The organism is Pseudomonas sp. 1152_12 (genome assembly GCF_052850675.1).
This window is the reverse complement of sequence record NZ_VXCW01000004.1, coordinates 346,029-461,371: the sequence shown is the minus strand read 5'-3', so window position 1 is coordinate 461,371 and position 115,343 is coordinate 346,029. Positions and strand designations below refer to the sequence as shown.

Annotated in this window: 101 protein-coding genes, 2 tRNA genes and 2 pseudogenes (2 of these 105 cut by a window edge); 56 read left to right on the top strand and 49 right to left on the bottom strand. The window is 59.8% G+C overall.

Going from position 1 to position 115,343, the window contains the following annotated elements:
- Positions 1–373: the final stretch of a 3'(2'),5'-bisphosphate nucleotidase CysQ gene (cysQ, locus tag FW764_RS09915; RefSeq protein ID WP_446433767.1), read on the top strand. The gene continues 464 nt to the left of window position 1, outside the view; the window shows 373 of its 837 coding nt (coding positions 465–837); its start codon lies beyond the left edge, outside the window; its stop codon occupies positions 371–373.
- 66 nt (positions 374–439) lie between these two features.
- Here cysQ and FW764_RS09910 read toward each other — a convergent pair whose 3' ends face one another.
- The 4 genes from FW764_RS09910 to rfbB are packed head-to-tail and all read right to left on the bottom strand — an operon-like array spanning position 440 to position 5,233.
- Entirely contained in the window at positions 440–895 is a 456-nt protein-coding gene (locus FW764_RS09910; RefSeq protein WP_446433766.1) for a YiiD C-terminal domain-containing protein, read from the bottom strand.
- A 26-nt stretch (positions 896–921) separates the two neighbouring features.
- Complete coding sequence (locus FW764_RS09905) at positions 922–2,307, bottom strand: sigma-54-dependent transcriptional regulator (protein ID WP_446433765.1); 1,386 nt, start codon at positions 2,305–2,307, stop codon at positions 922–924.
- The gene (locus tag FW764_RS09900; protein ID WP_446433764.1) at positions 2,304–4,112 is read right to left on the bottom strand and encodes a sensor histidine kinase; all 1,809 of its coding nucleotides are present in this window, start codon (positions 4,110–4,112) and stop codon (positions 2,304–2,306) included. The genes FW764_RS09905 and FW764_RS09900 overlap by 4 nt, the downstream gene beginning before the upstream one ends.
- A gap of 38 nt (positions 4,113–4,150) precedes the next feature.
- Positions 4,151–5,233, bottom strand: a complete 1,083-nt coding sequence (rfbB, locus tag FW764_RS09895; protein WP_446433763.1) for a dTDP-glucose 4,6-dehydratase — start codon at positions 5,231–5,233, stop codon at positions 4,151–4,153.
- Positions 5,234–5,384: 151 nt separating this feature from the next.
- On the opposite strand from rfbB, the gene FW764_RS09890 reads away from it, so the two are divergent.
- The 3 genes from FW764_RS09890 to FW764_RS09880 all read left to right on the top strand — a co-directional run bounded on the left by FW764_RS09890 (position 5,385) and on the right by FW764_RS09880 (position 9,966).
- Positions 5,385–8,288: an aminotransferase gene (locus FW764_RS09890; protein WP_446433762.1), complete on the top strand. Its 2,904-nt coding sequence runs from the start codon at positions 5,385–5,387 to the stop codon at positions 8,286–8,288.
- Between the two features lie 121 nt (positions 8,289–8,409).
- Positions 8,410–9,516: an agmatine deiminase gene (gene aguA / locus FW764_RS09885; protein WP_446433761.1), complete on the top strand. Its 1,107-nt coding sequence runs from the start codon at positions 8,410–8,412 to the stop codon at positions 9,514–9,516.
- 234 nt (positions 9,517–9,750) lie between these two features.
- Positions 9,751–9,966: a hypothetical protein gene (locus tag FW764_RS09880; RefSeq protein WP_446433760.1), complete on the top strand. Its 216-nt coding sequence runs from the start codon at positions 9,751–9,753 to the stop codon at positions 9,964–9,966.
- Positions 9,967–10,086: 120 nt separating this feature from the next.
- Here the strand turns inward: FW764_RS09880 and FW764_RS09875 are convergent, their stop codons facing one another.
- Complete coding sequence (locus FW764_RS09875; RefSeq protein WP_446433759.1) at positions 10,087–12,174, bottom strand: TonB-dependent receptor; 2,088 nt, start codon at positions 12,172–12,174, stop codon at positions 10,087–10,089.
- A 410-nt stretch (positions 12,175–12,584) separates the two neighbouring features.
- On the opposite strand from FW764_RS09875, the gene FW764_RS09870 reads away from it, so the two are divergent.
- From FW764_RS09870 to FW764_RS09860, 3 genes are all read left to right on the top strand, one after another.
- Positions 12,585–13,901, top strand: coding sequence for an OprD family porin (locus FW764_RS09870; protein WP_446433758.1), 1,317 nt, complete (start codon positions 12,585–12,587; stop codon positions 13,899–13,901).
- 204 nt (positions 13,902–14,105) lie between these two features.
- The gene (locus tag FW764_RS09865) at positions 14,106–14,309 is read left to right on the top strand and encodes a tautomerase family protein (protein WP_242153933.1); all 204 of its coding nucleotides are present in this window, start codon (positions 14,106–14,108) and stop codon (positions 14,307–14,309) included.
- Between the two features lie 14 nt (positions 14,310–14,323).
- Positions 14,324–14,854, top strand: coding sequence for an SDR family NAD(P)-dependent oxidoreductase (locus FW764_RS09860; RefSeq protein WP_446433757.1), 531 nt, complete (start codon positions 14,324–14,326; stop codon positions 14,852–14,854).
- A 113-nt stretch (positions 14,855–14,967) separates the two neighbouring features.
- Here FW764_RS09860 and FW764_RS09855 read toward each other — a convergent pair whose 3' ends face one another.
- The 4 genes from FW764_RS09855 to FW764_RS09840 all read right to left on the bottom strand — a co-directional run bounded on the left by FW764_RS09855 (position 14,968) and on the right by FW764_RS09840 (position 18,883).
- Positions 14,968–15,252, bottom strand: a complete 285-nt coding sequence (locus FW764_RS09855; protein ID WP_446433756.1) for a DUF3077 domain-containing protein — start codon at positions 15,250–15,252, stop codon at positions 14,968–14,970.
- 307 nt (positions 15,253–15,559) lie between these two features.
- Positions 15,560–17,173 carry a TIGR04141 family sporadically distributed protein gene (locus FW764_RS09850; protein ID WP_446433755.1) on the bottom strand — a complete coding sequence of 538 codons (1,614 nt, stop codon included), beginning with the start codon at positions 17,171–17,173 and terminating at the stop codon, positions 15,560–15,562.
- Between the two features lie 249 nt (positions 17,174–17,422).
- Entirely contained in the window at positions 17,423–18,580 is a 1,158-nt protein-coding gene (locus tag FW764_RS09845; protein WP_446433754.1) for an AAA family ATPase, read from the bottom strand.
- A 227-nt stretch (positions 18,581–18,807) separates the two neighbouring features.
- Positions 18,808–18,883 (bottom strand) — tRNA-Thr (locus tag FW764_RS09840).
- Positions 18,884–19,320: 437 nt separating this feature from the next.
- Between FW764_RS09840 and bcsQ (FW764_RS09835) the strand changes: the two genes are divergently transcribed.
- Positions 19,321–20,235, top strand: a complete 915-nt coding sequence (gene bcsQ / locus FW764_RS09835) for a cellulose biosynthesis protein BcsQ (protein WP_446433753.1) — start codon at positions 19,321–19,323, stop codon at positions 20,233–20,235.
- 168 nt (positions 20,236–20,403) lie between these two features.
- On the top strand, positions 20,404–21,309 hold the full coding sequence (bcsQ, locus tag FW764_RS09830; protein ID WP_446433752.1) for a cellulose biosynthesis protein BcsQ: 906 nt from the start codon (positions 20,404–20,406) through the stop codon (positions 21,307–21,309).
- A 240-nt stretch (positions 21,310–21,549) separates the two neighbouring features.
- Here bcsQ (FW764_RS09830) and FW764_RS09825 read toward each other — a convergent pair whose 3' ends face one another.
- The 5 genes from FW764_RS09825 to FW764_RS09805 form a co-directional block, all read right to left on the bottom strand.
- The gene (locus tag FW764_RS09825) at positions 21,550–22,737 is read right to left on the bottom strand and encodes a methyltransferase (RefSeq protein WP_446433751.1); all 1,188 of its coding nucleotides are present in this window, start codon (positions 22,735–22,737) and stop codon (positions 21,550–21,552) included.
- Positions 22,718–23,407 (bottom strand): ABC transporter permease, encoded by a 690-nt coding sequence (locus FW764_RS09820; RefSeq protein ID WP_446433816.1) that lies wholly within the window; start codon positions 23,405–23,407, stop codon positions 22,718–22,720. Before FW764_RS09820 ends, FW764_RS09825 begins: the two co-directional genes overlap by 20 nt.
- Positions 23,408–23,445: 38 nt before the next feature.
- Complete coding sequence (locus FW764_RS09815; protein ID WP_446433750.1) at positions 23,446–24,141, bottom strand: ABC transporter permease; 696 nt, start codon at positions 24,139–24,141, stop codon at positions 23,446–23,448.
- A gap of 74 nt (positions 24,142–24,215) precedes the next feature.
- Complete coding sequence (locus tag FW764_RS09810; RefSeq protein ID WP_446433749.1) at positions 24,216–24,968, bottom strand: ABC transporter substrate-binding protein; 753 nt, start codon at positions 24,966–24,968, stop codon at positions 24,216–24,218.
- Positions 24,969–24,981: 13 nt separating this feature from the next.
- Positions 24,982–25,755: an ABC transporter ATP-binding protein gene (locus FW764_RS09805; RefSeq protein WP_083355733.1), complete on the bottom strand. Its 774-nt coding sequence runs from the start codon at positions 25,753–25,755 to the stop codon at positions 24,982–24,984.
- 555 nt (positions 25,756–26,310) lie between these two features.
- On the opposite strand from FW764_RS09805, the gene gabP reads away from it, so the two are divergent.
- Positions 26,311–27,702 carry a GABA permease gene (gabP, locus tag FW764_RS09800; RefSeq protein WP_446433748.1) on the top strand — a complete coding sequence of 464 codons (1,392 nt, stop codon included), beginning with the start codon at positions 26,311–26,313 and terminating at the stop codon, positions 27,700–27,702.
- A 62-nt stretch (positions 27,703–27,764) separates the two neighbouring features.
- Here gabP and FW764_RS09795 read toward each other — a convergent pair whose 3' ends face one another.
- The gene (locus tag FW764_RS09795; RefSeq protein WP_446433747.1) at positions 27,765–28,178 is read right to left on the bottom strand and encodes a hypothetical protein; all 414 of its coding nucleotides are present in this window, start codon (positions 28,176–28,178) and stop codon (positions 27,765–27,767) included.
- A 75-nt stretch (positions 28,179–28,253) separates the two neighbouring features.
- A pseudogene (locus FW764_RS09790) lies at positions 28,254–29,159 on the bottom strand (alpha/beta hydrolase family protein); the annotation flags it as partial.
- Positions 29,160–29,328: 169 nt separating this feature from the next.
- Here FW764_RS09790 and FW764_RS09785 point away from each other — a divergent pair.
- Both FW764_RS09785 and FW764_RS09780 read left to right on the top strand, forming a co-directional pair.
- Positions 29,329–30,294 (top strand): arsenic resistance protein, encoded by a 966-nt coding sequence (locus FW764_RS09785; RefSeq protein WP_446433746.1) that lies wholly within the window; start codon positions 29,329–29,331, stop codon positions 30,292–30,294.
- Between the two features lie 88 nt (positions 30,295–30,382).
- Positions 30,383–31,990, top strand: coding sequence for an ArnT family glycosyltransferase (locus FW764_RS09780; protein ID WP_446433745.1), 1,608 nt, complete (start codon positions 30,383–30,385; stop codon positions 31,988–31,990).
- Between the two features lie 29 nt (positions 31,991–32,019).
- On the opposite strand, the gene FW764_RS09775 is transcribed toward FW764_RS09780, so the two are convergent.
- From FW764_RS09775 to FW764_RS09755, 5 genes are all read right to left on the bottom strand, one after another.
- Positions 32,020–32,694 carry a hypothetical protein gene (locus tag FW764_RS09775; protein ID WP_446433744.1) on the bottom strand — a complete coding sequence of 225 codons (675 nt, stop codon included), beginning with the start codon at positions 32,692–32,694 and terminating at the stop codon, positions 32,020–32,022.
- A gap of 136 nt (positions 32,695–32,830) precedes the next feature.
- Positions 32,831–32,906 (bottom strand) — tRNA-Phe (locus FW764_RS09770).
- Between the two features lie 103 nt (positions 32,907–33,009).
- Positions 33,010–33,282, bottom strand: a complete 273-nt coding sequence (locus FW764_RS09765; RefSeq protein WP_446433743.1) for an oxidative damage protection protein — start codon at positions 33,280–33,282, stop codon at positions 33,010–33,012.
- Entirely contained in the window at positions 33,279–34,346 is a 1,068-nt protein-coding gene (gene mutY, locus FW764_RS09760) for an A/G-specific adenine glycosylase (RefSeq protein WP_446433742.1), read from the bottom strand. The genes FW764_RS09765 and mutY overlap by 4 nt, the downstream gene beginning before the upstream one ends.
- The gene (locus FW764_RS09755) at positions 34,343–36,559 is read right to left on the bottom strand and encodes an AsmA family protein (RefSeq protein WP_446433741.1); all 2,217 of its coding nucleotides are present in this window, start codon (positions 36,557–36,559) and stop codon (positions 34,343–34,345) included. Before FW764_RS09755 ends, mutY begins: the two co-directional genes overlap by 4 nt.
- A 325-nt stretch (positions 36,560–36,884) precedes the next feature.
- Here FW764_RS09755 and FW764_RS09750 point away from each other — a divergent pair, with 325 nt between their 5' ends.
- Positions 36,885–38,546, top strand: coding sequence for an OFA family MFS transporter (locus tag FW764_RS09750; protein ID WP_446433740.1), 1,662 nt, complete (start codon positions 36,885–36,887; stop codon positions 38,544–38,546).
- 51 nt (positions 38,547–38,597) lie between these two features.
- On the opposite strand, the gene FW764_RS09745 is transcribed toward FW764_RS09750, so the two are convergent.
- Both FW764_RS09745 and FW764_RS09740 read right to left on the bottom strand, forming a co-directional pair.
- Positions 38,598–39,938 (bottom strand): HdeD family acid-resistance protein, encoded by a 1,341-nt coding sequence (locus tag FW764_RS09745; protein ID WP_446433739.1) that lies wholly within the window; start codon positions 39,936–39,938, stop codon positions 38,598–38,600.
- Positions 39,939–39,981: 43 nt separating this feature from the next.
- Positions 39,982–41,238, bottom strand: coding sequence for an MASE1 domain-containing protein (locus FW764_RS09740; RefSeq protein WP_446433738.1), 1,257 nt, complete (start codon positions 41,236–41,238; stop codon positions 39,982–39,984).
- A 221-nt stretch (positions 41,239–41,459) separates the two neighbouring features.
- On the opposite strand from FW764_RS09740, the gene hisB reads away from it, so the two are divergent.
- The 6 genes from hisB to FW764_RS09710 all read left to right on the top strand — a co-directional run bounded on the left by hisB (position 41,460) and on the right by FW764_RS09710 (position 45,328).
- Complete coding sequence (gene hisB / locus FW764_RS09735) at positions 41,460–42,053, top strand: imidazoleglycerol-phosphate dehydratase HisB (protein ID WP_003218037.1); 594 nt, start codon at positions 41,460–41,462, stop codon at positions 42,051–42,053.
- On the top strand, positions 42,053–42,691 hold the full coding sequence (hisH, locus tag FW764_RS09730; protein WP_446433737.1) for an imidazole glycerol phosphate synthase subunit HisH: 639 nt from the start codon (positions 42,053–42,055) through the stop codon (positions 42,689–42,691). The genes hisB and hisH overlap by 1 nt, the downstream gene beginning before the upstream one ends.
- Positions 42,692–42,949 carry a DUF2164 domain-containing protein gene (locus FW764_RS09725; RefSeq protein ID WP_159953725.1) on the top strand — a complete coding sequence of 86 codons (258 nt, stop codon included), beginning with the start codon at positions 42,692–42,694 and terminating at the stop codon, positions 42,947–42,949.
- 39 nt (positions 42,950–42,988) lie between these two features.
- A complete protein-coding gene (gene hisA, locus FW764_RS09720) occupies positions 42,989–43,726 on the top strand; it encodes a 1-(5-phosphoribosyl)-5-[(5-phosphoribosylamino)methylideneamino]imidazole-4-carboxamide isomerase (protein ID WP_003187784.1) in 738 nt (245 codons plus the stop codon).
- A gap of 9 nt (positions 43,727–43,735) precedes the next feature.
- Positions 43,736–44,506: an imidazole glycerol phosphate synthase subunit HisF gene (hisF, locus tag FW764_RS09715; protein WP_003171107.1), complete on the top strand. Its 771-nt coding sequence runs from the start codon at positions 43,736–43,738 to the stop codon at positions 44,504–44,506.
- A gap of 66 nt (positions 44,507–44,572) precedes the next feature.
- Positions 44,573–45,328 (top strand): substrate-binding periplasmic protein, encoded by a 756-nt coding sequence (locus FW764_RS09710; protein WP_446433736.1) that lies wholly within the window; start codon positions 44,573–44,575, stop codon positions 45,326–45,328.
- On the opposite strand, the gene FW764_RS09705 is transcribed toward FW764_RS09710, so the two are convergent.
- The 5 genes from FW764_RS09705 to gpmI form a co-directional block, all read right to left on the bottom strand.
- Complete coding sequence (locus FW764_RS09705; protein ID WP_446433735.1) at positions 45,281–46,558, bottom strand: Vps62-related protein; 1,278 nt, start codon at positions 46,556–46,558, stop codon at positions 45,281–45,283. The two genes, FW764_RS09710 and FW764_RS09705, sit on opposite strands and share 48 nt — an antisense overlap.
- Before the next feature lie 63 nt (positions 46,559–46,621).
- Entirely contained in the window at positions 46,622–47,407 is a 786-nt protein-coding gene (locus tag FW764_RS09700) for a divergent polysaccharide deacetylase family protein (RefSeq protein WP_446433734.1), read from the bottom strand.
- A gap of 1 nt (position 47,408) precedes the next feature.
- A complete protein-coding gene (locus FW764_RS09695; RefSeq protein WP_446433733.1) occupies positions 47,409–48,725 on the bottom strand; it encodes a S41 family peptidase in 1,317 nt (438 codons plus the stop codon).
- Positions 48,726–48,755: 30 nt separating this feature from the next.
- Positions 48,756–50,051 carry a murein hydrolase activator EnvC family protein gene (locus tag FW764_RS09690; protein WP_446433732.1) on the bottom strand — a complete coding sequence of 432 codons (1,296 nt, stop codon included), beginning with the start codon at positions 50,049–50,051 and terminating at the stop codon, positions 48,756–48,758.
- Positions 50,052–50,302: 251 nt separating this feature from the next.
- Positions 50,303–51,829, bottom strand: coding sequence for a 2,3-bisphosphoglycerate-independent phosphoglycerate mutase (gpmI, locus tag FW764_RS09685; protein WP_446433731.1), 1,527 nt, complete (start codon positions 51,827–51,829; stop codon positions 50,303–50,305).
- Between the two features lie 151 nt (positions 51,830–51,980).
- On the opposite strand from gpmI, the gene FW764_RS09680 reads away from it, so the two are divergent.
- The 3 genes from FW764_RS09680 to secB are packed head-to-tail and all read left to right on the top strand — an operon-like array spanning position 51,981 to position 53,172.
- Complete coding sequence (locus tag FW764_RS09680) at positions 51,981–52,394, top strand: rhodanese-like domain-containing protein (RefSeq protein ID WP_058413145.1); 414 nt, start codon at positions 51,981–51,983, stop codon at positions 52,392–52,394.
- Between the two features lies 1 nt (position 52,395).
- Entirely contained in the window at positions 52,396–52,650 is a 255-nt protein-coding gene (gene grxC, locus FW764_RS09675) for a glutaredoxin 3 (RefSeq protein ID WP_446433730.1), read from the top strand.
- A gap of 42 nt (positions 52,651–52,692) precedes the next feature.
- Positions 52,693–53,172: a protein-export chaperone SecB gene (secB, locus tag FW764_RS09670; protein WP_083355711.1), complete on the top strand. Its 480-nt coding sequence runs from the start codon at positions 52,693–52,695 to the stop codon at positions 53,170–53,172.
- Between the two features lie 120 nt (positions 53,173–53,292).
- On the opposite strand, the gene FW764_RS09665 is transcribed toward secB, so the two are convergent.
- The gene (locus tag FW764_RS09665) at positions 53,293–53,748 is read right to left on the bottom strand and encodes a tRNA (cytidine(34)-2'-O)-methyltransferase (protein ID WP_446433729.1); all 456 of its coding nucleotides are present in this window, start codon (positions 53,746–53,748) and stop codon (positions 53,293–53,295) included.
- On the opposite strand from FW764_RS09665, the gene FW764_RS09660 reads away from it, so the two are divergent.
- Entirely contained in the window at positions 53,747–54,187 is a 441-nt protein-coding gene (locus FW764_RS09660; protein WP_446433728.1) for a hypothetical protein, read from the top strand. The genes FW764_RS09665 and FW764_RS09660 overlap by 2 nt on opposite strands.
- 406 nt (positions 54,188–54,593) lie before the next feature.
- On the opposite strand, the gene ntrC is transcribed toward FW764_RS09660, so the two are convergent.
- From ntrC to glnA, 5 genes are all read right to left on the bottom strand, one after another.
- The gene (ntrC, locus tag FW764_RS09655) at positions 54,594–56,030 is read right to left on the bottom strand and encodes a nitrogen regulation protein NR(I) (protein WP_446433727.1); all 1,437 of its coding nucleotides are present in this window, start codon (positions 56,028–56,030) and stop codon (positions 54,594–54,596) included.
- Positions 56,027–57,112, bottom strand: a complete 1,086-nt coding sequence (glnL, locus tag FW764_RS09650; protein WP_446433726.1) for a nitrogen regulation protein NR(II) — start codon at positions 57,110–57,112, stop codon at positions 56,027–56,029. Before glnL ends, ntrC begins: the two co-directional genes overlap by 4 nt.
- A 232-nt stretch (positions 57,113–57,344) precedes the next feature.
- Entirely contained in the window at positions 57,345–58,067 is a 723-nt protein-coding gene (locus FW764_RS09645; protein ID WP_446433725.1) for a hypothetical protein, read from the bottom strand.
- 19 nt (positions 58,068–58,086) lie between these two features.
- Positions 58,087–58,623, bottom strand: a complete 537-nt coding sequence (locus tag FW764_RS09640) for a chorismate mutase (RefSeq protein ID WP_446433724.1) — start codon at positions 58,621–58,623, stop codon at positions 58,087–58,089.
- Between the two features lie 212 nt (positions 58,624–58,835).
- Positions 58,836–60,242 (bottom strand): glutamate--ammonia ligase, encoded by a 1,407-nt coding sequence (gene glnA, locus FW764_RS09635; protein ID WP_034117297.1) that lies wholly within the window; start codon positions 60,240–60,242, stop codon positions 58,836–58,838.
- Between the two features lie 333 nt (positions 60,243–60,575).
- Here glnA and thiI point away from each other — a divergent pair, with 333 nt between their 5' ends.
- Both thiI and typA read left to right on the top strand, forming a co-directional pair.
- Positions 60,576–62,030 carry a tRNA uracil 4-sulfurtransferase ThiI gene (gene thiI / locus FW764_RS09630; RefSeq protein ID WP_446433723.1) on the top strand — a complete coding sequence of 485 codons (1,455 nt, stop codon included), beginning with the start codon at positions 60,576–60,578 and terminating at the stop codon, positions 62,028–62,030.
- A gap of 139 nt (positions 62,031–62,169) precedes the next feature.
- Positions 62,170–63,990, top strand: a complete 1,821-nt coding sequence (typA, locus tag FW764_RS09625) for a translational GTPase TypA (protein WP_053253905.1) — start codon at positions 62,170–62,172, stop codon at positions 63,988–63,990.
- A gap of 193 nt (positions 63,991–64,183) precedes the next feature.
- Here typA and FW764_RS09620 read toward each other — a convergent pair whose 3' ends face one another.
- Positions 64,184–64,618 (bottom strand): YkgJ family cysteine cluster protein, encoded by a 435-nt coding sequence (locus tag FW764_RS09620; protein WP_003171132.1) that lies wholly within the window; start codon positions 64,616–64,618, stop codon positions 64,184–64,186.
- A 237-nt stretch (positions 64,619–64,855) separates the two neighbouring features.
- Between FW764_RS09620 and FW764_RS09615 the strand changes: the two genes are divergently transcribed.
- From FW764_RS09615 to FW764_RS09590, 6 genes are all read left to right on the top strand, one after another.
- The gene (locus tag FW764_RS09615) at positions 64,856–67,306 is read left to right on the top strand and encodes a glycogen/starch/alpha-glucan phosphorylase (protein WP_446433722.1); all 2,451 of its coding nucleotides are present in this window, start codon (positions 64,856–64,858) and stop codon (positions 67,304–67,306) included.
- A 170-nt stretch (positions 67,307–67,476) separates the two neighbouring features.
- Entirely contained in the window at positions 67,477–70,989 is a 3,513-nt protein-coding gene (locus FW764_RS09610; RefSeq protein ID WP_446433721.1) for a DUF2339 domain-containing protein, read from the top strand.
- Positions 70,989–72,332 carry a DUF3999 domain-containing protein gene (locus tag FW764_RS09605; protein WP_446433815.1) on the top strand — a complete coding sequence of 448 codons (1,344 nt, stop codon included), beginning with the start codon at positions 70,989–70,991 and terminating at the stop codon, positions 72,330–72,332. The genes FW764_RS09610 and FW764_RS09605 overlap by 1 nt, the downstream gene beginning before the upstream one ends.
- A 96-nt stretch (positions 72,333–72,428) precedes the next feature.
- Complete coding sequence (locus FW764_RS09600; protein WP_053253909.1) at positions 72,429–73,439, top strand: class 1 fructose-bisphosphatase; 1,011 nt, start codon at positions 72,429–72,431, stop codon at positions 73,437–73,439.
- 176 nt (positions 73,440–73,615) lie between these two features.
- Positions 73,616–73,870 carry a hypothetical protein gene (locus tag FW764_RS09595; protein WP_017849914.1) on the top strand — a complete coding sequence of 85 codons (255 nt, stop codon included), beginning with the start codon at positions 73,616–73,618 and terminating at the stop codon, positions 73,868–73,870.
- 30 nt (positions 73,871–73,900) lie between these two features.
- Positions 73,901–74,470, top strand: coding sequence for a lipocalin family protein (locus FW764_RS09590; protein ID WP_446433720.1), 570 nt, complete (start codon positions 73,901–73,903; stop codon positions 74,468–74,470).
- A gap of 131 nt (positions 74,471–74,601) precedes the next feature.
- On the opposite strand, the gene FW764_RS09585 is transcribed toward FW764_RS09590, so the two are convergent.
- Positions 74,602–75,966 carry a formimidoylglutamate deiminase gene (locus FW764_RS09585; protein WP_446433719.1) on the bottom strand — a complete coding sequence of 455 codons (1,365 nt, stop codon included), beginning with the start codon at positions 75,964–75,966 and terminating at the stop codon, positions 74,602–74,604.
- Between the two features lie 147 nt (positions 75,967–76,113).
- Between FW764_RS09585 and hutC the strand changes: the two genes are divergently transcribed.
- The 22 genes from hutC to FW764_RS09475 all read left to right on the top strand — a co-directional run bounded on the left by hutC (position 76,114) and on the right by FW764_RS09475 (position 102,880).
- Complete coding sequence (hutC, locus tag FW764_RS09580) at positions 76,114–76,824, top strand: histidine utilization repressor (RefSeq protein ID WP_446433814.1); 711 nt, start codon at positions 76,114–76,116, stop codon at positions 76,822–76,824.
- Positions 76,821–77,381: a HutD/Ves family protein gene (locus FW764_RS09575; protein ID WP_446433718.1), complete on the top strand. Its 561-nt coding sequence runs from the start codon at positions 76,821–76,823 to the stop codon at positions 77,379–77,381. The genes hutC and FW764_RS09575 overlap by 4 nt, the downstream gene beginning before the upstream one ends.
- 405 nt (positions 77,382–77,786) lie before the next feature.
- Entirely contained in the window at positions 77,787–79,457 is a 1,671-nt protein-coding gene (gene hutU / locus FW764_RS09570; protein ID WP_446433717.1) for a urocanate hydratase, read from the top strand.
- 143 nt (positions 79,458–79,600) lie between these two features.
- A complete protein-coding gene (locus FW764_RS09565) occupies positions 79,601–81,058 on the top strand; it encodes a purine-cytosine permease family protein (protein WP_446433716.1) in 1,458 nt (485 codons plus the stop codon).
- A 69-nt stretch (positions 81,059–81,127) separates the two neighbouring features.
- Positions 81,128–82,105, top strand: a complete 978-nt coding sequence (locus tag FW764_RS09560; protein WP_446433715.1) for an ABC transporter substrate-binding protein — start codon at positions 81,128–81,130, stop codon at positions 82,103–82,105.
- A 72-nt stretch (positions 82,106–82,177) separates the two neighbouring features.
- On the top strand, positions 82,178–83,029 hold the full coding sequence (locus FW764_RS09555; RefSeq protein WP_083355696.1) for an ABC transporter permease: 852 nt from the start codon (positions 82,178–82,180) through the stop codon (positions 83,027–83,029).
- A complete protein-coding gene (locus tag FW764_RS09550; protein WP_369301658.1) occupies positions 83,026–83,850 on the top strand; it encodes a quaternary amine ABC transporter ATP-binding protein in 825 nt (274 codons plus the stop codon). The genes FW764_RS09555 and FW764_RS09550 overlap by 4 nt, the downstream gene beginning before the upstream one ends.
- A gap of 135 nt (positions 83,851–83,985) precedes the next feature.
- On the top strand, positions 83,986–85,509 hold the full coding sequence (locus tag FW764_RS09545; protein ID WP_446433714.1) for an HAL/PAL/TAL family ammonia-lyase: 1,524 nt from the start codon (positions 83,986–83,988) through the stop codon (positions 85,507–85,509).
- A gap of 44 nt (positions 85,510–85,553) precedes the next feature.
- Positions 85,554–87,092 (top strand): histidine ammonia-lyase, encoded by a 1,539-nt coding sequence (gene hutH / locus FW764_RS09540; RefSeq protein ID WP_446433713.1) that lies wholly within the window; start codon positions 85,554–85,556, stop codon positions 87,090–87,092.
- Between the two features lie 115 nt (positions 87,093–87,207).
- Positions 87,208–88,617: an amino acid permease gene (locus FW764_RS09535; protein WP_446433712.1), complete on the top strand. Its 1,410-nt coding sequence runs from the start codon at positions 87,208–87,210 to the stop codon at positions 88,615–88,617.
- Between the two features lie 15 nt (positions 88,618–88,632).
- A complete protein-coding gene (gene hutI / locus FW764_RS09530; protein ID WP_446433711.1) occupies positions 88,633–89,838 on the top strand; it encodes an imidazolonepropionase in 1,206 nt (401 codons plus the stop codon).
- Between the two features lie 11 nt (positions 89,839–89,849).
- Positions 89,850–90,650 carry an N-formylglutamate deformylase gene (hutG, locus tag FW764_RS09525; protein WP_446433710.1) on the top strand — a complete coding sequence of 267 codons (801 nt, stop codon included), beginning with the start codon at positions 89,850–89,852 and terminating at the stop codon, positions 90,648–90,650.
- A gap of 259 nt (positions 90,651–90,909) precedes the next feature.
- Positions 90,910–91,857, top strand: coding sequence for a choline ABC transporter substrate-binding protein (locus FW764_RS09520; protein WP_446433709.1), 948 nt, complete (start codon positions 90,910–90,912; stop codon positions 91,855–91,857).
- 154 nt (positions 91,858–92,011) lie between these two features.
- Positions 92,012–92,941, top strand: coding sequence for an alpha/beta hydrolase (locus tag FW764_RS09515; protein ID WP_446433708.1), 930 nt, complete (start codon positions 92,012–92,014; stop codon positions 92,939–92,941).
- 105 nt (positions 92,942–93,046) lie between these two features.
- Positions 93,047–94,018, top strand: a complete 972-nt coding sequence (gene pip / locus FW764_RS09510) for a prolyl aminopeptidase (protein ID WP_083355689.1) — start codon at positions 93,047–93,049, stop codon at positions 94,016–94,018.
- Entirely contained in the window at positions 94,015–94,452 is a 438-nt protein-coding gene (dtd, locus tag FW764_RS09505) for a D-aminoacyl-tRNA deacylase (protein WP_446433707.1), read from the top strand. The genes pip and dtd overlap by 4 nt, the downstream gene beginning before the upstream one ends.
- Before the next feature lie 266 nt (positions 94,453–94,718).
- A complete protein-coding gene (locus tag FW764_RS09500; protein ID WP_446433706.1) occupies positions 94,719–96,485 on the top strand; it encodes a glucan biosynthesis protein G in 1,767 nt (588 codons plus the stop codon).
- Complete coding sequence (mdoH, locus tag FW764_RS09495; protein WP_446433705.1) at positions 96,478–99,048, top strand: glucans biosynthesis glucosyltransferase MdoH; 2,571 nt, start codon at positions 96,478–96,480, stop codon at positions 99,046–99,048. Before FW764_RS09500 ends, mdoH begins: the two co-directional genes overlap by 8 nt.
- Before the next feature lie 185 nt (positions 99,049–99,233).
- Positions 99,234–100,034 (top strand): transporter substrate-binding domain-containing protein, encoded by an 801-nt coding sequence (locus FW764_RS09490; protein ID WP_446433704.1) that lies wholly within the window; start codon positions 99,234–99,236, stop codon positions 100,032–100,034.
- Positions 100,035–100,253: 219 nt separating this feature from the next.
- Positions 100,254–101,051, top strand: a complete 798-nt coding sequence (locus FW764_RS09485; RefSeq protein WP_446433703.1) for a transporter substrate-binding domain-containing protein — start codon at positions 100,254–100,256, stop codon at positions 101,049–101,051.
- A 142-nt stretch (positions 101,052–101,193) separates the two neighbouring features.
- Positions 101,194–102,153 (top strand): amino acid ABC transporter permease, encoded by a 960-nt coding sequence (locus tag FW764_RS09480; RefSeq protein WP_446433702.1) that lies wholly within the window; start codon positions 101,194–101,196, stop codon positions 102,151–102,153.
- Positions 102,146–102,880: an amino acid ABC transporter ATP-binding protein gene (locus FW764_RS09475; RefSeq protein WP_446433701.1), complete on the top strand. Its 735-nt coding sequence runs from the start codon at positions 102,146–102,148 to the stop codon at positions 102,878–102,880. The genes FW764_RS09480 and FW764_RS09475 overlap by 8 nt, the downstream gene beginning before the upstream one ends.
- A gap of 4 nt (positions 102,881–102,884) precedes the next feature.
- Here FW764_RS09475 and FW764_RS09470 read toward each other — a convergent pair whose 3' ends face one another.
- The 12 genes and pseudogenes from FW764_RS09470 to ubiE form a co-directional block, all read right to left on the bottom strand.
- Positions 102,885–104,792, bottom strand: a complete 1,908-nt coding sequence (locus FW764_RS09470) for a methyl-accepting chemotaxis protein (protein WP_446433700.1) — start codon at positions 104,790–104,792, stop codon at positions 102,885–102,887.
- 170 nt (positions 104,793–104,962) lie between these two features.
- On the bottom strand, positions 104,963–105,676 hold the full coding sequence (locus FW764_RS09465; protein ID WP_446433813.1) for a methyl-accepting chemotaxis protein: 714 nt from the start codon (positions 105,674–105,676) through the stop codon (positions 104,963–104,965).
- 144 nt (positions 105,677–105,820) lie between these two features.
- A pseudogene (locus FW764_RS09460) lies at positions 105,821–106,879 on the bottom strand (methyl-accepting chemotaxis protein); the annotation flags it as partial.
- Between the two features lie 124 nt (positions 106,880–107,003).
- Positions 107,004–107,711, bottom strand: coding sequence for a 16S rRNA (uracil(1498)-N(3))-methyltransferase (locus FW764_RS09455; RefSeq protein WP_446433699.1), 708 nt, complete (start codon positions 107,709–107,711; stop codon positions 107,004–107,006).
- Positions 107,708–108,499, bottom strand: coding sequence for a twin-arginine translocase subunit TatC (gene tatC / locus FW764_RS09450; RefSeq protein ID WP_446433698.1), 792 nt, complete (start codon positions 108,497–108,499; stop codon positions 107,708–107,710). The genes FW764_RS09455 and tatC overlap by 4 nt, the downstream gene beginning before the upstream one ends.
- Positions 108,496–108,897: a Sec-independent protein translocase protein TatB gene (gene tatB / locus FW764_RS09445; RefSeq protein ID WP_446433697.1), complete on the bottom strand. Its 402-nt coding sequence runs from the start codon at positions 108,895–108,897 to the stop codon at positions 108,496–108,498. The genes tatC and tatB overlap by 4 nt, the downstream gene beginning before the upstream one ends.
- A gap of 10 nt (positions 108,898–108,907) precedes the next feature.
- Positions 108,908–109,186, bottom strand: a complete 279-nt coding sequence (locus FW764_RS09440; RefSeq protein ID WP_446433696.1) for a twin-arginine translocase TatA/TatE family subunit — start codon at positions 109,184–109,186, stop codon at positions 108,908–108,910.
- A 25-nt stretch (positions 109,187–109,211) separates the two neighbouring features.
- Positions 109,212–109,544, bottom strand: a complete 333-nt coding sequence (locus FW764_RS09435; RefSeq protein WP_083355678.1) for a phosphoribosyl-ATP diphosphatase — start codon at positions 109,542–109,544, stop codon at positions 109,212–109,214.
- 2 nt (positions 109,545–109,546) lie between these two features.
- Positions 109,547–109,939 (bottom strand): phosphoribosyl-AMP cyclohydrolase, encoded by a 393-nt coding sequence (hisI, locus tag FW764_RS09430; protein ID WP_065899886.1) that lies wholly within the window; start codon positions 109,937–109,939, stop codon positions 109,547–109,549.
- Between the two features lie 41 nt (positions 109,940–109,980).
- Complete coding sequence (gene ubiB / locus FW764_RS09425; RefSeq protein ID WP_446433695.1) at positions 109,981–111,585, bottom strand: ubiquinone biosynthesis regulatory protein kinase UbiB; 1,605 nt, start codon at positions 111,583–111,585, stop codon at positions 109,981–109,983.
- Positions 111,582–112,205, bottom strand: coding sequence for a ubiquinone biosynthesis accessory factor UbiJ (locus tag FW764_RS09420; protein WP_446433694.1), 624 nt, complete (start codon positions 112,203–112,205; stop codon positions 111,582–111,584). The genes ubiB and FW764_RS09420 overlap by 4 nt, the downstream gene beginning before the upstream one ends.
- A complete protein-coding gene (ubiE, locus tag FW764_RS09415) occupies positions 112,205–112,975 on the bottom strand; it encodes a bifunctional demethylmenaquinone methyltransferase/2-methoxy-6-polyprenyl-1,4-benzoquinol methylase UbiE (RefSeq protein ID WP_003171186.1) in 771 nt (256 codons plus the stop codon). Before ubiE ends, FW764_RS09420 begins: the two co-directional genes overlap by 1 nt.
- A 144-nt stretch (positions 112,976–113,119) precedes the next feature.
- Between ubiE and FW764_RS09410 the strand changes: the two genes are divergently transcribed.
- From FW764_RS09410 to FW764_RS09400, 3 genes are all read left to right on the top strand, one after another.
- Positions 113,120–113,395, top strand: a complete 276-nt coding sequence (locus FW764_RS09410; protein ID WP_446433693.1) for a polyhydroxyalkanoic acid system family protein — start codon at positions 113,120–113,122, stop codon at positions 113,393–113,395.
- Positions 113,396–113,500: 105 nt separating this feature from the next.
- A complete protein-coding gene (locus FW764_RS09405; protein ID WP_446433692.1) occupies positions 113,501–113,923 on the top strand; it encodes a phasin family protein in 423 nt (140 codons plus the stop codon).
- Positions 113,924–113,935: 12 nt separating this feature from the next.
- The gene (locus FW764_RS09400) at positions 113,936–114,877 is read left to right on the top strand and encodes a phasin family protein (RefSeq protein ID WP_446433691.1); all 942 of its coding nucleotides are present in this window, start codon (positions 113,936–113,938) and stop codon (positions 114,875–114,877) included.
- 72 nt (positions 114,878–114,949) lie between these two features.
- Here the strand turns inward: FW764_RS09400 and FW764_RS09395 are convergent, their stop codons facing one another.
- Positions 114,950–115,343 carry the 3' portion of a fimbrial protein gene (locus tag FW764_RS09395; protein ID WP_446433690.1) on the bottom strand. Its footprint extends 134 nt past the window's final position, so 394 of the gene's 528 nt are visible here — the last part of the coding sequence; its start codon lies beyond the right edge, outside the window; it ends in the stop codon at positions 114,950–114,952.

Below are 115,343 nucleotides of genomic sequence, written 5' to 3'. Positions count from 1 at the left end.
TCAGACCCCGGCAGCGGGCGAGGCCTTTACCGTGGTGGCCAGTCGTCGTCATACCAGCCCGGAACAAGAACGCTTGCTCGACGGTTTGAGCGAAGGTTTGGGGGAGTTGAAGCTGGCTAACATCGGCAGTTCGCTCAAATTCTGCCTGTTGGCCGAGGGCAGTGCTGATTGCTACCCAAGATTGGCGCCGACTTCGCAGTGGGACACGGCTGCGGCCCAGGGCGTGTTGGAAGGCGCGGGTGGTGAGGTGCTGGAGTTGAGTGGTAAACCGTTCAGCTATCCGGCGCGGGAATCGTTGCTGAACCCGTTCTTTTTGGCGTTGCCGGCGAAGGCCGCGTGGCGCGAGCGCCTGCTGACCCTGGCTCGTTCTTAAGGCCTCAAAAAATCAAAATCTGGGAGGGAGCAAGCCCCCTCTCACATTTGCTTTGTGTTGTGGGGCCTAGCGGTGCAGGACGTACTGGCCGGTGAAGGCCACCGCCCGCTCCTCACTGCCCTCATTCACAATCCACGTCTCCAGCGTCAATCGCGCCCGGCCGTAACGCTTGTACGTCGCCACAAAGCGCTTCCACACCTTCTCCTCTGGCGCCTGGCACACCACTGTGGCATCCAGCGTCACCGGCAGCGGATAACTGATCTGCCCTTCTTGAATCACGATATGCCCGTCTTCAATACCTGCTTCACGCAATTGCAGGTGCAGCCAACCCCAGCCCGCTAGCACTGCGCCGCAATAGAGGCTGCCGCCAAACATCGTGCTCTTGTGATTGATATTGGCTTGCAAGGGTAGGTGCAACTGCAGTTGGCCGTGTTGCCAGTCGAGCACCTTGAGGCCCATTTCCCGCGTGAGGGGGATGTCGTGGTGAAGGATGGATTCGAGGTAACGGCTGTCGCGGCTCATGGTGGCCTCTTGGGGGATGGGCGGGATCATTCGTCGTCGGCGCTATGGCTGGCGCTGTCGGCGAAGTTCAGGCCGTGCTTGCGCAGTTTGTCGTGCAGAGTTTTGCGCGGTATGCCCAAGGCCTCGGCGAGGCTGCGCACGGAGCTGTGTGGGCGGGTCAGTTCGGCGGCGATCAGGCTTTTTTCGAACTGCTCGACCTGCTCACTCAAACCTCCTGGGGTGGAAGTCAGCACTCCGGCGGCGGGGTTGTCCGCCGTGGCATCCAAGGCCAGCTCCAATCCAAGGGCAAAGCGTTCGGCGGCATTTTGCAATTCGCGCACATTGCCCGGCCAACTGTGGCGCAACAGCAGCGCCCGCTGGCCCGGCTGCAGCTCGTGCAATGGCAGGCCGTGGCGGCTGCTGGCTTCGTCGGCAAAATGTTGGAACAACATCAGCGCATCTTCACCGCGCTCGCGCAACGGCGGAATGCGCAGTGGCGCGACATTGAGACGGTAATACAAGTCGGCACGAAAACGCCCCTGGTCGGCTGACTGACGCAGGTCTTCCTTGGTAGCGGCGATGATGCGGATATCCAGCGGGATTAGCTGATTGCCGCCCAGGCGCTCGACCACGCGCTCCTGCAGCAGGCGCAGCAGCTTGACCTGCACATCCAGGCTCATGCTCTCAATTTCATCGAGAAACAACGTGCCGCCATTGGCGAATTCGAACTTGCCGATACGGCGTTTTTGCGCGCCGGTAAACGCGCCCGGCTCATGGCCGAACAGCTCGCTTTCGACCACCGATTCGGCCAGGGCACCGGCGTTGATCGCCACAAACGGCCCGCTGCGCCGGTTCGACAGGTCGTGCAGCGCACGCGCCACCACTTCTTTGCCGGCACCGGTTTCGCCGAGGATCAGCACGTCGGCACGGGTGGCGGCCAGGGCGCCGATCTGTTCGCGCAGCCGCAGCATTTGTGGCGAGTGCCCAACCAAGCGGGTGCTGAGTTGCTGGCGGTCACTGAGGGCCAGACGCAGGCTACGGTTGTCCAGCACCAGCCGGCGCAGGGCCAGGGCGCGGCGCACGCTGTCGAGCAGGGCGTCGCTGGCGAACGGTTTTTCCAGGAAGTCATAGGCCCCGGCACGCATGGCTTGCACCGCCAGCGGCACATCGCCGTGGCCGGTGATCAGCAGCACCGGCAATTCCGGGTCCAGGCCGTGCAGTTCGGTGAGCAGCTCCAGACCGTCCATGCCGGGCATGCGGATGTCACTGACCACCACGCCCGGCCAGTCCCGCGACAAACGCGCGGTGAGGCCGGTGGCTTCGCCCAGGGTCAGGACGTTCAGCCCGGCCAGGTCCAGGGTCTGGCACAGGGCCTGACGCAAGTGTGGATCGTCGTCGATCAACACCACCTGAATCTGGTTATCGATACTCATACACTGCGGTCCTCGGACGGTTGCAGACTGACGCCCGGCGAGCCGGCACGCAATTTCAAGGTTAACAGCGCGCCGCCTTCCTTGTGGTTGGCAAACAGCAATTCGCCGCCAAAGGCACGCATCAACGTGTCACAGATCGCCAGCCCCAGCCCGAGGCCTTGGGTGCGCGTCTTGGTGGTGTAGAACGGTTCGCTTGCGCGGCCCAGCGCTTCCATACAAAAACCCGGGCCATTATCGCGAATGTACAGATTGACGCCCTGTTCGGTGGTTTCGGCACTCAGCCAGAGTTTGCGCGGTGGGCCTTTTTCAGTGAGGGCGTCGAGGGCGTTGGCCAGCAGGTTGCCGAGCACCTGGCGTAAGCGTGTTTCGCCGGCTTGCACCCACAGAGTGGCTTCCGGCAAGTCGCGGATCAGCTCGACTTCCATCGACCGTCGCCGCTTGGCCAGCAATGCCATCGCATCGTCCAGGGCCGGTTGCAGGGCGACGCTTTCCGGGGCGTGACGGTCGCGCCGAGCGAACGCGCGCAAGTGCGCGATGATTGAGGCCATGCGGCCGGTCAACTCACTGATCAGCTTGAGATTGCCGCGCGCGTCGTTGGTGCGTGCGTGGTCGAGCAGAATCTCGGCGTTCTCTGCGTAGCTGCGAATCGCCGCGAGAGGCTGATTGAGTTCGTGGCTGATACTCGCCGACATGGTGCCCAGCGCTGACAGCTTGCCGGCCTGCACTAGGTCATCCTGGGCACGCACCAATTCCTGTTGGGCATGTTCGCGCTCCAGCACTTCCTGTTTCAGGCGCCGGTTGAGGCCTTCCAGGTCACTGGTACGCTCGACCACGCGCGCTTCCAGCTCTCGGCGTGTCTTGGCTTCGAAGGCGATGCGTTCCAGGTAATGCCGACGGCGTTGCATCATCAACCCGAGCAGCAACATTAGCACCAGCAATGCGGCGCCACCCACGGCCACCACGGTGCGCACCGGGCGGTTGATCAGCGAGCGCGGGGCGAGGATTTCTACGTTCCAGCCGGTTTCGGCGATGGCCGTGGACTGGCGCAGCCACGCCGTGGAACTGAGGGCCAGCGGCTGTGGGTCGCGCGTAGGGTAGGGCTGGATGGCGATGATTGCCTGGTGTTCTTCGGCGGTCAGCGGCCGCGTGGCGCGAAACCGCCATTGAGGGCGCGAGGTGAGGATCACTACGCCGTTGTGGTCGGTGACCAGCAGTTGTTCCGGCGTGTTACCCCATAGGCTTTCGGTGTGGTCCAGGTCGACCTTGACCACCAGCACACCGATGACGGTGTCGCCATCGCGCACGGCGGCGGCGAAGAAGTATCCGCGCTTGGCCGACGTGGTGCCCAAGCCGAAAAACCGTCCCAGGCGCCCGGCCATGGCTTCGCTGAAGTAGGGGCGGAATGAGAAGTTGCGGCCGACAAAGCTGTCCTGCTTATCCCAGTTGGAGGCGGCGAGGGTCTTGCCGGTGGTGTCCATCAGGTACATCACTTCCACCCCGGCCTGGGCGGCGACGTCCTTGAGCAGCAGGTTGGCGTTGGCCAGGTTTGTGCTGACGTGGGGCGCATCCAGCGCGGTACGCAGGGCCGGCAAGTCACCGAGGATCTGCGGCAACACCTCATAGCGGTGCAATGTGCCGAGCAGGTTGGCGACGTACAGGTCGAGGGTCTGACGGTTTTGCCCGGCCAGCTCGCTGCGGTAATAGCGCTCGGCCAAGTGCTCCAGCGGCCACAGCAGCGGTGCCAGGCACAACGCCAGCAGGGCGAGGCTGCGCCAGCGGGGTCTTCGCGGAAGGGGTGGAGTCATGGGAGATGCGCCTGTGGGGACAGGCGCATTATGCCTGATTAGGCGATCAGGTCCTTGGGCTCGGTGTTGCCCAGGCGTTCACCTTGATAGCTGCCGTCCTGGACCCTGCGACACCAATCGAGGTTATCGAGATACCACTGCACGGTTTTGCGCAGGCCGGTGTCGAAGGTTTCTGCCGGGACCCAGCCGAGTTCGCGCTCGATCTTGCTGGCATCAATTGCATAGCGCTGGTCGTGGCCCGGGCGGTCCTTGACGAAGGTGATCAGGTCGGTGAATTTTTCAACGCCAGCGGGGCGTTGTGGCGCCAGTTCTTCCAGCAGGCCACAAATGCCGCGCACCACGTCGATGTTCTTCTGCTCGTTGTGACCGCCGATGTTATAGGTCTCGCCGACCACGCCTTCGGTCACGACGTTTAACAGCGCGCGGGCGTGATCCTCGACGAACAGCCAGTCACGCACCTGCAACCCATCCCCGTAGACCGGCAGTGGTTTGCCTGCGAGGGCGTTGAGGATCACCAGCGGGATCAACTTCTCAGGGAAGTGGAACGGCCCGTAGTTGTTCGAGCAGTTAGTCAGCAGCACCGGCAGGCCATACGTACGCTGCCAGGCGCGAACCAAGTGGTCGGAGGCCGCCTTGCTGGCGGAGTAAGGCGAGCTGGGCGCGTAAGGCGTGGTTTCAGTGAACAGGTCGTCCACGCCGTGCAAGTCGCCGTAGACCTCATCGGTGGAGATGTGGTGGAAGCGGAATGCGCTTTTGGCCGGCTCTTCAAGCGTCTGCCAATAAGCGCGCGTGGCTTCCAGCAGGCTGTAGGTGCCGACGATATTGGTCTGGATAAAATCCGACGGGCCGTCAATGGAGCGGTCGACATGCGACTCGGCGGCCAGGTGCATGATCGCCTGGGGCTCAAAGCGCGCCAGTATGGCGCTGACCTTGGCTTGGTCGATGATATCGGCCTGGACGAACTCATAGCGGCTGTTGGACGCGATGCTGGTCAGCGATTCCAGGTTGCCTGCGTAGGTGAGTTTGTCCAGGTTGAGCACTTCGTGCTCGGTGTGTTGAATCAGGTGGCGGATCAGGGCAGAGCCGATAAACCCGGCACCACCGGTGATGAGAATGCGCATGTCGAGGGGCCTTTCCTAAGACGGACACTGGGCGGATGAAGCATAGCTTGAGTTGTGAAGTGGGCCGGTGCAAGCGCGGGATGCGTGAGGGGTTGATTAAAGCCCCTGAACAATGGCGATATAGGCGCCTGATAAAACCGAGGTCGTCACAATGTTGCTCGCCACGTTGATCCATCGTGCCAGTTTGCCATGCCCACAAGTAAGCGCTGATGAAGCTGCGCATTTGCTCGAGCAGCATTACGGCCTCACAGGCACCTTGCGGTCGCTGGGCAGCCAACAGGACCTCAACTACCGCATTGACAGCGCCCGTGGCCGATTTGTTTTGAAGATCTGTCGAGGTGACTATGCGGCCATTGAGCTGCAAGCCCAGCATGCCGCTCTGAATAGCCTGCAAACCCAAGTAAGGGTGCCCAAGGTGATCCGCGCGCTGAACGGTGAGGAATTGCTGACCGTGGCCGTCAACGGGCAAACCGTGCACGTGCGGGTGCTGGACTACATTGACGGTCAGCCCCTGACCCACCTGGCTCATCTGGGCCGCGACGTGATCGCAGGCTTTGGTCTGCTGTGCGGGCAGGTCAGCCACGCACTCGCATGTTTCGAGCACCCGGGCCTTGACCGCACGCTGCAATGGGACCCGCGCCACGCTTACGAACTGATCACGCACCTGCTGGCTACCCTGCAAAACGTGCCCCATCGTGATGCCATCGAACGTGCGGCCGAGCAGCTGGACGCGCGCGTTCGGCCTTTGGCCGAGCACCTGCCGTGGCAGGCGGTGCACATGGACATCACCGATGACAATGTGGTCTGGCAGCGTGATGCCCAGCGGCATTGGCAGGTCCAGGGCGTGATTGATTTCGGCGATCTGGTGCACACCTGGCGCATTGCCGACCTGTCGGTAACCTGCGCAGCCTTGTTGCACCATGCTGACGGCGACCCCTTTGCCATTCTGCCGGCGATCCAGGCCTTTCATGCGGTGACGCCGCTGAAACGCGAAGAACTGCAAGCGCTGTGGCCTTTGATTCTCGCCCGCGCGGCAGTGCTGGTGCTGAGCAGTGAGCAACAGCAACGTCTGGACCCGGATAACACCTACTTATTGAAAAACGCCGAGCATGAGTGGGAAATCTTCCATGTGGCGACCTCGGTACCGGTTGAATTGATGGACGCGGCGATTTTGCGTTGTGTCGGTGAGACCGTGTCGCCAATAGCCGACGAGGATTTCGCGCCTTTATTGCCAGGCCTGGTGGGGCGTGAGTTTGCGCTGATCGACCTGGGCGTACTCAGCCCGCATTTCGAGGCTGGCAATTGGGAGCGGCCAGGCATAGACCGTCGATTACTGGACGAAGCGGCGGCGGTGCATGGGTTGGCGGCCAGCCGGTATGGTCAATATCGGCTGTCACGTACCTGTGCCGACAGTGCTGTCGAACCCGACACTTTCCCCCTTCATGTGGAATTGCACCTGCCTCATGGCACCGAGTTGGAAGCGCCTTTTGGCGGCACATTGCGCCATGGCGCTGACGGTTTGCTATGCGTGCATGACGCCCAGCTGAGTCTACGTTTATGGGGTGTAACCACCGCGTTGAAGCCTGGCGCGGTGCTGGTAAAGGGGCAAGTTCTGGGCGAGGTTCATGCGCCACTCACCGTGCAGTTATGCCGCGCCCAGGTTGAGCCGCCGCTGTTCTGCACGCCGACCCGGGCGCAGGCGTGGCAGGCCATCTGCCCGTCGCCAGCTGTGCTGCTCGGATTGGCCTGTGATGCGCAGCCCGAACTGGACCCCGAGGCGTTACTGGCGCGCCGTGATGCCAGCTTCGCCCGCTCGCAGAAGCACTATTACGTCGACCCGCCGCGCATCGAGCGCGGCTGGCGCAACCACCTGATCGACATGCAGGGCCGTTCCTATCTGGACATGCTCAACAACGTTGCCGTGCTGGGCCACGGCCACCCGCGCATGGCGGCGGTGGCGGCGCGGCAATGGTCGCTGCTCAACACTAATTCGCGCTTTCACTACGCCGCGATTGCCGAGTTTTCCGAACGTTTGCTGGCATTGGCACCGGACGGCATGGATCGGGTATTCCTGGTCAACAGCGGCACCGAGGCCAATGACCTGGCGATTCGCCTGGCCTGGGCCTACAGCGGCGGGCGCGACATGCTCAGCGTGCTGGAGGCTTACCACGGCTGGTCGGTGGCGGCGGATGCCGTCTCAACGTCAATTGCGGACAACCCGCAAGCACTGAGCAGCCGCCCGGACTGGGTGCACCCGGTGACGGCGCCGAATACCTATCGCGGCGAGTTCCGCGGGCAGGACAGTGCGCCGGACTACGTGCGAAGTGTGGAACACAACTTGGCGAAAATCGCCGCGAGTAAGCGCCAGTTGGCGGGTTTCATTTGTGAGCCGGTGTACGGCAACGCCGGTGGTATCTCCCTGCCACCGGGCTATTTGCAGCAGGTCTACGGGTTGGTGCGCGCTCAAGGCGGCGTGTGCATCGCCGATGAAGTGCAGGTGGGTTACGGCCGCATGGGGCATTTCTTCTGGGGCTTTGAAGAGCAGGGCGTGGTGCCGGACATCATCACCATGGCCAAGGGTATGGGCAACGGCCAGCCGTTGGGTGCGGTGATCACCCGGAGGGAAATCGCCGAGGCGTTGGAGGCCGAAGGGTATTTCTTCTCGTCGTCGGGCGGTAGCCCGGTCAGCTGTCGCATCGGTATGGCCGTGCTGGATGTGATGGCGGAAGAAAAGCTGTGGGAAAACGCCCAGGTGATGGGCGGGCATTTCAAGGCGCGCCTGGAACAGTTGATTGACCGTCATCCGTTGGTGGGTGCTGTTCATGGTTCCGGTTTCTATCTGGGGTTGGAGTTGGTTCGCGACCGCCACACATTGGAACCCGCCACAGAAGAGACCGCTCTGCTGTGTGATCGCTTGCGTGAGCTGGGGATTTTTATGCAGCCGACCGGCGACTACCTCAACATCCTGAAGATCAAGCCACCGATGGTTACCTCCAAACGCAGCGTGGACTTTTTTGTCGACATGCTGTCGAAGGTGCTGGATGAGCAACTTTAAATTATCGATTGTTATCGGCTACTAACCATGATGTTTGCAGCCTATGATCTTTTATCACTTTTAAAGCCGATTTTTATCCGTTATAAAGTCGGCCTTCACCCCATTCGGAGTCCTGAACGCCATGACCACCCTGCACAGCGTACCTCGCGCCGATGGCTTCTACATGCCCGCCGAATGGGCGTCACAGACTCAGACCTGGATGATCTGGCCTGAGCGCCCGGACAACTGGCGCTTGGGCGGCAAGCCGGCGCAAGCGGCCCACGTGGCAGTAGCCAAGGCCATTGCGCGTTTTGAGCCGGTGACAGTCGCTGTGTCCGCCGGGCAATACGAAAACGCCCGCGCGCGTTTAGACGTGCCCAACATCCGCGTGGTGGAAATGTCCAGCGATGACGCTTGGGTGCGCGACACCGGCCCAACCTTCGTGATCAACAACAGCGGCGAAGTGCGTGGCGTGAACTGGGATTTCAACGCCTGGGGCGGCTTTGACGGCGGCCTGTACGCGCCGTGGAACCGTGACTCGCAGGTGGGTGGCAAGATACTCGAGATCGAGCGCGCGTCGCGTTACCGCACCGAAGGCTTCGTGCTGGAAGGCGGTTCGATCCACGTCGACGGCGAAGGCACGCTGATCACCACCGAAGAATGCCTGTTGAACCGTAATCGCAACCCGCACCTTGATCGTGCGGCCATCGAAGCGGTGCTCAGCGACAACTTGGCTGTGGATAAGATTATCTGGCTGCCAAACGGCCTGTTCAACGACGAAACCGACGGCCATGTGGATAACTTTTGCTGCTACGTGCGCCCAGGTGAAGTGTTACTGGCCTGGACCGATGACCCGCAAGATCCGAACTACGCGCGCTGCCACGCCGCCATGCACGTGCTGCAAAGCAGCACCGACGCCCAGGGCCGCGCGTTCACCGTGCATAAAATGCCAATCCCGGGGCCGCTTTACGCCACCGAAGAAGAGTGCGCCGGTGTCGACGCGGTGGACGGCAGCCAGGAGCGCAACCCAAGCGTGCGGTTGGCCGGCTCCTACGTGAACTTCTTGATCGTCAACGGCGGCATCATCGCGCCGAGCTTCGACGACCCGATGGACAGCCAGGCCAGGCAAATCCTGCAGAACCTGTTCCCGCAGCACGAAGTGGTGATGGTGCCGGGGCGCGAACTGTTACTGGGGGGCGGCAATATCCACTGCTTGACCCAACAACAGCCGGCGCCGCACAAAAACTGAGTGCAGTTGTAACAGCGTTTCAGCGTTAGCCCGGCGCCACCATTTTTCAGCACTCATAGCAAGCCCGCGGCCCAGTACGGTCGGGGGCTTTTTTGTGTCTAAATGCCTATAAATAAGGGAGATTGGCATAGCTCTTGTATCTGTATTGCCACAGTACCCCAAGGCGATGACTGCACAGTTCTGTCACAAACCTTGAGTAAGTTAGCCGCTCACGCAGTAGGAGAGAGCGCTGAAATGAATGCCGATATCAACCTGGTCTACACGCGCCCGTTTCACCCCACGCGGGTCAACGGTGATGCGATTCATGCGCTGGCGCTTTGGTTGAGGGCAAACGGCTCGCGACAGGTGAGGCAACCGCCTGACTGGCGCAGGGTGATGAGTGAACGCTATCCGGTGGGGTTGTTCAGTGAGGATGAAGTGCGGGCGTTGTGTGAGTTACTGAAAAACTGAAAAAGTACCAGGATTAAATATGGGAGCTGGCTTACCGGTGATGGCATCACTGCATAGGTATCTACCCAACGAGGCCACTCTTCACAACAAGCTTGCTCCCACATTAGAGCGTGATCGACTTTAGAAACTGTAGGTGCCTGTGACCACCAAACTACGTGGCTCGCCTGGCTGGATCTGTGCCGCACTCGTCGCTGATTCGTAGTAGTTTTTGTCGGCGATATTGTTCAGCGCTGCGCGCACGTCCCATTCCTTCTGACGGAACCCAGCCAACGCGTCCCACCGGCCATAGCCTGGCAGCACCACGGTGTTGAGGCTGTCGGCATAACGGTCGCCCACCAGCGTCAAACCGGTCTCCGCGTACCAGCCCATCTGTGGTTTCCAGGTGATAAACAGGCTGCCATTGCGCTTGGCCACATCGCTGACGCGTTTGCCTTCAAAGCCGTTATTGTCCTTCTCGACCTTGGCATCCTGCAGGCCGATGCCACCGCGCACATACCAATTGCCGACTATTTTGCCAGTGGCAGTCAGCTCCACGCCGCGTGAGCGTTGCAGGCCGCTAAGCAGGGTAATGGTGCGGTCCAGCGGGTCACTGGTGCGACGGTTATAAAGTTCAAGCTCGTACACGGCAAGGGTGGTGCTCAGGCGGTCGTCGAGCCAGTCGCTCTTCACACCGATTTCCTTTTGCTTGGTCAGCTCGGGGCTCAGGTCGTTAACGCTGCCGGCGGCATTCGGCGTGATGCCGATCAGGCCGCCGCCCGCTGGGGAGAAGGTCTTGCTCCACGAGGCATATAACGAGTGATTCTCCAGCGGCGTCCACACCAGGCCCACGCGCGGGCTGGTGCTGCGGCTATCGACGTCTTGCTGGGTGTTGAGCACCTTGCTGGTGGTGTCCACTTCAAAGTGGTCGTAACGCAGGCCGGCCAACAGTTGCCATTGATCGTTGAAGCGCAGTTGGTCCTGCACGTACACCGCGCGGCTTTCGACTTCGGTGTGGTTGTAACTTGAAAGACTCATGCGCCCCGTGTGGCTCAGGTGGCGGTTGGGCGAGTTGAGGTCCAGGCTAGGCACGGCCTGGCCGCCACGGTTGACGGCGGTGGCGCTGTAGAGCTTCGGGTCGCGACGCTGGCTGCCCAGCTCTATGCCGGTAAGCAGGCGGTGTTCCAGGCCGAACGTGTCAAAGCCACCTTCCAGCTCCAGGTTGTTGAACACGTTGCGGGTGGTCAGGTCCTGCTGCCAGCGCTGGCGCGTGACCTGGTTGGTTTTGGCGTCGTAGCCGGTCTGGTAGGTATTGTCGAAATCGCTGTCGAGCTTGAACACACCGAGGGTGTGGCGCAGTTGCCAGTTGGCGTTGAGTTCATAGGCGAGCTTGGAGCGCAGGGACTGGGACTTGTCATCGATGTAGTCGCGACTGTCGAAGTAGGTGCTGCTGCGGCGCACGTCCGCCGGGCGCCCGTTGACTCCAGGAATGCCACGGTCCGGTGTGCGGTTGTAGCGGCTGTATTCGTATTGCACCAACCAATTCAGGTCGGGCGTCAGTTGCCAGCTCATTGACGGTGCAAACAGCTGGCGGTTGCCGCTGACGCCATCACGGAAGCTGTTGTTGTCCTGGTTACCCATGTTCAGGCGCAGGCTGATGGTGTCGGTGGGGTCGGTGCTGAGGTCGGCATACAGGCTGCGCAAATCGTTGCTGCCGCCTTGGGCTTCGATACTGGATTTTTGTCCCGCCGTGGGCAATTTGCTTACGCGGTTGACGATCCCGCCCTGGCCGCCTCGCCCGTACAGCACGGCGGCCGGGCCTTTGAGCACTTCGATGCGCTCGATGTTGTGCAAGTCGCGCACGTACTGGCTGTCGTCGCGAATGCCGTCCAGGTAGAAGTCATTGCTCGCGTCAAAACCACGAATGCGCAGGCTGTCGAAGCGCGTGTCGGCACCGCTGCTGACGTTGGGAATCCCGCTCAGTGCCTGGCCCAGATCGTTGGTGCCGTAGGCGCGCAGGTTTTCGGTTTTGACCGAATCGATGGCCTGGGGCACATAACGCACCGACGTGTTGGTACGAGTGGCGGTGTTGGTCTCTTTGACGCGTGGGTCGTCTTCGTCAGCTTCGGTGCTGATTGAGGTTTCCGGCAAGATCGTGGCGGCACAGGCAAAACCGGCAGACAGCAGAACAGAAAGCCCAAGGGTGATAGGCGTCAGGCGGGAGGCAGGCATGGAGGAATGTATCCAAAAAGTTCGGGAGGAAAAATTTCGCGTGAATGTTAATGCTTTGCATTTGCGCGCGTTATCTATTCCCAGAAATACAGAGCATGGAAAATGTTACATGATGTGTTTTCTTGACGAATCGGATGGTTTTTAGGGCATGTGTGAAAGCCCTGGACTGCACCGCTTAGACTTTTTTCGCCTAAATACAGACGATTCACGAAATTGACACATAGTTCAACGCGCGCATAGGATTGCGCCCAACGCCTGTGGTTAACAGCCATAACTCATCCAATAAAAAAGGCCTGCGGCAGTTCAGTCGTCCGCGGGCCTTCTTTTTCCTGGAGAAAGTTGACACCAGAAAAGCAACACGGAGCCTGGTGTCACAGCGCGTACTCAACCAGTAATAAGGAATATAAGAAATGTTGAAGCAACGGATGGGTTTGATCGCTCTGGGGATTTTGAGCGCCACTCAGGCAATGGCCAACGACCAGGAGCAATCCAAAGGTTTTGTTGACGACAGCCACCTGAACATCGCAGCACGTAACGCCTACATCAGCCGTGACTACAAAAACGGCAAGCAAGACAAAGCCGAATGGGGCCAAGGCTTCATCGGTAAGTTCGAATCCGGCTTCACCCAAGGCACCGTCGGTGTGGGTGTGGACGTCATCGGCCAATACGCTATCCGTCTGGACGGTGGTAAAGGTCGCGCCGGCGCAGGCGGTATCGACTTCTTCAAGCAGGGTAATGGCACGACCAACCCTGACGGCACGAACAATCCAGGTTCGGCACCGCACGACCTGGCTAAAGGCGGCGCTGCCGTGAAGTTCCGCGTTTCCAACACCGTACTCAAGTACGGTGACCAGTTCCCGGCTGTGCCTGTGCTGCAGTACGACAACTCCCGTTTGTTGTCCGAAACTTACACCGGTACTTCGATCGTTTCCAAAGAGATCGCCGGTCTGCAACTGGACGCCGGTCACTTCACCAAAGAAGCCCGCAAGAGCATGGAAGGCACCGACAGCGGTCGCCTGAAAAGCATCAACTACCTCGGCGGTAGCTACAAATTCACCGAAAGCCTGTCGGCTGCTCTGTACGCGTCCGACATGCAGGACGTGCTGAAGAAGCAATACGTCAACGTTAACTACGTGCTGGCCCTGCCAGAGAAGCAATCGTTGACCTTTGACTTCAACGGCTACAAAACCAAGCTGGACCGCAGCTTTGCCCTGGAAAACCAAGGTGATGCGGACGCCCGCGACAACAAAATCTGGAGCCTGGGCGCTACCTGGGCTGTTGGCCCGCACAGCTTCACCGTGGCTCACCAGCGCAGCACCGGCGACACCGGCTACCTGTACGGCGGCTACCGCAACGCTGGCGGCATCGGCGATGGCGGCAATACCATCCTGCTGGCCAACTCCTACTGGTCCGACTTCAACGGCAAGGACGAGCGCTCCTGGCAAGCAGGTTACGGCCTGGACTTCAGCGCCTTCGGCGTGCCTGGCCTGACCTACAACATCGCCTACGTGCGCGGCACCAACATTGACGACGGTACCAACCGCGGCCGTGGCACCGAGCGTGAAATCTTCAACCAGTTCAAATACGTCGTGCAGAGCGGCCCAGCCAAAGACCTGAGCCTGCGCGCTCGTGCCTCCTGGTTGCGCGTCTCCAGCAACGCCAGCGAGTACAACGTAGGCGGTAACGAAATCCGTCTGTTCGCCGACTACCCAATCAACGTTTTCTAATTGATTCGGCGTCGAGCCTGATTCCAGGCGATAAAAAACCCCGACTGGTTCGGGGTTTTTTATGCGCGCCTGCCGGCTTCTGACTTGTTACATCGCAGTACTAATGAAGTACTCCGCCCCATCTTTATCCCTTTCAGACGCACGCCTAAATTAGCCCCACTTGCCCGCCCATCATCCCGGTGGCCGGCCACTGGAGCCACTGCCATGCCCTTTGTCAGCCTGCGCATCACCCGTGACGGCGTTACCCCGGAGCAAAAAGCCCAGGTTATCGCTGAATTCACCGAAACCCTCGAACGCGTCCTCAACAAACGCCCCGACCTGACCCACATCGTCATCGAAGAAGTCGACACGGATAACTGGGGCTACGCCGGTATCACCACCACCCAATACCGCAAATCCCAAGCCTGAACCGGAGCATTGTCATGAGCAAAGTCGTCATCATCACCGGCGCCTCCCAAGGCATCGGCGCCGCCGTGGTCCACGCCTACCGCGCCCTCGATTATCGCGTGGTCGCCACCTCGCGCTCGATCCAGCCTTGCACCGACCCGAACATTCACACCGTGGCTGGCGACATCGCCGACCCAGCCACGGCCGAGCGCGTAATCCGCGAAGGCGTGGCGCGCTTTGGCCGCATCGACAGCCTGATCAACAACGCGATTGAAGGCGTGCCGTCCGTGCTGGCCTCGCTGACCAAAGGCGGCCTGAACGCCGCGACCAAATCCCTGGCAATTGAATACGCCAAACGCGGCATTCGCGTGAACGCAGTGAGCCCCGGGATTATCAAAACGCCCATGCACGGCGAAGAAACCCACGCTGCGTTGGGCAGCTTGCATCCGGTCGGGCACATGGGCGAAGCGAGTGACATCGCCCAGGCGATCATCTACCTGGAAAACGCCGGGTTCGTCACTGGCGAGATCCTGCACGTGGACGGCGGCCAAAGCGCCGGGCACTGAAAAAAACACCCCGGCCTGCTCAGGCCGGGGCGCTCTATCAACTACCCGTGTAAATCACCTGTGGGAGCCGGGCTTGCCCGCGATAACGCCCGCCCGGCCACCCCATTCACATCTTACTGCTCAGCATTGCAGGGCGACTCCAACACCTTCACCACATCATCAATCACCGCCTTTACCATCTCCTGCAAATAATGCGACGCCCAGGCATAACGGTCCGTCTCCTTCGTCATCGCCGCATCTTCTGCGAGCAGCTTGGCGACGTGGAGCAAATCGGAAGCGTGGTGCAAGGCCTCATGCAGAGGGACGCCGCTGTTAACGCGGAATAGAGGTTGGTCGCAGTGGAAGGAGAAAGGGGTGACGCCGAGGGTGGTTAACGCGGTGGGATTTGCAGCGGTCATTGGTGAGACTCCCATATCGAGTGAGAGCTACCACGTTCGTTCTCAGGCGAATGGGTGGCAGCTGTGCGCAGGCTGAGAAACCGGAGATACAGGAACCCGGCAGACCCGAAGGTCTCCCACGCACAGCCGCCATTGCACGAAATGGTGGGCGAAAAAAAACGCCTGCAAATCGGGTTTTTGGGGCGCTGTGGCGCCTGCATCTTGCCGGGTTCTCAGGCCCGATCGCTGAATTGGCAGCGATGTAGATGAGGGTAACGTGGTGAGTCGCCAGGTGCAACTGAAAGTCACCTTTCCATATGACTTTGCTTTACTTGGGTTTGCATTTTTTCTTTATCAATAATTTTGGATCTACCTCGATGGCAACTATCTCGACTTGGTAGTCAAGGCCTCTTAGTATTTTTAGCGCGTTTTTTAAAGTCACCTTAGAAAAGAAAGGTAACTCCATCGGTAGTTTTTTTGTTGTTGCAATAGCATAAACTATTTTATAGTCGCTGGGGTTTGGGCGGGGCTCTGGATCGGCCAGTTGAATAGCTTTTGGAAGTTTTGCGTTAAGTTTTTTTCTAAATTCAACGTCTCGAACAAATGCCTCCGCGGACACGCATCCCTGCGAGAATAAATGGCTTAAAGTACTAGAGCTTCTATAATACTTTACATGTATCAACTCATTGCCATTTCTTATAACGTCACAAAATTCTAGTTTGTCATAGGCTCCACCAATTTTTATATTTTTCTTGTCTAGTAACTCAAAGGCAGGATCTAGAAGTAATTTTAGATTGTAGTCCTCCTCCCTGTCCTCTTCGTAGCGAGGTAATGGGCCACTGTATGTGATTAAAGAGGATAGATGGTCATCTATTGTCTTTACGAAGTCTGAGTTTATTTTGTACCAGCTAGCATTACGCAATATGTAGTTTTCACCGCTGTATGATATTTCTGCGTAAAGACATTTGTATGCAGGCCAACTTTTTACTGGTTTATATAAGTTGTCGTTGATATGGACTTGGGTCTGTTTTAGAGATTCTATGGATAGCGGAGCTGATTTTGATTTTAGGTGGTCTATTAGGTGTTTAAGTTCCAGTACGACATGTCGCTCTGTCCTAGCATAAAGATCAAATGAATAGCCTATCTGGTTTTCCCAGTCGACAATTTCCGGTTCTCCCAACCAAAAGTTTTCGAGATTTGGGCCGTTAAATAAATTTTCAAGTTCCAAGTCAAGGATATCTATATGATCGAGATCTCGAACTCGATTTATATTTTCTACCCATTCAAAGATCTCAGGCAATTTTTGCTTATATCTACTTAGCGCCTCTTCTAAGATTTGGCTCAAATGATCAAGATCTAAGGGCGTTATAACTGTAAACGCGTCTCTGCCCGTGATGTGGCTTCCGAAGATCTTTACTGTCGAACTACCTGTAACCGTGGACAATATTTCGATCTCAGAGTCCATGCGTAGGTCGAATATGTCAACCTCTTTTGTACTTTGTGTTCTTGAATTTAAAGGGTTGTGATCGTAGCTTGACTTATCTAGACTTCTAAGTTTGTCTGGGTCTACCGAGTTCAATGTTACTCTAAGCCCAAAGTCTCTTTCAATAGTTTCCTCGTTTAGTAGATGAAATCCTGTGCCGAATGTTATTATAAACTTTTGTTGTAGAAAGTTTATAACTAGAGCCGCTCCCACACTGCTGCTATTGCCGAAGTCATCGGCTGATACCTCTTTTCTAGATGTAAATATTTGTGTCCAAGGTGGTGCATGTATTGGTGGCTCTCTCTTGATATAGAGATTTGCATTTTCAATACCTTGGATTTCTAGGCGTATCGCTGGCTTTGCGTTCTCTAGTTTGAGCAGTTCCAAATCATCGCTCTTAGCGCTCTTTGCTAGATAAATTGAAAGCTTTTCTTTTCGTTCTCTTATTTTCTTAGGCACGGCGTTTCTATCCCTGAGGCGCTCTGTCTTAGGGAAACAATACATCACGCTGGGCAAAAGGCCATAAAAAAGGCGCCACCAATTACAGTGACAAAAATGCTCTGGGTAGAAATGAAGTCAGAAAATAGGACAGGCTACGATTTTCGTTTCGTTAGCGATGTGTTTCATTTGAACGATTTGCTTGACCTAGCTTCGAATCCTAGGTGTTAGGGGCTCCGGAGGCAGCCAGATTTATTTCATGTTCGCCCTTCAACTGCCCTCAATCAACGCCCTCTCCTCCAACCAAATCTCCTGAACAAACTGATCCGTAATCGCATAAATCCCATGCCCGCGCCGCATGATGATGTTCTCCGCCACGAGCGCGATCACCACCGGTTGAATCTCTTCAACCCGAACCTCTCGACCCACTGTCTTCGAATACTCAGCCGCCGCATCAGTGGAAAAAATCCCCCGCGCATCACCTTCCGTAGCCGCAATTTTATTGAATATAGCCTGAGCCAGGCTGCCCAACTGCTCGACTTTCTCTAGCTCAATACTCGCCGCCGCCGAGCGTAAGGTGCTGGCGATTACGGGTAAGAAGAGGTCTGGTTCACCGTCCTGTTGCACGAGTTGGCGTAGCGCCTTGAGCATTTCCTCGGGGCGATTCCCCAAGGTGTTGAAGGCTTCGATAGCAGCTCCCAGGGAGGGGAGTTTTTCTTTCATAACCGTCATCGAAAGCCGGTTGAGCAGGAACTTAACGTAGTCACCGTTCAACAGCGGATAGGCTGCTGACGTGGCACCGGAAAATGCTTGGTTGCGTTTAGCGGTCAGCTCGCTGACTTGCGCCCTGTGGGAGCCGGTGCCGATAAATAAGAAGTAGCCCGGCGTATTCGGGCGCGGGTTGATTGCATCGCGAGCAGCCTTGAGCGCCAGCAGCAGTTGATTGCCGTCGTCGGAGGAAATGGCGTGTTGCACTTCGTCAATGATCAGCACGAGGTCGGTCTTCGCTTGGTCGACGACCTCTGTGAGTGCCTGCGCCAGGGTTGGGCCGTTGGCGCTGCCGATGTTGTCGAGCTTGAAGCCGAATTTGAACCCTGCTGCTCCGACATCAACATTGCTGACGCGCTTGAGCATTTCTAGCGCAGAGGAGCCGGGCGTTTGCAGTTCTTGCAGGGCTTTGTAGATGGCGTTATGCACGAGCGTCGCCGGGTTGGCCAGGGTGTCGCTCCAGAGGTCGACGTAGATGACCAGAGCGCCGGCTTGTTCCAAGGCGGGTATAAGGTCATTTCTCAGAAAGGTCGTTTTGCCTGTACGGCGCAGGCCAGATAGAAACAGACCTGAGCGCAAACCTTCATCGAGTACGCCGGGATTGAGAAGCTGGTTCGCCATCGATTCAGCCAGTTCAGGGCGCTGAAATATGCTGCTCATGCAATTACCCCTTTTTATGGATACGTCATAATTATTGCCAGTTCATAATTTAGCATAAAGCTCGAATGTGAGCCTTTGGTACAGAAATAGGTGTTTTCGAAGGAGGGAAAGGAACAGATAGGCGTGAGATGCGGGCTATTAATTTGAGAGAGGATGAGGCGTGATCGAAATATGAACACCCCAAAAACAACAAAGCCCTCACATTGCTGTGAGGGCTTCGTCTTATATGGTGCCGGCACCAGGAGTCGAACCCGGGACCTACTGATTACAAGTCAGTTGCTCTACCAACTGAGCTATACCGGCGTGTTAGGGCGACGATTATAGCGATTGGCAAGCTTCTGTAAACCCCTGAATTCTGACTATTTTTGCAGAAGTGCAGGTTTTTTTTCGATCGCCGCTTTTTCGTCGCTCCAAGGCCTACAAATCCGCTCAATTCCCGTCGCCGCAATCGTCGGTGAGTTTCAGGTATTCCAGCACCTGCGCCTGGCCCTTGGAGTCTTGATACGTTCACCACGCCGCAGCCCGTGCGGGCGTTCTCTGGGGCATCAACGGTGGGTGGATTTTATTGAATGCCTCACAGGTAGCTGGGCTGTGCGGGTTTTGTCTGGTTGTGTATTGCGTGGCGTCGTGTCATTCATCTGAAATGATTTCGTTACAAACACCTAAATACTGACACCATCAGTTTGATATCACACAATGCGCGCCACAATAATTCAGCGGTTTAAAGCGGGGAGCAGTCAGTGGGGCGTGCAGATCACAGTCCAACATCAAGCACCGCGCTGGCTGAGCCTTTGCAGCGTTTGCTCGATCAGTTGAACCAAGGCGTTGCGCAGGCTCTGCACGCGCCCGAGGTGGTGGAAAGCCCGCATGGCGAGGTGTATTCGCATGCTTCGGCGCCGAAGGTTGTGGTGGTGGTGTCTGCCACGGGCGGTGTGGGGCGCAGCACGTTGGTGGCGGCGCTTGCCAGTGGTTTGCAGCGTCAGGGGTATCCGGCGTTGGCGTTGGATCTGGACCCGCAGAACGCGCTGCGTGATCACTTGTGCCCAGGGTTTGATTTGCCGGGGCTCGGGGCTGTCAGCTTGCTCAACCAGACGTGGGAGGCCTTGCCCAAGCGCGGCTTTGCCGGATGCCGTGTGGTGGCGTTTGGCGAGACCGACCCGGTGCAGCAACAAAGCCTGAATCGCTGGCTGGGGCAGGACCTCGAGTTTCTGCGCAAGCGTTTGGCCGGGCTCGGGTTGAATGGGCAGGACACGGTGGTGATCGATGTGCCTGCGGGTAATTCGGTGTACCTCAGCCAGGCGCTGTCGGTGGCGGATGCGGTGCTAGTGGTGGTCCAGCCGGATGCGGCTTCGTTTCGCCGTTTGGCGAAGATGGACGAAGTGCTCGCGCCGTATCTCGCCAGCGAATCGCCGCCGCAACGGTTTTATGTGATCAACCAAGTGGACGCCGGCCACGCCTTCAGCCAGGACATGGCCGGGGTGTTCAAGCTACGCCTGGGTGATGCGGTGCTGGGTGCGGTGCATCGCGACCCTGCTTTCATTGAGGCCCACGCCTACGGGCGCGACCCGCTCGACCCGTCGCTTAACAGTGTTGGTTGCCAGGATATAAATGCTTTATGTCGGGCCCTGAAAGGCTGTCTGCATGAAGGCCATTAATTTGACTAATTGCCGCCCGTCTAAAAAACATTCAGCAAAAACATCAAAATAATGACACTTTCCTGCGCCTGTCACAGAATGCCTCACTAAGACGCCCATAATAAGACCTGCGGTAAGTGCCTGCTTGCCGACCTTCACGTCTTTAAGCTGCGTCGTGAGGAGCTGGCTATGAGCCTTAGCGAAGAACTTCTGGCGTTGTTCGGCAAGAACGTCACCCATGATGCCGAAGGCATTAATGCGCGCATGCACTTTTTTGGCAGCGTGCCTGCTAATGAAACCAACCCTGCCCACTCCCAATTGACCGATATCGCAGCGCTGCGCCCCAAAGTGGTGGCGTTGGTGTCGATGAATGGCGGCGTCGGCCGCAGCACCCTGGCCACGGCCTTGAGCAGCGGTTTGCAGCGTTATGGCGAATCCGTTGTGGCGCTGGACCTGGACCCGCAGAATGCCTTGCACCATCACTTTGGCGTCAGTGCCGCGTTACCCGGTATCGGCCGCACCAGCCTGGAGCACGGGCAGTGGAGCCCTTTGCAGCAGCTCGGCTTTGCCGGTTGCCAGGTTATTACCTTTGGCGATATCGACATTCAGCAGCAGGAAAACCTCGAGCGTTGGCTCAAGCACGAGCCCACCTGGTTGGCGCAGCGCCTTGCGTCTTTGGGGCTGAGCGAGCGGCATACGGTGATCATCGATACCCCCGCCGGCAATAACGTTTACTTCCATCAGGCGCTGAACGTCGCCGATGTGGTGTTGGTGATCGTGCAAGCCGATGCCGCGTGCCTTGGCACCTTGGATCATCTGGATGTGCTGCTCGCCCCGCACCTTGAGGGCGACGACCCACCGACTGTGCAGGTGGTGGTCAATCAGGTGGATGAGAGCAATCCCTTCAGCCTGGACATGGTTGAGGCGTTCAAACAGCGCCTTGGCACGGCGCCGTTGGAGGTGCATCGCGATATGGCAATCAACGAGGCACTGGCGTTTGCCGCTGATCCGTTGGAGAACGTGGCGAAACGCTTGGCGAGTGACGATATCGGAGAGATTTGCCGGGTGCTGAAGGCGCCGAAAAGAAGCGCCTAAAGCGCGGTTTATACGCTTAACGCCAGAGGCTTATGCACAATCGGTTGGTTGAACCTGTCAGCAAACAGCCGTTTTGTGGCGCTGTTCTCAACGCGCTGCAACTGCCTGTTTTGTGTGCGTTTTATTTTATGAACAAAAAATGACCAGGGCACCTTTTGCCCTGTAGTGCTGATAAATACAGCCTCTGTAAAGATTTCATCAACAGAGTTATCCACAGGGCGCGTGTAGGATTTTTGCCCTCTAATCGCGCTCGGCCAGCACCATCAAGTTGCGCGGGGTCAACGTCGTTTCGCAGAAGTTGCCTATCTTGACCTTGTAGCCCTGTTCCTTCAGAAAAAGTGCCCGATCCAGCACCAGCCACATTTCCAGTGGGCGCCGAAACAGACCACGCACCAACTCCAGGTTTCGCACGTGCGCCAGGCGCCGCCAGCCGTACGCCTCCAGCGCCGCCCAATCCTGTTCACCTGTGGATAAACCTTTGAGGCTCGCCAGCTCTCGGCAGTAGTCAGCGAAGGGTTTATACAGCCAATTGGTGGGCAGGGACGGTGTGGGCAGGTATTCGTCGCAGCCGCGCAGTTGCCGTTGTAGCTGATCGAACCCCAGGCGCCGGGCCATGGACGAGTCCCGTTGCTGGCGTACACGGTTGCCGGCGGTGACCGTTTCGCTCAATGGCAGGCCCAGGTCTTCAATCGACAGCTTAAGTTTCGACGCGCGCCCGGCGCCCGACACGGCTTGATAGCGGTCGGCGTTGATACGGTTGTAACAGCAGGGCGCCAACGCCAGTTGTTTGCAGCCAGCCGCGCTGGCCAATTGCAGCAGGCGCACGTGCAGGTCGCCGCAGGCATGCAGGGCGACAGGGGTTTGCTCCGGGTTGATCGTCACATCCGCCATCACGTCTTGCAGGCGATGGGTGGTAGGCAAACCATGGTGCTCGCTCAGGGCCTGACCCGAGGCGATCAGGGCCGGGTCGTATTCCAGGCACGTCAGCTGCTGGCCGGGTTGCAGCAGGCGGCGGCCGAGATGGCCTTTGCCGGCGCACCAGTCCAGCCAGTGCGTGGGCGTTTGCGCGAAATGCAGCGCGGCGCCGAAGGCTTCGATCTGCTGCCACTTGCGTCCTGGCACGTCGACATTCAGTCGATGGCGAGCGGGTTCCAGCGCCTGTGTCGGTAATTTATCCACAGCACTGAGCCGCACCGCCTGTTCGGCCAGCTGTGGAAAAGGCGCGGGCGCCGGCAGGTCGTGAGGGTGGTTGTGGCAGCTGTCGGCATCGGCCAACGAGCGTTGGCGCAGCCATTGGGCCAGCTCGGGGTGCTGGGTTTCCCAGGGTAAATACAGATGGGTGAAGGGCCGTGGTCGCCACAGCCCTTGGTGCTCGATTAGAAACGCATCCAGCGCCGCAAAGCGTGCTTCAGCGTCCTTGGCAAGCATCGACGCGCAGCCAGCGTTCGAGCAGTTTGAAGCCGCGTACCAGGATGTAAGCCATCAGCAGATAGAACAGCCCGGCGGCGAAGAAGATCTCCACCGGCAGGTAGGTGCGCGCGATGATGGTCCGCGCCATGCCGGTCAGTTCCAGCAAGGTCACGGTACTGGCCAGGGCGCTGGCCTTGAGCATCAGGATCACTTCGTTGCTGTACGCCGGCAGGCCGATGCGCGAGGCACGCGGCAGGATGATGTAGAACAGCGTCTTGGGCTTGGACATGCCCAGCGCGCGCGCCGCTTCGATTTCACCCGGCGGGATGGCCTGGATCGCGCCGCGCAGGATCTCGGCGATGTAGGCGGCGGTGTGCAGGGTCATGGTGGCGGTGGCACACCAGAACGGGTCGCGCAGGTACTGCCACATGAAGCTCTCACGCACGGCATCGAACTGCGCCAGGCCGTAATAGACCAGGAACAACTGCACCAGCAGCGGCGTACCACGGAAGAAGAAAATGTAGGCGTAGGGCAGGGCGCTCACGTACCAACGGCGCGAGGAGCGGGCAATGCCCAGTGGGATCGCCAGCAGCAAACCGGCGATCACGGCGATGGCCACCAGTTCCAGGGTCAGGGTCGCGCCCTGGGCCAGTTTGGGCAGCCACTTGATGATCACGGCCCAGTTCAGGCCCAGGTCGAAGTGCGACAGCCAGCTGTAGTCACCGCTCATTGGGTGCTCCTCGCAAAGCCGCGGGCGGCGCGTTTTTCCAGAAAGTACATGCCGGTCATGGCCAGCACGGTCAGGCCCAGGTACATGAAGGCGGCGACCATAAAGAAGGTGAACGGCTGTTTGGTCACGGTCACGCCGATCTGTGCGTGGCGCATGATTTCTTCAAGGCCGATCACCGACACCAGTGCGGTGTCTTTCATCAGGATCATGAACAGGTTGCCCAGGCCCGGCAGGGCGATGCGCCACATCTGCGGCATGATCAACCGGGTGAAAATTCGAAACTTCGACAGCCCCAGCGCCACACCGGCTTCGCGGTGGCCCTTGGGAATGGCGAGGATCGCGCCACGAAACACTTCGGTGGCGTAGGCGCCAAAGCACAGGCCCAGGGCGATAACCCCGGCGGCAAAGGCACTGAGCGAAAGGTCGGGGTTACCGAAAAACTCCCCCAGGGCACGCATCAAATTGACCGTGCCGAAATAAATCAGCAGTACCCACAACAGTTCGGGAATGCCACGAACGATGGTCGAGTAAGCACCGCCAAGCCATTGCAACGGCTTGTAGGGGGACGTCTTGGCCAAGGCGCCGGCAAGGCCCAGCACCAGCCCCAGGCACAAGGCCGTGAGCGCCAGTTTGACGGTCATCAGCGCGCCGGCGGCGAGGGCCGGGCCGAATCCGTAGAGATCGAAATTCATGGTGTTTTCATATCGCGGCAGGCATTGCTAAAAGCCGGCGCGCTCAAGCGAGCGCGTCGGTCAGGCCGTTCAGATCATTCGATGCTGAACGGGAAGTACTTGTCGTTGATCTTCTTGTAGGTGCCGTCTGCCTTGATCTCTGCCAGGGCTTTGTTCAGGCGCTCGCGCAGTGGGTCGCCTTTACGTACGGCGATACCGATCTTGTCGCTTTCTACAACCGGGTCGCCTTTGAATTCATAGGCCGAACCGTCTTTGCTCTTGAGCCATTCGTACTGCACGTACTTGTCGGCGAGGATGCCGTCGAGGCGGCCGGACGTCAGGTCGAGGTAGGCGTTTTCCTGAGTGTCGTAGAGCTTGGCCTCAGTGTCCGGCAGCTTGTCTTCCAGGTAAGTACCTGCCAGCGTCGCGCGTTGGGCGCCGATGATCTTGCCCTTCAGGTAGGCCGCGTCGGTCTTGAAGTCCGCAGTGGCTTTAGGCGCGATGAATTGCAGCTTGTTGGAGTAGTACGGGTCGGTGAAGTCGACGGCCTGCTTGCGCTCATCGGTGATGGACAGCGAGGAGATCAGGAAGTCGAACTTCTTGGCGTTCAGGGCCGGGATGATGCCGTCCCAGTCGGACACATACACTTCGCACTTCTCGACTTTCATCTTCGCGCAGAGGGCGTCGCCGATGTCTTTGTCGAAGCCGACCACGTTGCCGCTGGCGTCTTTATTGTTGAAGGGCGGGTAGGCCGCTTCGATCCCCATTTTCAAGGTTTCGGCCATGGCTGTGGCACTGAACGCCATCGAAACGGCCGCGGCCAGAAGGAATTTTTTATAGTTCTGCATGCATGTTGCTCCGTTAGCGGTTGCTGGACATGAATTGTTTGCAGCGCGCCGAAAGCGGGTTTTCAAACACCTGCTGTGGCGATCCTTGCTCTTCGACCAGGCCCTGGTGCAGGAACACCACTTCACTGGAAACCTGACGGGCAAAGCCCATTTCATGAGTGACCAGCAGCATGGTACGGCCTTCTTCGGCCAGCGCGCGGATCACATTAAGTACTTCCTGGACCATTTCCGGGTCAAGCGCCGATGTTGGCTCGTCGAACAGGATGACCTTGGGTTGCATCGCCAGGGTGCGCGCGATGGCGGCCCGTTGTTGCTGGCCGCCAGACAGTTGCGCAGGGTAAGCATGGCGCTTGTCGCCGATGCCGACCTTGGCCAGCAGAGCTTCGGCCACTTCTATGGCTTCGGCCTTGCTCTGGCCGAGCACACGGCGCGGCGCCTCGATGATGTTGTCGAGGATGCTCATGTGCGGCCACAGGTTAAAGTTTTGAAACACAAAACCTATTTCGCTGCGCAGGCGATTGATCTGTTTGCCGTCGGCGGCCATCAACTCGCCGTTTTTCATGGCTTTGAGCTTGAGCTCTTCGCCAGCCACCAGAATCTGACCCTGATGCGGGTTCTCCAGCAGGTTGATGCAGCGCAGGAAGGTGGACTTGCCGGAACCGGAGGAACCCAGGATCGAGATCACGTCGCCGTCGCGAGCGGTCAGCGAGATACCTTTGAGTACCTCCAGCTCACCATAGCGTTTATGCAAGTTGCGGATTTCAAGCGCGGGCGCGGCCTCGGCCATGTGCGGTCCTCATTGTGTTCAGTGCGTTCCTGCTGTTGGGCCGCCTTCCTGGCGAGGCGCCAAGCTAGCATAGCGCTCAGATGGGAGCCAACAGCGCTGCGGACGGTTAACAGGTGGTCTGCGTCAGGGTGTCGCATCAGCGCAGCAGCGTGTCGCGCTGTCAACAACCTAACAGACGTTTGAACCCGATAAATCCACAGGCTTCGCGTAAAAAAGGGCGCGATGGTGCCAGCTTTGGGCGGGTGTTGGAAGGGTTAACCGGGCAAACGGCGCATATCAGCCCCTTTGTGGGGCGTCACGTACTTTTTGTGTGTGTTTTTGGTGCGCACCTTCGTCATGAAGGTGGGTCGCACGGTAACGCTATAGCGGAATGCCATTGTTCTCAATGACTTGCGACGGCCGTTGAATTGTCCTACAGCCCGCGTCAATCACGGGACTGTAATATTTTGGCGCAAATCTTGCGTAAAAAATAAAGAACGCCCCGTTGGTTTCTTTTCACGAAAAAGATCGCAGGCCGGGCGGACCGTTTTCGCAAATCCTCGTAAAGGTGTGTCAATGAGTAGTACGCAAAGCTCCAATGACCTCGAACAGGGGCTCAAACCGCGGCACGTCACCATGCTGTCGATTGCCGGCGTCATCGGTGCCGGTTTGTTTGTCGGCTCCGGCCACGCGATTGCTGCCGCCGGCCCTGCCGTACTGCTGGCTTACGCCGCTGCGGGTACGCTGGTGGTGTTGGTGATGCGCATGCTCGCCGAGATGGCGGTAGCGTCGCCCGACACCGGTTCGTTTTCTACCTATGCCGACCGCGCGATCGGTCACTGGGCCGGTTTTACCATCGGCTGGTTGTATTGGTGGTTCTGGGTGCTGGTGATTCCGTTGGAAGCCAACGCCGCTGCGACCATCCTGCATGCCTGGTTCCCTGATGTGGCTATCTGGGCGTTTACCCTGATCATCACGTTGCTGCTGACGGCGACCAACCTGTTCAGCGTGAAGAACTACGGTGAATTCGAGTTCTGGTTTGCGCTGATCAAAGTTGTCGCGATTGTGGGTTTTGTGATCCTCGGCTTGGCCGCTATTTTTGGCTTCCTGCCGACCAGCCAAGTTAGCGGCGTTTCGCACCTGTTCGATACCCAAGGCTTTATGCCCAACGGTATGGGCGCGGTATTGGCCGCCATTTTGACCACCATGTTCTCCTTCATGGGCACCGAGATCGTTACCATCGCTGCCGCTGAATCGAAGAACCCAGGCCAGCAAATCACCAAGGCCACTAACTCGGTGATCTGGCGGATTGGTCTGTTCTACCTGCTGTCGATCTTCATCGTTGTTTCGCTGGTGCCGTGGAACGATCCGACCCTGGCGGCCGTAGGTTCCTACCAGACCGTGTTGGAACGCATGGGCATCCCGAATGCCAAGTTGATCGTCGACCTGGTGGTGTTGGTGGCCGTGACCAGTTGCCTCAACTCGGCGCTATACACCGCTTCGCGCATGCTGTTCTCCCTCGGTCGTCGCGGTGACGCCCCGGCGGTGGCCAAGCGCACCAACAAGAGCGGCACGCCTTACTGGGCGGTGATGTTGTCCACTGGCGCGGCGTTCCTGGCGGTATTCGCCAACTACGTAGCCCCGGCGGCGGTGTTCGAATTCCTGTTGGCCAGTTCCGGCGCTATTGCGTTGCTGGTGTACCTGGTAATTGCCGTGTCGCAACTGCGCATGCGCCAGAAGCGCACGGCAGCGGGCGAGAAGATTGTCTTCAAGATGTGGCTGTTCCCTGGCCTGACTTATGCGGTGATGGTGTTCATCGTGGGCACGCTGACCATTATGCTGTTCCAGGAAGCGCACCGGGTCGAGATCATCGCGACCGGTATCCTGAGCTTGCTGGTGGTGCTGGCGGGGCTGTATGTGGCGAGCCGTCGCAAGGCGCAGAAGGTAGGCGCTGCTGTACTCAATTGATGTAATGAAATGCGGTTTTTAATGTGGGAGCGGGCAAGCCCGGCTCCCACATTTGGTTTGTGTCAGTCTGCTGAGTTGGCGAGTGCTTGGGACGCCGCCACGTAATCCGCCTGAAACTCCGGCGACTCAATCCACGCCAGCGCCGCCGCTTCATCCTCGGAATCCGTCGCCCACTGCCGATATTCGATCAGTGCCGTGAGGATAAAATCGGTAGCTTCCTCTTCGCCTTCCTGCTCCAGCACCACTGCCAGCAACGGGTGGGACAGGAACGCCGCACACAGTGCCTGCTGGCTGGTCTCGCCCGCCGCGCGCATTTCTACAAACAACTCGGTCAAATCCACCGACTCAAGGTCAATGAGGCTGTCATCGCCGGCGAACGCATCCGGCTTGGTCGCCGCGGCGCGCTGGGTACGATTTTGCTTGGCCTTGGCTTTCGCCCGCTGGGCACGTTTTTGCTGCTTGTTCGGCGAGGCCATGGGCGCAACGTCCTTGGTTTCTGGATTTGGGTGGAGTATTGAAGCGCAGGTTGGGGCAAATCCCAAGGGTTTCTAAAGGCGTCGGCCGAAAGTGCCTTGCGCCAGCTCGCCGTGTTGCAGCCACTTCAGTGCAATTGGCCACAACCGGTCCTGATAGTCGCTGCGGAAGAAAGCGAAATGCCCGACAGCTGTTTCGCCAATATCTTCGGGAGCAATCCGCAGATGAGTGCGCTCGCTGCTATCGAAATAGCGCAGCAACCGCTCGATGGCTTCTACCGTGCCAAATGGGTCGTCGGTGATGCTGATGGCCAGCAGTTGCGCCTTCACGCGGGTGAAGGGCAACTCACCCAAGCTGCGCCCGCTGGGTCGCGTCTCGTACTTGGGCGTTGGCGTGCCCCAGTCGCGCACCACACCGGCCGGCGTATCTTCCAGCCAGCCCAGGCGTTTGCCGGGGAAGTACCCGCACAGCGCCGTCATCAACGGCATCAGCACATGCCATTTGCCAAGCATTCGCCAGCGTCCGCTCGCTGCGTAATCGCGCCAATACGCGAACTGTGCGCCGACCGTCACGATTCGCCGAATCACCGCGCCTGACGCCCCCAGCCCCGCCGCGCAGCCACCAAAACTGTGGCCGACTACATCAATTGGCTGCCCCGCAAACTCCCGTTGTGCACGCTGCAACATCGCTTCGAAATCCAGCACGCCCCAATCCGACCACGACGCCTTGAACCCGCGCAACGAGCCCCTGCGGGATTCGCCGATGCCACGGTAGTCGTAAGTAATGACGTCAAAGCCGTTGGCAAACAGGTAGTCGGCGAAGCGTGCGTAGTGGCGGCAGCGCACGGAGGTGGCGGCGTTGATGATGACGACCGGGCGTGTCGGGTCGGTTCTGATATGGCGCCAGGTGAAGCCGCTGACAGGGTAGCCGTCGGCAGCCGACTCGCGGAAGGCTTCTGGGGCAGGTCGGGTGGGCAGGTTCATCGGTCGGCTCGATCCTTGCGCTTTGGGTGTGGGCTTGGGAGCCGCGCGCTTTTATAAGCATTTGAAACTAACAAATTTAGCGTGGCATGAGCGCAGGAAATTTTCGATGCTCGACCTTGGCGCCCTGGGTGCTTAGGCTTGCGCTCTATTGATCAGCCAGAGTCGGCCCATGACCCGCGACACCCTTGAGCATAACCAGATCCCGATCTACTTCGCCGCCGTCTTGCTGGCTGCTGCATTCGGTGTGCTCGCGCCCTTGTCGGCTCAGGGGCTTGGCGTATTGGTCACGCCCGCCATCGCTGTGCTGATGTATGCCATGTTCCTGCAAATTCCATTTCTGGATCTGCGCCAAGGCCTGGGCAACAAGCGCTTTATATCGGCGTTGCTGTTGGCCAATTTCATTTTGGTGCCCTTGCTCGTCTGGGCGTTGACCCGTGGTCTGGTAGAGCGCCCGGCGCTGCTGGTGGGGGCGTTGTTGGTATTGCTCACGCCGTGTATCGACTACGTGGTGGTGTTTACCCATATCGGCAAGGGCGACGCGCGGTGGATGTTGGCGGCGACGCCCGTGCTGTTGTTGCTGCAGTTGGTGTTGTTGCCGGTGTACCTGAGTTTCATGCTGGGTGCGCAATCTGCTGCGGTGGTGGCGGCGGGGCCGTTTGTCGAGGCGTTCCTGTGGTTGATTGTGCTGCCGATGATCCTGGCGGTGCTGACCACGTCCCTGGCGCGGCGCTCAAGCGTGATAAGCGCGTGGAGCACCGCCTGGGCCTGGCTGCCGGTACCGGCGATGGCGCTGGTGCTGTTTGTGGTGATTGGCTCACAGATCACTTCGGTGGTGCGCGATATCGCGTTGTTGTTGCCGGTGATTCCGGTGTACGTCGGCTTTTTGTTGCTGGCGCCATGCGTGGGTGCGCTGGCTGCGCGGCTGTTCGCGTTGCCCGCAGTGACTGCGCGGGCGGTTACGTTCAGTGCGTCGACCCGCAACTCGCTGGTTGTGCTGCCGCTGGCATTGGCGTTGCCCGAAGACGTGCGCGCACTGGCGGCCACGGCGGTGATTCTGCAAACCCTGCTTGAGCTGGTCGGCGAGCTGGTCTACATCCGGCTGATTCCGGCGTTGGTGTGGCGCGTCGGTCGATAAATCCATAAATGTTCGGGTTTGTTCAGGCGCTATTCAGGGGCTGAGTCGGCACCATAGCGTCGGCGCAGCCTACCTGAAAGGACATTCGATGGATCACCGCAGCCGTTTTCGCCTGGAGTCTCTGGGTATTTTCCTGATTGCTTTGTTGCTGTTCACGTGGGGCATCTGGAATGAGCAGCCCCAGGGCTTTGATGGGCGTTGGGCGCTGTTCATGCAGGAAATGTTTCGCCATGGCGCGAGTCTTTTCCCTACCACCTACGGTCAGCCATACCCTGACTATCCGGGCACTGCGACCTTCTTCAGCTTTGTGTTCGCGCGCTTGTTCGGCGCACCGAATCACTTGGCGAATGTGCTGCCGACTGCGCTTGCTTCGGCGGGCATGATTGCCGTGGTCTATCGCCTGCTGGCGCCGTCGAGCCGGTCTTGGGCGTTGCTGACGGTGTTGCTCACGCTGCTCACCACCCAACTGCTGGATAAGTCGCGCTCGGTCTGCCTGGACCTGATGATCGCGCTGTTATGCGTAGGCAGCTTCTACCTGTTGCACAGCGGCGAGCGTATGGGGTCGCGGATCAGGCAACTTGCCGTATTTCCGTTGTTTGTCCTGGCCTTTGCGGTTCGTGGGCCGCTGGGGCTGATTGAGGTGTGTGGCGTGGTTTGCGTGTATTGGGCGCTGGGTCGGCCGGGGCAGCGGGTTAAGCAGGTGCTGATCCACGGCTTCGTCGGGCTGGCGCTGCTGGTGTCGTGCTGGTGGGTGCTGATGAAGCTGGCGCGGTTCAGCGGCGGCGATGCCTTTGCCGATGAAGTGTTCAAGATGCAGGTCGGCGGGCGCCTGGATGATTCCGGCGAGCCGTTTTACTTCTACTTCAAGCTGAGTTTGTACCGCTACTTCCCCGTGGTGCCGCTGGCCTTGGCCACGATGATTGCGCTGCGCAGTCGCTGGTCTGAGCGTTGGGTTAATGAAGACGTACAACTGGTGGTGCGCCTGGGTGCCTGCGGCCTGATGATTTTGCTCGGGCTGTCGGTGCCGCACTTCAAGCGCGCCTACTACATTTTGCCAATGGTGCCGATGTTTGCGGCTGTGGCCGCCTATGGGCTGCTCCAGGCGCAAAACTGGCTGGTCGGCGTGCGCCGCTGCTATGAAGGGCTGGTCGTAGCGCTGCCAGCGTTGTGCGTGGTGGTGCTGTTTGTGTGTCGCCAATCCTGGCAGAAGCACGGCCACTGGCCGGAGGTGTCGTTGCCGCTGTTGATCGGTGTGCTGGTGATTCTGCAAGTGGCGGCGCTGATTGCCTGGCAGCGTTCCGCGCGCTTGGTGTGGCTCAGCCTGATTGCCCTGGCGGCGCAGTGGTTGCTGCTGGTTGCGGTGATCGATCCGTCCAAGGACCTGCAATTTGATACCCACAAATTTGTCAGCCAGGTCGAGGCGCTGCGTGTGTCCGAGCCTGGGCCTTTGGTGTTCGTCAATTTGGGCCGCGACACCTGGGCGGTGCGCTACATGATGAACCTGGATCACGATGAACAGCCGCTGTTCGTCGCGGGCTATGAGCTTGAAAAATTGGCGACGTTGCCAAGGCCGTCCTGGGTGATTGTGTCGCGCAAGGAGACGGCGCTGTTGAAGGGCACGCCGATGGCGTCGCAGGCCCCCGCTTTCGAGGGCCGCTTGAATGACAACCCGCTGATGGTGTTTTTACTCAAATAAGCGGGCAGAACAGGGGGGGGAGCCGCTGACTATTTGCAGCGGTAGCCCTCGGGCATCGTGACGGTGTAGTTGCGTTGCACACGGTCGTGGAAATTCAGGTTCTGCAGCCCCTGCTCCACCAGAAAGGCCTCGACCTTGGCAGCCTGGCAGTCTTCGTTATAGGACGTCGCCCGCAGCAGGTACACCGCACGCCTACTGACTTCATCGCGCGCGGTGGCCGTGAAGGTGGTGAGCGTGGTGTAGCCGGTTCGCTCTGAGGTGCCCACCGGGCCGTAGGTGGTGTTCGGTTTGCTGGTGCAGGTCAGTTGGTCTTCTTTTTTCTTGTTCTTCTTGCACTGAGTGGTGGTGCTGGTGGGCACCTGACCATACTCGGTGGCGGTGTAGCGGTAGGTCACCTGATGGCTGTCGACATCGAGGAGAATGGTCATTTTGATCGGCGCATGGTTCTTGGGCAGGGTGGTGTCGGTGAACACCTCTCTAAAACCCTGGTCCTTCATGGCGTTGACCATATCGCGCAGGTAGTAGCGGGCGTTAAGCGTGCTTTCTGCGCTGCCGCCAGCGGAGGTCGTCACCAGTACCGTGGCTTGTCGATCAAAGTGGTAGTCCGGGTCAGGTGTTGCATTGATCGCTACGTCCATTTGCGTGGCGCAGCCACTGAGCAGCGCCGTCAGCAGTAACAGCGTGCAGAACAAGTACCGGGTCATCCAATAACTACCTTGCAGTAAAAAATTTAGTACCCGCTAAACGATTGAGCCGGGCGATAAATAAGCCTCAGCCATTAAATCGCAGGCAATAAAAAACCCCAAGGAATTATCTTCGCTTGGGGTTTTTCGGTATTAGTGGTGCCCAGAGACGGAATCGAACCGCCGACACGGGGATTTTCAATCCCCTGCTCTACCGACTGAGCTATCTGGGCAACGGGGCGCATTAAACGGGTTTTTCAGGGGGTCGTCAAGCAAGTTTTCAAAAAATATTTAATTATTACCGTCGCTTACGTGCCGACCCCGGTTTTTGATCAATTATTGAGCAGGCGGCACGTAGCCGTCGGCTTTGGCGTAATCCTCGCCGGAAAAGAACTTATCCATCTCGCCTTGCAGGTATTTGCGGTCTTCGGCGTTCATCATGTTCAGGCGTTTTTCGTTGATCAGCAGGGTCTGGTGTTTCAGCCAGTCGCCCCAGGCCTGTTCAGAGATGTGCTCGAAAATGTCCTGGCCCTTGGCACCTGGGTACGGAGGGCGTTCGAGGCCGGGCAATTCTTTGTGGTACTTGCGGCACATGATGGTGCGGGTCATGACGGAACTCCTGCGTTCAATACGTCGGCCGCGCGCTTCAGCAGTTTTTTCACCGGGGCGGCAAGGCCCAGGCGCGGCGGGGTGGCGAGGTTATACCAGAGCCAGTCGGCCTCGGCCACGTGATGGGTGGATTCCTCGACCTGGATCAGCCAGGGTTCGATGGCCAGCTGGAAATGGCTGAAGGTGTGGATCAGCCCCGGCAGTTCATGTGGCGTACCCAGCTCCAGCGCGTGCTGGTTGGCCAGGTGTTCCAGGTCTTGGAGGTCGTCCAGCTCCGGCAAGCTCCACAAACCGCCCCACAGGCCCGTAGACGGGCGACGGTAAAGCAGAATCTCGCCCTCGGCATTGGCTAACATCGGCATCAGTGTGCGCTTTTGCGGGATGGTCTTGCGCGGCTTGGGGATCGGGTAGCGTGTCTCCAGGCCGAGCATATGGGCTTCGCAGCTTTTTTCCAGCGGGCACAACAGGCAGCTGGGTTTGCTGCGGGTGCAGAGCGTGGCGCCCATGTCCATCATCGCCTGGGTGTAGGCGTTGACGCGATCGTGTGGTGTAAAGCGCTCTGCGGTCGCCCACAGCTGCTTGGCGACCTTGGGTTCGCCTGGGTAGCCCTCTTGCGCGGTAAAACGTGCCAATACGCGTTTGACGTTGCCGTCGAGGATCGGCGCGCGCAGGCCCATGCTCAGGCTGGCGATCGCCCCGGCGGTGGACAGGCCAATGCCCGGCAGTTCAGTGAGCTTTTCGACGTCTTTGGGAAACTCGCCGCCGTATTCGGCGACGACGATCTTGGCGGTCTTCTGCAGGTTGCGGGCGCGGGTGTAGTAACCCAGGCCGGTCCACAGGTGCAGCACTTCATCTTCCGGCGCGGCGGCGAGGGCTTCGACCGTCGGCAGGGACGCCATGAAACGGTCGAAGTAATTGAGCACCGTGCTGACCTGGGTTTGTTGCAGCATGATCTCCGAAACCCACACCCGGTAAGGCGTAATGCCCTGTTGCCAGGGCAGGTCATGGCGACCGTGGCGGTCGTACCAGTCCAGCACCGCCTGTGAAAACTGCTCGTTTCTCATCGTTTGAACAGGCCTTTAAGGGCGTCTTTCAACTGCGGGCTGACCTTGTCGAGCTTCTCTTCAAGCTTTTCGCTTAGCTTGTTGCCAGCCGCTTTTATGGCGACCTGCGTCAAGCCGTCCTTGTCCAGGCGGCAGGCCTTGGCGCCCAGTTCCAGCGGGCCACGGCAGCGCAGCGGCACTTCGATGCCCTGGAAGTTGGAACCGACCTGGCAGGCCGGGTCCGGCACGTCGCGCTTGTCGCCTTCGACGATGATGCCGACGCGGTAGTCCATGCCCAGTACGCGCAGGTCGACATCACCGTTGCCGTTGACCGTCAGGCCTGGGATGCGCACTTTCAGGTCAGGGTTGCTGGCCACGCCGTTACGCAGGGTCAGGTTGCCGCGCAGTTCCTGGAATGGGGTGTCCTTGCCCTGTGGTGTGGTGCTCAACGTCTTACGGTTGAGCAGGGCGATGCCGGTGCACAGTTGTTGTTCAATGTTGGCGTTGAGCAGCGCGCCGTTATTGATCACAAAACTGGCGGTGCCGTTAAGGCTGTCGATCAGCGCCTTCTGACTGTTGCCACGGCCGTTGAGGTTGCTGTCGAGGGTGATCTGGCCCTTCACCGGCGGGTTTTGCCCCTGGGCTTGCAGGATGCGTTCAATTGGCACTTGCTTGATGTGCGTTTGCAGCGCCAGCACCGGGGTGTCCTGGCGCACATCGAGTGTGCCGTTGGCCTGGAAGGTGCCGTTGTAGAGGCCGCCGCTGAGCGTGTCGAGCTTAAGTTGGCCGTCACGGCCGGAGGCTTTGAGTGCGGCGTTCTGGATCGGCAGCTTGCTCAGGGTCAGTTGGCCGAAGGCCAGGTCGGCGTCGATATCCAGGGTGCGCAGGCGGGTCAATGGCAGCAGTTTGTCGGTGCTCCAGGCGCCTTTGGTCGGTGCATCCGGCAGCGGCGTGGTGCCGCCTGCAGCCATGGCGCCGGCTTCGCTGTTCTGGACTTCGGCCTGGCGTGCAGCGGCTGCGCCTTTAGCGGATTCGGACTTGGCCGGCAGGTAGTTGTCGGCGTTGAACGTGTCGCCTTTGAGCTGAACGCGCAGTGATTGCTTGGCAAAGTCATCCACGGCCAGGCGACCTGTGAAGGTGCTGCCATCGAGTTTCAGGTTCAGCTCTTCCAGCGCCACGCTGCTGGGTGTGCCTTTGAGGCGGCTGACCAGTTCAACCTTGCTCAGGCTGCCCTCGGCCATGGCCGGCAACGGGTGGCCGACGCTGTCGAGGAACTTGGCCAGATCAAACTGGGCAATGGACAAGGCCCCGCTGAGTTGCGGGGTTTTGTTCAGGTCGTTGACCTTCATTTCGCCCAAGGCACGCAGCTGGTTGGCGGAAAGTTTGAGGTTGGTCCATTCGGCGATGTTGGCCGCCAGGTCCACCAGCAGTTGACCTTGGGTGGAGAAGGTGACGGTCTTGCCCTGCAGCGGCTCACCGGTGGCTTCGCCGCTGAATTTCATATCTTCGAACTGATAACGCTGGAGCGCGCGCTGAATGCGCAGGTTGCCGTTCAGCTCGGTCTTGACGCGCATCAGTGGTTGGTTGCTGCCCAGGAATGCAGTGAGCTTGAGCGGAATGCTCGCGCCTTCGTGCACGGCACCGGCGCTCAACTGGATGCTTTCGGCGCTGTACTGTTTACCGGTCTGCTCATCGTTGTATTCAACGCGGGCGTTGTTGATGGTCAGGCTGTCGATGTCCAGCCGGATCGGCTTTGGCGGCTTTTCCGGTTCGGGTTCGGCTGGTGTTTCCACTGGAGCAGGCACCGGCGCATTGGCGGGAGTCTCAGCCACGTTCTTGCCGATGTCTTCCCAGTTGCCGTGGCCATGCTTGTCACGGTTGAGGCGCAGGTTCAGGCCTTCGACACGCACATCGCTCATCTGCACTTCGCGGCGCAGCAGCGGCAGCACGCGCACGGACAGGCCGAGCATCTGCAAGTCGGCAAACGGTTGGGTCGGGTTGGTCAGGGTTGCCACGCTGGCTTCGTGCAACTCCAGGCCCAGCCAGGGGAACAGGCTCCAACCGATATCGCCATTGAGCGTCAGCTCGATGTGGGCCTTGTCGCGAGCAATCTGGCGAATCTCGTCTTTGTAATCGTTGGGATCGAAGAGGTGGGTCAGGGCAAAGCCCAGGGCCACAATGATCAGCAACAGCCCGAGAAGTACCAGACCCAGGATTTTGCCGAACGCTTTCATGGGCGAGTCCTTGTATGTCGATTTCAAAATTTAGCCGCAGAGTATAACGCCCGAAGGCCTGCGTCAGTTCACGCATCGTTACATTGTATCTAGCTGCGGCAAAATCGGATTTAGCCGCCGAACAAATCAGATTGCGTAAAAAAGGTGATGTCAGTTTGGTTTTTCTGTCATCCACTGGTGCTAATCTTCGCGGGTTCGTCTGTCGTCTGCGACACAACGTCGCGCTTAAATGGAGCTTTACTTAAAACAACGGCCAACGCTCTGCGTGCAAGGCCGAGGGAGAGCGCGCCTGACGGACACATACTAATAACTGGGGGAAACACCAATGAGCACAAGCACTGCGGCTGGCAGTACCGCCGCACAGCCTGCGTTCCTGTCCAAGGAACGCATTATCGCCAAGCCGGGGTTCAACCGCTGGCTGGTTCCACCTGCCGCTTTGGCCATCCACCTGTGCATCGGCATGGCCTACGGGTTCTCGGTGTTTTGGTTGCCACTGTCTAAAGCGCTGGGTATCACCGCACCGGTTGCCTGTGCGCCGGACATGAGCTTCATCGCACAAGTCTTCTCCTCTCAATGCGACTGGCCCATCTCCATGCTGGGCTGGATCTACACCCTGTTCTTCATCTTCCTGGGCTGCTCGGCAGCGATTTGGGGTGGCTGGCTGGAACATGCCGGGCCGCGTAAAGCGGGCGTTGTTTCGGCCTTGTGCTGGTGCGGCGGCCTGTTGATCTCGGCGTTGGGTATCTATACCCACCAGATTTGGCTGATGTGGATCGGCTCCGGTGTGATTGGCGGTATCGGCCTGGGCCTGGGCTATATCTCGCCCGTGTCGACCCTGATCAAGTGGTTCCCGGACAAGCGCGGCATGGCCACCGGCATGGCGATCATGGGCTTCGGCGGCGGCGCGATGGTGGGTGCACCTTTGGCCGCAGCGCTGATGGGCCACTTCGCTTCGCCAACCAGCGTGGGCGTGTGGCAGAGCTTCGTGGTCATGGCCGTGATTTACTTCGTGTTCATGATCGGCGGCGCACTGTCGTACCGCGTTCCGCCGACCGGCTGGAAGCCTGAGGGCTGGACCGCGCCGGCGAAAAAAGCCAGCAATGCGATGATCACTCACCGTCACGTACACGTGAACGTGGCGTGGAAAACCCCGCAATTCCGTCTGGTGTGGCTGGTGCTGTGCCTGAACGTGTCTGCCGGTATCGGCATCCTCGGCATGGCTTCGCCGCTGTTGCAGGAAGTGTTTGGTGGCAAGCTGCTGGGTGTGGATGTACCGTTCGGCCAGCTGGATGCTGGGCAGCTGGCGTCCATCGCTGCCATCGCCGCAGGCTTCACCGGTTTGCTGAGCTTGTTCAACATCGGTGGCCGGTTCTTCTGGGCGTCGTTCTCTGACTACCTGGGCCGTAAAAACACCTACTTCGTGTTCTTCGCCCTGGGCTTTGCTCTGTACGCGCTGATCCCGAACCTGGGGCACCTGGGCAACGTGGCGCTGTTTGTGGCGGCGTTCTGCATCATCCTGTCGATGTACGGCGGTGGTTTTGCCACCGTGCCGGCGTACCTGGCCGACCTCTTCGGTACGCAAATGGTCGGCGCGATCCACGGTCGTCTGTTGACTGCATGGGCTGCTGCCGGCGTGTTGGGCCCGGTGCTGGTGAACTACCTGCGCGAATACCAGTTGAGCATCGGCGTTGAGCGTGCTGCGGCCTATGACATCACCCTGTACATCCTCGCTGGCCTGCTGGTGCTGGGTTTCCTCTGCAACCTGTTGGTGCGTCCGGTGGCCGACAAGTACTTCATGACCGACGCTGAACTGGCTGCCGAACAGGCGCTGGGCCATGACAAAGGGGCGGATGCTTCCACCTCGCTGGAATGGAAAGCAGCCTCCGGCACAGTGCCGTTGGCGATTGCCGCCTGGCTGGTGGTGGGTATTCCGTTGGCGTGGGGTGTGTGGGTGACCCTGCAGAAGACGGCGGTACTGTTCCACTGATACTCGGTTTTCCGGTGCCCTCTCATGCAAGGTGAGTGGGCGCCGGGCAGCTTAGTCCTGCTTCTTGTCAGGCAAGGTCCTGGCTGACGCGCCGCGCCATGGAATGCGTTGAAACCAGGGGCGCGGCACCGGATGAACAATCACCCGCAAGGCACGTGCATAGTCCATGACCAGGCCGGGTGTCCACGCCATGGTCATGGCGCGCTTGCGTACTTGCGCGGCAATCCACAACTCAGGCATGAGCAAGGTCTGCAGGACCGAGCGCCAGCGCTGGGACCGCTCCGACAGCACGCCATCCATCGATGCTTCCAACGCAAAGGCCACGCTGCTCGAACAGTTGCGGTAGGTCAGGTTGTAGGTGGCCTGTTGGCGATAATTATTCGAGAACTCGATCAGCGCTCTGCGGCTGTACTGGTGAAAAACGATCTTGCGGTCCGAGTCGCACCAGTTGGCCACTTCGGTGGCGTAGTCCGGCTGGAATGTGCCAGGCACGTCGTTGTTGCGCGTGGCCTTGAGGATGCGGAAGAACTCCGCCGGGGAGCGATCAATGTCCGCGACCGGGTACAGGCTCAGGTACACCGACGGCGACAGCTCAAGGGCTGCGTGCCCGGTTGAAATCACGCCTTGTGCATCCACTGCCGCAATGTAGCGATTGATGATCGGGCGAGGAATCGTCGCTGCGCCGGCGGTGCCTTCCGGCGTCCAGATATGCACGATCAGTGGGTCCTGGGCGTCAGACTCTTGCTCCAGGCGCAGCTCCAGCGGTTTTTGCGGTGGCAGCTTCTTGAAGTCCGACAGCAAATCCCTTGGCTCAAGCAGCTCAAACGTTGAAGTACCGTGGCGCAATCGCCTGACGCGATGCGCAATGCGTACGGTGTTGAAGCCGCTGACGATCATCAATGCACCGAGGAAAAACGACACCGTTGCACTGAGGGCGATGGGATAGGGACTGACCAGCAACCCCGCGAACGCCAACTGAGCGCCGCCGCTGATCAACGACGATCGCCAGTGCGGGAACCTGACGACCCAGGCCGAGCTGATGGTCAGCAAGCCGATCACGAAGTAGGTCAGGCCAAAGATGATCGCCAGCAGCAGGTGGCTATAGACATTGTTGGCAAGAATCAGCACGGCGACGAAGAAGAAAATGCCGCCCTTGAAATACAGCACAGCCCGCTGAGTACCCACGCCGCTGGACGCCACGCTGAGGGTGACAATGCTTTCCAGCAACAACATCAATCCGAATGCGCGCATCGGAAAGTACAGTGCACCATCCAGGCCGTCGTACATCACGCCCAGGCCCAGCGAGCCCCACAGGATGCCGACCAGGCCGAGAATCCAGAATTTGGAGCGGACGAATTCAACGCCGAACAGCAGTAAAGCAATCTGAATCATTAGGTACCCCTACAGGGAGAAGTAGGCTGTCACAGGCGAAGGTTCAGGAGTAGCGGCTGTTTTGCCAGTTGCCGACAATCACTTGGCCATGGGCATCACGCAGGGCGCCGGGGCTTTGGTCATAAAGGGTCAGCCAGTCACCGTTGCCCTTGTCGATGCGAAAGGCCAATGATGCGGCGCGCGTATGTGTTTCCGGTGACCAGTGGCGTTTGAGGCTGTCGCGGTCCTCAGGGTGTACACGCTCCAGGACCTGCTGCACGGTGTGCAGGGGCCGGGTGCCAACGTCCAGCAGCGTTTCAAGGTTGTCATCCCAGAGAATTTCCCCGGTTCCCGGGTGCAGTTGGTACATCACACCGATGCCTCCCAAGCGCCCGGTTTCCAGGTCGTAAGGTTTGGCGGATTGCCTCATCAAGCGTATTACCACCACCAGCAATGCCGTGATGGACAGGTAACTTTGCGCAAGCAGCAAGGGCTCGCCTTCCAACAGGCCAGGCACATAAAACGGCCCTGTCTTCTGGTCGGTGAAATTGACCACGATGCCGCCCAGCACCAGTAGCGCGATTGAACCGCCAGGGCTGCGCCACGTTATGCAAACGGCGAGGGTGAGGGCAATGGGCAGGCAGGCCAGGATGAAATACGCCGCGACGCCGGCGTCGATGCCCAGCCTATTGATGAGCCAGAGCGGGGTCGCCCCGAAAACGAACCAGGTGTTCAATGCCAGCAGGAGCAACCATACCCCGCCGGCCAGTTTCTCGCGCGTGCGGGTAGGAAAGTCGCGCAGGTTGCTGTTCAGTAGATTCATCACCACGACGGTTGAGAAGATCACGCCGCTCATGCCGGACATCCAGTTGGTCATGAACGTGTACGGTGATATTTCCCCGGCCAGCATCAGCCAGCCTTTCCTGATCAGTGCCAGTACGCAGCAAACGCCCACGGTTGCCAGCAACCACAGCAAAATGGCATGCAGTTCGTCGCCGCGCCGAGCGAAGCGCCGAACCAGCCAGGCAATCGCAACAGAGCCTGCCAGTGCCATCGCTGAAAGCGCCACGGCGGCCGGTAGATGTTGCCAGCCGTGTTCATCCAGCAGCACCCGTGCGACCAGAAACACCGCAAACAACATCGGCCAATGAGCGCGTCGCGAGCTGAGGAACGCCGACACGGAAATACCCGCCGGAAACCAGATAATCGCCATCTGCGAGACGGGATCTTCAAAGGCCAGCGACAGGACGCCGGTCACGTAGTAGGTCACCGCCCACAGGAGGAGGACGCCGCTGCGCTGTAAGACTGTCGGTATCGTCATTGTTGAATATTCATTAGGTTTTAAACATTGCGCTCATGTTACCGCGAAGCCGCTGGGGGGCACCGGGTAAATACGCTGGGCGCACCATCCTGGGGCGGTCACTTGTACGCACATGTCTATCGCCGACACTCCATCAGTCTTATCCCCTCCGATGTTTCTGTTTAGCGCCCGCGCCCCTATAATGGCTGCCTTTTTCGCCCAATGATTTTGCGGAGTTGGTGATGGCCGAACGTAAGGCGTCCGTCGAGCGCGACACTCTGGAAACCCAGATCAAAGCCTCGATCAACCTGGATGGCACCGGAAAGGCCCGATTTGATATCGGCGTACCTTTTCTTGAGCACATGCTGGACCAGATCGCCCGTCATGGGCTGATCGACCTGGATATCGTCAGCAAGGGCGACCTGCATATCGACGACCACCACACGGTGGAAGACGTCGGTATCACGTTGGGCCAGGCATTTGCCAAAGCCATCGGTGACAAAAAAGGCATCCGTCGCTACGGCCACGCCTATGTCCCGCTGGACGAAGCGCTGTCGCGTGTAGTCATCGACTTCTCCGGCCGCCCAGGCCTGCAGATGCACGTGCCCTACACCCGCGCCACCGTGGGCGGCTTCGATGTCGACCTGTTCCAGGAATTTTTCCAGGGCTTCGTCAACCACGCACTCGTCAGTCTGCACATCGACAACCTGCGCGGCACCAACACCCACCACCAGATCGAAACCGTGTTCAAGGCTTTCGGCCGCGCGCTGCGCATGGCCGTGGAGCTGGATGACCGTATGGCCGGGCAAATGCCTTCTACCAAGGGCGTTCTGTAATGCAGACGGTCGCGGTTATCGACTACGGCATGGGTAACCTGCACTCGGTGGCCAAGGCCCTCGAACACGTAGGCGCCGGCAAGGTGCTGATCACCAGCGATGCCAGCGTGATTCGCGAAGCCGATCGGGTAGTGTTTCCCGGCGTCGGTGCGATTCGCGACTGCATGGCCGAGATCCGCCGCCTGGGCTTTGACAGCCTGGTGCGTGAAGTCAGCCAGGACCGTCCGTTCCTCGGCATCTGCGTGGGCATGCAAGCCTTGCTCGAGCGCAGTGAAGAGAACGACGGCGTCGACTGCATCGGCCTGTTCCCGGGCCAGGTGAAGTTCTTCGGCAAAGACCTGCACGAAGACGGCGAACACCTGAAAGTCCCGCACATGGGCTGGAACGAAGTGCGCCGCACCGTCGACCACCCGCTGTGGCACGAAATTCCGGACATGGCGCGTTTCTACTTCGTGCACAGCTACTACATCGCCGCCGGTAACCCGCGCCAGGTGGTGGGTGGCGGGCACTACGGCGTCGATTTCGCCGCAGCGCTGGCCGAAGGTTCGCGTTTTGCCGTGCAGTTCCACCCGGAGAAGAGCCATACCCATGGCCTGCAATTGCTGCAGAACTTCGCCGCGTGGGACGGTCGCTGGTAAATGGCCAAGAAACCGAAGTTGCCGATCTTGAACCTCACGCCCGAGCAGGAGAGTGAGGCTACCCTCAAGATCAAGCGCTTCATGGAGGACCGCTTCGAGCTCAAGCTGGGCTCGTTTGAGGTCGCCGAGATTCTTGAGCTGTTCACCACCGAAGTGGCGCCGCACTATTACAACAGGGCGATTTTCGACACGCAGACGCTCCTTAAAGAAAGGTTCGAAAGCATCGAAAGCGACTTGTGGTCGCTTGAGAAACCCTGATTTCCCAAGCATTGCTGAATATCGAATAAGGTTTGCCAGATGCTGATTATCCCCGCTATCGATCTCAAGGACGGCGCTTGTGTACGCCTGCGCCAAGGCCGCATGGAAGATTCCACCGTGTTCTCCGATGACCCGGTGAGCATGGCTGCCAAATGGGTCGAAGGTGGCTGCCGTCGTCTGCATCTGGTGGACTTGAACGGCGCCTTCGAAGGCCAGCCGGTCAATGGCGAAGTGGTCACCGCGATCGCCAAGCGCTACCCGAACCTGCCGATCCAGATCGGCGGCGGTATTCGCTCCCTGGAAACCATTGAGCACTACGTCAAAGCCGGCGTGAGCTACGTGATCATCGGCACCAAGGCCGTTAAAGACCCAGCCTTTGTTGCTGAAGCCTGCCGCGCGTTCCCGGGCAAGGTCATCGTCGGTCTGGACGCCAAGGACGGTTTCGTCGCCACTGACGGCTGGGCTGAAATCAGCACCGTACAAGTGATCGACCTGGCCAAGCAGTTCGAGGCTGACGGCGTGTCCGCCATCGTTTATACCGACATCGCCAAAGACGGCATGATGCAGGGCTGCAACGTACCGTTCACCGCTGCCTTGGCTGCGGCTACCAAGATCCCGGTGATCGCTTCCGGCGGTATCCACAACCTGGGTGACATCAAGTCGCTGCTGGACGCCAAGGCGCCCGGCATCATCGGCGCCATCACCGGCCGTGCGATCTACGAAGGTACCCTGGACGTCGCCGAAGCCCAGGCTTACTGCGACGCCTACAACGGCTGAGGACTGACCATGGCGCTGGCCAAACGCATCATCCCTTGCCTGGACGTCGACAACGGTCGCGTGGTCAAGGGCGTCAAGTTCGAGAACATCCGCGACGCCGGCGACCCGGTGGAAATTGCCCGTCGTTACGATGAGCAAGGTGCCGACGAGATTACTTTTCTCGACATCACCGCCAGCGTCGACGGCCGCGACACCACGTTGCATACCGTGGAGCGCATGGCAAGCCAGGTGTTTATCCCGCTGACCGTGGGCGGTGGCGTGCGCACCGTGCAAGACATCCGCAACCTGCTCAATGCCGGTGCGGACAAAGTCTCGATCAACACCGCTGCGGTGTTCAACCCGGAGTTCGTGGGCGAGGCCGCGCAGCACTTCGGCTCCCAATGCATCGTGGTCGCCATCGACGCCAAGAAAGTCTCCGGCCCAGGCGAAACCCCGCGCTGGGAGATCTTCACCCACGGCGGTCGCAAGCCGACCGGCCTGGACGCGGTGGAATGGGCGATGAAGATGGAGGGCCTGGGCGCCGGTGAAATCTTGCTGACCAGCATGGACCAGGACGGCATGAAAAACGGTTTCGACCTGGGTGTGACCCGTGCCATCAGTGATGCGCTGGGTATTCCGGTGATCGCCTCCGGCGGCGTCGGCAACCTGCAGCACCTGGCCGACGGCGTGATCGAAGGTCACGCCAGTGCGGTGCTGGCGGCGAGTATTTTCCACTTTGGCGAATACACCGTCCCTGAGGCCAAGGCCTATATGGCGGCGCGCGGTATCGTCGTTCGCTAAACGCTGCTGGACACCATGGCAGGCCAGAGGCACTCTCTGCGCTTGCCATGGATTCCGGTAACTTTCATGTTCAAGACCTTGTTGCTCGCTCTCGCCTGTACCTGCGCGCTTATGGCCAGTGCTGTGCACGCTGAAGAACCGTCTGACGCCGCCCTGGTGTTGCTGACGGAAAACTTTCCGCCTTACAACATGGCGAAAAACGGTAAAAACTTCGCCAAGGACGAGAACATCGAGGGCATTGCCGTCGATATCGTGCGCGAGACTTTCAAGCGTGCCGGTATTTCCTACAACCTGACCCTAAGGTTTCCTTGGGAGCGAATCTACAAACTCGCCCTGGAAAAACCCGGCTACGGCGTATTCGTGATGGCGCGCCTCCCGGATCGCGAAGTCTTGTTCAAATGGGTCGGGCCCATCGGCCCGGATGATTGGGTGATGCTTGCCAAGGCTGACAGCAAAATTGAACTGACCACCCTTGAGCAGGCGCGCCACTTCAAGATCGGCGCCTACAAGGGCGATGCCATTGCCGAAACCTTGGAGAAGCAGGGGCTCAAGCCGCTGGTGGCATTACGCGACCAGGACAACGCGCAAAAGCTCATGGGTGGTCAGATCGACTTGTGGGCCACCGGTGACCCGGCCGGGCGCTACCTGGCGCGACAGGTTGGCGTGACCGGGTTAAAAACCGTGCTGCGTTTCAACAGTGCCCAGCTCTTCCTGGCGCTGAATAAAGACGTGCCGGATGAGGTGGTGGCCAAGCTCCAGGCGGCCCTCGATCAGTTACGGAGTGAGGGTTTCGTCGATCAGGTCATAGCCCGTTACCTCTAGCGGAGTCTGTGCATGAACGGCGTTTTCGTCAGGCAATGGTTCGACGGCGGGGTACTGGCTCATATACACGTGATCGCCATTGTTGTAACTGACGGTGGTTGACACTTGGCTACCGTCCAGTCGCAACAGGCGATATTCACTTTGCACTAAGTACCCGGCAATGGCGCTCCGCGGCGCCACATAAGCGATGATTTCCAGCGGCGAGGAATGGCTCCATCCTTTCACCGATCGTTGTGAATGCGTGAAGTCTCGCTCCAGGTGCGCGGAAAAACCCAACTCGAATGGGTGGGTGCTGGCGGGCCACGGCTTGCTGAGTTCGACGCCGGTCTCTACCGCCAGCGCTTTAGCGTTTTCTCCAATAGTGCCCTTGGCTGCCGTCCACATAGAGGGGCGGCTAGTGGCTTCGGTGTTGTGCTCAAAACCGACCAGAACGTGACGATCGGTCCGTTCCAGTTGATAGGTGGGCGAGGTCTGCAACTGTGCAATGCCCGTTAATGTCGGGTCATTTACAGTGAACCACGGCAGTTCGCACACCTGATACGTGGTCGTGGCGCCCTCCGGCGTTGGGGCCTCATAACCGCTGAGAACCGGCTGGGGCAGTGTGTCTCGCAAGGGGGCTGCCAGCGCCAGGCGCAGCGAATAGACTGGGAGGTTGGGTTTGGCATAGCTTTCACTGCCCGTGAAGGTGCTAGGTGCCAGGTAAATTTCACCGGCTGATGCAGCGGGAGGAGTGATCGACCACGTACTCAGGTCGTTGAGGGCGCCACTGCCTTCATCGCTCCAGATCATGTCACCTACTTGGCCAGGTTTCACCAGGTCGGCCCGTACACAGCGCACGGCATTGGGCGAGGGTTTGTCATATTCCACGCCACACACCAGCCCCATCGCCACGTAGCCTTGCGGTGGTAGCGGGCGCCATATGGATAAGTTGCGTAGTGCCCCGGTGGATTCATCGTGCCACACCAATTGGTAGTCTATCGGCGGACGCAGGGCTGTGCCGTCGACCTTGTTCGCGTCACTGACGACGGCGACGATCTTGCTCTGGTTGATATTGCTGTGGTGATCAACCGCAATATCGCCCAAGGAGAAAAATGCGCTTAGTGCGTCAGATGTCGTGCTGGGTCGCCAAAGGCCGACGTCTTTATGTGCGCCCGAACCCTTGTCGCTCCAGAGCGGAAGAAACTCGCTGGTAAAATTGATGAGCAGGTCATTGAATTGCAGAGGCTTCATTGGAGGCTCTCCCGTTGATTGGAGGAGCCACTATCGAAGAGCGAGCGGGGTGTCGAGCTGTATCTATTTAGGCACAGGACGATAAATGCCGTTTTCCCCATGCCCGGCCATGGCCTGATTGCCACGTACGCTGATCATCAACTTGATATCGATCCAGTCGACGCCCTGGGCCTTGAGCTTGGGTAGCTCGCGCTCCAGCACCGCCAGGGTTTGTGGATACGGGTGGCCGATCATCACCACCGAGCCTTGCTTGTGGGCCAGCGTGATCGCAGTTTGCAGTTGCGTGGTGATCGCCGCTTCGGTGCGTTCGTCATCAAGGAATACATCGCGCGAGACATGCGCCAAGCCAATCTTCTGCGCCTCGGCAGCGGCCACGGTCTGCGCGCTGGTGCGGCTGTCGACAAAGAATTTGTTGCGCCGTTGCAGTTCAGTCATCAGCCAAGCCATGGCCGCTGGCTGGGCGGTCATGCGACTGCCCATGTGGTTGTTGATGCCGGCGGTGTAGGGCACTGCCTGGAAGGCGGCGTCCAGGCGCTTGCCGAGCTCCTCGATGGACAGTTCCGGGTGCCAGGCGAACGGGCCGGTGGCCGGGTCCATGGGCATGTGCAGGATCACGATCTTGCCGGCCTTGTGGGCTTCGCGGGCAAATTCGGCGGCGTGGGGTGTGTCAGGCATGATCGCCGTGGTCACGGGCCCAGGCAGGGCCAGCACGCGCCGATCTCGGGGCAGGTTTTGCCCCAGGTCGTCGATGATGAGCGTCAGGTAGGCTTTGCGGGGCTCGCTGGCCGGGGTCGCGTGGGCGATCCCGGCCAGGCTGCACAGCACAGCGATGATTAGGGCAACACGCATATCAACGGCTGCGCGTAATGCTCAGGCCTTTAAGCAGGCTCAGTGCCTGGGCCAGTTGGTAATCATCGTCCTGGGGCATCGGCTTGGCTTTGGCATTGCTGCCGGTTGGCTGGTCGGCGCCGCCGTTGCCATTACCCAGGTGACCTTGCAGGTCAGCCTCTTTGTAATACTCGTTGTCGATCTCGTTGGTGATCTTGGCCTTGCGCACCTCGATGTCCGGGACAATGCCCTGGGCCTGGATCGAGCGACCGTTCGGCGTGTAGTACAGCGCCGTGGTGATTTTCAGCGCGCGGTCGTTATTCAGCGGCAATACGGTTTGCACCGAGCCTTTGCCGAAGCTGGTAGTGCCCATCAGCACGCCACGTTTCTGGTCTTGCAGGGCACCGGCGACGATTTCCGATGCCGAAGCACTGCCGCCGTTGATCAGCACCGTCAACGGCACGCCTTCGCTGAGGTCATTGCCGGTGGCCGAGAAGCGCAACTCGGAGTTGGCGATACGGCCCTTGGTGTAGACGATCAGGCCTTTGCTGATGAAATGGTCGACCACTTCTACCGCAGCCTGCAGCACGCCGCCCGGGTTGTTGCGCAGGTCGAGCACAATGCCGTTGAGCTTCTTGCCATTGTCCTTGCGCAGCTTGGCCAGGGCCTTGGCCACTTCGTCGCCGGTCTTGACCTGGAACTGGGTGATACGGATGTAGCCGTAGCCCGACTCCAGCAGTTGGCTCTTAACGCTCTTGACCGTGATGGTCGCGCGGGCCAGGGTCACGTCAAACGGGTTACCGCCGTCTCGCACCAGGGTCAGGGTGATTTTCTGACCGAGTTTACCGCGCATCTTGTCGACGGCTTCGGTCATGGTCTGGCCACGGGTCGGCTGGCCGTTGATTTTCACGATCAAGTCGCCGGCCTTGATACCGGCCTTGGACGCAGGGGTGTCATCGATTGGCGAGACCACTTTGATCTGGCCGTCTTCGGAGCCGACTTCAATGCCCAGGCCTCCAAACTCACCGCTGGTGCTTTCCTGCAATTCGGCAAAATCTTCCGGGCCCAGATAGGCGGAGTGCGGGTCGAGGTTGCTGAGCATGCCCTTGATGGCATTTTCCAGCAGGGTCTTGTCGTCTACGGGTTCGACATAAGCTGCCTTGATCCGGTCCATGACCTCGGCAAAGGTACGCAGCTCGTCCAGCGGCAGCGGCGCCTTGGTGGTCGCTGCCGTGGCGGCAGGCGCAGCCGGTGCAACCTGCTCGGCAAAAGCCAGAGGCGCACCGATCACCAGGGCGATCGTCAGGGCCAGCGAAGTGAGGCGGGACAAATGCAGCATGTCGAACGAACTCCTAATGTAGGTGCGGCCCTATCCTTGGGAACGGCACCATTGTGCAGGGTCGCTCGGGCGGCCCTGCTGACGAATAGCGAAGTACAGTGCCGGAGTGTTCTGGCCACCACTGTTACCGACAGTGGAGATGGATTCACCGGCTTTTACAACATCACCTGCCGACTTGAGTAAAGTCTGATTGTGGCCATAAAGGCTCAAATAGCCATTACCGTGGTCAAGAATTACCAACAAACCGGCGCCACGCAGCCAATCGGCAAACACCACGCGCCCACCGTGAACGGCGTGGACCTGGCTGCCGGCAGCGGCGCTGATCATCACCCCATCCCACTTCGCACGGGTGTCGTCGCCTCGGGTTTCACCAAAGCGTGCCAGCAGTCGACCATCAACAGGCCATGGAAGTTTTCCGCGCGCTGAAGCAAAAGGGCCGCCGAAGTTCTCGCCGGCGCTGGAAACCAGCGGACCAGACGCTGCACGCGCCGGTTTGCGCGGCGCCGGTGCGTCGGTGGTGGCAGCCAGCTCGGCTTCACGTTGGCGCTTTTTTTCTGCTTCCTGCTGGGCGATCAGCGCTTTTTGCCGCGCTTCTTCGGCCTCACGTGCCTGGCGGGCCAGGGTTTCCTCGATGGTTTTGAGTACTTTGGCCAGGTCGGCCTGGTCCTGCTCGCGAGCCTGCAGCTTGGCGTCGCGGGCTTTGACGTCGCTATTGAGTTTGGCCAGGGCTTGCTGGCGTTCTTTGCGCACCGTCTCCAGCTGGTCGCGCTGGGTGTCGAGGGCGGTTTTCTGATCGAGCAACTGCGACTGCTGGTCGGCAATTTCCTGTTCGACATTGGCCAGCTGGCGCAGGGTTTCGTTAAAACCCTTCAGCTGAGCAAGGCGTGCCTTGCTCAGGTAGTCGTAATAAGTCAGGGTGCGCGCGAATTTTTCCGGGTTTTGCTGGTTGAGCAGCAGTTTGAGGTATTCCTGGCGGCCGCTCTGGTAAGCGGCGCGGGCCTGGATCGCGATCAGGCGTTGCTGTTCAACGCGTGCGCTCTGGAGTTTTTTTTTCTCAGCGTCGAGTCGCTCCAGTTCCGACTCGCTCTTCTTTAATTCTTTTTGCAGCTCCTGGACCTGCTTCTCGAGCTTGCCCATCTCGGTCTCCGTGCCGCGCAGGTCTTTCTGCACACCGGATTTTTCTTCCTGGAGCTTACCGAGCAGTTTCTTCAGCTCGGTAATGTCCTGACGCGTAGCGTCCAACTGTTGTTGGGTTTGTGCGCGCTCATCGGCAAACGCCGGTTGGAGCAGGCAGACAAGAGCGAGGGAAATCAAGGCGCGAAGCATAGAGGCGGGCGACACCAGGGAAATGGACGGCCTAGTATGCCCGGCAAGCGCCGCAAAAAAAACGCCCAATTCGGGCTGGAAGGCAAGATAGGTGCCGAGTGGCGCTGGTATGGCAGAAAGACATCTGCCAAACGCTGGAGATCGAATGTGGGAGGGGGGCTTACTCCCGAAGGCGGTGAGTCAGTCAAATAGATGTCGACTGATCCACCGCTTTCGGGAGCAAGCCCCCTCCCACAAGGTTTTGCGGTGTGTCAGACCAGGATCGAAGTACCGGTCATCTCTTTCGGCTTCTCCAGCCCCATCAGCTTCAGCATGGTCGGCGCCACGTCCGCCAGCACGCCGCCTTCACGCACTTTCAGGTCGCGCTTGCCGACATAGATGAACGGCACCGGCTCGGTGGTGTGGGCGGTGTGGGCTTGACCGGTGGATTCGTCGGACATCTGCTCGCAGTTGCCGTGGTCGGCGGTGATCAGCGCTTCGCCCCCGACTTTCTCCAGGGCGTCAACGATACGGCCGACGCACAGGTCCAGGCATTCGACTGCTTTTACAGCCGCTTGCAGATTGCCGCTGTGGCCAACCATGTCGCCGTTGGCGTAGTTGACCACGATCACGTCGTAACGCTGGTGTTCGATGGCATCGACGATCTTGTCGGTGACTTCCGGCGCGCTCATTTGCGGTTGCAGGTCGTAGGTGGCGACCTTTGGCGACGGGATCAGGATGCGCTCTTCGCCTGGGAATGGTTCTTCACGCCCGCCGGAGAAGAAGAAGGTCACGTGGGCGTATTTTTCGGTTTCAGCGATGCGCAGCTGGGTCTTGCCGTTTTTGGCCAGGTAGTCGCCCAGCACGTTTTCCAGGCTGCCTGGGGCAAACGCCGACGGGGCCGGGATGTTGGCGGCGTATTGGGTGAGCATCACGAACTCGACTTTCGGCTGGCGTGCACGCTCGAAGTCTTTGAAGCCGGCATCGACGAACACGTGGCTCAGCTCACGGGCACGGTCGGCGCGGAAGTTCATGAACACCACGGCGTCGCCGTCTTCGACTTTCACGGGTTCGCCGAGGGTGGTGGCTTTGACGAATTCGTCGCTCTCGCCACGTGCGTAGGCGGCTTCCAGGCCTTCCTGGGCAGTAGCTGCGTTGAACTCAGCCTGGCCCTCGACGATCAGGTTGTAGGCTTGGGCCACGCGGTCCCAGCGGTTGTCGCGGTCCATGGCGAAGTAACGGCCGACCAGGCTGGCGATGCGGCCTTTGCCGAGTGCGGCGAAGGTGGCATCGAGCAGTTCGATGGACGATTGCGCACTTTTTGGCGGAGTGTCGCGGCCGTCGAGGAAGGCGTGCAGGTAAATCTTGTCGGCGCCGCGCTTGAAGGCCAACTCGGCCATGGCGACGAGGTGGTCCTGGTGGCTGTGGACCCCGCCGTCGGACAACAGGCCCATGAAGTGCACGGCCTTGCCGGCCGCAACGGCTTTATCTACCGCCGCGCAGAGGGTCGGGTTCTCGAAGAACTCACCGTCGCGGATCGATTTGGTCACGCGTGTAAAGTCTTGATATACCACTCGTCCGGCACCGAGGTTCATATGGCCGACTTCCGAGTTGCCCATTTGGCCGTCAGGCAGGCCTACGTCCATGCCGGAACCCGAGATCAAACCGTTGGGTACGGTGGCCGTGAGGCGGTCGAGTACTGGCTTGTTGGCCGAGTACACTGCGTTGTCGTGGTGGCTTTCACTGTGTCCGAAGCCATCGAGAATTATCAGGACCAAAGGTTTAGGCGTGGTAGTCATAGATCCTCTCGCGGCGCTAATAAAGGAAGGCAATCTAAAAGGGAGTAGCAGTTTAAAGCGAAGTTCAGACCACGTCACCGCTTTACGGGGGTTGGCCCCCCCTGACGGCTGTGTATACTTACCGCCATTTTAACGCCCTGGAACCTCCTTGATGGTTGATCACCTGATTGCATTTGCCACTGCCCACTACCTGCTCGCGGGTGCCTTCGTCATCCTGCTGGCGCTGCTGATCGCTCATGAAATGAGCCGCGGCGGCCGCAGCCTGAGCACGTCGGAGCTGACCGCGCTGGTCAACAAGGATGAGGCCGTTGTCGTGGATATTCGTCCGGTCAAGGATTTTGCCGCCGGCCACATCGTCGGCGCCCTGAACATTCCACAGGACAAGCTGATTGCACGCCTGGCCGAGCTGGAAAAATACAAAGGCAAGACCATCATCCTGGTCGACGCCCAAGGCCAGCACGCCGGCACTCACGCCCGCGAGATGCTCAAGACCGGTTTCACCGCCGCTAAACTGTCCGGCGGTATCGGCAGCTGGAAGGCCGATAACCTGCCGCTGGTGAAGTGATATGAGCCGGGTTGTCGTGTATTCCAGCGATTATTGCCCTTATTGCATGCGGGCCAAGGCCTTGCTTGAGAAAAAGGGCGCTGCCTTCGAAGAGATCAAGGTCGACGGCAAGCCCCAGGTGCGTGCCGAAATGATCAAGAAAGCGGGGCGCACGTCCGTGCCGCAGATCTGGATCGGCGAAAAGCATGTCGGTGGGTGCGATGACCTGTTCGCCCTGGAGTGCGTCGGTGAACTCGATGCGTTGCTGCTCGTCTGACGCCTAAACCCTAAAAGACCCCAAGATCAAGAAGGATCTGCGATGACTGACCAACAGAACACTGAAGCAGCAGAAACCCAAGGCCCACAGTTCTCTCTGCAGAGGATCTACGTGCGTGACCTGTCGTTCGAAGCGCCGAAAAGCCCGGCCATTTTTCGTCAGGAATGGACCCCAAGCGTTGCGCTGGACCTGAACACCCGTCAAAAGGCACTGGAAGGCGACTTCCACGAAGTCGTGCTGACCCTGTCGGTCACCGTCAAGAACGGCGAAGAAGTCGCCTTCATTGCTGAAGTGCAGCAGGCGGGCATCTTCCTGATCCAGGGTCTGGACGAGGCGTCCATGAGCCACACATTGGGCGCGTTCTGCCCGAACATCTTGTTCCCGTATGCCCGTGAGACCTTGGACAGCCTGGTCACCCGTGGCTCGTTCCCTGCGCTGATGCTGGCTCCGGTGAACTTCGATGCTCTGTACGCGCAAGAGCTGCAGCGCATGCAACAGGAAGGCTCGTCGACCGTTCAATAAGTCGATGCGCTAAAAATGTGGGAGGGGGCTTGCCCCCCGATTGCGGTGTGTCAGCTGAATAGGTGTTGGCTGACCCACTGCTATCGGGGGCAAGCCCTCTCCCACATTTGTTATGCGGTGTTATTTGAAGCCGAGCTGGCGCCAGCCTTCGTAGACGGCAACGGCTACGGTGTTGGACAAGTTCAAACTGCGGCAACCCTCGCGCATCGGCAAACGCAGACGATGGCCGTCGGGCAGCGCGTCAAGTACCTCGGCCGGCAGGCCACGGCTTTCCGGGCCGAACAGGAAGGCGTCGCCGTCGGCAAAGCTGGCATCATGAAACGGCCGCGAACCCTTGGTGGTGAACGCGAACAGCCGTGGTTGGCCCAGGCTTTCCAGGCAACTGGCCAGATCGGCGTGGCGCTTGAGCGTGGCGTACTCGTGGTAGTCCAGCCCGGCGCGGCGCAGGCGCTTGTCGTCCATGTCAAAGCCCAGCGGCTCGATCAAATGCAGGTGGCAGCCACTGTTGGCGCACAGCCTGATAACGTTGCCGGTATTCGGCGGAATTTCTGGTTGAAAAAGGATGACGTGAAACATGCACGGCTCCGAAGGCAAAGATGCGCTGCATTCTACCCCTGAAGACGACCCAAGACCGAAGCTATTGCCGAAGGTCATGGGCTCATTGGTGATTGTCGGTTTGATGATCGGTTTGATGATCGGCCGCTTGACCACACCGGACCCGGTCGAGCTGCAACAGCTCGAGACTGCGGCGGATGGCGTGGTGGTGTGGTTCAACAGCGAACCCAAGCTGCACGGCGAGCATATCGACGGCACTGTGGCGCTGCTGTTCGACGCGCTAGGCAAGGCGGCCAGCGGGCAACTCAAGGTCAATGACAAGGATGTGAACTGGCGCATTCGCAAGACCGATGGCGGCTTGCTGCTTAACGTGGTGGCGGCTCGGCCGTTGCGTGGGGAATGGAAAGGCGAGAAGGCCGATGGCCGCTGGCGGCTGCAGATCCATCTGCGTGAGGAATAAAAGAGGGAATCCCCGGCCTGCCTGTACCAAGGTTCCCAAAACGGGCGTGGGGCGCGACGCGTTCCGCATCAAGCACCCCGGGTGTAAAGAGGGGATTCTCGGCCTGCCTGTACCAAGGTCCCCGAAACTGGGTAGTACGGGGGTTATTGCAGGGCGCGTGCCAGAACTTGAAATTTGTGCCGAAAAGTTTCTTAAAAAAGCGCAAAGCCCCGGAATACGGGGCTTTGGTGGTTTAGGCTTTCAGGTGTTTTTCAGCCAGGCTGATGTTTCAGGGTTTGGATCGGTGCCCGATACCGGGTCATGGTGCATTGAAGCGGTGCACTGCCTCGAAACCTGTAGAGATCCTCATGTGGGAGCAGGCTTGCTCCCTCCCACATTAGAACTTCAGTGGAGCAAGAATGAGTGATCAGGCTTCATCGGTCTCGTCATCATCCCCACCATCCACCTTCATCCCCAGCTCCTTGATCTTGCGAGTCAGGGTATTGCGACCCCAGCCCAGTAACACAGCGGCATCGCGACGGCGACCGGCGGTGTGCTTGAGGGCGGTCTCGATCATGATCCGCTCAAAGGCCGGCACGGCACTGTCCAGCAGGTTTGATTGACCGCGTGCCAAGGCCTGATCGGCCCACTGGCGTAGCGCCTGCTCCCAGTTGGTCACCGGTGCCGAATCCTGCGGCAGGCTCAACAGCTCCGGGGGCAGGTCGCTGATATGCACTTCGCGGCCGGACGCCATAACGGTGATCCAACGGCAGGTGTTCTCCAGCTGGCGCACGTTGCCGGGCCACGGCAGGTTCTTGAGGTATTCCTCGGTCTCGCTTTTGAGCAGCTTCGGCTCGACGGCCAGCTCTTGGGCGGCGCGGCTGAGGAAGTGACGTGCGAGCGTCGGGATGTCTTCGCGACGGTCCGACATGCGTGGGATGTGGATGCGGATTACGTTCAGGCGGTGGAACAAGTCCTCACGGAATTTGCCCGCGTGCACCAAGGTTTCGAGGTTCTGGTGAGTTGCCGCAATAATGCGCACGTCGACCTTTACCGGCGTGTGCCCGCCAACGCGATAGAACTCACCGTCGGCCAATACGCGCAGCAGACGGGTCTGGGTGTCAGCCGGCATGTCGCCGATTTCATCGAGAAACAGCGTACCGCCGTCGGCCTGCTCGAAGCGGCCGCGACGCAGGTTGGCAGCACCTGTAAACGCGCCTTTCTCATGGCCGAACAGCTCGGACTCCATCAAGTCTTTGGGGATCGCCGCCATGTTCAGTGCGATAAAGGGCGAGGCCGCCCGCGGGCTGTGACGGTGCAGTGCATGAGCCACAAGCTCTTTACCAGTACCCGATTCGCCGTTGATCAGCACGGTGATGTTGGAATGGCTCAAACGCCCAATGGCGCGAAACACTTCCTGCATTGCCGGCGCTTCGCCGATGATTTCTGGCGTGCGGGTCAGCGCCGGTGGGGCTTCCTGGTTCTGTTGTTCCTGGGCGTGCTGGTTGGCGCGTTTTACCAGCGCCACGGCCTCGTCCACATCGAACGGCTTGGGCAGGTATTCAAACGCGCCACCCTGATAGGACGCGACAGCGCTGTCCAGGTCCGAGTGCGCGGTCATGATGATCACCGGCAGGCGCGGGTGCTGCTCGCGGATGCGCGCCAGTAAATCCAGGCCGCTGGCGCCAGGCATGCGGATGTCGGAGATGATCACGTCCGGCTGTTGGCGCGCCAGGCGGCTCATCACCCCGTCCGCGCTGTCGAAGCTCTGTGTGGTCATGCCTTCCTGTTGCAAGGCTTTCTCGAGGACCCAGCGGATAGAACGGTCGTCATCGACGATCCAGACAGTTTCACTACGGCTCATGTCGATGGGGCTCCTTGTTCCAGAGGCAGAAAGATCGAGAACGTGGTGTGGCCGGGATGGCTCTCACATTCGATCAGACCCTGGTGCTGGCTGATGATGTTCTGGGTAATGGCCAGGCCCAGCCCGGTACCGTCCGGGCGGCCGCTGACCATGGGAAAGAAGATGGTTTCCTGCAGTTCCGCAGGAATGCCTGGGCCGTTGTCGATGATCTCGACCTTGGTCACTAGGCGATGGCGCACGTGGCCAATGGTGAACTGGCGCAGGGCGCGGGTGCGCAGGCTGATGCGGCCCAGGCGCAGCTCGTTCTGACTGCTGATGGCCTGCATGGCGTTGCGCACAATATTGAGCACCGCCTGGATCATCTGTTCGCGGTCGATCAACACGTCGGGAATGCTTGGGTCGTAGTCGCGCACCAAGGTGATGCAGCCCTGGCTTTCGGCCTCGACCAGTTGGCACACGCGCTCCAGCACCTCGTGCACGTTAGTCATCGCTAAGGACGGCAACTTATTGGAGCCGAGCATGCGGTCTACCAGGTTACGCAGGCGGTCGGCTTCCTCGATGATGACGTTGGTGTAGTCCTTGAGGTTCTCGTCGGGCAGCTCGCGGGCCAGCAGTTGCGCAGCGCCCCGAATCCCGCCGAGGGGGTTCTTGATCTCATGGGCCAGGCCGCGCACCAGCATCTTGCTGGTTTCCTGTTTGGACAGCTGCGCTTCTTCTTTGGTGATGCGCAGCAGGCGGTCGCGCGGGTGCACTTCGAGTAGCAGCAGGGTGGCGCCGTTGCTCAGGATCGGGGTCACGGCGTAGTCGACGGTCAGGGTCTGGCCGGTAAGGGCGGTGAGCATCGCCTCACGCTTGGTAAACGGGTGTGCCTGTTCCACCGCTTGGCGCAACGAACTCAAGGCTTCGGCTGACTCGGTGAACAATTCGCTGATGAACTGCCCATGGCTGCGCTGGCCGCTGATGGCCAGGAGCATCTCCGCCGCCGGGTTCATGTACTCAAGACGCAGCTCGTCATTGAGTAATATGGTCGCGGTGGTCAGGTTGTCGAGTAACAAACGGTGCAGTGCATCGCTGATGGTCATCAGGACCTCTTTTGGAGCAAGGCGCGGGCTTGAGGCACACGCTGATACAAGGAAAATGCAAAAACCAAACCAAGGCTCCGAAAAGAAGCGTTTAAGCCGTGAAATAGGGGTTTAAGGCTCGAAACTGTGGCGTTATGCCAGCCTGCCCGGGAAGATTCGAACCAAAATGGGCTGTCGGGGTGGGAAGCGTGCGGCCTGTCGCACCAATATAGTGCAGTTTTGCGTGGTCTGTTCAGGAAGGTTTTTTGGGCGTGTTTTTTCGGTTGTTGAGGCAGGATTTGACGATTTCGCGTAACCCGCCGCTGTTATGGGGCAGGACGAATTCAGCGATCAGCGGCGAATCACCGGGAATGGCTGAAGGCAATGCCATCGTGATGATCTGGTCATGCGCTTTATTGTCGATCCACTCGCGTAGCTCTTGGCGATTGGCAGGCATGATGAATTTGAATAACACGCCGTGCTGCTGCGTGGGTTCTGCGCTGTAGTAGCCGTTCACGCGGTAGGTTCGCGCTGGGAGGGTCCCGGTAGTGAGGCTGAGCGGCCCAGATGACCGGGCGTCCGGGCCTTCATATATGTTGGGGTTGAAGTGCAGTTCGTCGGTGTGGGTGAGCAAGGAGATCATCGGGCGCAAGGGTGAGCTGTAACAGGCGACTTGCAGGATCGCAATACTGGTCTTTTGTGCGTGAGTGGCTTTGCCATTGATTCTGGCGTTGATAATCGTACTGTCTGGGTAAGGCGCCTCCACCGTCCAGGTATTAGGCTCGGCGTCGCTGTTGAGTTGTGCTTCAGTGAGAGCGCTGAGCAATAGCGTCAGGGAGCATAGGGACTGGCAGGTCAGGTTCATCGCGAAATACGTCGGCGGGTGGCGGCTGGACGCTGCATCGTAGGGGCTTGCTTCTGCGGGATGTATCAGACATTTCTGCGGTTTAGCGAGGATGCGGGAATGGGCCTTCATTGAAGAAGGCCTGGATCTTTCAAGGCGTATAGATGCACAGCTCGGCCGTGGCGCGGGCCATTGCGATCTGCATCAGCGGGTCGTGAAGCGGTTTGTGCACCGCCTGAGCCAGCCATTGCGGACACTGTGGGTTGCTGCGTAGCGGGCTGAAGTCGGCCAATTGTTGCAGCAGACGTTTTTGTAGTTGATCCAGTTTGGGGCGAATCGTGCCGACCAGGTCGGGGCGCGGCGTGTCGGGCGCCTTGCCCGTGAAATACCAGTCGGACAGCCGGGCGTATTGCACCAACTTGTTTGCTTCGATCTGGGCGCTGAAGAACTGCTCCGCCGCTTCAGGTGCCACTTTGTAGCTCGGGGCCTGGGCTCTCACGCTGGCGATCACATCTTGCTCGCGCGGACGATCTTCTACGGCCTTGTGGCTGTCCCATTTGCTCAGGGCGACTTGGTCAGCAATGGCCAGGCGCTCGGCGATGCTTTCGAGCAGTGGTGCGAGGGTAGGTGGTGCCGCAGTTGCTGTGGCGCTGACCAACAGCAGTGCGAGCGCAAATCGACGTTTCAATGGAGATCTCCTTGTGGGCGTGGGCTGGCTCCCGATGGCAGTGGGGCAGTGGGTATCTATTTGACGGATTGATTGCCATCGGGAGCAAGCCCCTCCCAAATTTTTATCGGGTTTGCAGGTGCGGCGCAGTGAGTTTGCACAAATCTCAGGCAAAAAAAAGACCTCCCGAAGGAGGTCTTTTTCATTGCGCCACGTTAAGCAGCGCTACCGGATCAGCAGCTGTAGTACAGCTCGTATTCCAGTGGGTGTACGAAGGTGCGTACTTTGATTTCTTCTTCGCTTTTCAGCTCGATGTAGGCATCGATGAAGTCGTCGCTGAATACGCCGCCTTTGGTCAGGAACGCACGGCCCTTGTCCAGTTCTTCCAGGGCTTCTTTCAGGCTGCCGCACACTTGTGGGATCTCTTTGGCCTCTTCAGGCGGCAGGTCGTACAAGTTTTTGTCGGCGGCGTCGCCTGGGTGGATCTTGTTCTGAATACCGTCCAAGCCGGCCATTACCAGAGCAGCGAACGCCAGGTACGGGTTGGCTGCTGGGTCCGGGAAGCGCGCTTCGATACGGCGAGCGCGTGGGCTGGACACGTAAGGAATACGGATCGAAGCGGAACGGTTGCGCGCCGAGTAGGCCAGCATTACCGGTGCTTCGAAACCTGGGACCAGACGCTTGTAGGAGTTGGTCGACGGGTTGGTGAAGCCGTTCAGGGCCTTACCGTGCTTGATGATACCGCCGATGAAGTACAGGGCGGTGTCCGACAGGCCGGCATAACCTTCGCCAGCGAAGGTGTTCTTGCCTTCTTTAGCGATGGACAGGTGAACGTGCATACCCGAACCGTTATCGCCGTACAGTGGCTTAGGCATAAAAGTAGCGGTACGGCCGTAGGCATCAGCTACGTTGTGTACGCAGTACTTGAGGGTCTGAACTTCGTCAGCCTTGGCCACCAGGGTGTTGAACTTCACACCGATTTCGTTTTGGCCGGCAGTCGCCACTTCGTGGTGGTGAACTTCGATGACCAAGCCCATTTCTTCCATGGCGTTGCACATGGAGGTACGGATTTCATGGTCGTGGTCGAACGGCGGAACTGGGAAGTAGCCGCCTTTGATGCCTGGACGGTGGCCTTTGTTGCCGCCTTCGATGTCCTGGTCGGACATCCACGAACCTTGTTCGGAGAAGATCTTGAACATGGAGCCGGAGATGTCGGACTTGAACTTGACCGAATCAAAGATGAAGAATTCTGGCTCCGGGCCTACGAATACGGTGTCGCCGATACCGGTCGACTTCAGGTATTCCTCGGCACGCTTGGCGATCGCACGTGGGTCGCGGTCGTAGCCTTGCATGGTCGAAGGCTCAATCACGTCGCAGACGATGATCAGGGTTGGGTCTTCGGTGAACGGGTCGAGCACGGCAGTGCTGTCGTCCGGCATCAGGATCATGTCGGAAGCTTCGATGCCTTTCCAGCCGGCAATGGAGGAACCGTCGAACATTTTGCCTTCTTCGAAGAACGCATCATCCAGCGCGTCGCGAGCCGGCATGGTCACGTGGTGCTGAGTACCTTTAGTGTCCGTGAAGCGCAGATCAATCCATTTAACGTCATGATCTTTGATGAGTTGAACCGACTTCGACATGGTGTCCTCCGGGTGGCTTCGGGCTGGGTAGTGGAGTTAGCCCTTAGAATGTGGGTGATGCCGGCGCGAATACTCGACCAAGGCAACCTGCCTCACAAGAGAGCAAATTGCATGCCAGTGCGCCAACATGGCCTTTTTGCCTCAAAATGGCCCCTGTAACGGTGCAATCCGCTGAAGTGCAATAAATAACGCACTGCAATGTAGCGTTAATTTGCGCAAATGACCCGTTTTGGTGCGCAGCATCAGCAATGCATATTAACTGGTTAAACCTTGAGCGATTTCCGCTATAATCCGCGCCCCCCTTTTTCAGCAGGTCCGGCGCGCGCTGTTTCCATGAAATTAATCGTTAAAGTGTTCCCCGAGATCACCATCAAAAGCCGACCGGTACGGATGCGTTTCATCCGTCAGTTGGCCAAGAACATCCGTGCCGTGCTCCGTGACTTGGACCCGGCTGTGGTGGTGAACGGCGTGTGGGACAACCTCGAGCTGGAAACCCGTGTCACCGACGCCAAAGCCTTGAAGGACATGACCGAGCGCCTGAGCTGCATGCCGGGTATCGCGCATTTCCTGCAGGTGGATGAGTACCCGCTGGGCGACTTCGACGACATCACCGAGAAGTGCAAACTGCACTTCGGCAATGAGCTTGAAGGCAAGATTTTTTCAGTGCGCTGCAAGCGCGCCGGCAAGCACACCTTCAGCTCCATGGACGTTGAGAAATACGTCGGCAGCAAGCTGCGTCGCGAGTGCGGTGCCGCCGGAATTTCCCTGAAAACGCCGCAAATTGAAGTGCGCATGGAAATTCGCGACCAACGGTTGTTTGTGATCCACAGCCAGCACAACAGCATCGGCGGCTACCCTTTGGGCGCCCTGGAACAGACCCTGGTGCTCATGTCCGGCGGTTTCGATTCCACGGTGGCGGCCTACCAGATCATGCGCCGCGGCCTGATGAGCCACTTCTGCTTCTTTAACCTGGGCGGGCGTGCACATGAATTGGGCGTGATGGAAGTCGCGCACTTTATCTGGAAGAAGTACGGCAGCTCCCAACGCGTGCTATTCGTAAGCGTACCGTTTGAGGAAGTGCTGGGCGAAATTCTCGGCAAAGTCGATAACAGTCATATGGGCGTAGTATTGAAGCGTATGATGTTGCGCGCCGCGTCCCGAATCGCCGATCAGTTGCAGATCGACGCATTGGTGACCGGTGAAGCGATCTCCCAGGTTTCCAGCCAGACGCTGCCGAACCTGTCGCTGATCGACTGCGTGACCGAGAAGCTGGTGCTGCGCCCGCTGATTGCCAGTCACAAGCAGGACATCATCGACCTGGCCGAAGAAATCGGCACGGCGGATTTCGCCAAGCACATGCCTGAATATTGCGGGGTCATCTCGGTGAACCCCAAGACCCACGCCAAGCGCAACCGCGTGGAGTACGAAGAACAACAGTTCGACATGGCGATTCTGGAGCGTGCGCTCGAGAACGCTAAAATGGTTCCGATCGATCGCGTAATTGACGAATTGGGCCAAGACGTGCAAATCGAAGAAGTCAGCGAAGCCCTGGCCGGCCAGATTGTCGTCGACATCCGTCACCCGGATGCCGCCGAAGATGAGCCGCTGGAAATCGCTGGCATCGACGTGCAAACGCTGCCGTTCTACGCATTGAACGCGCGTTTCAAGGAACTGGATAACAGCCGTCAGTACCTGCTGTATTGCGACAAAGGCGTGATGAGTCGCCTGCATGCCCACCATTTGCTCAGTGAGGGGCATGCCAATGTGCGCGTTTATCGACCGAGCTAAGAGCCCGGGGCTGTTTGCCTGTGGCCTGCGTCACCGGCCCCCCGACTCTGCCGTCAAGCTGTAACGGCAAGGCCTGACTCTACTGTTAATCGCTGCCACGACCTGTCAGCACACCGAATCCTCTGATCGAGATACACAAGTGATCGAAAATCTACGTAACATCGCCATCATTGCTCACGTTGACCACGGTAAAACCACCCTGGTAGACAAACTCTTGCGTCAATCCGGCACCCTGGAGCGCAACGAGCTCAACGACGAGCGCGTGATGGACTCCAACGACCAGGAAAAAGAGCGCGGTATTACCATCCTGGCTAAAAACACCGCTATCAACTGGAACGGCTACCACATCAACATCGTGGATACCCCGGGCCACGCCGACTTCGGCGGCGAAGTAGAACGCGTAATGTCGATGGTTGACTCCGTTCTGCTGCTGGTTGATGCCCAAGACGGCCCTATGCCGCAAACCCGTTTCGTGACCAAGAAGGCGTTCGAAGCCGGCCTGCGTCCGATCGTGTGCATCAACAAGGTTGACCGTCCAGGCGCACGTCCGGACTGGGTTCTGGACCAGATCTTCGACCTGTTCGACAACCTGGGTGCTACCGAAGAGCAACTTGATTTCCAAGTGATCTACGCGTCTGCCCTGAACGGTATTGCCGGTCTGGAACACACCGCCATGGCGGAAGACATGACCCCGCTGTACCAAGCAATCGTTGACCACGTTCCACCGCCGAAGGTTGACCGTGAAGGCGCGTTCCAGATGCAAATCTCCGCACTGGACTACAACAGCTTCCTGGGTGTTATCGGCGTTGGCCGTATCGCTCGTGGTAGCGTCAAGCCGAACACCCCGGTTGTGGCTATCGGTGCCGATGGCAAGAAGCGTAACGGTCGTATCCTGAAGCTGATGGGTCACCACGGTCTGCACCGTATTGACGTTGAAGAAGCTTTCGCAGGCGACATCGTTTGCGTCAGCGGCATGGACTCGCTGTTCATCTCCGACACCCTGTGCCAGCCGGACACTGTCGAGGCGATGAAGCCTCTGACCGTTGACGAGCCAACCGTTTCCATGACTTTCCAGGTAAACGACTCGCCTTTCTGCGGTAAAGAAGGCAAGTTCGTGACTTCCCGTAACATCAAGGAACGTCTGGACAAAGAGCTGCTGTACAACGTTGCTCTGCGCGTTGAAGAAGGCGACTCGGCTGACAAGTTCAAGGTTTCTGGCCGTGGTGAGCTGCACCTCTCGGTACTGATCGAAACCATGCGTCGCGAAGGCTTCGAAATGGGCGTTGGTCGTCCAGAAGTAATCATCCGTACTGTTGACGGCGTGAAGCAGGAACCGTTCGAAAACGTCACCATCGACACCCCGGAAGAATCCCAGGGCAAGGTCATGGAAGAGATGGGCCTGCGTAAGGGCGACCTGACCAACATGGTGCCGGATGGCAAAGGCCGTGTGCGTCTGGAATACAACATCCCTGCTCGTGGTCTGATCGGTTTCCGTAACCAGTTCCTGACCCTGACCAACGGTGCTGGCATCCTGACCTCGATCTTCGATCGCTACGACACCATGAAGTCCGGCGACATGTCCGGCCGTCAGAACGGTGTTCTGGTATCGGTAGAAACTGGCAAGGCGCTGACCTACTCGCTGGAAACTCTGCAGGCGCGTGGCAAGCTGTTCGTTGAACACGGTCAAGAGATCTACAACGGTCAGATCGTTGGTCTGAACAGCCGTGACAACGACATGGGCGTTAACCCAACCAAAGGCAAGAAGCTCGACAACATGCGTGCTTCGGGTAAAGACGAAACCATCGCTCTGGTTCCGCCTGTTCGCTTCACCCTGGAACAGGCTCTGGAATTCATCCAGGACGACGAGCTATGCGAAGTTACGCCTAAGTCGATTCGCCTGCGTAAGAAGATCCTGGACGAAGGCGAGCGTACCCGCGCTGCCAAGAAAGCCAAGAACTGAGTTAACTCAGGCTGAATGAAAAACGCCCCCGGTCGAAAGGCCGGGGGCGTTTTTTTATGCCTGCAGTTTTGGTGGTGACTGTACTGGCCTCATCGTGGGCAAGTCCCCTCCCACCTTTGAATGTGCTCACAGATCAAAATGTGGGAGGGGGCTTGCCCCCGATGGGGCCCTTGAGAGCCACACTAAACCCGGATCAGAACTTGTCGAGGGTCTTGAATTTGGTCTCGCGCACCACTTCTTTCGGCTTGTACGCACAATACCCCGGCCGCGGTCCGATTTTCGGGTGGTTGCGGCAGGTATCCGGGCGCTTGTCATAAATAGTGCAGAAGCGCGTCTTACGATCCAGGTACAGGCAATCGTTGTTGCTCATGCGCTGCAGGGTAAAAATCTCGGATTTGGAGTTGTAGCGCTCGACGATGCCTTCTTTCTGCAAGCGCTTGGCGATGTTCTTCGGCGGGTCGCCGCGCTCGAACTCATCGACGATGCCAATGCGGATCAGGTCCTTGATCTTCACCTCAACCGGCAGCGTGCAGCAGCTGGACACGCAGCCACCGCACATGTGGGCGGAATATTTCTGCCAAGTCTCGAGACGGTCGAGTTCCGCGGCGGCGATCAGTTGAGGCTTCATCAGGGTTCCAAGGTGGGGCGCTATCTGGGCGCGCGATCATACCGGGATTGGTGGTTTTTTGAACAATATTTTGCAGGTTTCAGCTCAAAGGTGTGAGTACGGGTCAATCGGGCACGACCCCTGCATCAATTTCCCGCAAAGCTGAATGAGTTAAAAAACTGCCGAACCAGCACGTCTACCGTCTGTCAGACCGACTAGGCTCTAGCAACTCCTTCAATCTCGCCAGAGGTCGCACCGATGTCTCAGGAACCGCTTGCACGAGAAGCAGAGGTAGCCGCATTCCGCGATGCTGTCTTGACCAAACTCACTTACGCGGTGGGTAAAGACCCCGACCATGCCTTCGACCACGACTGGTTTGAAGCCATTGCACTGGCCGCGCGCGACCAGATGGTTGACCACTGGATGGACCATACACGGCGCATTTACCGCAAAGGCCAGAAGCGGGTTTATTACCTCTCCCTGGAATTCCTTATCGGCCGGCTGCTCTATGACAGCCTGAGCAACCTCGGTGTGCTGGAAATCGCGCGCGAAGCACTGTCCGAACTGGGTGTCGACCTGGAACGCATCCGCCTGCTGGAGCCTGATGCGGCGCTCGGCAATGGTGGCTTGGGCCGTTTGGCGGCGTGCTTTATGGAAAGCATGTCGACCTTGGGCATTGCTGGCCACGGGTATGGCATCCGCTATGAGCACGGCTTGTTCCGCCAGGCGATTGTTGACGGCTGGCAGCAGGAGCAGACCGAGCGCTGGCTGGACTTTGGTAACCCGTGGGAATTCGAACGGGCCGAAGTGATCTACCCGATCGGCTTTGGCGGCAGCGTCGAGACCCTGCCGGACGCCTCCGGCAAGATGATTCAGGTGTGGACGCCCAGCGAAACCGTGCGCGCGGTTGCGTATGACACCCCGGTGGTCGGCTGGCGCGGCGCCAGTGTGAACACCCTGCGCCTGTGGCGTGCACGCGCCGTTGAAGACCTGCACCTGGAGCGTTTCAATGCCGGTGACCATTTGGGCGCCGTCGCCGAAGTCGCCCGCGCCGAAAGCATCTCCCGAGTGCTGTATCCGGCCGACAGCACCGAAGCAGGGCAAGAATTGCGCTTGCGCCAGGAGTACTTCTTCGTCGCCGCCTCCTTGCAAGACTTGATTCGCCGCCACAAGAACATGCACGGCTCGGTATTGAGCCTGGGCGAGCACGCCGCCATCCAGCTAAACGACACTCACCCCTCGATTGCCGTGGCAGAGTTGATGCGCCAACTGGTGGACCTGCACGACATCCCGTGGGAAGCCGCGTGGGATGTGACGGTTGAAACCCTTTCCTACACCAACCACACCTTATTGCCCGAGGCGTTGGAAACCTGGCCGGTAGGCCTGATGGAGCGCATGCTGCCCCGGCATATGCAGATCATCTACCTGATCAACGCCCAGCACATCGACTCGCTGCGCGCCAAAGGCATTCACGACTTTGACGTTCTGCGCGCCGTGTCACTGATCGAAGAAGACAACGGCCGCCGCGTGCGCATGGGCAACCTGGCGTTCCTGGGCTCGCATAGCGTCAACGGCGTGTCTGGCTTGCACACCCAACTGATGCGCAGCACGGTGTTCTCCGAACTGCACAAGCTGTACCCGGAGCGCATCAACAACAAAACCAACGGCATCACGTTCCGCCGCTGGCTGTATCAGGCTAACCCCAAGCTCACTGACATGCTGGTGGAGGCGCTGGGTCCGGACATTCTCGACTCCATGGAGACCCGTCTGACGGAGCTGGAAACCTTCGCCGAGAAGCAGGCCTTCCGCAAAGCCTTCGCCGATCAGCGCCTGCACAGCAAGCGTGCGCTGGCGGAGATCATTCACGAGCGCTTGGGTATTTCGGTCAACCCGGCGGCGATGTTCGATGTACAGGTCAAACGCATCCACGAATACAAACGCCAACTGCTCAATCTGTTGCACACGGTGGCGTTGTACCAGGCGATCCGTGCCGAGCCCGGCACCGACTGGGTGCCACGGGTGAAGATCTTCGCGGGCAAGGCCGCCGCGAGTTATCACCAGGCCAAATTGATCATCAAGTTGACCAATGACATCGCCCGCACCGTGAACAACGACCCCACCGTGCGCGGTTTGCTCAAGGTGGTGTTCCTGCCCAACTACAACGTCAGCCTGGCGGAAAGCATCATCCCGGCGGCGGACTTGTCGGAGCAGATCTCCACGGCGGGCTTCGAAGCCTCGGGCACCAGTAACATGAAGTTCGGTCTCAACGGCGCACTGACTATCGGCACCATGGATGGCGCCAACGTCGAGATGCACGAGCGCGTCGGCGCCGATCACATGTTTATCTTCGGCCTCAGCGCGCAGCAGGTGGAGGCCCGCAAGCACGCCGGTGAGTTCAACGCCGGGCCGGAAATTGCTGCTTCCCATCGCCTTAACGATGTATTGCAAGCGATCCGGGGCGGAGTGTTCTCGCCGGATGATCCAGGCCGTTATGTGGGGCTGATCGACGGGCTGATCGACTACGACCGCTTCCTGGTATGTGCCGACTTCGATTCCTACTGGGACGCCCAGGCACGGGTCGAGGCGCATTGGCATGATTCCAAGGCGTGGTGGCGTTCAGCGGTACTCAATACCGCGCGTATGGGTTGGTTCTCGTCCGACCGGACAATCCGCGAATACGCCACCGAGATCTGGAAAGCGCTCGACTAAACACCGCGCTACAAAATGTGGGAGGGGGCTTGCTCCCGATGGCAGGGTGTCAGTTTGCAGATATGTCGACTGATACACCGCTATCGGGGGCAAGCCCCCTCCCACATTGGTCCCGCGTCGATATACTAGGCCCCGGTTTGCCCGCTTCGGGCTGCTTAGGGATATCGACCATGCAATGGATCTTCATGCTGATTGGCCTGGTGCTCGGCTGGACACTCGATGAGTCGTTCACCGATGCCGGTTTCGGCGCGCTATTGGGCTTGGGTATTGGCCAGGCGATTCGCCTGTCGAGGTTGTCCGCCCAATCGAATCAGCAAGCTCGTCAGTTGGAGGCCACGCAAAAGGCGCTGATAGCGCTGGGCGAGCGACTGCGGCAACTGGAAGTGCCCGCGCCGACCAGCAGCGTAATTGTCGAAACGCCCATCCCTGAACCCGCACCTGTGGTTGCAAGGCCCGAACTTGTCTGGGAGCTGCCCGTCGAACTGGCGCCTGTCGCCGTGGTGGCCGAGACAAGCCCGCCACTGCCGGATGACGTCTGGGTTGCAGCACCGACGCCAACACCTAAAGAACCTGCGATTCCCCGTGGCCCCAACCTGATCGAGCGCACCGTCATCGGCGCACGCAATTGGCTGTTTGGCGGTAACACTGTGCTGCGCGTGGGCGTGGTGCTGCTGTTCCTCGGCCTGGCCTTTTTGCTGCGCTATGCCACCGAAGGTGTGGTGGTGCCGATCGAACTGCGCTACGCCGGCGTTGCCGCTGCCGCCATTGGCCTGCTGGGCCTGGGCTGGTGGCTACGGCTGCGTAATAGCAATTACGGCCTGATGCTGCAAGGCACTGGTATTGCCGTGTTGTACCTGACGGTGTTTGCCGCGATGCGCTTGCACCCGTTGATCGACCCGAGCGCGGCACTTGGCCTGCTGGTGGCGGTCACGGTGTTCTCGGCGATCCTGGCGATCACCCAGGACGCCCTCGGCCTAGCGTGCGCGGCAGCGCTGGGTGGGTTTGCTGCGCCGATTCTTACATCCACCGGCGCCGGTAACCATGTGGCGCTGTTCAGCTATTTCGCGTTGCTCAACGCTGGCATTCTCGCCATCGCCTGGTTCAAGGCCTGGCGCTTGCTCAACCTGATCGGGTTTGTCGGCACCTTCGGCATCGGATTCGCCTGGGGCATGCGTTCCTACACACCGGAACTGCTGTGGAGCACCGAGCCGTTTCTGATTGTGTTTTTCCTGATGTACTTGGCCATCGGCCTGTTGTTCGCCCGACGTAAGCTGCAAGAGATGGGCGCTGCGCCCGAAGAGCGTAATGCGCTGCTGCGCTGGTCGGCGGCCAAGGGCGATTATGTCGATGGCAGCATGCTGTTCGGCCCACCGCTGGTGGGCTTCGGCTTGCAGTTCGCCTTGGTGCAGCACCTGGAATTTGCCGCTGCGTTCAGTGCGCTGGGCTTAGGGCTTATCTACATGGGCCTGGCGCGGTTGCTGAGTGGCGGGCGCGCCTTGCTGCTGGCGGAGACCTGCCTGGCGCTGGGTGTGATCTTTGCCAGCCTGGCGATTCCGCTGGGCCTCGATGCGCGTTGGACCGCTGCGGCGTGGGCGGTGGAAGGCGCGGGGATCTTCTGGCTTGGCTTGCGCCAGCAGCGGCCATTGGCGCGCGCATTTGGCCTGTTGTTGCAGTTGGGGTCGGCGCTGGCGTTCCTCAGCGAGCTGCGCATAGGCGAACTGACCTTGCTCGACGGTGCGCCGCTGGGCGCGCTGTTGCTGGGTGCGGCGCTGTTGTTCAGCTTCGATCAGTTGCGCAAGGCATCGACCGAACAGGCGGCGGACTGGGAGCGCAAAGGCCTGCCCGGACTGGCGTGCCTGGGCCTGACTTTTTTGTACCTGCTCGCGCCCTTGCTGCTACTGACCCAAGGCACGGCCATCAGTTGGGCAATCGCAGGGCTAGTAACGCTGTTTATCGGCCTGCGCATCGGCTCGCGCACCTTCCTGTTCACCGCCTTCGGTGTGCAATTGCTCGGCGGTGCGTTGTTCCTGTTGCGCTTGCAGGGCGGTGATGGGGCAGCGGTATTCAGTGCCGGGTGGACCGGGTTATTGACCGCCTCGCTGATCGGCTTGGCGTTGGTCGGCGGCATGCTGATGGCTGCGCGCGATGACATGGTGCGCAGCGACGTGCGGCTGCTGCGCGGGCTGTCGGTGGTGCTGCTCGCCGGTTTGGTACTGATCAACCTCGCAGTGCTGTTTGTACTGCCATGGGAAAGCGCCAGCGGCGTGTGGGCGGCCAGCGGTTTGCTGATCATCTGGCTGAGCCTGTACCTGCAACAACGCGTCAGTTTCGTGTTTGGGTTGCTGCTGCAACTGATCGGCGGTGCCTCGTTCCTGTTGGCGGCGCCGCAGTTGCTCGGACCGTTGAACAGCGAGGGCTTGCGCCCCTTGGCGCACAGCGGTTTCTGGACGCCGATGGTGCTGGGTTTGGCCGCGATGGTGAGCGCGTGGCGCTTGCAGCGTGAACCGCATGCGCCGGTGTTTGCCGTGTTGAAGCTGCAACGCTTGTCCGACCTGCTGCTGGTATGGGGCGCGGCCTGGTGGACGCTGGCGCTGATCGGTGACGTGTTGCGGTTTACCCCGCAGGCGCTGCAGGGGCCGTTTTGGCTCGGGATCGCGGCGATTAGCGTGGCGATCTGGGCCGTGCTGGCCGAACGTTTGCGCTGGGCATCGCTGGGCATGCTGTGCGCCTTGCTGATGCCAGCGGCAGGCGTGGTGTTGCTGGTGTCTGTCCATGACGACTACCACCCGGCGGCGCAGTACGGCTGGCTGGCTTGGTTGGCGGTGTTCGTTGTGCATTTCCTCTCGCTGCGCCGTTTGGCTGCGCGGGTGCCGGGCAACGTGTTGAGCATCGCTCACGTGCTCGGCTGCTGGATGTTGATCGGCGTGCTGGCGCTGGAGCTGCGTTACGGCCTGCTGTTGCTGTCGAGCGAGTACAACGCCTGGCGCTGGTTGGGTTGGGCGATTCTGCCAAGCCTGTACTTGGTGCTGGCGGCTGCGCCGCGCAGTTGGCCATGGCCGGTGTCGGCGTATCCGCGTGAATACCGCGTGCTGGCCGCGTTGCCGCTGGCGGTATTGATGCTCGGCTGGTTCTGGCTGGCGAATATTTTCAGCGACGGCACCGCTGAACCGCTGCCATACATGCCGCTGCTTAACCCGCTGGACCTGGGCCTGCTGTTCGCATTGCTGGGTATTTACCTGTGGTCGCGCAGTGTTGCGCCGCAGCGTGGGCCGCGTGCCGAGCTAGTCGCCCAAGGTGTTGCGGGGGCTTCGCTGTTTGCCTTCTTCACCGCCTTGGTGATGCGCACTGCCCACCATTGGGCGGGCGTGCCGTTCCAGCTGGATGTGTTGCTGGCGTCCATGTTGGTCCAGGCCGGCCTGTCGATTGTGTGGACCCTGATTGCCCTCGGCCTGATGATCGGCGGCCACCTGCGCCATCGTCGCGAAGTGTGGTTGATCGGCGCCGCATTGATTGCGCTGGTGGTCGCCAAGCTGTTCTTTGTCGAGCTGAGTAACCGTGGCGGCCTGGCGCGGATCGTGTCGTTTATCGGCGTGGGCGGGCTGTTGCTGGTGGTGGGCTACTTCGCCCCGCTGCCGCCCAAGCGTGCCGAGCCTGTGTTGGAAACTGAAGGAGCATCCTCTTGATCGGTAAGTTGAGCGTAATCGCGGTGGGCTTGTGCACGACGTTGTCGGTATGGGCGCAGGAAACGCCTGCCGACTTCACCACACAGGTGCCGTTGGCGGTGAGTGGCAACGGCCCCTGGTATCGTTTGGAACTGCCATTGGCGGTGCAATTGAGCGCACGCCAGGCTGATCTGAGCGATGTGCGGGTGTTCAACGCCGCCGGTGAGCCCCAAGCCTACGCGCTGTCGCGTCAATCGGCGCAGCGTACTGAAAGCCGCGATGTGGCTGACGTGAAGTGGTTCCCGCTGTACGCCGCCGACACCCGTGAGAGCGTGCCAGACGTGGTGATGAAATCCACCGCCGAAGGCACGTTGTTGGAAGTCCGCCCAGCCAAGGCGGGCAAAGAAGTGCTGCGTGGCTGGGTGTTGGACGCCAGCGCGATCAAGGCGCCCTTGCAGCAACTGAGCCTGGACTGGAGCCGCGAGCAGGATGGCTTCCAGCGTTTCAGCATTGAAGCCAGTGATGACTTGCAGCACTGGCAATCCTGGGGCGATGGTCAGGTGGCGCGCTTGTCGTTTGCCGACGAGCGTGTCGAGCAGCATGACGTGAGTTTGCCGGGCCAGTCGGCGCGTTACCTGCGCCTGGTGTGGCAAGGCCAAGTCGCGCCGACGCTGACCTCGGCCAAGCTTGTGAGCGCCACCCGCAGCAGCCTGCCGATGCCGTTGGTGTGGTCGCAACCGTTGTCGGGAATGCGGCTCAAGGCTGGGGAATACAGCTGGCAGTTGCCGACTGGGCTGAATGTTGAGCGCTTGCGTATCGAGTTGAAACAGCCGAACACCCTGGCGCCGGTCACCTTGGCGGGGCGCCGTGAAGCCAAGCAAGCCTGGCAGCCGCTGAGCAAGGGCTTGCTGTACCGCTTGACCCAAAACGACCAAGACGTGGTGCAGGACGAGTTGCAACTGCCGGGCGTTACCGTCGGCGAGCTCAAATTGCAGGTAGATGAGCGCGGCGGTGGCCTGGGCGTCGAGGCGCCAGCCGTGCGCTTTGCCATGCGCGCCACGCAATTGGTGTTCCTGGCGCGGGGTGAGCCACCGTTCACCTTGGCGTTGGGCAATGGCTCGGTCAAGGCGGCGAACCTGCCGCTGTCGACCCTGATCCCTGACTACAGCGCCGAACGTCTCAAGACGTTAGGCCAGGCCAGCGTTGCGGGAGAGGTGGTGGTCAAAACCGCCGCCGTCGCCGCATCGCCCGAAGCAGGCACCGACTGGAAGAAACTCGGCCTGTGGGCCGTGCTCCTGTTGGGTGTGGCGGCGCTGGGGGCGATGGCCTACAGTTTGTTGCGCCAACCTGCGGCCAAACCGTGAACTCTATTGGAGTTAAATCCTCTGATTAGAGGAAATACGCCCCGACTCGCGTTAAACTGCGCGGGTTTTTAAGCCCCCCATTCTCCGGAGCCTTCCATGTCCCGCGTTACCCTGAGTCGCTATTTGATCGAGCAGACCCGCAGCAACAACACGCCTGCCGATCTGCGCTTCCTTATCGAAGTGGTGGCGCGTGCTTGCAAGGAAATCAGCCACGCCGTGTCCAAAGGGGCACTGGGTGGTGTCCTGGGCAGCATGGGCACTGAAAACGTCCAAGGCGAAGTGCAGAAGAAGCTCGACGTGATCTCCAACGAGATCCTGCTCGAAGCCAACGAATGGGGCGGTCACCTGGCCGGCATGGCGTCCGAAGAAATGGACAATGCCTACCAGATCCCGGGCAAGTACCCCAAAGGCGCCTACCTGTTGGTGTTCGACCCACTGGACGGTTCGTCCAACATCGATATCAACGCACCGGTCGGCACCATCTTCTCGGTTCTGCGTTGCCCGAACGAATACCTGAGCCAGAACGAAGCCCTGAACGAAAAGGCCTTCTTGCAGCCCGGCACCGAGCAGGTCGCTGCCGGTTATGCGATCTACGGCCCACAGACCATGCTGGTGCTGACCCTGGGCGACGGCGTCAAAGGCTTTACCCTGGACCGTGAAATGGGCAGCTTTGTACTGACCCACGAAGACATCACCATTCCTGCATCCACCCAGGAATTTGCAATCAACATGTCCAACCAGCGTCACTGGGAAGAGCCGGTTACTCGCTACGTCGGCGAGTTGATGGCCGGTGAGGAAGGCCCTCTGAAGAAGAACTTCAACATGCGTTGGGTCGCGGCGATGGTGGCTGACGTACACCGTATCCTGACCCGTGGTGGCCTGTTCATGTACCCACGTGACAGCCGCGAGCCGTCCAAGCCAGGCAAACTGCGCCTGATGTACGAAGCCAACCCGATGTCGTTCCTGGTTGAGCAAGCAGGCGGGGCGTCCACCGACGGCCATCAGCGTATCCTCGACATTCAGCCCGAAGGCCTGCACCAGCGTGTGGCCGTGTTCCTGGGTTCGAAGGAAGAAGTTGAGCGTGTGACCGGTTACCACAAGAAGTAACCCGCGGCGATAAGTTATCCGCCATATTGTGAGGCTGTTCACTCTTAAAGAAGCCCCGAAACGTTTCAGCGTTTTCGGGGCTTTTTTGTTTTTGCACATCGGGAACCAGACACCTCTTTTTCCTTCTAAGCTTCTGGCAGATACCCAAGCTGCTTCGTCCCTCCAGGAGTTTTTCCATGTCGTTACGCCGTCTCGCCCTGCTGGCTTTTTGTGTGCTATTGGCCGCTTGCAGCAAGGTCAACCAAGAAAATTACGCGAAGTTGTCGGCTGGCATGGCCAAGGCTGAGGTGGAGTCGCTGCTGGGCAAGCCGACCGACTGTTCCGGCGCACTGGGCATGTCCAGTTGTACCTGGGGCGATAAAAACAGCTTTATCAGCGTTCAATATGCCGGTGACAAAGTTCTGATGTTTTCCGGGCAAGGCCTGAAGTAAACCGGGGCGCGAGCCTACGGGAGAAGAAGAATGATGCGTTTTGTTTTGTGCCTTTGTGCCAGCCTGTTTTTGGCGGGCTGCGCCAGCCATTCTGGCGATGATCTGCAACCCAAGACAGCGAGCAACGTCAACCTCAAGCGTTACCAGGGCACCTGGTATGAGTTGGCCCGATTACCGATGTACTTCCAGCGCAACTGCGCGCAGTCCGAAGCCCGCTACACTTTGCTGCCTGATGGCGACATGTCGGTGTTCAACCGCTGCCTGACACCTGAGTGGAAGTGGCAGGAAGCCAAGGGCACGGCCACGCCGCAAGTCCCTGGAAAGACTGACAAACTCTGGGTGGAATTTAATAACTGGTTCACGGCGCTGCTGCCGGGCGTCGCCAAGGGCGATTACTGGGTGCTGTACGTCAGCGACGACTACAAGACTGCCCTCGTCGGCAGCCCGAGCCGGCGCTACATGTGGATCTTGTCGCGCACTCCTACGGTGAGCGCCGACACCCGCGAAGACCTGCTGAGCCGGGCGCGGCAGCAAGGGTATGACACCACGCGATTGATCTGGCGTACGTCGGACAAGCAGATGGCGAAGACTTCGCAGTAACTCTGGACCATCGCCGATCAAAATGTGGGAGCGGGCTTGCTCGCGAATACGGAGTGTCAGTCGACAGATGTGATGACTGATACACCGCATTCGCGAGCAAGCCCGCTCCCACATTTGTTTTGCATTGTTTGTTAGCCCAGCATATCCCTCAGGACTTGCGTGAAGGCGCGGCTGCTTTCCTCTTCACCGGCATGATGCCCGTCCCGCACCACCCACTTCCCGTTCACCAGCACATCGCGCACTTGCCGATCACCACCGGCGAACAGCCAGCGATTGAGAATGCCGTCCTCCGTCGCCGTTGCCAGGTACGGGTCGTTGCCATCCAGCACGATCCAATCCGCACGCTTACCCACTTCCAAACGACCAATCGGTTGGCCCAGCGCCTGGGCGCCGCCGTCCAACGCGGCATCAAACAGCGTGCGGCCGACCATTGGCTGATCACTGCGGTACAAGCGGTTGCGCCGCTGGTCACGCAGGCGCTGGCCGTATTCCAGCCAACGTAACTCTTCCACCACGCTAAGCGACACATGGCTGTCGGAGCCAATGCCCATGCGCCCGCCTTGGGCGAGGAAGTCCACGGCCGGGAAAATGCCGTCGCCCAAGTTGGCCTCTGTGGTCAGGCACAAACCGGCAATCGCGCGGCTCTTGGCCATGCGCGCCACTTCGTCAGCATCCGCGTGAGTGGCGTGCACCAGGCACCAGCGCTCATCGACCTGAACATTGTCATACAGCCATTGCAGCGGGCGTTTGCCACTCCAGGCCAGGCAGTCATCGACTTCTTTTTGCTGCTCGGCGATGTGAATATGCACCGGGCAAACCTTGTCGCTGGCGGCCAGCACGTCATTGATTTGCTGCGGCGTGACGGCGCGCAACGAGTGGAAGCACAGGCCCAACTGCTGCGCCGGTTGTGCGGCAAGTATCGGCTTGAGGCGTGCTTGCAGGTCCAGATAGTTTTCGGTGCTGTTGATAAAGCGCCGCTGACCTTCGTTTGGCGTCTGGCCACCGAACCCGGAATGGGTGTAGAGCACCGGCATCAGCGTCAGACCAATCCCACTGCTGGCGGCCGCCTGGCTGATCTGCCGTGACAGCTCTGCGCGGTCGGCATACGGCTGGCCGCTGACGTCGTGATGCACGTAGTGAAACTCGGCCACCGAGGTGTAACCGGCCTTGAGCATCTCGATGTATAGCTGGCGGGCGATGACCTGCAGTTGCTCCGGGCTGATCTTGCCGACCATGCGGTACATCAAATCGCGCCAGGTCCAGAAGCTGTCATTCGGGTTGCCGGCCACTTCGGCCAAACCTGCCATTGCGCGCTGGAATGCATGGGAATGCAGGTTCGGCATGCCCGCCAACACCGGGCCTCTAAGCCGTTCGGCGGCGTCTGCACTGGCATTGGGCTCAACGTGGGTCAGCACGCCCTCGGCGCTGACTTCAAAGCGTACATCGTTGGCCCATCCATTAGGCAGCAGCGCGCGTTCGGCAAAGAAAGCGGACATGATCAAGGCACTCCGGTCGTGTGTTTATTTGTATATACATATACAGACGTTTGCCTGCTCGGTAAACTCCGGCAATCTATGCATCTTTTCCCCCTGCAAGGATTCCCTGTGCCGACTCCGCCTGCCAAGTCTTCGCTGGCTGCCCACATGGACGAAAGTCCGGCGCCCTTGTATGCCCGCGTCAAACAGATGATCAGCCAGCAGATCCTCAACGGCAACTGGCCGCCGCATTATCGCGTGCCGTCCGAGAGCGAGCTGGTCAGCCAACTGGGCTTCAGCCGCATGACCATCAACCGTGCCCTGCGCGAACTCACCGCCGAAGGGTTGCTGGTGCGCATGCAGGGCGTTGGCACGTTCGTCGCTGAGCCCAAGAGCCAGTCGGCGCTGTTTGAAGTGCACAACATTGCCGATGAAATCGCCTCCCGCGGTCACCGGCATACCTGCCAAGTCATCCACTTGTGCGAAGAAGCCGCAGGCTCCGAGCGCGCCGTGGCCCTGGAAATGCGCGAAGGCGGGCGGGTGTTCCACTCGTTGATTGTGCACTTCGAGAACGACATTCCTGTGCAAGTCGAAGACCGTTTCGTCAACGCCCTGGTGGCGCCGGACTACTTGCAGCAGGATTTCACCCAGCAAACGCCTTACGCCTACTTGAACCAGGTTGCGCCGCTGACCGAAGGCGAGCATGTGGTCGAAGCGATCCTTGCCGATGCCGAAGAGTGCAAGTTGCTGCAGATCGAGCCGAGCGAGCCGTGCCTGTTGATCCGCCGACGCACCTGGTCCGGGCGCCAGCCGGTGACCGCTGCGCGTTTGATCCACCCCGGTTCCCGTCATAGCCTGGAAGGACGTTTCAGTAAATGAGTGCAGTGAACGTCTGGCGCGCCACCGATTACATCCGCATGCCATGGAAAAACGGCGGCGGCAGCACCGAAGAAATTACCCGCGACGCCGGCACTGGCCTGGACGGCTTCGGCTGGCGCCTGTCGATTGCCGACATTGGTGAGTCGGGTGGCTTTTCCACCTTCGCCGGCTACCAGCGCGTCATTACCGTGATCAAGGGCGCGGGCATGGTCCTGACCGTCGATGGCGAGGAACAGCGCGGGTTGTTACCGCTGCAGCCCTTCGCGTTCAGCGGTGAAAGCGACGTTTCCTGCCGCCTGATCACCGGGCCTATCCGCGATTTCAACCTGATTTATTCGCCGCAGCGTTACCACGCGCGCTTTCAGTGGGTGGATGGTGTGCAGCGGTTTTTCACCACGGCGCAGACCGTGCTGGTGTTCAGCGTGGCGGATGAAGTGAAGGTGCTGGATCAAAAGCTGGGGCATCACGACTGCCTGCAAATCGACGGTAACACCGACCTGCTGGACCTCTCGGTTACCGGCCGCTGCTGCATTATCGAACTGACCCAGCGCGGTTAAAAATGTGGGAGCGGGCTAGCTCGCGAAAGCGGTGTATCAGTGCCAGATAAGCTGGCTGACCCACCGCATTCGCGAGCTAGCCCGCTCCCACATTTGTATCTGTGTTGTTCAAGGGATCTGTTTCCGGCTCGCGCACCAATTTGTTACCGAATGCCCCAGCGTGGCGCAACGCCGCGTTGTTATGAACAATCGCCCCCCCTGAAAAACTCCTCCGTAAGAAATTTCGCCAAGCCTCCACGCCTTAATTTCCAAGGCTTTCGCCCCCCTGCGCAAAAAATCTGACACCCGCGTTGCGAAAGTTGGCCGCTCGATTGCATATGCTTGTATGTACAAGTAAAGATGTGTGCGTAAGACTCTCCTTCGCACCATCAATGTTCGCGCATCGATCGCCGAGGAGTCTTAGCAGTGACCAAGCCTACAAAATACCGTGACGTCGAAATCCGCGCCGCCCGCGGTAACAAGCTCACCGCCAAAAGCTGGCTGACTGAAGCGCCGCTGCGCATGCTGATGAACAACCTCGACCCGCAAGTGGCCGAGAACCCGAAAGAATTGGTGGTGTACGGTGGTATCGGCCGTGCGGCGCGCAACTGGGAGTGCTACGACCAGATCGTCGAGAGCCTCACTAACCTGAACGACGACGAGACCCTGCTGGTGCAATCCGGCAAGCCGGTCGGCGTGTTCAAAACCCACAGCAACGCCCCGCGCGTGCTCATCGCCAACTCCAACCTGGTGCCGCACTGGGCCAGCTGGGAACATTTTAACGAACTGGATGCCAAGGGCCTGGCCATGTATGGCCAGATGACCGCCGGCAGCTGGATCTACATCGGCAGCCAAGGCATCGTCCAAGGCACCTACGAAACCTTCGTCGAAGCCGGTCGCCAGCATTACAACAGCGACCTGACCGGCCGCTGGGTACTCACCGCCGGCCTCGGCGGCATGGGCGGCGCCCAGCCACTGGCCGCGACCCTGGCCGGCGCGTGCTCGCTGAACATCGAGTGCCAGCAGGTCAGCATCGATTTCCGCTTGAGCAGCCGTTATGTCGATGAGCAAGCCACCGACCTCGACGACGCTCTGGTCCGCATCGCCAAATACACCCAGGAAGGCAAGGCTATCTCCATCGCCCTGCTGGGTAACGCGGCAGAAATCCTGCCGGAACTGGTCAAGCGCGGCGTGCGCCCGGACATGGTCACCGACCAGACCAGCGCCCACGACCCACTCAACGGCTACCTGCCGGCCGGCTGGACCTGGGACGAATACCGCGCCCGCGCCAAGACCGAACCGGCTGCCGTGATCAAGGCCGCCAAGCAGTCGATGGCCGTGCACGTCAAAGCCATGCTGGAATTCCAGAAGCAAGGCATCCCGACCTTCGACTACGGCAACAACATCCGCCAGATGGCACAAGAAGAAGGTGTGGAAAACGCATTCGACTTCCCAGGCTTCGTACCGGCCTACATCCGCCCACTGTTCTGCCGTGGCATCGGCCCGTTCCGTTGGGCGGCGCTGTCCGGCGACCCGCAAGACATCTACAAGACCGACGCCAAAGTCAAAGAGCTGATCCCTGACGACGCGCACCTGCACAACTGGCTGGACATGGCGCGTGAACGCATCAGCTTCCAGGGTTTGCCGGCGCGTATCTGCTGGGTCGGCCTGGGCCAACGCGCCAAGTTGGGCCTGGCGTTCAACGAAATGGTGCGCAGCGGCGAGCTGTCGGCGCCGGTGGTGATCGGCCGTGACCACCTCGACTCCGGCTCGGTTGCCAGCCCGAACCGCGAAACCGAAGCCATGCAGGACGGTTCCGACGCCGTGTCCGACTGGCCACTGCTCAACGCCTTGCTCAATACCGCCAGCGGCGCGACCTGGGTTTCGCTGCACCACGGTGGCGGCGTGGGCATGGGCTTCTCGCAGCACTCCGGCATGGTCATCGTCTGCGACGGCACCGACGAAGCCGCCGAGCGGATTGCCCGCGTACTGCACAACGACCCGGCCACCGGCGTGATGCGTCACGCCGATGCCGGTTACCAGATCGCAATCGACTGCGCCAAGGAGCAGGGCCTCAATCTCCCGATGATCAAGTAATTCGATGTGGGAGCGGGCTTGCTCGCGAATGCGGTGTGCCAGTCACCGTAATCGTTAGCTGACCCGCCGCTTTCGCGAGCAAGCCCACTCCCACAATGGATCTGCGTTGCAAACAAAAACAATCCATCAGAGGTTGAACACACATGGCTGCAAATGACGCGCGTGCAAGCACCACCCCGTTGATCGAAAGGCGTTCGATCGACTACATCCCGGAAGCGGAAAGACACGGCCGTCTGTTCAGTCAGTTCACCCTATGGATGGGTGCCAACCTGCAAATCACCGCGATCGTCACCGGGGCTCTGGCCGTGGTGCTGGGCGGTGATGTGTTCTGGTCGTTGATCGGTCTGTTGATCGGTCAATTGATCGGTGGCGGTGTCATGGCGTTGCATGCAGCGCAAGGGCCGAAGCTGGGCCTGCCGCAGATGATCTCCAGCCGCGTACAGTTTGGTGTTTATGGCGCGGCCATCCCGATCGTACTGGTCTGTTTGATGTACCTCGGATTTACCGCGACCGGCACCGTACTGTCCGGCCAAGCGCTGGGCCAGTTGTTTGGTGTCAGTGACAGCGTCGGTATCCTTATTTTCGCCAGTGTCATTGTGCTGGTCACGGTGCTCGGTTACCGGGTGATCCATTGGATCGGCCGCGTCGCCAGCGTCATCGGCGTGGTTGCGTTCGTCTACCTGTTCAGCCGCCTGATCAGCCAGACCGACGTTGGTGCACTGCTGCAAATTCGCCACTTCAGCTGGAGCAGTTTTTTGCTCGCGGTGTCGCTCGCGGCCTCCTGGCAGATCGCTTTCGGCCCTTACGTGGCGGACTACTCACGTTACTTGCCGAGCAAGACGTCTTCGCTGAAAACCTTTCTCGCCGCTGGCGCGGGTTCGGTCATTGGTGCACAGGTGGCGATGATCCTCGGCGTGTTTGCCGCGGCCATGTCCAACGGGCAATTCGCAGGTCACGAAGTGGCTTACATCGTGGGTTTGAGCGGCACGGGGGCCACTGCTGCGCTGCTGTACTTCAGCATCGCTTTCGGCAAGGTCACCATCTCTACGCTGAACTCCTACGGCAGTTTCATGTGCATCGCGACCATCATCAGCGGCTTTCGGGGTCGCCTGGAAGTCACGCGCCTGCAGCGTCTGGTTTTCGTGCTGGTCATTGTCGGTACTGCGACCCTGATCGCGTTGCTCGGCCAGCACTCGTTCCTCGGTGCTTTCAAGTCTTTCATCCTGTTCCTGCTGGCGTTCTTTACGCCCTGGAGTGCGATCAACCTGGTGGATTACTACTGCATCACTCGCGAGCGCTATGACGTGCCGGCGCTGGCCGACCCGAACGGTCGCTACGGTCGCTGGAACCTGCTCGGTATCAGTGTCTATGTCTTCGGCGTGTTGGTGCAGTTGCCGTTCATCTCCACCAAGTTCTACACCGGTCCGCTGGTGGCCGCGCTGGGTGATGTGGATATTTCCTGGATCATCGGTCTGGTACTTCCCGCAGCCCTCTATTACGTCTGTGCGAAAAAGTGGCACAGCGCTATTCCTGAACACCTGATCCTGCCGCTAGAGCAGGGCGCTACACCAATAGCAAACGGGCTGGCTGCACAAGCCTGATGGGACGTGGACAGGGCAGGACGCCTACTGACTGCCGTAATCCATTTCAAGATTGGGAGCGTCACAACAATGAAAATGAATAAGACCCTGCTGGCCACCCTGCTGGCCGCAACATGCTCTGCAAGCCTGTTGGCGAGTGCCGGCGCTCAAGCGGCTGGCTGGTGTGAATCCGGTAAGCCGGTCAAATTTGCAGGTCTGAACTGGGAAAGCGGCATGTTGCTCACCGACATCCTGCAAACCGTGCTGGAAAAAGGTTACGACTGCAAAACCGACAGCCTGCCGGGCAACTCCATCACCATGGAAAACGCCCTGAGCAGCAACGACATTCAAGTGTTTGCCGAAGAGTGGGTTGGCCGCAGCGAAGTTTGGAACAAGGCCGAGAAGGCCGGCAAAGTCGTTGGTGTGGGTGCCCCGATCGTCGGTGCGGTGGAAGGTTGGTACGTGCCGCGTTACGTGATCGAAGGCGACACCAAGCGCAAATTGGAAGCCAAGGCGCCGGGCCTGAAAAACATCGCGGATCTGGCCAAATACGCCTCGGTGTTCAAGGACCAGGAAGAACCGTCCAAGGGCCGCTTTTACAATTGCCCGGCTGGCTGGACCTGTGAGCTGGACAACAGCGAAATGCTCAAAAGTTACGGCCTGGAAAGCACCTACACCAACTTCCGCCCAGGCACCGGCCCGGCGCTGGATGCGGCCGTGCTGTCGAGCTACAAGCGTGGCGAGCCGATCCTGTTCTACTACTGGTCGCCGACGCCGCTGATGGGCCAGGTTGATTTGGTCAAGCTGGAAGAAAAGCCCGGTGTGGATAAAAGCGTGAGCATCAAGGTCGGCTTGTCCAAGACCTTCCACGAGCAAGCGCCGGAGCTGGTGGCCGTGCTGGAGAAGGTCAACCTGCCGATCGATCTGCTCAACCAGAACCTGGGTCGCATGGCCAAAGAGCGAATTGAGTCGCCAAAACTGGCGAAAATTTTCCTCAAGGAACATCCTGAGGTCTGGCACGCATGGGTGAGCGACGACGCAGCCAAGAAAATCGACGCGGCCTTGTAGGTCAAGCGTGTCCGACTACCCTGAGGGGCTAGTCGGACACCCGGCCACAACCCACTGGATCGAGAGCACGCTATGTTTCCTGAGAGTTTTACGTTTTCCATCGCCGACTGGGTCAACGGTTGGGTGGACTCGCTGGTCACCAACTACGGTGATGTATTCCGGCAGATATCCGACACCCTGCTATGGGCCATCGTCAACCTGGAAGGGTTGCTGCGCGCGGCGCCTTGGTGGCTGATGCTGGCCATCGTCGGCGGCATCGCCTGGCACGCCACCCGCAAGGTGGTGACCACAGCGGTCATCGTCGGATTGCTGTTCCTGGTGGGCGCGGTGGGCCTGTGGGACAAGCTGATGCAAACCCTGGCTCTGATGATGGTCGCTACGGTGATCTCGGTGCTGATCGGCATTCCGCTGGGCATTCTGTCGGCGCGCAGCAATCGCCTGCGTTCGGTATTGATGCCGCTGCTGGACATCATGCAAACCATGCCGAGCTTTGTGTATCTGATCCCGGTGCTGATGCTGTTCGGTCTGGGCAAGGTGCCGGCGATTTTTGCCACAGTGATCTACGCTGCGCCACCGCTGATTCGCTTGACGGATTTGGGCATTCGCCAAGTCGACGGTGAGGTCATGGAAGCTATCAATGCCTTCGGTGCCAACCGCTGGCAGCAACTGTTCGGCGTGCAACTGCCGCTGGCGCTGCCGAGCATCATGGCCGGGATCAACCAGACCACCATGATGGCGCTGTCGATGGTGGTAATTGCCTCGATGATCGGCGCCCGCGGCTTGGGTGAAGACGTACTCGTCGGCATCCAGACCCTCAATGTCGGCCGTGGCCTCGAAGCGGGCCTGGCGATTGTGATTCTTGCAGTGGTCATCGACCGCATTACCCAGGCCTATGGTCGTCCACGGCATGAGGCGAGCAAATGACTACTGTCAGCAAAATTGAAGTTAAAAACGTCTTCAAGATTTTCGGCAACCGCTCCAAGGACGCCCTGGCCATGGTTAGCCAAGGCAAGACCAAGGACCAGGTGCTGGCCGAGACCGGTTGCGTGGTCGGCGTGAACGACTTGTCCTTGAGCATCGGCACCGGCGAGATCTTCGTGATCATGGGCCTGTCGGGCTCCGGCAAATCCACCTTGGTGCGCCACTTCAACCGCCTGATCGATCCCACCAGCGGCGCGATCCTGGTGGACGGCGAAGACATCCTGCAACTGGACATGGAAGCCTTGCGCCAATTCCGTCGGCACAAAATCAGCATGGTGTTCCAGAGCTTCGGCCTGCTGCCCCACAAGAGCGTGCTCGACAACGTCGCCTACGGCCTGAAAGTGCGTGGCGAAACCAAGCAGGTTTGTGCCGAACGCGCGTTGCACTGGATCGAAACCGTGGGCCTCAAGGGCTACGAAAACAAGTACCCGCACCAGCTGTCCGGCGGCATGCGCCAACGTGTGGGCCTGGCCCGCGCCTTGGCGGCCGACACCGACATCATCCTGATGGACGAAGCCTTCAGTGCCCTCGACCCGCTGATCCGCGCCGAGATGCAGGACCAGTTGCTCGAGCTGCAAAAGACCCTGCACAAGACCATCGTGTTCATCACCCACGACCTCGACGAAGCCGTGCGTATTGGCAACCGCATTGCGATCCTCAAGGACGGCAAGCTGATCCAGGTCGGCACGCCGCGCGAGATTTTGCATTCGCCGGCGGATGAGTATGTGGACCGGTTTGTTCAGCGCCGGGCGGCGGTGGTCTGACCCGGGTTTTGTGGCGAGTTGGCTGGCCTCTTCGCGAGCAAGCCCGCTCCCACAGGGGAACGCATTCCAAAGGTGGGAGCGGGCTTGCCCGCGAAGGGCCGGTAAGGCTGCACAAGAATTGAAGAAGGTATGAAGATGTCCCAGGCAGCAAAAATCATCATCGCCGACGCCCCGATGCGCTGGCAGGACGTGGTCGCCGTGGCCCGTCACGGCGCGGTGCTCGAACTGTCGGGTCACGCCTGGGCGCGCATCGACAATGCCCAGGCCATCGTGCAGCGCATCGTCACCAGCGGTGAACGCGCCTATGGCGTGAACACCGGCCTGGGCGCGCTGTGCAACGTGTCGCTCAAGGGCGAGCAACTCAGCCAGCTGTCGCGCAACACCCTGCTCAGCCACGCCTGTGGCGTCGGCCCGGTGCTCCGCGATGAACAGACCCGCGCGATTATTTGCGCGGCCATCATTAACTACAGCCACGGCAAATCCGGCCTGCATCCGCAGGTGGTGCATTCGTTGCTGGCGCTGCTTAACCACGGCATCACGCCGCAAGTGCCGTCCCAGGGTTCGGTGGGTTACCTGACCCACATGGCCCATCTCGGCGTGGCTTTGCTGGGCATTGGCAATGTGAGCTACCAGGGCCGCATCGTCCCGGCGCAACAGGCCCTGAGCGCAGAAGGTTTGCAGCCGGTGGTGCTCGGCGCCAAGGACGGCCTGTGCCTGGTCAACGGCACGCCGTGCATGACCGGCCTGAGCTGCCTGGCCCTGGCCGACGCGCATCACTTGCTGCAATGGGCCGACGTAATCGGCGCCATGAGCTTCGAGGCCCAGCGCGGCCAGATCGATGCGTTTGACGAAGCCATCATCGCCCTCAAGCCGCACCCCGGCATGCAACACGTGGGTATCAACCTGCGCGCCCTGCTCGATGGCAGTGAAGTGATCGCCAGCAGCAAAGGCATTCGCACTCAGGACGCGTTGAGCATCCGCTCGATCCCGCAGATTCACGGCGCAGCGCGTGACCAGGTTGAACACGCCACGCGCCAGATCGAGACCGAACTCAATAGCGCCACCGACAATCCGCTGGTGCTCGGCACCCCGGACACCTACCGCGTGGTGTCCCAGGCCAACCCGCACGGGCAGTCGGTGGCATTGGCGGCGGACATGCTCGCGATTGCCATGGCCGAAATCGGCTCGGTGGCCGAACGCCGTTTGGACCGCCTGATCAACCCACACGTCAGCGGCTTGCCGGCGTTCCTGGTCAGCAACCCCGGCGTCAACTCCGGGATGATGATCGTGCAGTACGTCGCGGCATCCCTGTGCGGGCAAAACCGTCAGTTGGCGCAACCGGCGGTGCTCGACAACTTCGTTACCTCGGGTTTGCAGGAAGACCACCTGAGCATGGGCACCAACGCCGCGCTCAAGCTGCACCAGCTGTTGGCCAATGTCACCCAGATTCTCGCCATCGAGTACCTGCTGGCCGCCCAGGCCTTCGAGTTTCTCAAGGACCAGCGTTTCGGCGCGGGCACTGACAGCGCCTGGCGTTTGCTGCGTGAAAAGGTCCCGGCTTACGAGCAGGACCGCTGGCTGGCGCCGGACATCGCGAGCGCCGCCGCGCTGCTCAAAGACACCGCTTTGCTGGCCCACGTATTACCCCATCTGCATTAAACCCTTATTCAAAATAAGTATTCAAAAGAACAATTCAAAGGAGCATGAATGTGACTGCGCTAAATCTGATTCCAGGCCAACTGAGCCTTGCCCAACTGCGGGCCATCTACCAGCAGCCGGTAACCCTCAGCCTGGATGACAGCGCCACGGCGCAGATCGAAGCCAGTGTTGCCTGTGTGGAGCAGATTCTCGCCGAGAACCGCACCGCCTACGGCATCAATACCGGTTTCGGCCTGCTGGCCTCGACCCGCATCGCCAGCGAAGACCTGGAAAATCTCCAGCGTTCGCTGGTGCTGTCCCACGCCGCCGGCGTCGGTGAGCCGATCAGCGATGCGCTGGTGCGGCTGGTCATGGTGCTCAAGGTCAACAGCCTGAGCCGTGGCTTCTCCGGGATTCGCCGCCAGGTGATCGACGCGCTGATCGCCTTGATCAACGCCGAGGTGTACCCCCACATCCCGCTCAAAGGTTCGGTCGGTGCCTCCGGCGACCTGGCGCCCTTGGCGCACATGTCGTTGGTGCTGCTCGGCGAAGGCAAGGCGCGCTATAAAGGCGAATGGCTGGAAGCCACTGAAGCGCTGAAAGTCGCCGGCCTGGCGCCGCTGACCCTCGCCGCCAAGGAAGGCCTGGCGCTGCTCAACGGCACGCAGGTGTCCACCGCGTACGCCCTGCGTGGCCTGTTCGAAGGCGAAGATTTGTTCGCCGGCGCACTCGCGTGTGGTGGCTTGACTGTGGAAGCCGTGCTGGGCTCGCGCTCGCCGTTCGACGCACGTATTCACGCGGCGCGGGGACAACGCGGGCAGATCGATTCGGCTGCCGCCTATCGTGACCTGCTCGGCGAAAGCAGCCAGGTCTCGCAGTCGCACCAGAACTGCGACAAAGTCCAAGACCCGTACTCCCTGCGCTGCCAGCCGCAAGTCATGGGTGCCTGCCTGACCCAGTTCCGCCAGGCCGCCGAAGTGCTGGTGGTGGAAGCCAACGCCGTGTCGGATAACCCGCTGGTGTTTGCAGCCGAAGGCGACGTGATTTCCGGCGGTAACTTCCACGCCGAGCCGGTGGCCATGGCCGCCGACAACATGGCACTGGCCATCGCCGAAATCGGCTCGCTGAGTGAGCGTCGTATCTCGCTGATGATGGACAAGCACATGTCGCAGCTGCCGCCGTTCCTAGTGGGCAATGGCGGGGTCAACTCCGGCTTCATGATCGCCCAGGTGACCGCTGCTGCACTGGCCAGCGAGAACAAGGCACTGTCCCATCCGCATAGCGTCGACAGTTTGCCGACCTCGGCTAACCAGGAAGACCACGTGTCGATGGCGCCGGCTGCGGGCAAGCGTCTGTGGGAAATGGCTGAGAACACCCGTGGCATCCTCGCCGTTGAATGGCTGGCGGCGTGCCAGGGCCTGGACCTGCGTGACGGCCTGAAGAGCTCGCCGAAGCTGGAAAAAGCCCGTGGCCTCTTGCGCGCCAAAGTGGGTTTCTACGATAAGGACCGCTTCTTCGCCCCGGACATCAATGCCGCCAGCGAATTGCTCGCCAGCCGCTGCCTGAATGAGTTGGTGCCGGCCAAGTTGTTGCCAAGCCTCTAAGCTCGCCGCTGTCCAATGGGGGAGCTGTCGAGCCTTGGCGAGGCTGCGACAGCTCCCACATTTAATGTGCGACAGATTTGAATTTTCTCGGGATAAAAATAACTAGGGAAGAGAAATGCACCAGCAAGAAAAGGGTTTGAAACGCGGGCTAAACGCCCGACATATTCGCTTCATGGCACTCGGTTCTGCGATCGGCACCGGGCTGTTCTACGGCTCCGCCTCCGCCATCCAAATGGCCGGGCCGGCCGTGCTGCTGGCCTACCTGATCGGCGGCGCCGCCGTGTTCATGGTGATGCGCGCCCTGGGTGAAATGGCGGTGCACAACCCCGTATCCGGCTCCTTCGGCCAGTACGCCAGCACCTACTTGGGCCCCATGGCCGGGTTTATCCTCGGCTGGACCTACGCGTTTGAAATGATCATCGTCTGCCTGGCCGACGTCACCGCCTTTGGCATTTACATGGGCTTCTGGTTTCCCGAGGTTGCGCGTTGGGTGTGGGTGCTCGGCATCGTGTTTTTGATCGGCGGCCTGAACCTGTGCAGCGTCAAGGTGTTTGGCGAGATGGAATTCTGGCTGTCGCTGCTCAAGGTCGGCGCCATTGTGGCGATGATCCTCGGCGGCTTCGGCATCATGTTGTTCGGCATCCATTCGGCGGGTGAGACTCAAGCCAGTGGCCTCAGCAACCTGTGGGCCCACGGCGGCTTCATGCCCAATGGCATTGGCGGCTTGATCGCCTCGTTCGCGGTGGTGATGTTTGCCTTCGGCGGCATCGAGATCATCGGCATCACCGCCGGTGAAGCCAAGGACCCGCAACGCGTTATTCCCAAAGCGATTAACGCGGTGCCGCTGCGCATCCTGTTGTTCTACGTGCTGACCCTGTTTGTGCTGATGGCCATCTACCCTTGGCCGCAGATTGGCAGCCAGGGCAGCCCATTCGTGCAGATATTCAGCAACCTGGGCATTGGCTCGGCGGCGACCATCCTCAACATCGTGGTGATTTCGGCGGCCGTCTCGGCCATTAACAGCGACATCTTCGGCGCTGGCCGCATGATGTACGGCCTGGCCCAGCAAGGGCAGGCGCCCAAGGGTTTTGCCCAACTCTCCGCGCAAGGCGTGCCGTGGATGACGGTGGTAGTGATGGGCGCGGCGCTGCTTGGCGGCGTGGTGCTCAACTACCTGATCCCGGAAAACGTGTTTCTGCTGATCGCCTCGATTGCCACCTTCGCCACTGTTTGGGTATGGCTGATGATTCTGTTCACCCAGGTTGCCATGCGCCGCTCGATGACCAAAGAGCAGGTCGCCGAGCTGAAATTCCCAGTGCCGTTCTGGCCGTATGCGCCCGCTGCGGCCATCGTGTTCATGCTGTTCGTGTTTGGCGTGCTGGGTTACTTCCCGGACACCCAGGCGGCTTTGCTGGTTGGCGCCGTGTGGATCGTGCTGCTGGTACTGGCCTACCTGCTGTGGGTTAAACCCTCTGCCGGGCAAGCGTCTAAGGTTCATTACGACCTGGCTTTGTCTCATCGTTAACTTAGGGAGGCGTTGATGAAAACGCTTTGGCAACACTGTCACGTCGCAACCATGGCAGGCGGTAAATACTCGATCATCGAGGATGCCGCGATGGTCACTGCCGATTCGCTCATCGAGTGGATCGGCCCACGCAGCCAAGTGCCAGCGGCGGATTACGCCCACGTACATGCGCTGCAAGGCGCGTGGGTCACCCCCGGGCTGATCGACTGCCACACTCACACGGTGTTCGGTGGCAATCGCAGCGGCGAATTCGAGCAGCGCCTACAAGGCGTGAGCTACGCCGAAATTGCGGCCCAGGGCGGCGGTATTGCCAGCACCGTACGCGCCACCCGCGCCGCCACTGAAGACGAACTGTTTGCCAGCGCTCACAAGCGCCTGCGCAGTTTGCTGCGTGATGGCGTGACCACGGTAGAGATCAAATCCGGCTACGGCCTGGACCTGGCCAGCGAGCGCAAGTTGCTGCGGGTGATTCGTCGCCTCGGCGAAGCGCTGCCGGTCAGCGTGCGCGCTACGTGCCTGGCGGCCCATGCGTTGCCGCCGGAGTACAAGGACCGCGCGGATGATTACATCGACCACATTTGCACCGAGATGCTGCCGGCCTTGGCAGCAGAAGGGCTGGTGGATGCGGTGGATGCGTTCTGTGAATACCTGGCGTTTTCCCCGGAGCAGGTCGAACGCGTGTTCAAGGTCGCCCAGCAACTGGGCCTGCCGGTGAAGCTGCACGCCGAACAGCTGTCGTCGCTGCACGGCTCCAGTTTGGCGGCGCGTTACCAGGCGTTGTCGGCGGACCATCTGGAATTTATGACCGAAGAAGATGCCATCGCCATGGCCGCTTCCGGCACCGTCGCGGTATTGCTGCCGGGCGCGTTCTACTTTCTGCGCGAAACTCAACTGCCGCCGATGGATGCCTTGCGCAAACACGGCGTGAAGATCGCCATTGCCAGTGACCTCAACCCCGGCACCTCGCCGGCGTTATCGGTGCGCCTGATGCTGAACATGGCCTGCACCCTGTTCCGCATGACCCCGGAAGAAGCCCTGGCCGGCGCCACGCAACACGCGGCTACGGCGCTGGGCATGGGTGCGACCCATGGCTCGCTGGAAGTGGGCAAGGTCGCCGACTTCGTCGCTTGGCAGATTGATCGCCCCGCCGACCTGGCCTACTGGCTGGGCGGCGAGCTGGATAAACGCGTCGTGCGCCATGGCGTCGACGTCACCGTCTGAGGAGTGTTGTTGTGGATAAGGTTCTGAATTTCAAACAAGGCCGCGTGCCGCTGCTGATCAGCATGCCCCACGCTGGGCTGCGTCTGACGCCTGCGGTCGAAGCCGGGTTGATCTCCGAAGCGCAAAGCCTGCCAGACACCGACTGGCACATCCCAACGCTGTATGACTTTGCCGAGGCGTTGGGCGCCAGCACCTTGTCGGCCGAGTATTCGCGATTCGTGATCGACCTGAACCGCCCGTCCGATGACAAGCCGCTGTACGTCGGCGCCACCACCGGCCTGTACCCGGCGACGCTGTTCGACGGCGTGCCGCTGTTCCGCGAAGGCCTGGAGCCGTCTCCAGAGGAGCGCGCCACCTATCTGCAAAAGATTTGGGGCCCGTACCACCGCGCTCTGCAAGAAGAGCTGGCGCGGCTCAAGGCGCAGTTCGGCTACGCGCTGTTGTTCGATGCGCACTCGATCCGCTCGGTGATCCCGCACCTGTTTGAAGGCAAGCTGCCGGACTTCAACCTCGGCACCTTCAACGGCGCGGCGTGTGATCCTGAACTGGCCAGCCAGCTGGAAGCCATCTGCGCCACGCATCCGCAGTACACCCACGTGCTCAACGGGCGCTTCAAGGGCGGGCACATCACCCGCCACTACGGCGACCCGGCGCAGAATATCCATGCCGTGCAATTGGAGCTGTGCCAGAGCGCTTATATGGAAGAGTTCGAGCCGTTTCGTTATCGGCCTGATCTGGCCGAGCCGACACGGGTGGTGTTGAAGCAATTGCTGGAAGGGTTCCTGAACTGGGGGCAAAAGCACTACCGGTAATTTTCGGTGCTGCTGAAATAGCGTTCGCGAGCAAGTCGAACCGTCGCACCGCCGCTCCCACAGTTTGATCGCATTCTCATGTTGGAACTCGATCAAGTGTGGGAGCGGGCTTGCTCGCGATGGCGGCCTCACGGTCGCCCCAGTGCAACTGCCGGTCGCCACAGGTCGTGTTAGCAGAGGTCCCGCTGGGTAAGGTTGTGGGTAGGGCGCATCAGACGCCACTCCCCACAATAAAAGCTGCCGAGTGAGACCTCTTTCCATGAAAAGACCGTTCAACCGTTACCTTTTGACCCTCATCGGCGCCGCACTCCTGAGTGCACAAGCCATGGCCGCTGAACCGGCCTCCTGCAAAACCGTGCGCATGGGCGTGGTCAGTTGGACCGACGTGGTCGCCACTTCCGGCATGGCCGACGTGCTGCTCAACGGCCTGGGCTATGAGAGCAAACAGACCAGCGCCGTGCAGCAGATCATCTTTGCCGGCATCCGCGACAAGCGCCTGGATATCTTCCTCGGCTACTGGAAGCCAGCGATGGACAACAACATCGCGCCGTTCCTGGCTGCCCAGCAGGTCAAGGTCTTCGATACGCCCAGCTTGTCAGACGCCCAGGCCACTCTGGCGGTGCCGCAATACGTGGCTGACGCCGGGTTGAAAACCTTTGCCGATATTGCGCGCTTCAAGGACAAACTGGGCGGCAAAATCTACGGCATAGAGCCCGGCAGCGGCGCCAACACCGACATCCAGAAAATGATCGACACCAACCACTTCGGGCTGGGCGGCTTCAAGCTGGTCGCCTCCGGTGAAGCGGGCATGCTGGCGGCGGTGCAACGCGCGGTGAATCGCAAGGAGTTTGTAGTGTTTGTCGGTTGGACCCCGCACCCGATGAACATCAACATGAAAATGGCTTACCTCACCGGCAGCGAAGATGTGTTTGGCGCTGACGAAGGGCGGGCCACGGTGTCCACCGTGACCGCACCGGATTTTGCCGAGCGTTGCCCCAACGCCAACCGCCTGTTGGAAAACCTGACCTTCACCGCCGCGCAGGAAAGTCAGTTGATGGTGCCGATCATGGAGCGCCAGTCGCCGCAGGAAGTCGCCAAGCAATGGCTGCGCGAGCACCCGGAGGATTTGCAGCGCTGGCTGGCTGGGGTGACAGCGTTTGATGGCGGCGATGGCGTGGCGGCCGTCCAGGCCAGCCTCAAACCCTAAGCCAGGCACGGTAGCTCAAACAACGCGGGGCAAATGTGGGAGCGGGCTTGCCCGCGATGGCGGTGTATCAGGTCATGCATAAGTGCCTGACACACCGCTATCGCAGGCAAGCCCGCTCCCATACTTGATCTACAGCGATTAGGGATATTTGCGCATGTATCCGATTTCTCCGCAGCTTGCGGCCTTCGTTACTAAAACCGAATCTTTCAGCAGCAACGACTCGTCGCTCGCAGGTTTACGCCGCAACTACGACCGCATGTGCCAGGCATTCACCCCGCCGAAGCCAGAAGGGCTGCAAGTTTCTGACGTTGCTCTCGGTGCAGTCGGCGTGCGCAGCTATCTCCCTTCGGCGCCCGCTCCAGCCGAGGGCTGGCCGTGCCTTCTTTATATACACGGCGGCGGTTGGGTGGTCGGCGGGCTGGATTCCCATGACTTCATCTGTTTCGAACTGGCCAGCACGCTGCAGGTGCTGGTGATTGCCATCGACTACCGTCTGGCGCCGGAACACCCGTTCCCGGCGGCGTATCAGGATTGCCGTACGGTATGGCACGCGATCCACGCGGGGCAGGGGCCTTACGCCATCAACCTGCAGCGTCTGGTGGTGATGGGTGACAGCGCAGGCGGCAACCTGGCGGCGGCGTTGTGCCTGGGCCTGCGCGATGACGGCCTGCCGCTGCCCAGTGCCCAGGTGCTGATCTATCCCGGTTTGGGCGGCGCGGCCGATTTGCCCTCGCGCCGCGACTGCATGGATGCGCCGCTGCTCAGCACCGCCGACACCGACTGCTACCTGGCGTTGTACCTGCGCGGCACGGGCAAGCCTTCGGCCTATGCCATGCCTTTATTGGCCGAGCGTTTCAGCGGTTTGCCCAAGGCATTGATCGCCGTGGCCCAGTTCGACCCGCTGCGTGATGACGGCATGGCGTATGCCGAACGGCTGCAAGCGGCGGGCGTTGAGGCCCTGCTGTATCCCGGCAAAGGCCTGGTCCACGGCTGTTTGCGCGCGCGCGGCCAGGCGCCGGAGGTGGATCAGTTGTACGACTATGTGCTGGGTTACCTAAGGCGCGGATGGCTGACACAGGTCTAGGTACTCAAGGACATGCTCATTGCACAATTCGGGTTTATGATGCCAGACGGCAAAAAATAATAGACGTCCCCTCAGGGATGAACCCGACACCCTACGGAGCGCGCAATGCAGACTTGGTACCCGCAGATCAAACCCTACGCCCGGCACGATCTGGCAGTCGATGACACCCACACGCTGTACGTCGATGAAAGTGGCTCCCCCGAAGGCCTGCCTGTCGTATTTATCCACGGTGGCCCCGGCTCCGGTTGCGACGCCCAGAGCCGCTGCTACTTCGATCCGAACCTATACCGCATTGTCACCTTCGACCAGCGTGGCTGCGGGCGCTCCACCCCGCGCGCCAGCCTGGAAAACAACACCACCTGGGATCTGGTCGCCGACCTTGAGCGCATCCGCGAACACCTGGGTATCGAAAAATGGGTGCTGTTCGGTGGTTCCTGGGGGTCGACCCTGTCCCTGGCCTACGCGCAAACCCACCCCGAACGCGTGCTTGGCCTGATCCTGCGCGGTATTTTCCTGGCACGCCCGCAGGACATTCACTGGTTCTACCAGGACGGCGCGAGCCGCATGTTCCCGGACTACTGGCAGGACTACCTCGCGCCGATCCCAGCGGACGAGCGCCATGATCTGATCGCGGCTTACCACAAGCGCCTCACCGGCAACGACCAGATCGCTCAGATGCACGCGGCCAAAGCCTGGTCCGGCTGGGAAGGCCGCATGCTGGGCCTGTGCCCGAGCCCGCAGCATGTAGAGCGGTTTTCCGAGCCGCAGCGTGCGCTGTCGATTGCGCGTATCGAGTGCCACTACTTCACCAATAACTCCTTTCTGGAGCCCGACCAGCTGATTCGCGACATGCACAAGATCGCCCACCTGCCTGGTGTAATCATTCATGGGCGCTACGATATGATCTGCCCGTTGGATAACGCATGGGCGTTGCATCAGGCCTGGCCTAACAGTGAGCTGCAGGTGATTCGCGAGGCGGGTCATGCCGCGTCCGAGCCGGGTATTACCGATGCGTTGGTGCGCGCAACCGGCGAGATGGCACGCCGCCTGCTTGATCTGCCGCCAGAAGAAGCATGAAGGGCCTGTTGCAGCGGGTGCGTGGCGCCCGTGTCGATGTGGCGGGCGAAATTGTTGGGGCGATTGACCAGGGTTTGCTGGTGCTGGTAGCTGTCGAGCCTTCAGATACGCCCCAGAGCGCCGACAAACTGCTGCACAAGCTGCTTAACTACCGGGTATTCAGCGACGACGAGGGCAAGATGAACCTGTCCTTGAAGGACATCGGCGGCGGTTTGCTGCTGGTGTCGCAGTTCACCCTGGCGGCGGATACAAAAAGCGGGCTGCGGCCGAGCTTCTCCACGGCGGCCCCTCCGGCGCTGGGAGCGGCGCTTTTTGATCACTTGTTGTTACAAGCGCAACAAATGCATGGCAAGGTGGCGTCAGGGCGTTTCGGCGCGGATATGCAGGTGCACTTGGTCAATGATGGCCCTGTGACCTTCCTCTTACAGACATGAATGTATTAAAAACGACTTTAATGCCTAAAAACGCAGGGTTTCGCTACAAATACTTCGTTGTCCCTGATGCGTTGTTTCGCGGGCTACTAGATAATCGCGCGCTACGGGGATCAGCGTTGTTTGGTCCATTTTTGACTTAGGTAGAGACTTGTCCGACGGCCTTTGGGGAATCATTTTGACCCAGGGGAGTCGGAACAATGCTCGCCAACCTGGCATATAGATAGCTGGCCGTTGGTTTTTTGATCTGTTTTCGGCGAGGGTTGCTCGTGATTGTTAGTCCCTGTAATGCACCAAAATTGTCTGCCAAACGGTTACGAAACGTACTGGTAACAGGCTCAGCCCTGTTTTGCCTGTTCGGCGCGGGTCAACTGTGGGCATTCAGTCTGGATGATGTGTCGGCCAAGGCAAAAGAGCTGGCCGGGCAGAAGTACGAAGCTCCTCGCAGCAATCTTCCGAACGAATTTCGCGAAATGAAATTCGCTGACTATCAGAAGATTCGTTTCCGTAACGAAAAAGCCGAGTGGGCCGATCAGAACACTCCATTCAAGCTGTCCTTCTATCACCAGGGCATGCACTTCGACACGCCGGTGAAAATCAACGAAGTGACCGCCGACAGCGTTCATGAAATCAAATACGACCCGACGCGTTTCGATTTCGGCGACGTGAAATATGATCCCAAGTCCACCGAACAACTGGGATATGCCGGTTTCCGTGTGCTGTACCCGATCAACAAAGACGACAAGCAAGACGAAATCATGACCATGCTCGGCGCCAGCTACTTCCGCGTCGTCGGCAAAGGCCAGTCGTATGGCCTGTCTGCCCGTGGTATGGCGATTGACACTGCATTGCCGTCCGGTGAGGAATTCCCACGCTTTACCGAGTTCTGGGTCGAGCGTCCAAAACCGGGTGAAAAGCAGCTGGTGATCTACGCCCTGCTGGACTCGCCACGTGCAACCGGCGCCTATCGACTGATCCTGCGTCCTGGCAGCGACACCATTGTCGACGTCAAATCCCAGATGTTCCTGCGTGACAAGGTCACCAAGCTGGGCGTTGCCCCGTTGACCAGCATGTTCCTGTTCGGCGCGAACCAGCCGTCGAAGGTGCTCAACTACCGTCGTGAATTGCACGATTCCAGCGGTCTGTCGATCCATGCCGGCAACGGCGAGTGGATCTGGCGCCCACTGAATAACCCTAAACATCTGTCGGTCAGTAACTTCACCATCGAAAACCCGCGTGGTTTCGGCCTGTTGCAACGCGGCCGTGACTTCAGCCACTACGAAGACCTGGACGACAACTACGATAAGCGCCCAAGCGCCTGGATCGAGCCTGAGGGCGACTGGGGCAAGGGTTCCGTCGACCTGGTCGAGATTCCGACCGCTGATGAAACCAACGACAACATCGTTGCTTTCTGGAGTCCGGCCGAGCTGCCGAAAGTCGGCGAGCCGCTGGACATCAGCTACCGCATGCACTGGACCATGGACGAAAAAGCCCTGCACCCGGCCGACAGCGCCTGGGTTAAGCAGACCCTACGTTCCACTGGTGACGTGAAGCAGTCCAACCTGATCCGTCAGCCAGACGGCAGCGTGGCCTACCTCGTTGACTTCGAGGGCCCGTCCCTTAAAGCCCTGCCGGCGGACGCTCCGGTGCGCAGCCAGGTGAGTGTTGGCGACAATGCTGAAATCGTTGAAAACAGTGTGCGCTATAACGAGCACACCAAAGGCTGGCGCTTGACCCTGCGGATGAAGATCAAAGACGCAGGCAAGCCGACCGAAATGCGAGCGGCTCTGGTCGAGGACATTCCGCAGCCTGAGCCTGAAAAGCCTTCGACCCAAGTGATCAAGGCCGACAAGCTGCTGGCCAAGCAACACGAGAAACAGGCCAAGAAAGACGCAAAAGACGCAAAAAACGCAAAAGACAAGGAAGCCAAGCAGCCAGAAGCTGCCCCGGCCACGCCACTCGCTAATCCGGAGCCGGCCAAGACAGAACACGTCCTGACCGAAACCTGGAGCTATCAGTTGCCTGCCGATGAGTAATTCTCAAACCACGCCCGAGACGCTGTCCGAGTACCTGGCGCATCTTCCGATGACCGCAGAGCAGCGCGCCGAGCTGGCGGGCTGCACCTCCTTCAGTGAGCTGCACGAGCGGCTGTCGTCCGCGACCTTCGACGCGCCAACCGACGCTGCCCAAGCGTCGGTCGGCCGTCGGCTGACCCTCAACACGGCCGAAGAGCTGCAAGACGCGGAAATGCTCGTGCTCGATGCCAGCGGCCGGGTTTGCCTGAAGGCCACGCCGCCGATTCGTCGGACTAAAGTCGTGCCTGAGCCTTGGCGCACCAACATCCTGGTGCGCGGTTGGCGCCGGATGACCGGTCGCACCAACCCTCCAGCGCCACCGAAAGACGAGCGTGTGCTGCCGGCTGCGCGCTGGCGAACCGTGGGTTCGATTCGTCGCTACATCTTGCTGATATTGATGCTCGGCCAGACCATCGTTGCTGGCTGGTACATGAAAGGCATCATGCCGTACCAGGGCTGGTCGCTGGTCGACTTCGACGAGATCCGCAACCAGACCCTGCTGCAGACCGCGACCCAAGTGCTGCCTTACGCTCTGCAAACCAGCATCCTGATCATGTTCGGGATCTTGTTCTGCTGGGTGTCGGCTGGCTTCTGGACCGCGCTGATGGGCTTCCTGGAACTGCTCACAGGTCACGATAAATACCGCATCTCCGGTAAAAGTGCCGGCGACGAGCCGATCCCGAAAGAGGCCCGTACCGCGCTGGTGATGCCGATCTGCAACGAAGACGTGCCCCGGGTATTCGCCGGTCTGCGCGCCACGTTCGAATCGGTAGCCGCCACGGGCGATCTGGACCGCTTCGATTTCTTCGTGCTCAGTGACAGTAACGAAGCCGATATCTGCATCGCCGAACAACAGGCCTGGCTCGACGTGTGTCGCGAAGCCGGTGGTTTCGGCAAGATCTTTTATCGCCGCCGTCGCCGTCGCGTAAAGCGCAAAAGCGGCAACCTCGATGACTTTTGCCGTCGTTGGGGCGGTGACTATAAGTACATGGTGGTGCTCGACGCCGACAGCGTGATGAGCGGCGAATGCCTGACCAGTCTGGTGCGCTTGATGGAAGCCACGCCGGATGCCGGGATCATCCAGACCGCGCCACGGGCGTCGGGTATGGACACCCTGTATGCGCGCATGCAGCAGTTCGCCACCCGCGTGTACGGCCCGCTGTTTACCGCCGGCCTGCACTTCTGGCAGTTGGGTGAATCCCACTACTGGGGTCACAACGCGATCATCCGCATGAAGCCGTTTATCGAGCACTGCGCCCTGGCGCCGTTGCCGGGTAAAGGCGCGTTTGCCGGTGCGATCCTCTCCCACGACTTCGTCGAAGCCGCGCTGATGCGCCGTGCCGGTTGGGGCGTGTGGATTGCCTACGACTTGCCGGGCAGCTACGAAGAACTGCCGCCGAACCTGCTGGACGAACTCAAGCGTGACCGTCGTTGGTGCCACGGTAACCTGATGAACTTCCGCCTGTTCCTGGTTAAAGGCATGCACCCGGTGCACCGCGCGGTATTCCTGACCGGCGTGATGTCCTACCTGTCGGCGCCGTTGTGGTTCTTCTTCCTGGTGCTGTCGACGGCGTTGCTGGCGGTCAACACCTTGATGGAACCGCAGTACTTCATGGCGCCACGCCAACTGTACCCATTGTGGCCGCAATGGCACCCTGACAAGGCGGTGGCACTGTTCTCCACCACCATCGTGCTGCTGTTCCTGCCGAAATTGCTGAGCATCATCCTGATCTGGGCCAAGGGCGCGAAAGAGTTTGGTGGCAAGTTCAAAGTGACGTTGTCGATGCTGCTGGAGATGTTGTTCTCCATGTTGCTGGCACCTGTGCGAATGATCTTCCACACCCGCTTTGTCCTGGCCGCGTTCCTCGGCTGGGCGGCGACCTGGAACTCGCCGCAGCGTGACGACGACTCCACGCCTTGGGGCGAGGCGGTCAAGCGTCACGGCCCACAAACCTTGCTCGGCTTCTTGTGGGCGCTGTTGGTGGTGTGGTTGAACCCAAGCTTCCTGTGGTGGCTGATCCCGATCGTCGGTTCGCTGATGCTGTCGATTCCGGTGTCGGTCATTTCCAGTCGGGTCAAGTTGGGCCTCAAGTCCCGCGACGAGAGCCTGTTCCTGATTCCTGAGGAATACAATCCGCCGCAAGCCCTGCTGTCGACCGAGAAGTACACCCACGAGAACCGTTGGCACGCCCTGAGCGACGGGTTTGTGCGTTCGGTCGTCGACCCGCAGCAGAACGCCCTGGCCTGTGCCCTGGCGACCTCGCGTCACCGTGAGGCGGAGCCGATCGAGCACTTGCGCCAGGAGCGTGTGCGCCATGCGTTGAAAGTCGGTCCTGCTGGCCTTAACAACGGCGAGCGCCTGGCGTTGCTCAGCGACCCGGTCGCCTTGGCACGTCTGCACCAGCAGGTGTGGAGCGAAGGCCACGGCGAGTGGCTCGACGCTTGGCGTGCTTCGATCAAGGCTGATCCGCACGCGCCTTTGCTGCCGTTGCGACCGCTATCTGCGCAGGCCCAGCCGGCCTGATTCAGACGCCCCCGAGGGCTCACCTCGGGGGCGTTCGAAGCGCTGCTCCTACAGCGTTTCACGCTTCTTCCTTTAAACCCTAACGCCTTGTTATTTCGAAACAAAAGACCTTTGTTCGAAGCGTATTGCCGTGCCTGTGGCTGGGTTAGCATCGCCCCCACATTGACGAGGTCACAGGGGGATTCATGTTCAAAAGGTATTGTTCGGCATGGCTGATCGGCCTTGCCGCTTTCATTTACGCGGGCGGGGTGTCGGCCGGTGCACTGGATGATGCCGTTCGACGTGGTGTGCTGCGAGTTGGCACTACGCCCACGTATGTACCTTTCGAAATGACGGACAAACAAGGGCGCATTGTCGGCTTCGAGATCGACTTGCTCCAGGCAATGAGTCGCGCCTTGGGCGTCGAACTTGAGCTGGTCGCTGTGCCCTATACCGACTTGGTGCCGGGGCTGATGGCGAAGAAATTCGATCTGATTGGCAGCGGCATGACCGTCACCCAGGAGCGCAATCTGAAGCTCAACTTCAGCGACTCTTTTATCGTAGTTGGCCAAACCGTACTGCTGCATCCGAGCCTGGCCGGCAAGATTTCCAGTATCGAAGACCTGGACGAGGCGAGTTACCGGATTGCGGCTACCGAGGGCACCACCGCAGAGGCCGCGGCACAACGCTTTTTGGGGGCGGCTCGGTTGAGCAGTTTCGCCACTCCGGAGGAAGGCGTGCGGCAGGTGGTTGAGGGCAAGGCCGATGCCTTTATCCATGACGCGCCCTACAACCTGATTGCGATTGCCCGGCCGGAGAATCACACACTGTTGGTACTTGAGCAGCCGTTTACCTTTGAACCCCTGGCATTCGGCTTGAAAAAAGGTGATTACGACAGCCTCAACTGGATCAATCATTTCCTCAGTCAGGTGGCCCAGGACGGGACCTACGATCGCCTGCACGACAAGTGGTTCAAGGACACCGACTGGATGGCTGAAGTCGAATGATCGTCATAACTACTTACATATCAATCCATTGGCGCTCACGAGTGCTGACATGTCTATCACTGCACCTGGCTGCACCGTCGTGGGGCTTTTCCGATCTGCGCCGTTAACTATTACCTGCGAAACCTTTGTGACGAGCAGCGAGTGGGTTAGGATCGCACCCCGAATGGGTGCCGCCCTTTTGCGCGCCGACCTTACAAGAATCGTTCTGGGGACTTGATGATGAAAAAGTATCTTTCGAGGCTGATGCTCGGCGTCACTGTGCTGGTTGCGGCCACTGCGGCGCATGCCGGCGCCATCGACGATGCGGTCAAGCGCGGCACGCTGAAAGTCGGCATGGACCCGACCTACATGCCGTTCGAAATGACAGACAAGCGCGGCGAAATCATCGGTTTCGAAGTCGACATCCTCAAGGCCATGGCCAAGTCCATGGGCGTCAAGCTGGAGTTGGTGTCTACCGGTTACGACGGCATCATACCGGCCTTCCTGACCGGCAAGTTCGACATGATCGGCAGCGGCATGACCCTGACTCAGGAGCGCAACCTGCGTCTGAACTTCAGCGAACCCTTCATTGTGGTCGGCCAAACCCTGCTGATTCGTAAAGACCTGGAAGGCACCATCAAGTCCTACAAAGACCTGAATGACGAGAAATACCGCCTGACTTCCAAGCTTGGCACCACCGGTGAGATGGTCGCGAAAAAGCTGATCTCCAAAGCCAAGTACCACGGCTATGACAACGAGCAGGAAGGCGTGCTGGACGTGGTCAACGGCAAGGCCGATGCGTTTGTGTATGACGCACCGTACAACGTGGTTGCCGAGAAAAAAGTCGGTAGCGGCAAGCTGGTATTCCTGGAAGAACCCTTCACGTTCGAGCCGTTGGCGTTTGGCCTGAAAAAAGGCGATTACGACAGCCTTAACTACATCAACAACTTTCTGCACCAGATCCGCAACGACGGCACCTACGATCGCCTCCATGACAAGTGGTTCAAGAGCTCCGAGTGGCTCAAGGACATGGAATAAAAGCTAGGACCGAGTTGCGCCTGTTCGCGAGCAAGCCCGCTCCCACATTTTGACCGCACTGTCATGTTGGAACTCGGTCAAGTCTGGGAGCGGGCTTGCTCGCGAATAGGCAGGATATGCGCCACAAATCCCGGAAGCTGAAATGAAACAGAAAAAAGCCCAATGGCCCTGGCACCTGCTGACTGTGGTCGTGCTGGTAGGCCTGGCTGGCGCCTTGTACTACGCCACTTCGCTGATGTCCTACGAGTGGCGCTGGAACCGCGTGCCGCAGTACTTCGCCTATCAGGCCGAGACGTCCCAGCGCGCCGCTGACATATCCACCGTGGTTGAACTGGTGCGCAAAGGCGACGTAGCCGAAGTCACCCTGCGCAACGACGCCGGCGCTGAGCAAAAGCTCACCGTGGCCGAAAACAGCCTGCAAGTGTCGCGTGGTGACGACGTGGCCGAAGGCGATGTGGTGGGCGTAACTCGGCATTGGGCGCTCGGGCCACTGATGTGGGGCTTGTGGACCACATTGTGGCTGTCGGTGGTGTCCGGCATTCTTGGCCTGGCAATCGGTTTGGCCACCGGCTTGTGCCGCTTGTCCAGCAACCCGACCCTACGCGATCTGTCAACGATCTACGTCGAACTGGTACGCGGCACGCCGCTGTTGGTACAGATCTTCATTTTTTACTTTTTTATCGGCACGGTACTCAACTTGTCGCGCGAATTCGCCGGGATCGCAGCGCTGTCGCTGTTCACCGGCGCCTATGTGGCGGAAATCGTCCGCGCCGGTGTGCAGTCCATCACCCGTGGCCAAAATGAAGCCGCGCGGTCCCTAGGTTTGAGTGCCAGCCAGTCGATGCGCCATGTGGTGCTGCCGCAAGCCTTCAAGCGCGTGCTGCCACCGCTGGCCGGGCAATTTATCAGCTTGGTGAAGGACACGTCCCTGGTGTCGGTGATCGCGATTACTGAACTGCTCAAAAGTGGCCGTGAGGTGATCACCACCTCGTTCTCGCCGTTTGAAATCCTGTTCTGTGTGGCAGGCCTGTACTTGCTGATCAACCTGCCGCTGTCGAAAATGGCCAGCCGGCTTGAGCGGAGGCTCGCGCAAAGTGATTGAAGTCCGCGATCTGGTAAAAGTCTTCGATACCCGTGGCCACGTGGTGCGCGCGGTGGACCACGTCAGCACCCATGTCGCCAAGGGCGAAGTGTTGGTGGTGATCGGCCCCTCGGGTTCGGGCAAGTCCACCTTCCTGCGCTGCCTTAATGGCCTGGAAGAATTCGATTCCGGCTCGGTCAGCATTGATGGCCTGCAACTGGGAGACCCGAAGACCGACGTGAACGCCTATCGTCGCGAAGTCGGCATGGTGTTCCAGCACTTCAACCTGTTCCCGCACATGACCGTGCTGGAAAACCTGTGCCTGGCGCAAAAAGTCGTGCGCAAGCGCGGCAAGCAAGAGCGCGAGGCCAAGGCCCTGGCGCTGCTGGAAAAAGTCGGCATTGCGCAAAAAGCCAACGAGTTTCCATCACGTCTGTCTGGCGGCCAGCAACAGCGCGTGGCGATCGCCCGAGCGCTGGCGATGGAACCCAAGGTGATGCTGTTTGACGAGCCCACCTCGGCGCTCGACCCGGAAATGGTCGGCGAAGTGCTGGACGTGATGAAGACCCTGGCCCTGGAAGGCATGACCATGGTCTGCGTCACCCACGAGATGGGCTTTGCCCGCGAAGTGGCCGACCGGGTGCTGTTCTTCGACCATGGCAAGCTGCTGGAAGACGCGGCCCCGGCCGAGTTCTTTGATGCACCCAAAGACCCACGCGCCCAGGCCTTCCTGCGTCAGGTGCTGTAACGGCTCACACTTTGAACTTGCCCACCCAACGCTGCAAATCCGCGCCCAGGCGCGCCAGTTCGACACTGGCCGCCGCAGTCTCCTGACTCGCGGCGGAGGTTTGTTCCGACACGTCCTTGACCTTCAGCACGCTGCGATTGATCTCTTCGGCAACCGCCGTTTGCTCCTCGGCAGCGGCGGCAATCTGAGGGTTCATTTCCTGGATCACTGAGACCGTGCGGGTGATGTTGGCCAAGGCATCGCCTGCGCGGCGGGTCAGTTGCACGCTGTTGTCGGTCAGGCTGCGGCTGTTGTTCATGCTGTCGGCGACCTGCTGTGTACCCCGTTGCAGGCTACCGATCAGTTCTTCAATTTCCTCGGCTGATTGTTGGGTGCGTTGCGCGAGGCTGCGTACCTCGTCGGCCACTACCGCAAAGCCACGGCCAGCTTCACCGGCGCGGGCGGCTTCGATGGCGGCGTTGAGGGCCAGCAAGTTGGTTTGCTCCGAAACCGACTTGATCACCTCCAGCACACTGCCGATCTTCTGGCTTTCCTGCCGCAACCCTTGCATGGCCTGGCTTGAGTGGGCCATCTCCTGGGCCAGGTGCTCGATATGAGCGATCGCCTCGGCCACCACCTGGTCACCCGCGCTTGCCTGTTGATCGGCTTCGGTGGCGGCGTTTGAGGCTTGCTCGGCGTGGCGTGCGACTTCCTGGGAGGTGGCGAGCATTTCATTCATCGCCGTGGCCACCTGTTCGGTTTCCTGTCTCTGCTCGTCAATGCCGGCGCGGGATTGCTCGGTGCCGCAAGACAATTGCTCGGCGGAGCTGGCTATCTGGCGTGCGTTGTCACCGATACCACCGATCAAGCCGCGCAGGTTGACTGTCATTTGCCCGATGCTGCGCTGCAGTTGCCCCAGTTCGTCCCGGCGGGTGGTCTGGATATCGTGGCTCAAGTCACCCTCGGCCACCCGGTTCGCCACCACCAGAGCCCGGCGCAGGGGGTTGACGATCTGCCCAGCAATCAGCCAAGCGGCCAAGGCACCCAGCAGCAGTGCGGCAGCGGTGACATTGATCAGTAAACTGCGGGCCTGATCGGCTTCTTTATCTCGCTGCTCGGTCTGGTAATGGCTCAAGAGGTCGCTTTGCTTGAGCAGCTCATCTAACCATTGCTCCAACTGGTTCTGGGTGGTTTCGGTGGTGACTTGGGCGTCCTTGAGCCGGTTCAACTGGGTTCGATAGTCGCGCAGGGTGTCGGCCAGCGCAGTCGCGTCCACCGGCAGCTTGGCCACGGAGGCCTGTGCACCGTCGAGCGCCTGGAGCGCGTCCGTGACGTTTTGTGTATAGGCCTCCAGCGAGGTGGCTGCCCAGGCCGCGGCCTGTGCGCTGTCTTCGGCTTTCTCCATGGCCTGGCGCATGAGTTCCACGGTGTCCAGGGCCTTTTCGTCGTCTTGATTGGGCAAGTCACTGGACAGCTGGGCGAGGGTGTCGCTGGCTTGGACGGCGCTTTTCTTGAGCCCTTCGCGTGCGTTTTCGCGTTGTTCGATCAGGTTGGCCAGGCCGCCCAGCGCCGTCTTGAAGCTGGCGGTCAGGCGTGTCGCGTCTTGTACTTGTTGCAAGCTGGTTGGATGGACCAAACGGGCGGACATTTCTATCAGGTAGCGGTCGATTTTTTCCATGTGTTGGCCGACCTTGGTCAGGCTGGCCGGGTCATTCAGGGTGCGATACACAATGCGGTCAGCCCGCAGCTCTTCGCCGACCACCGCCAATTGCGAAAGAATGGTCAACGATTGCGAGCGAAACAGTGAGGTGTTCAAGGCTTGCCAGCCCGTCAGGGCGATAGCCAGGCTGAGCGTCAAGACCAGGCCGAAGCCAAGGCAGAGTTTGAGGGTGACACTGGCGTTGCCGAGTGCGCGAATCAGTGGACCAAACATGGTGAACCTCCTACGAGTAAAGGGAGCGTCTCGACGGTCCGGCTGACACAGTCAGGGGAGTTGAAACGCTACTTTTATTCGGCGCCAGGTGTGTAATCCACGACCTGAAAAGCGCGTAGGAAATTTCACAACTTGTGAAGGCGACGGCCATGATGACCGTCGCGAGGGGCTCAAATCTTGAAGCGACCTACCAGCGTTTGCAGGTAAATACCCAGGCGCGCCAGTTCCGCGGTGGACGCCGCGGTCTCTTCACTGGCCGACGAGGTCTGTTCAGACACATCACGCACGTTAAGCACGCTACGGTTGATCTCTTCGGCCACCGCACTTTGTTGCTCGGCGGCGGTAGCAATTTGCGAGTTCATTGCCTGGATGGTCGACACTGTGCGCGTGATATTGCCCAGCGCGTTACCGGCACGTCGGGTCAGTTCGACGCTGCTTTCAGTCAGGCCGCGGCTGTTGTCCATGATGGTCGCCACCTGCTGGGTGCCGCTTTGCAGGCCGACGATCAGTTCCTCGATCTCTTCGGTGGACTTCTGGGTGCGCTGGGCCAGGCTGCGCACCTCGTCGGCCACCACGGCAAAGCCACGCCCGGCTTCACCGGCCCGCGCGGCCTCAATCGCCGCGTTGAGTGCCAGCAGGTTGGTTTGCTGAGCAACAGACTTGATCACGTCGAGCACGCTGCCGATCTTGTCGCTTTCGCGCTTGAGATGGCCCATGGCCTCGGTGGAATTGCCGACCTCGGTGGCCAGGCGCTCGATCTGGGCGATGGCCTCACCGACCACCTTGTCACCCTCGCGGGCCTGCTGGTCAGCGGCCACGGCAGCTTCAGAGGCTTCCTCGGCGTTGCGCGCCACTTCCTGCACGGTGGCGGCCATCTCATTCATGGCGGTGGCGACCTGGTCGGTCTCGACTTTTTGGCTGTTGACCCCGGCGCTGGTCTGCTCAGTCACAGACGACAGTTGCTCGGCGGCGCTGGCGATCTGGGTGACACCGTCGCTGATGCCACCGATCAACTCGCGCAGGCCGATGGTCATGCTTTGCATGGCGCGTTGCAATTGGCCCAGTTCGTCCTGGCGCGCGGAGTTGAGGTTGTGGCTCAGGTCGCCGGAGGCCACGCGCTCAGCGACGTTGAGGGTCTGGTTCAGCGGAATGACGATCTGACGGGTGATGGCCCAGGCGGCGACCATGCCGAAGATCAGCGCTAGCACGGTGGCCAGCAGCAACAATTGTTTGGCGTGTGCAGCATTGGCGTCGCGCACTGCGGTTTGCGACGTGGTGAGTTTTTCACTATGGCCCAGCAGGATATCGCCTTGGGCGGTCATGATTTTCAGTGCTGCTGCGCTGGCGACCTGGGAGTCGCGATACTGGCTGACGGCGGCACGATAGGCTTGCAGCGACACGCCAGCTGCTTGCAGGTTGGCCTGGTATTGCTCCGGCAGTTGGCCTTGGCGTTCGGTAATTTTCTTCAGGGCGTTGTCGATGGCATCCAGGGCCGGCTGCTCGGCCTCCGTCTTGCCGCTGTAGGTGTAACCGCGCACCTGGAAGCGCGATTGCTGAATCAGCTTGCTCAGTTCAACCACGCTGTTGAACTGGGTGACGCTGTCACCTTGCAACAGGCTTTTTTCGATGTCATTGATCTTGGCCACGGCGTTGTCGGCGGTATCGCCGAGCTTGCTGCGTGCGTCTTCACGCTTGAGGCCAGCCTGGACCATGGCGGCGAAGGCCTTTTTGTACTGGCCTAAAGCGTCGAGCTGTTGCTCGACCAGGGCCTTGTCGTTGGGTTGTTCGATCAGAGATTTGGCGGTTTGCAGGCCATTGTCCAGCTCTGTGAGCAGGCCGTTGACCGCGTCTGCGCCTTGTTCGCCGCGACGCATTTCGAAGTCCAGGCGCGCCAGGCGCAGGTCTTTGGTCAGGCCGTTGAGGCTGGAGATAAAGCCCAACTTGTCACCGCGATTGATCACATCGCCTAGGCCGGTCCAGCCGGTGAAGGTGATCAACAGCGTCAGGATCAATACCAAGCCAAACCCAATGCTTAGCTTGCGGTTGACGCTCACATTCCCCAGTTTTTCGGCTAACCAACCATACATACTGCAATCTCCCCTGGAACAAGGCTTGGATTTATTCAGAGCTTATCGGCAGTGTAGGAGGATTCTGTAGGTGCGAGGGCTTGTGACTAGGCTTCTTGTGCTGGGCGGGCTTGCCACAACAGGGTTAGAACAGGCGGGCGAGCAGGGCGGTCACGGCGGTTTCTACACGCAGGATGCGTGCACCCAGCTGTACTGGTTGTAAACCGGCCTTGGTCAGAAGGTCCACTTCGTAGGGGATCCAGCCACCTTCCGGGCCGATGGCTAGGGTCACAGGCTCATCCAGTCCACGCGGGCAGGCCGGGTAATCGCCAGGATGGCCGATCAGGCCGAGGGTGCCTTCGGTCATGTCCGGCAGGCGGTCTTCGACGAACGGCTTGAAGCGTTTTTCGATGATGATTTCGGGCAGCATCGTGTCGCGCGCCTGTTCCAGGCCGAGGATAAGCTGCTCGCGAATCGCCTCAGGCTCCAGGAACGGCGTTTGCCAGAAGCTCTTCTCCACGCGGTAGCTGTTGACCAGCACGACCTTGGGCACGCCCATGGCTGCAACGGTTTGCAGCACCCGACGCAGCATCTTCGGGCGCGGCAGGGCCAGCAGCAAGGTCAGTGGCAGTTTGGCCGGCGGCGGCAGGTCGAAGCTCACTTGCAGCTCGGCTTCACTGGCCTCCAGGCGCAGCAGGTGCGCATTGCCCATCAGCCCGCCGACGCGCCCTACCCGCAGGTTGTCGCCCACCACCGCACGGTGGACTTCCTGCATATGCACCAGGCGTCGATCACGCAGGATAACCCGGTCGGCCGCTATAAAGTCGGCCTCTTCCAGCAGCAGCAAGTTCACGGCTGAGTCGCTGGCGGCTGGTCGTCGTCGGCAGGTTGGTCATCCGGGTGCTCACCACGCTTGGTGATCAAGCTGCTGAACAGGATGCCGACTTCGAACAGCATCCACATCGGCACGGCCAACAGGGTCTGCGAGAAGATGTCCGGTGGGGTCAGGATCATGCCGACCACGAAGCAGCCGATGATCACGTACGGGCGGACTTTCTTCAGGTATTTGACGTTGACCACGCCGATCCACACCAGCAGCACCACGGCTACCGGGATTTCGAAGGCCACGCCAAAGGCGAAGAACAGCGTCATCACGAAGTCGAGGTAGCTGGTGATGTCGGTCATCATTTCCACGCCGGCCGGGGTGGCTGCAGCGAAGAACTTGAAGATCAGCGGGAACACCAGGAAATAGGCGAAAGCCATGCCGGTGTAGAACAGCAGGATGCTCGACACCAGCAACGGCACCGCGATGCGCTTCTCATGCTTGTACAGGCCCGGCGCGATAAAGCCCCAGATCTGATGCAGGATCACCGGGATCGCCAGGAACAGCGAGACCATCATGGTCAGCTTCAGCGGCGTCAGGAACGGCGACGACACGTCGGTAGCGATCATCGTCGCACCGGCCGGCAGGTACTGGCGCAGCGGCGTCGAAACGAAGGTGTAGATCTGCTGGGTGAAGGCGAACAGCCCGGCAAAGATAATGAAGATGGCCGCTACGCAACGCAGCAGGCGGGTACGCAACTCGGTGAGGTGCGAGACCAGTGGCATGTGCTGGTCGTTTTCCGGTTTATCAGCGCTCATGGGGCTCGCGGCGGCAATGTAGGGTCATGGGGAGCGGGCAACGCAACGGGCGTCGGCGCTGGCTCGGTCGTGGTGGGCGCGGTCGGCGTCACTTGCGCAGCGGGTGCGATGCTATGTTCGGCCACGGGCTCTGCCGGCTTGCTCGGTTCATTCACCGGCGACAGGATTTTGCGCGCTTCCTGCTCCAACGACAGAATATGTTCGTTGTGCAGTTGCCGACGGATCTCGTCGGCGCCGATTTCCCGTTCAACTTCCTGTTTGATGGCGTTGAAACTGCGTTTCAGGCGCCCGATCCATAGGCCGGCCGTGCGTGCGGCACCGGGCAGGCGTTCCGGCCCCAATACCAGCAGGGCCACGAGGCCGACGAGGAGCAGTTCAGAGAAGCTGATACCAAACATTAGTCAGTGCTCACGAGTCTTTGCGGGTCGGCTCTTCGACTTTTTCAGCCTGTACGTCGAAGGTACGACGCTCAGTGATCGGCTGGGCCGCCTGCGGGTGCACAGGCTGTGACGGCGGAACGGGGTTGGCCGCAGGGTCGGCAGGTTTCTCGTCGTCGTTCATGGCTTTACGAAAGCCTTTGATCGACTCGCCCACGTCGGTGCCCAGGTTTTTCAGTTTCTTGGTGCCGAACACCAGTACCACGACCACCAGAATGACGATCCAGTGTTTCCAGTCAAAAATGCCCATGCTGCAATTCCTCTGTAAAAGTTATTCAGGCGGACGGGCGCGAGGCCTTTTCGGCGTGCCCGGACAAACCATGGCGACGGTCCAGTTCATCAAGTACAGCCTGTGGATGCAGCCCCAACTGGGCAAGCATGATCATGCTATGAAACCACAGGTCGGCGGTTTCGTAGATCACGTCGCTGCAATCACCGCTGATTTGTGCGTCTTTGGCCGCAATGATGGTCTCGATGGATTCTTCGCCGAGCTTTTCCAGAATCTTGTTCAAGCCCTTTTCATACAGGCTGGCGACATAGGAGCCCTCGGCGGTTGCGGCTTTGCGATCTTCCAGCACCTGGGCCAGGCGGTTCAGGGTGTCAGTCATGTTCAGTGTCCTGCCGAATAGATTGCGTGCGGGTCTTTGAGCACCGGTTCGACCACCTTCCACTCGCCGTTCTCGAACACGCGATAGAAGCAACTGTGACGGCCGGTGTGGCAGGCAATGTCGCCGATCTGCTCGACCATCAGGATCACCACGTCGGCGTCGCAGTCGATGCGCATCTCGTGCAGGGTTTGCACGTGCCCGGACTCTTCGCCCTTGCGCCACAGTTTGCCACGCGAACGTGACCAATAAATGGCGCGCTGCTCAGCGGCGGTGAGGCTCAATGCCTCGCGGTTCATCCAGGCCATCATCAGCACGCGCCCGGTCTTGTAGTCCTGGGCAATGGCCGGCACCAGGCCGTCACTGTCCCACTTGATCTCGTCCAGCCAGTCTTTCATGTTCCGCTCCGGCAATTTGCGACAGTGTATAACCGGATCGGCTATCGACGCACGATCAGATAAATACCCACGGCGACCATGATGCCGGCCGGCCAATGGCCCAGCTGGTTCAGCGGCCCACCGATGGCGAGCATCACACCGCCGACCAAGTGCGCGGCGCCCAGCAGGCGCAGGAACCAGTCGTCCTTGCGTGTCTGCCAGGGCGGCGCGGGGTCTTTGGCGTGTGGCTGGGACATGCGCTCCAGCAGGTCGCGGGTCATGTTGGCCAGGTGTGGCAGCTGCTCGACTTGGCTTTGCAGGTTGCCCAGCAAGGTTTTCGGGCTGACACGCTCGCGCATCCAGCGTTCCAGGAACGGCTGTGCGGTGTTCCACAGGTCGAGGTCCGGGTACAACTGACGGCCCAGCCCTTCGATGTTCAGCAAGGTTTTTTGCAACAGGACCAACTGCGGCTGCACTTCCATATTGAAGCGGCGCGCGGTCTGGAACAGGCGCATCAGCACCTGGCCGAATGAAATATCTTTTAACGGTTTTTCAAAGATTGGCTCGCACACCGTGCGGATCGCTGCTTCGAATTCGTTGAGCTTGGTTTCCGCCGGCACCCAGCCTGAATCGATGTGCAACTGCGCCACGCGGCGGTAGTCACGCTTGAAAAAGGCAAACAGGTTGCGCGCCAGATAATCCTGGTCTTCCGGGGTCAGGCTGCCGACGATGCCGCAGTCGATCGCGATGTACTGCGGGCTCCAAGGGTTCACGGTGCTGACGAAGATGTTGCCCGGGTGCATGTCGGCGTGGAAGAAACTGTCGCGGAACACCTGAGTGAAGAAAATCTCCACACCCCGTTCGGCGAGCATCTTCATGTCGGTGCGCTGGTCGGCCAGGGTGGCGAGGTCGGTGACCTGCACGCCGTAGATGCGCTCCATCACCAGCACTTTCGGGCGGCACCAGTCCCAATACACTTGCGGCACGTACAGCAGCGATGAACCTTCGAAGTTGCGCTTGAGCTGGCTGGCGTTGGCGGCTTCGCGCAGCAGGTCGAGTTCGTCGTAGATGGTTTTTTCGTAGTCGGCGACCACGTCCACCGGGTGCAGCAGGCGCGCATCGGCAGAGAAACGCTCGGCGGCGCGGGCGAGGATGAACAGCCACGCCAGGTCCTGGCCGATGATCGGCTTGAGGCCGGGGCGAATCACTTTCACTACCACTTCTTCGCCGGTCTTGAGCTGCGCCGCGTGCACTTGTGCCACCGAGGCCGAGGCCAGCGGGTCGACGTCGAAACGGCTGAATACCTCACTGATCTTCTTGCCCAACTGCTCTTCGATCAGCTTCATCGACTGCTGGGAATCAAACGGCGGTACGCGGTCCTGCAGCAGCATCAACTCATTGGCAATGTCTTCGGGCAACAGGTCGCGACGCGTGGAGAGGATCTGCCCGAACTTGATAAAGATCGGCCCCAGATCCTGCAACGCGAGGCGCAGGCGCGCACCGCGGCTCAGCTCCAGCGGTTTGCGCGGGAACCAGCGCCACGGCAGCACATAGCGAACCGCCAGCAGGAACCACGGCAAGGGCAAGGCGAACAGCAGGTCATCGAGGCGGTAGCGGATTACGACGCGCTGGATACGAAACAAACGGCGGACGGCGAGCAGCTTCATGCGTTATCGCTTGGATCAAGGGAACGGCTCAGGCGCTCGAAGCGTGCCTCGAGGCGTTCCAGGTCGATTTTGGCCTTGTCGAGTTCGCGAAAGCGCGCTTGCGCTTCCCGTTCTCCGACCAGGGTGCGCGCTTCTTCGCTCAGGTATTCGGCAAGGTTCTGGTTGAGGCTGGTGAAGCCTTGCTGGTACCAGCGCGAGCGGCTGCGCAGGTGCCCGCTGATCAACTGGGTGGGCACGGGGCCGATCCAGCGGGACAGCTCATATTCCCAGTCCAGGTCCAGGTCTTGCAGCACGGCAGCCAGGTCCATCAGCACCGCACTGTCACCTTCCAGCGCCACTTCGGGGCCGTGGAGGATGGCGGTCTTGTTGCGGCTCAGCGCCAGGTGCAACAGGCTTGAGGCCGGAGCTCGCAGGGTGCAATCGGCCTCGGCAGCCCATTGGGTCGCGAGCAGCAGGCCTTCATCGCTAGGCAGGATAAACAGCTGCAAGGTGGGGCTCGTGCAGTCAACGGCAATGACTTTGCCGTTCAAGGGCGCGAGCCGCGCCAGGGCGGTGCTGTCCAGGCGCAGGACACGGTTAAGGCCGTGTTCAACGCTGGCAACAAGACCTTTGAGCAGCATCAGGGCTTGATACCGCGGTGCAGGGCGACGATACCCGAAGTCATGTTGTGGTAGGTCACGCGGTCGAAACCGGCCTCCACCATCATCGACTTCAGGGTTTCCTGATCCGGGTGCATGCGGATCGATTCGGCCAGGTAGCGGTAGCTCTCGGCGTCATTGGTGATCAGCTTGCCCATCAACGGCATGAAGGCGAACGAGTAGGTGTCGTAGACCTTGGACATCAGCGCGTTGGTCGGCTTGGAAAACTCCAGCACCAACAGGCGGCCACCCGGCTTGAGCACGCGCAGCATCGAGCGAATCGCGTCTTCTTTATGGGTGACGTTGCGCAGGCCAAAAGCGATGGTCACGCAGTCGAAATGGTTGTCCGGGAACGGCAGCTTTTCCGCGTCGGCCTGCACGAACTCGATATTGCCGGCCACGCCTTTATCCAGCAGGCGATCACGGCCGACCTTGAGCATCGAGCCGTTGATGTCTGCCAGCACGACCTGGCCGGTAGGGCCGACCAGCTTGGAGAACTTGGCTGCCAGGTCGCCCGTACCGCCGGCGATGTCCAGCACGCGGTTGCCGGTGCGCACGCCCGACAACTCGATGGTGAAACGCTTCCACAGGCGGTGCATGCCGCCCGACAGCACGTCGTTCATCAGGTCGTACTTGGCCGCTACAGAGTGGAACACCTCAGCGACTTTTTCCGCTTTCTGGCTTTCCGGAACGTTCTTGAAGCCGAAGTGAGTGGTGGGTTCGGCATCGCTGCCTTTGCGCTGATCAGTCATATCGCTGTCACCAAAAGAGAATGCGGGACATGATAATCCCCAAGGCTTGCTTTGTCTTGGCAAGGCTGAAGGTAAGATAGGTGCTCACCGAGACCTTTTGCCGCATGGCAGATGTACCAGTCGTTATAAAGAGGAGTCATCGCAATGGCCCGTATTACCGTTGAGCGTGCACATTCCCTGGGTAAAGAAGGCGCGCGGGCGAAGGCCGAGAAGTTGGCGCACAAACTCCAGGAACAATATGGCTTGGAGCCATCCTGGTCCGGCGACACCCTGAACCTCAAGCGGTCGGGGGTTAAAGGCACGGTATCAGTGGCTGATGATTCGCTGCGTATCGAGGTGGAACTGGGCCTGTTGATGTCGGCCATGAGTGGCACTATCAAGTCCGAAATCGAGAAGGCCCTGGATAAGGCACTGGCTTGAACTGAGTGCGCTTAGGGTGCCAATTCTAATTTTTCACCCTACTTTGTGCCCAAGCCCTCAACTCCTGTGGGCCGTTCCTCAACCCTACATTGCGTGAGGTGCACCATGGCCAAAGTTATTTTGCAGAAAAAAATCGACGTTCAGACCACCGCCCTGAGTGACGTTAAAAGCTATGCCCGCAAGATCTGGCTGGCAGGTCTTGGTGCCTATGCCAAGGTCGGCAGCGAAGGCAGTGAGTACTTCAAAACGCTGGTTAAGACCGGTCAACATGTTGAAAGTAAAGGCAAAAAAGTTGTGGTTGAACAACTTGATGCCGCCAACAGTCAGATTGACCAAGTAAAGAGTAATGTCTCAAGCGTCAAAGGTTTGGTTGAAGTTCAACTGGATAAAGTTGAAAAAGCTTTTGACACGCGTGTTGCAAGTGCCTTGAATCGGATCGGCATTGCGTCTAAACATGACGTTGAGACACTCTCTGCTAAGCTCGAAGAGCTGACGGCATTGCTAGAACGTGTCGCGCGTAAACACTAAGGAGACATCGGGATGGCTGTTAAAAAAACGACTCAGAAAGAAGGCAGCTCGTGGATCGGGGAAGTTGAAAAATATTCCCGGAAGATCTGGCTTGCTGGTTTAGGCGTGTACTCGAAGGTTAGCAGTGACGGCGGTAAGTACTTCGAGACTTTGGTCAAGGACGGCGAGAAGGCCGAGAAGTTGACCAAGACCACAGTGGGTAAAAAAGTCGAGGCGGCAAAGGCGAGCGCAGGTTCTGCCAAGTCGAGCATTTCGGATACATGGGGCAAGTTGGAAGAGACGTTCGACAAACGCCTCAACAGTGCCATTTCGCGACTGGGCGTGCCCAGCAAGGCGGAATTGAAGACGCTGCACAGCAAGGTCGATACCCTGACCAAGCAAATCGAAAAACTCACCGGCGCCAAAGTGGCTCCGGCTAAAGCCGCTGCGGCTAAACCAACTGCCAAGCCTGCCGCTAAAACCGCTGCTGCAAAACCTGCAGCGAAATCTGCGGCCAAGCCTCTGGTTAAAGCTGCGGCCAAGCCGGCGGCCAAAGCTGCGGCTAAAGCCCCGGCTAAAGCCGCAGCCAAACCTGCGGCTAAAACGGCTGCTGCCAAACCGGCCGCCAAGTCCGCCGCTAAGCCAGTGGCCGCTAAAGCCGCAGCCAAGCCTGCCGCCAAACCGGCCTCCAAGGCAGCTGCCAAACCGGCGGCTAAAACCGCCGCTGCCAAACCTGCTGCTAAGCCTGCCGCAAAGCCGGCTGCGGTAAAAACTGTGGCTGCCAAACCAGCGGCAAAACCAGCCGCCAAGAAGCCCGCGGTAGCGAAAAAACCAGCAGCACCCAAGCCTGCCGTTGCGGCCAAACCTGCAACCCCAGCGCCGACTGCTTCGACAGCCAACTCGGTGTCCGCACCGACGCACGCGGCTACCCCGACTGCATCGCCGGTAATCCCGACGCCATCCAGTCAGTCCTGATTTTTTCAGGGCACAAAAAAACGCCCGGCCTGCAAAGGTCGGGCGTTTTTTTGCGCGTTTATAACAAGCCGGTTAGTTGTAAGTAATCGACACCGTCACGGCGCTGGCCAGGGTGCCTTGGGTGATCGCTACGCCGGTTTTATGGTAGGCCGCTGTAAGCGGTATCACGGCCTTTTTGGCGCTTGTCGCCACCTTACGGCTGCGCTGAGCGGGGGTGCCATTTGCGGGGATGGTGTACAGCGGCTCCCCGCGGTGTAGCAGCGTAAGGGCCGTGCCGTCCGACGTTCCCGTGTTGGCAAACAGTTTGGCGTTGCCGGTGGATGCCGTACCTGTGAACAGGAACGTGACGTCGCTTATGTCCGACTCGCAGTCGGCGGAAAGCTCGAAATCATGCGATCCCGCAGTGTCGCTCGCATCAAAGTCTGAAATCTTGGTAGTGGGCAGCTTAATGGTGCGATTCAAGTCA

Bases quoted from the DNA above. Each gene is read 5' to 3' on its own strand.
- FW764_RS09910 (WP_446433766.1), bottom strand. From the start codon at position 895: ATGAGCCGCGACAGCCGTTACCTCGAATCCATCCTTCACCACGACATC.
- FW764_RS09905 (WP_446433765.1), bottom strand. From the start codon at position 2,307: ATGAGTATCGATAACCAGATTCAGGTGGTGTTGATCGACGACGATCCA.
- FW764_RS09900 (WP_446433764.1), bottom strand. From the start codon at position 4,112: ATGACTCCACCCCTTCCGCGAAGACCCCGCTGGCGCAGCCTCGCCCTG.
- rfbB (WP_446433763.1), bottom strand. From the start codon at position 5,233: ATGCGCATTCTCATCACCGGTGGTGCCGGGTTTATCGGCTCTGCCCTG.
- FW764_RS09890 (WP_446433762.1), top strand. From the start codon at position 5,385: ATGTTGCTCGCCACGTTGATCCATCGTGCCAGTTTGCCATGCCCACAA.
- aguA (WP_446433761.1), top strand. From the start codon at position 8,410: ATGACCACCCTGCACAGCGTACCTCGCGCCGATGGCTTCTACATGCCC.
- FW764_RS09880 (WP_446433760.1), top strand. From the start codon at position 9,751: ATGAATGCCGATATCAACCTGGTCTACACGCGCCCGTTTCACCCCACG.
- FW764_RS09875 (WP_446433759.1), bottom strand. From the start codon at position 12,174: ATGCCTGCCTCCCGCCTGACGCCTATCACCCTTGGGCTTTCTGTTCTG.
- FW764_RS09870 (WP_446433758.1), top strand. From the start codon at position 12,585: ATGTTGAAGCAACGGATGGGTTTGATCGCTCTGGGGATTTTGAGCGCC.
- FW764_RS09865 (WP_242153933.1), top strand. From the start codon at position 14,106: ATGCCCTTTGTCAGCCTGCGCATCACCCGTGACGGCGTTACCCCGGAG.
- FW764_RS09860 (WP_446433757.1), top strand. From the start codon at position 14,324: ATGAGCAAAGTCGTCATCATCACCGGCGCCTCCCAAGGCATCGGCGCC.
- FW764_RS09855 (WP_446433756.1), bottom strand. From the start codon at position 15,252: ATGACCGCTGCAAATCCCACCGCGTTAACCACCCTCGGCGTCACCCCT.
- FW764_RS09845 (WP_446433754.1), bottom strand. From the start codon at position 18,580: ATGAGCAGCATATTTCAGCGCCCTGAACTGGCTGAATCGATGGCGAAC.
- bcsQ (WP_446433752.1), top strand. From the start codon at position 20,404: ATGAGCCTTAGCGAAGAACTTCTGGCGTTGTTCGGCAAGAACGTCACC.
- FW764_RS09825 (WP_446433751.1), bottom strand. From the start codon at position 22,737: ATGCTTGCCAAGGACGCTGAAGCACGCTTTGCGGCGCTGGATGCGTTT.
- FW764_RS09815 (WP_446433750.1), bottom strand. From the start codon at position 24,141: ATGAATTTCGATCTCTACGGATTCGGCCCGGCCCTCGCCGCCGGCGCG.
- FW764_RS09810 (WP_446433749.1), bottom strand. From the start codon at position 24,968: ATGCAGAACTATAAAAAATTCCTTCTGGCCGCGGCCGTTTCGATGGCG.
- FW764_RS09805 (WP_083355733.1), bottom strand. From the start codon at position 25,755: ATGGCCGAGGCCGCGCCCGCGCTTGAAATCCGCAACTTGCATAAACGC.
- gabP (WP_446433748.1), top strand. From the start codon at position 26,311: ATGAGTAGTACGCAAAGCTCCAATGACCTCGAACAGGGGCTCAAACCG.
- FW764_RS09795 (WP_446433747.1), bottom strand. From the start codon at position 28,178: ATGGCCTCGCCGAACAAGCAGCAAAAACGTGCCCAGCGGGCGAAAGCC.
- FW764_RS09785 (WP_446433746.1), top strand. From the start codon at position 29,329: ATGACCCGCGACACCCTTGAGCATAACCAGATCCCGATCTACTTCGCC.
- FW764_RS09780 (WP_446433745.1), top strand. From the start codon at position 30,383: ATGGATCACCGCAGCCGTTTTCGCCTGGAGTCTCTGGGTATTTTCCTG.
- FW764_RS09775 (WP_446433744.1), bottom strand. From the start codon at position 32,694: ATGACCCGGTACTTGTTCTGCACGCTGTTACTGCTGACGGCGCTGCTC.
- FW764_RS09765 (WP_446433743.1), bottom strand. From the start codon at position 33,282: ATGACCCGCACCATCATGTGCCGCAAGTACCACAAAGAATTGCCCGGC.
- mutY (WP_446433742.1), bottom strand. From the start codon at position 34,346: ATGAGAAACGAGCAGTTTTCACAGGCGGTGCTGGACTGGTACGACCGC.
- FW764_RS09755 (WP_446433741.1), bottom strand. From the start codon at position 36,559: ATGAAAGCGTTCGGCAAAATCCTGGGTCTGGTACTTCTCGGGCTGTTG.
- FW764_RS09750 (WP_446433740.1), top strand. From the start codon at position 36,885: ATGAGCACAAGCACTGCGGCTGGCAGTACCGCCGCACAGCCTGCGTTC.
- FW764_RS09745 (WP_446433739.1), bottom strand. From the start codon at position 39,938: ATGATTCAGATTGCTTTACTGCTGTTCGGCGTTGAATTCGTCCGCTCC.
- FW764_RS09740 (WP_446433738.1), bottom strand. From the start codon at position 41,238: ATGACGATACCGACAGTCTTACAGCGCAGCGGCGTCCTCCTCCTGTGG.
- hisB (WP_003218037.1), top strand. From the start codon at position 41,460: ATGGCCGAACGTAAGGCGTCCGTCGAGCGCGACACTCTGGAAACCCAG.
- hisH (WP_446433737.1), top strand. From the start codon at position 42,053: ATGCAGACGGTCGCGGTTATCGACTACGGCATGGGTAACCTGCACTCG.
- FW764_RS09725 (WP_159953725.1), top strand. From the start codon at position 42,692: ATGGCCAAGAAACCGAAGTTGCCGATCTTGAACCTCACGCCCGAGCAG.
- hisA (WP_003187784.1), top strand. From the start codon at position 42,989: ATGCTGATTATCCCCGCTATCGATCTCAAGGACGGCGCTTGTGTACGC.
- hisF (WP_003171107.1), top strand. From the start codon at position 43,736: ATGGCGCTGGCCAAACGCATCATCCCTTGCCTGGACGTCGACAACGGT.
- FW764_RS09710 (WP_446433736.1), top strand. From the start codon at position 44,573: ATGTTCAAGACCTTGTTGCTCGCTCTCGCCTGTACCTGCGCGCTTATG.
- FW764_RS09705 (WP_446433735.1), bottom strand. From the start codon at position 46,558: ATGAAGCCTCTGCAATTCAATGACCTGCTCATCAATTTTACCAGCGAG.
- FW764_RS09700 (WP_446433734.1), bottom strand. From the start codon at position 47,407: ATGCGTGTTGCCCTAATCATCGCTGTGCTGTGCAGCCTGGCCGGGATC.
- FW764_RS09695 (WP_446433733.1), bottom strand. From the start codon at position 48,725: ATGCTGCATTTGTCCCGCCTCACTTCGCTGGCCCTGACGATCGCCCTG.
- FW764_RS09690 (WP_446433732.1), bottom strand. From the start codon at position 50,051: ATGCTTCGCGCCTTGATTTCCCTCGCTCTTGTCTGCCTGCTCCAACCG.
- gpmI (WP_446433731.1), bottom strand. From the start codon at position 51,829: ATGACTACCACGCCTAAACCTTTGGTCCTGATAATTCTCGATGGCTTC.
- FW764_RS09680 (WP_058413145.1), top strand. From the start codon at position 51,981: ATGGTTGATCACCTGATTGCATTTGCCACTGCCCACTACCTGCTCGCG.
- grxC (WP_446433730.1), top strand. From the start codon at position 52,396: ATGAGCCGGGTTGTCGTGTATTCCAGCGATTATTGCCCTTATTGCATG.
- secB (WP_083355711.1), top strand. From the start codon at position 52,693: ATGACTGACCAACAGAACACTGAAGCAGCAGAAACCCAAGGCCCACAG.
- FW764_RS09660 (WP_446433728.1), top strand. From the start codon at position 53,747: ATGCACGGCTCCGAAGGCAAAGATGCGCTGCATTCTACCCCTGAAGAC.
- FW764_RS09665 (WP_446433729.1), bottom strand. From the start codon at position 53,748: ATGTTTCACGTCATCCTTTTTCAACCAGAAATTCCGCCGAATACCGGC.
- ntrC (WP_446433727.1), bottom strand. From the start codon at position 56,030: ATGAGCCGTAGTGAAACTGTCTGGATCGTCGATGACGACCGTTCTATC.
- glnL (WP_446433726.1), bottom strand. From the start codon at position 57,112: ATGACCATCAGCGATGCACTGCACCGTTTGTTACTCGACAACCTGACC.
- FW764_RS09645 (WP_446433725.1), bottom strand. From the start codon at position 58,067: ATGAAGGCCCATTCCCGCATCCTCGCTAAACCGCAGAAATGTCTGATA.
- glnA (WP_034117297.1), bottom strand. From the start codon at position 60,242: ATGTCGAAGTCGGTTCAACTCATCAAAGATCATGACGTTAAATGGATT.
- thiI (WP_446433723.1), top strand. From the start codon at position 60,576: ATGAAATTAATCGTTAAAGTGTTCCCCGAGATCACCATCAAAAGCCGA.
- FW764_RS09620 (WP_003171132.1), bottom strand. From the start codon at position 64,618: ATGAAGCCTCAACTGATCGCCGCCGCGGAACTCGACCGTCTCGAGACT.
- FW764_RS09615 (WP_446433722.1), top strand. From the start codon at position 64,856: ATGTCTCAGGAACCGCTTGCACGAGAAGCAGAGGTAGCCGCATTCCGC.
- FW764_RS09610 (WP_446433721.1), top strand. From the start codon at position 67,477: ATGCAATGGATCTTCATGCTGATTGGCCTGGTGCTCGGCTGGACACTC.
- FW764_RS09600 (WP_053253909.1), top strand. From the start codon at position 72,429: ATGTCCCGCGTTACCCTGAGTCGCTATTTGATCGAGCAGACCCGCAGC.
- FW764_RS09595 (WP_017849914.1), top strand. From the start codon at position 73,616: ATGTCGTTACGCCGTCTCGCCCTGCTGGCTTTTTGTGTGCTATTGGCC.
- FW764_RS09590 (WP_446433720.1), top strand. From the start codon at position 73,901: ATGATGCGTTTTGTTTTGTGCCTTTGTGCCAGCCTGTTTTTGGCGGGC.
- FW764_RS09585 (WP_446433719.1), bottom strand. From the start codon at position 75,966: ATGTCCGCTTTCTTTGCCGAACGCGCGCTGCTGCCTAATGGATGGGCC.
- hutC (WP_446433814.1), top strand. From the start codon at position 76,114: ATGGACGAAAGTCCGGCGCCCTTGTATGCCCGCGTCAAACAGATGATC.
- FW764_RS09575 (WP_446433718.1), top strand. From the start codon at position 76,821: ATGAGTGCAGTGAACGTCTGGCGCGCCACCGATTACATCCGCATGCCA.
- FW764_RS09565 (WP_446433716.1), top strand. From the start codon at position 79,601: ATGGCTGCAAATGACGCGCGTGCAAGCACCACCCCGTTGATCGAAAGG.
- FW764_RS09560 (WP_446433715.1), top strand. From the start codon at position 81,128: ATGAAAATGAATAAGACCCTGCTGGCCACCCTGCTGGCCGCAACATGC.
- FW764_RS09555 (WP_083355696.1), top strand. From the start codon at position 82,178: ATGTTTCCTGAGAGTTTTACGTTTTCCATCGCCGACTGGGTCAACGGT.
- FW764_RS09550 (WP_369301658.1), top strand. From the start codon at position 83,026: ATGACTACTGTCAGCAAAATTGAAGTTAAAAACGTCTTCAAGATTTTC.
- FW764_RS09545 (WP_446433714.1), top strand. From the start codon at position 83,986: ATGTCCCAGGCAGCAAAAATCATCATCGCCGACGCCCCGATGCGCTGG.
- hutH (WP_446433713.1), top strand. From the start codon at position 85,554: ATGAATGTGACTGCGCTAAATCTGATTCCAGGCCAACTGAGCCTTGCC.
- FW764_RS09535 (WP_446433712.1), top strand. From the start codon at position 87,208: ATGCACCAGCAAGAAAAGGGTTTGAAACGCGGGCTAAACGCCCGACAT.
- hutI (WP_446433711.1), top strand. From the start codon at position 88,633: ATGAAAACGCTTTGGCAACACTGTCACGTCGCAACCATGGCAGGCGGT.
- FW764_RS09520 (WP_446433709.1), top strand. From the start codon at position 90,910: ATGAAAAGACCGTTCAACCGTTACCTTTTGACCCTCATCGGCGCCGCA.
- FW764_RS09515 (WP_446433708.1), top strand. From the start codon at position 92,012: ATGTATCCGATTTCTCCGCAGCTTGCGGCCTTCGTTACTAAAACCGAA.
- pip (WP_083355689.1), top strand. From the start codon at position 93,047: ATGCAGACTTGGTACCCGCAGATCAAACCCTACGCCCGGCACGATCTG.
- dtd (WP_446433707.1), top strand. From the start codon at position 94,015: ATGAAGGGCCTGTTGCAGCGGGTGCGTGGCGCCCGTGTCGATGTGGCG.
- mdoH (WP_446433705.1), top strand. From the start codon at position 96,478: ATGAGTAATTCTCAAACCACGCCCGAGACGCTGTCCGAGTACCTGGCG.
- FW764_RS09490 (WP_446433704.1), top strand. From the start codon at position 99,234: ATGTTCAAAAGGTATTGTTCGGCATGGCTGATCGGCCTTGCCGCTTTC.
- FW764_RS09485 (WP_446433703.1), top strand. From the start codon at position 100,254: ATGAAAAAGTATCTTTCGAGGCTGATGCTCGGCGTCACTGTGCTGGTT.
- FW764_RS09480 (WP_446433702.1), top strand. From the start codon at position 101,194: ATGAAACAGAAAAAAGCCCAATGGCCCTGGCACCTGCTGACTGTGGTC.
- FW764_RS09470 (WP_446433700.1), bottom strand. From the start codon at position 104,792: ATGTTTGGTCCACTGATTCGCGCACTCGGCAACGCCAGTGTCACCCTC.
- FW764_RS09465 (WP_446433813.1), bottom strand. From the start codon at position 105,676: ATGAATGAGATGGCCGCCACCGTGCAGGAAGTGGCGCGCAACGCCGAG.
- tatC (WP_446433698.1), bottom strand. From the start codon at position 108,499: ATGAGCGCTGATAAACCGGAAAACGACCAGCACATGCCACTGGTCTCG.
- tatB (WP_446433697.1), bottom strand. From the start codon at position 108,897: ATGTTTGGTATCAGCTTCTCTGAACTGCTCCTCGTCGGCCTCGTGGCC.
- FW764_RS09440 (WP_446433696.1), bottom strand. From the start codon at position 109,186: ATGGGCATTTTTGACTGGAAACACTGGATCGTCATTCTGGTGGTCGTG.
- FW764_RS09435 (WP_083355678.1), bottom strand. From the start codon at position 109,544: ATGACTGACACCCTGAACCGCCTGGCCCAGGTGCTGGAAGATCGCAAA.
- hisI (WP_065899886.1), bottom strand. From the start codon at position 109,939: ATGAAAGACTGGCTGGACGAGATCAAGTGGGACAGTGACGGCCTGGTG.
- ubiB (WP_446433695.1), bottom strand. From the start codon at position 111,585: ATGAAGCTGCTCGCCGTCCGCCGTTTGTTTCGTATCCAGCGCGTCGTA.
- FW764_RS09420 (WP_446433694.1), bottom strand. From the start codon at position 112,205: ATGCTGCTCAAAGGTCTTGTTGCCAGCGTTGAACACGGCCTTAACCGT.
- ubiE (WP_003171186.1), bottom strand. From the start codon at position 112,975: ATGACTGATCAGCGCAAAGGCAGCGATGCCGAACCCACCACTCACTTC.
- FW764_RS09410 (WP_446433693.1), top strand. From the start codon at position 113,120: ATGGCCCGTATTACCGTTGAGCGTGCACATTCCCTGGGTAAAGAAGGC.
- FW764_RS09405 (WP_446433692.1), top strand. From the start codon at position 113,501: ATGGCCAAAGTTATTTTGCAGAAAAAAATCGACGTTCAGACCACCGCC.
- FW764_RS09400 (WP_446433691.1), top strand. From the start codon at position 113,936: ATGGCTGTTAAAAAAACGACTCAGAAAGAAGGCAGCTCGTGGATCGGG.